The sequence below is a fragment of the Brevibacillus sp. MER 51 genome, from assembly GCF_023714195.1.
Lineage (GTDB): Bacteria > Bacillota > Bacilli > Brevibacillales > Brevibacillaceae > Brevibacillus.
On the sequence record NZ_JAMAUS010000003.1, the window covers coordinates 287125 to 402467 of the forward strand.

A 115343-nucleotide genomic window follows, 5' to 3' on the forward strand; every position below is an offset into this window, starting at 1 on the left:
CAGTTCATCCGGGTAAATTGTGCAGCGATCTCAGAGAGCCTCTTGGAGAGTGAGCTTTTCGGGTATGAGGAAGGCGCGTTTACAGGTGCGCGTCGAGGAGGGAAGCGGGGGCTGTTTGAGGAAGCGAGCGGTGGAACCATCTTTTTGGACGAGATCGGCGAGCTGTCCATGAGCATGCAGGTCATGCTTTTGCGCGTCCTGCAGGAGCGAGAGGTTGTGCGTGTCGGTGGAACGAAGCCGATCAACATCGATGTTCGCGTCATTGCGGCTACCCATGTGAATCTGGAGGCAGCGATCGGAGCGGGACGTTTCCGTGAAGACCTGTACTATCGTCTCCACGTCGTACCGATTCATATCCCTCCACTCAGACAGCGCTTGGAAGATATTAAGCCGATTGCTATGCACCTGCTACGAAAAGCCAATCTGGAATACGGAAGAAATGTAGAAGAGCTGCATGAAGAAACATGGCAGATGCTTCTGTCCTACCACTGGCCAGGCAATGTACGCGAGCTAGAGAATGTACTGGGCAGAGCGATGATTCATATGCGGATCAACGAGCGAATCATTATGCCGGAGCATTTACCCCCATTGGAAAGAAGAATCGTTTCGACCAAAAAGGAAGAGGCCCAGCATGAGGGTTCCACTGGCACTACGTTAAAAGAAGCGGTGGAAAAGGCCGAACGTCAGCACATATTGCGGGAACTGGCGGCAGCCAAAGGCAATCGCACTCTTGCAGCCAAGCGCCTCGGAATCGCGATTCGCAGTTTGTACTACAAGATGGAAAAATTGGGCATCATGGATGTGCAGGAAGAGTAAGGAAATGGGTGTGCAAAATATTGCACGCAAATCTTTGCGCGTATATGCAAAAAAATGCAGACTTGACGCAGGGACGATCATCCCGCGTTCTCTAAAATAAAGCGCTTTCACAAGGTTGGTTTTGTTGGCATGACTTTTGCATATACCTCTTGGCGGGAAATTCTCCAAATGGAGCCCACTGTTACGCCAGCTTACTTAAGCGGAAAACGAAAGATACTAGGGAGGTTTCTTCAGTGAACATCTTTGACTACATGCAAAAGTACGATTACGAGCAATTGGTATTTTGCCAAGACGAAAATTCCGGTTTGAAAGCAATCATTTGCATTCATGATACGACATTAGGACCAGCACTCGGCGGTACGCGCATGTGGCCGTATAAAACAGAAGAAGAGGCGATTGTGGACGTACTGCGTCTCGGTCGTGGGATGACTTACAAAAACGCAGCAGCAGGACTGAACATCGGTGGTGGTAAAGCAGTCATCATCGGTGATCCGCGCGAGCATAAGAGCGAAGAGCTGTTCCGTGCTTTCGGTCGCTATATTCAAGGGCTGAATGGCCGTTACATCACAGCTGAGGATGTAGGAACAACGGTAGCAGACATGGATATGATCCACTTGGAAACCGATTTTGTCACAGGTGTTTCTCCTGCATTCGGTTCCAGTGGCAATCCATCCCCTGTCACAGCTTACGGTGTCTACCGCGGAATGAAAGCTGCAGCTAAATTGGCGTTTGGTTCCGACTCTCTCTCCGGACGAGTGATTGCTGTACAAGGTGTAGGAAACGTAGCGTACAATCTGTGCCGCCATCTGCATGAAGAAGGCGCGCATTTGATCGTAACGGATATCAATCAAGAAAACGTAGATCGCGCAGTGAATGATTTCGGTGCGAAAGCTGTTGGTGTTAACGAGATCTTTGGCGTAGAGTGCGATATCTTCTCTCCTTGCGCATTGGGTGCGATCATCAACGATGACACCATTCCACTCTTCAAAGCAAAAGTGATTGCAGGGGCAGCCAACAACCAGCTGAAAGAAGAGAGACACGGCGACCAAATTCACGAAATGGGTCTGATCTACGCGCCTGACTACGTGATCAATGCTGGTGGTGTAATCAACGTGGCAGATGAGCTGCAAGGCTACAACCGCGAGCGTGCACTGAAAAAAGTAGAAACAATCTATGACAGCATCCTGAAAATTTACGAAATCGCTGAACGTGACGGCATGGCTTCCTACAAAGCTGCTGACCGCATGGCGGAAGAGCGCATTGCAAGTGTTGCCAGATCACGTAATACTTTCCTGCAAAACGGCAAGACTGTTTACAAGCGCTAATCTTGTTTCATCTATTAGGTTCATACTCCTGTCCGCTCTTCTAAGGAGGGCGGTCAGGAATACATAAACGATTTTCTTTGAATATTCATATTCTCGTTAATACGCAGGTTAGCTTTCCGAATGAAAGGAGAGATCGTGGTGTCTCAAGAGTTTGATCTAGTCGTCCTCGGGGGAGGTACCGGCGGTTATGTAGCGGCAATCCGCGCTTCCCAATTGGGAATGAAGGTAGCAATCGTGGAAAAAGAAAAGCTCGGTGGTACTTGCTTACACCGTGGTTGCATCCCATCCAAAGCGCTATTGCGCAGTGCAGAAGTATTCTCCACCCTGAAGGAAGCTGACAAATACGGAGTCTCGGCAGGTGCTGTAGGCTATGACTTCACCAAAATACAAGAGCGAAAGCAAGGCATTATCGACCAACTTCACAAAGGGATTCAATACTTGATGAAAAAAGGCAGCATTACTGTCTTTGAAGGCTTTGGAAGAGTCATGGGGCCTTCCATTTTTTCTCCGCAGGCAGGTGCTGTACGCATTGAAAAGGAAAATGGGGACCAAGAAATGATCGTTCCACGATTCCTTTTGCTGGCAACAGGTTCCCGTCCACGCACACTCCCGGGTTTGGTCATCGACGGATCCTATGTGGTAACAAGCGATGAAGCATTGCAGTGGGAGCAATTGCCTGCTTCTGTTGTCATCGTGGGTGGAGGTGTCATCGGGATTGAGTGGGCTTCCATGCTCAATGATTTCGGTGTGGAAGTAACTGTTGTGGAGTACGCCGACCGCATTTTGCCGTTTGAGGATGAAGAAGTGAGCAAGGAATTGGCTCGCCTGTTGAAAAAGCGGAAAGTCAACATCGTGACGGGAGCAAAGGTACTGCCTGAATCGTTGGAAAAAAGGGAAGGCAAAGTCTCTATTCAAGCGGAAGTCAAGGATGGAGTCCAAACCTTTGAAGCCGAAAAGGTACTCGTATCAGTAGGACGCCAAGCGAACGTAGAAAACATCGGTTTGGAAGCAACAGAAATCAAAGTCGAGCGCGGCGTAGTCGTAGTTAATGAATACTTCCAGACAGCAGAGTCTCATATTTATGCGATTGGAGACGTTATTGGCGGTCTGCAATTGGCGCATGTTGCTTCGCATGAAGGAATACTCGCGGTAGAGCACATGGCTGGACAAAACCCGCACCCGATGGATTACACCAAGGTTCCGAAATGTACGTATAGCCGACCTGAAGTCGCAAATGTCGGACTCACTGAAAAAGAAGCAAAAGAACAAGGCTACGATGTGAAAATCGGCAAGTTCAGCTTCAAGCCACTAGGCAAAGCACTAATCCACGGTGAGAATGACGGCTTTGTGAAGTTGGTCGTTGATGCCAAGACCAATGATTTGTTAGGGGTTCACATGATCGGTACACATGTGACAGATATGATTTCCGAAGCGGGCCTGGCCCGTGTGCTGGATGCGACTCCGTGGGAGATCGGTCAGACGATTCACCCGCATCCATCCTTATCCGAGGCAATCATGGAGGCAGCTCAGGCTGTCGACGGAAAAGCGATACACAATTAGCAAGGAGGGAATGTAACGATGACAACCAAGCGACATGAGCAAGTGGGATTAACCGATGCACAAGTCCTTGACATGTATTATTACATGCTATTGGCCAGAAAAATTGACGAGCGCCAATGGCTGTTGAATCGTGCGGGCAAAGTACCGTTTGTGATTTCCTGCCAGGGTCAGGAAGCAGCTCAGGTGGGAGCCGCTTTTGCGATGGAAAAAGACAGAGATTTCTTGTGCCCGTACTATCGCGATCTTGGTTTGGTGCTGGTCTTTGGCCAAACAGCCCGTGATTGCATGCTGTCCGCTTTTGCGAAAGCAGAAGATCCGAATAGCGGAGGAAGACAGATGCCAGGTCACTTCGGTGGCAAGAAGTACAATATTTTGACTGGCTCAAGCCCTGTGACTACCCAAGTGCCACACGCAGTCGGTATGGCTTTGGCAGGTAGAATGAAGCAAAAAGATTTTGTTGTGTATGCATCGTTCGGTGAAGGATCCAGCAACCAGGGTGACTTCCACGAAGGTGCGAACTTTGCGGGTGTCCACAAGCTCCCGGTTATCTTTTTCTGCGAAAACAATAAATACGCGATCTCTGTACCACTGAAAAAGCAGTTGGCTTGTGAAAGTGTAGCAGACCGTGCGATCGGTTATGGCTTTCCGGGAGTCAGTGTGGACGGAAACGATCCGATTGAAGTATATCGTGTCATGAAAGAAGCGGTTGAACGTGCTCGCAGTGGTCAAGGTCCGACGCTGATCGAAGCCGTTATGTACCGCCTTGTTCCGCACTCCAGTGACGATGACGATCGTGTGTATCGTACGAGAGAAGAAGTGGAAGAAGCGAAGAAAAAGGACCCATTGATTGTTTTCGCTACGTATTTAAGAGAGATCGGGCTCTTGGACGAACACAAGGAAGCAGATATGCTTGCTCGCGTACAACTGGAAGTGGATGAAGCCACTGAATATGCAGAAAACGCGCCATATCCTACGCCAGAATCGACAATGACGTACGTATACGGGGAATAAGGGGGGGATCTTTTATGGCAGTCATTTCTTTTATTGATGCAATTACAATGGCGATGCGTGAAGAAATGCGTCGCGATTCCAATGTGTTCATTCTAGGAGAAGACGTTGGCGTTCGTGGTGGAGTTTTCCGTGCGACAAACGGATTGATTGAAGAGTTTGGCGAGGAACGCGTGATTGATACGCCACTGGCTGAATCCGCAATTGTCGGTGTAGGGATTGGTGCGGCAGCTTACGGTATGCGTCCAATCGCAGAGATTCAGTTTGCGGACTTCATCATGCCAGCTGTGAACCAAATTGTCAGTGAGGCGGCGAAAATGCGCTATCGTTCGAACAACGACTGGCATTGCCCGATCACGATTCGTGCTCCTTTCGGCGGAGGGGTTCACGGTGCATTGTACCACTCGCAATCTGTGGAAGCGATGTTCACCAACACTCCTGGCTTGAAAGTAGTAGCACCTTCGACACCTTATGATGCTAAAGGTCTTCTGAAAGCAGCTATCCGCGATGAAGATCCGGTGCTCTTTTTCGAGCACAAGCGTTGCTATCGCTTGATCAAGGGCGAAGTGCCTGAGGATGACTATGTACTGCCGATTGGCAAAGCGGACGTCAAGCGAGAGGGGACAGACATCACAGTCATCTCCTACGGTTTGACTCTCCACTTCGCACTGCAAGCTGCGGAAAAGCTCGCTCAAGAAGGCATCAGCGCGCATGTTCTCGATTTGCGCACACTGTATCCGTTGGACAAAGAAGCGATTGTTGAAGCGGCTTCGAAGACAGGCAAAGTATTGATCGTACACGAGGACAACAAAGAAGGCGGCGTTGGCGGTGAGGTAGCTGCCATTATAGCGGAGCATTGCTTGTTCGATTTGGATGCACCGATTAAACGTCTTTGTGGTCCGGATGTACCAGCGATGCCATACAGCCCGCCAATGGAAAAATACTTTATGCTGAACCCGGAAAAAGTATTGGAAGCAATGCGCGAGCTGGCCAACTTTTAAGGCGAGGAGGACCAAGGATCATGGCAACGAAAGTACTTATGCCCCAGCTCGGAGAGAGCGTGACCGAGGGCACCATCAGCAAATGGTTGGTCAATGTAGGCGACACGGTCAAGAAATACGATTCGCTGGCTGAAGTGACGACGGATAAAGTAAACGCAGAGGTTCCTTCTACCGTTTCTGGACGCGTTACTGAGATCGTCGTGCCAGAAGGTGAGACAGTCGCTGTCGGCACATTGATCCTATATATAGAAGAAAGTGGTGCGGAAGGTGGAACTGCAGCGCCTGCTAGCACGACGGAAACTACGGCTCCCCAAGCGCCTGTAACCGAGCAGCCAAAGGCAGCTACGCCGGCTGTATCCATTGAACAAGCACCAGTCGTCGATGGATCAAAACAACGTTATTCACCTGCTGTTGTCATGCTCTCCCAGCAACATGGCATTGACTTGTCCCGCGTTGCAGGGACTGGAGCAGGCGGGCGCATTACCCGTAAAGATGTCCAAGCGATTATCGACGCGGGCGGTCAAAAGCCAGCCGAGACAGGAAAGGAAACGGTCGCGCAGGCACCCGTAGCAGCGGTCGAACAAACTACTGTCGTTTCAACACCCGCACCGGTAGCGCCAGCTTCTACTCCTGCTGTTTCCGTAGATATTCCGGTTGCAAGCGGTGATCAAGTTGTACCTGTAACCTCCATTCGTCGTACGATTGCAAACCGGATGGTGCAGAGCAAGCATGAAGCTCCACACGCTTGGACGATGGTCGAAGTAGATGTGACCAATCTCGTTAACTTCCGCAATCAGGCAAAAGGTGAATTTGCGAAAAAAGAAGGGCTCAACCTCACGTTCCTGCCGTTCTTTATCAAAGCGGTTGTAGAAGCGTTGAAAGAGTACCCAATGATCAATTCCACATGGGCACATGACAAAATCATTGTGAAAAAGGACATCAACATCTCCATCGCAGTAGCTACGGAAGATGCTCTCTATGTTCCTGTCATCAAGCATGCTGACCAAAAATCAATTCTTGGCATTGCTAAGGCAGTCGATGATCTGGCAGCGCGGACCCGTGCAGGGAAATTGACGATGGATGATATGACAGGCGGGACCTTTACGGTTAACAATACAGGCTCCTTCGGCTCTGTTTTGTCCCAGCCGATTATCAATGCTCCGCAAGCTGCGATTCTTAGTGTCGAGTCCATTGTGAAGCGCCCTGTCGTCATTAACGATATGATCGCAGTGCGTTCTATGGTCAATCTGTGCATGTCCTTGGATCATCGCGTGCTGGACGGTCTGATATGCGGGCGATTCCTGCAAAGTGTGAAACAAAAGCTTGAAAATGTAGGACCGGATACCAAGTTGTACTAGGGTGTCGAAAAACCAGGTCAAGTAAAGACCTGGTTTTTTTGATAAAAGAATCGCCAAAAAAATTTTCCAAATGGATCATTACGCATGTAACTTTTTCCGAGACATCTTCGTCATAACAGTTGGAGCCAGTAAGTCTCATAAATGACATAGAAATCATTCCCACCTGATAGCATTTGTGGTAGACTGGTAGCGTCCTGCTAGAGGGTTTTCCAGATTAAGGGTAAATATGGGAGGAAAAACATGGAGAAAAGTAAAAAAGCACTACCAATAGTGCTGGCATCAGCGCTCGCCGCTACACCTTTTGTTGCAGTACCGCAAGCATATGCAATTGAAAAGTTGGATGTATCAGCTGATAACGATGGTGCCGGGAAAGAAAGTGAGTATGATATTAAATTCACGCTAGAAGAAGACCTGGCGAGTGGAGATACCATCACGGTTGATTTCGACGATGATTTCGATGTGGATGATAGTATCAGTAAGAAAGATATTTCCGGTATAGATGTGAAAAGGGTAGAAGTGGATGACAATGAAGTGACCATCACGGTGGATGAGGATTTTGATGAAGGGGATAAAATCTCGTTTACCATTAAAAAGGGAATCACAAACCCCGATGACAAGGGTACATATGACGTAAGTGTAGAAACCGAAAATGAGAGCTCTGACACAGACGAAGTTGAGATCAAAAAAAGCAGCTCCAGCAGCAGTAGCAAGTCCAAAAACGATTACAGCGTTACGCTGAGCAGCAAAGCAGCGGGCGAAAAAGTAAGCCTCAAACTCGGCAAAATTTCTCTGAAAGGTAGCGATGAGCTGGAGACGAACTCCACGATTACCGTCACTTTCCCGGAGAAAGGCATGTTGCCTTCGAGCATTGATGAAGACGATGTAACGGTAAACGGTACGAAAGCGAAATCCGTCAGCATCAGTGGTAGCTCGGTAGATATCAAGATTCCAAGTGGAGCAGACTCAGATGATTACATTACGTTGGAATTTGACAAATCTGCTGGCATTGAGAATCCTAGTTCCGGTGACAAATATGTTTTCAAAGTGAAATACGACGGTACGACATATGAGTCAGATGAATTTGAAATTACGAAAAACGGCTCCGGCTCAAGCAGCGCTTCCGACAGCTTTACGGTTAATCTGTCTGATCCAGGTGCGGGGGCTCGCACTAGCTACACGTTTGATGCTGACTTCGGCAGCAAAGAGCTGAAAGAAGATGGAGAATTGATTCTTGAGTTCCCGTCCTCTGATATGGTACCGGGCATTTTGACAGCATCAGACTTTTTGCTCAATGGGAAATCAGCGAAAAAAGCAACTGCAGTAGGGAACAGAGTCGCCCTGGTTGCACCAACCGGCTTCAAAGCGACTAGCAAAGTGAAGGTTGAAGTTACTTACGGAGCGTGGATTTCGAATCCAAAAACGGCTGGCAACTACACGTTGAAGGCTACTGTTTCCGGAAGAACTTTGGAATCCAAATCCTTCAGCATCGGTGGTTCTTCGGTGAACCCGACGCCAACTAACCCAACTAACCCAACAAATCCAGTACCTGTACCAAATACAGGTATTAACAATAGCACTGCAACTATCGCATTGACACAAAATGCACTTGGCAAGCAGACAGGTGTAAATGTAGCAATCAAAGGATTGGGTGTTGGTCTGCAAAAGCAGCGTGATTTCATCGAGATCGTATTCCCGGTAGGCTACAAGGTACCGGCTTATATCGCACCAGCTAACATCTCTGTGAATGGTGTAGGTGCGAATTTCGTTGCAGTTCGTGGACAAAACGTTCTGATTTATCCGTCTCAGGATATTCCTGCGGCAACAAACGCTAATATCGTGATCAATCCAGCAGCGAACATCGTAAATCCTGCTGTGAAAAACACATATAGCATTAGCGTATTTACTTCCGAAGAAAGAGGTTTGTTGTTTTCTCGTATTGTTGGAGTAGGAATGCCTTCCCCGGCTCAACCAAAGCCTGCAACGCCAACACCACAACAGCCGCAACAACCATCGACTGCTATTCCAGCGAACTCGGCTTCCTTTAAAGTAAATACGGCAAACTTCACCCTGCATGGCAAAACGTATCCTCTGTCTGCAGCTCCATACATTGATGGAAATACGACTATGGTTCCAGCCCAATTCTTTAAAGAAGCGCTGGCACTGACTACGCAATGGAACAATACAAGTGTTGCTGTTATCAGTGGAACCAAAGTCGTGAAGTTTACAGTTGGATCGAAAACAGCAAAAGTAGGGAAAACAGATATTCAACTGCCTGCACCTGTTGTCCTCAAAAACGGCATGCCAATGATTCCGATCCGTACAGTAACGGATAATCTTGGTTACAAAGTAGGCTGGGATGCGAAAACTTCCAGCGTATACGTATACAAATAAAAATTAGCTGGGACAAACGAAAAACCCCTTTCCGCTTTTTGGTCGGAAAGGGGTTTTCATTGTGAATCATCACTCGTTTATTGAAAGTAAAAAAACGTGGGAACGATGAGTGAAAGTATTAGAATGCCGATCAGGATTTTGGCAAAAAGCGATTGGTGTCTCATTCTAATCAAACCTCCTTTCAAGGCAGAGGAAATTATCAGGTGATTCTGTAAGTGGCTGTGCTAGAATGAAGAAAAGGATATCATTGGCTTTCTTTTTTCGCCCATGTTGAAATTGTACCGAAATGTAGCCAATGAGACAACCACTTACAAAAGGATGATGATTCGTGAGCGCACCGAAAAAAATTGCCCATATCGGCATTGCGGTAAAAAGCTTGGAAAAGACGCTTCCCTTTTATACCGAGCAATTGGGATTGGAGTTGGTTGGAACCGAAATCGTAGAGAGCGAACAAGTACAAGTGGCATTTTTAAAGATCGGGGAAAGTCATATTGAATTACTAGAGCCGTTGAGTGATGAAAGTCCGATAGCAAAGTTTATGGAAAAACGCGGAGAAGGCATTCACCACATTGCGTTTGATGTAGATGATGTTGCGGGTCGGCTAGTTACATTAAAAGAACAAGGTGTACCTCTAATCCACGAGGTCCCCAAAGCGGGTGCGCACGATGCGTTGATTGGATTTTTGCATCCGAAGGCTGCGAATGGCGTGTTGTATGAGCTCTGCCAATATCCGAAAGAATCATAGGCGTTTACGTAGTAGAAAAAATTTTTTTGCGGTATACTGGAACTTGTGAATATGTACCAAAATCGGGCAGTACGATCAGGAGGTAACGAGTGTGAGTACGATCAACCAAGAGCGTTTGTTAAATGAATTTTTAGAGCTCGTCCAGATTGACAGTGAAACGAAGAACGAAGCAGAGATCAACAAGGTGCTCAAAGAAAAACTGATTGAGATGGGCTTTACCGTAGAAGAGGATGACGCAGCAGCGAAAACCGGACATGGTGCCAACAATCTGATCGCAACGTTGGAGGGCACTGGAAAAGGTCCAACCATCCTGTTTAGCAGCCATATGGATACGGTTGTGCCAGGAAACGGAATCAAGCCTCAGATTCGCGATGGCTACATTTATTCTGATGGAACAACGATCCTCGGTGCGGATGACAAAGCAGGAATAGCAGCGATTTTTGAAGGCATTCGCAGCATGAAAGAGCAAAACCTGCTACATCCTACGATCCAAGTCGTATTGACGGTAGGAGAAGAGTCCGGACTTGTAGGCTCCCGTGCAATGGATTCCAGCCTGCTGAAAGCAGAAATGGGCTTCATCCTTGATTCGGAAGGTCCAGTTGGAAAAATTACAGTAGCTGGTGCTGGCCAATACCGCATCGTAACCAAAATCCACGGCAAAGCAGCGCATGCAGGTGTGAATCCAGAGGATGGCATCAGTGCTATATCGGTGGCTAGTAAAGCAATTTCCCGTATGCCACTGGGCCGTATCGATGCGGACACAACTGCGAACATCGGTCGTTTTGAAGGCGGAAAAGCGTACAATATCGTAACAGATTATGTGGAAATTTGGTCTGAGGCTCGCAGCTTGGTAATGGACAAGCTGGAAGCTCAAGTGAAGAAAATGACGACAGCATTTGAAGAAGTGGCAGCCGAGATGGGTGCGACTTGCGAAAATGAGGTTATCTTTATGTACCATGGCTACAAGTTCAACGAAGAAACGCCAGTTGTACAAAAAGCGATTGCAGCGGTTAAACGTGTAGACCGCAATCCTGAACTGGTTGCGAGCGGCGGCGGAAGCGACGGTAATGTATTTAACGGCTACAACGTACCAAGCGTAAACTTTGCCATTGGCTATGAAGAAATCCATACAAAAAATGAGCGCATGCCAATCGCTGAACTGAACAAAGCGGCTGAGCTGGTGCTTGCTGTTATTGCAGAAGTACAAGAGTAACCAAAAGAAGTCGGAATCTCCTTGCGAGGGGTTCCGGCTTTTTTATTCGCTTGCTATCTGGTTTTGCATGATTGAGACAACCACTGTTCATCATAGACTGAATAGAAAGCTCGGGGACGAGGCAGGCATGAAAGGGGGAGGCTGAGTGCTTCGTTTGGCGGTGGGGACGGTCCAAAAAGTTCTGGAGAAGCAAGCGGGTATGCAGATACTCGAAGTCCGGACAGAGTCAGTTGCTGGATGCAAACTGCAGAGAGTACTGTCTTTTTTGCAGGAGGATTATAAAAGTGGCGATTTACTTTTGATCAATACAACCGCTGTTCACCTTGAATTGGGAACAGGCGGGTATCACTTTGTTGTAGGAAAGGTAAACCAACCTGAGGAAACCGATGTCCTTCCGAATGAGTGGGGCCATGTCATGAAAATGCGCTATTCACCTTGGCAGCTCGCGGTTGATTCTGTAGAAGAACAGGCCAGCCCGTACCACGATTTGTTTGTGCAAGAAGACTTGTCCTTGGAAGGTACCCCTGTTTTGATCGGCGAGCTGCACAGTCTTCTACCTGTTGCTGTCCTTGCTTTGCGTAAAAAAAATCCAAATGTCCGTATCGTATATGTCATGCCAGATGGCGCATCCTTGCCGATTGCCTTGAGCCAGCACGTCCAACAATTAAAAGCAACCGGTAGCTTGGCTGCTACAGTGACGACAGGTCATGCGTGGGGCGGTGATCGTGAGTCGTTGACGATTCATAGTGGCTTATTGGCTGCACGCCATGTAGAACAAGCCGATATTATTATATGCATGTTGGGACCTGGGGTAGCAGGTACGGGTACATCTTATGGTTTCTCGGGAGTTCAGTTGGCTGAAGTCATTCATGCTGTATCCACTCTTGGTGGAACACCCTTTTTTATTCCCAGAATCAGCTTTGGGGATCATCGTGCCAGACATTACTGCATCAGTCACCATACTATATCGATCGTAAACAGGTTTACTCTCTGTCCTGTTCTGGTTACAATCCCGATTTTCGGAGATGAAAGAGATGAAATCCTTTCACGGCAAATGAAAACATTAGAAGGTGCGGGGAAGCATATTTTTATAAAGGGAAAAGTCCCAGATCTGTCAGAGTTGGCATCACTGGAAAAGGGGTATGGCTTGTCCTTTTCTACAATGGGGCGGAATTGGCAAGAGGATCCTGCGCCTTTTCAAACGGCATGGATGGCAGCCGATTTTGTAGGAAACAGTCTGGGGTACATCGTCCAAACCGTTAACGACGCTCCGCATTCGCCCGCCTCATCAAGTACTCTTGAAGGGTTAGGTCTTTATTTGACCAGGAACGAAGTGCGGCCTTGATCTGCCAAGCTTTCCCGACCATACGCAATTGCTTTTCGCTAACATATGTTTTCATTCATGATCTCCTCCGATACAATAAGGTGGACAAGCTCTATGCTCCCAACTTATGGAGGGAATCGACGATTTAGAACGACTTCATGGAAAAAGGATGATGATGACCGTGAATAAATATGATCACTTATATGAAAAAACCATTTCGAGTCAGCCGATTTATGACGGGAGAATTATCAAGGTTAAGGTAGATGAAGTTCTTCTGCCCAATGGCAACACAGCCAAGCGAGAAATCGTAAATCATCAAGGGGCGGTTGCCGTATTGCCGATCACTGATGATAACAAAATGGTGGTGGTTCGACAGTTCCGCAAGCCGTTGGAGCGTACGATCGTGGAGATTCCAGCAGGAAAACTGGAGCGAGGGGAAGAGCCGCTTGCATGTGCAATGCGTGAGCTGGAGGAAGAGACGGGTTACGTTGCGAGTCAGTACACACCGCTTAGCTCTTTTTACACATCGCCGGGCTTTGCAGATGAAATTTTACATGTTTTTATAGCCACTGGTTTGAAAAAAGGAGAGAGCAAGCCGGACGAGGATGAGTTCGTTGATGTGCTGGAAGTGACACTGGAAGAAGCGCATGCCCTGCATCAAAGTGGAGAAATTCGAGATGCCAAGACGGTTGTGGCATTGTTTGCGTGGGAAAACAAAATGCTGCGTGAGCGTGGATAGACCCATGCTTCCTACCTATTTTTGCGACATGCATATTCACATCGGCGGTACGTGGACAGGTAAACCTGTGAAAATAACGGCTTCACGCCAAATGACTCTCACCAAAATTTTGGAGGAGGCCTCCGATAAAAAAGGGATGGATGTCATCGGGATAATCGATGCACATTCGCCTGAGGTTCAGGATGAGCTGGTTGATCTGTTGGAAAAGGGATTAGCGACTGAACAGGAGCATGGAGGAATTTCCTACAAAGATACGTTGTTAATCTTGGGGTGCGAAGTGGAAATCAAAGAGCCAGAACGCGGTGCAGCTCACTTTCTCGTTTATCTGCCGAAGCTGCAAGAAATGAAGCGATTTACCGCATGGCTGTCAGAACGCTGCAAAAATGTTCAATTGAGCTCTCAGCGTATCTACACATCACTTAAGGAATTGCAAGCTTGTGTCCAGCAATTACAGGGTCTTTTGATTCCGGCACATATTTTTACACCGCATAAAGGGTTGTACGGGAGCTGTACGGATTCGATGGCTGAAGTGCTTGATCCTTCGCTCATCTATGCGGTTGAGCTGGGCTTGAGTGCGAATACCAATATGGCGGACCGCATATCCGAGCTACATGACAAAACCTTTCTTACGAACTCAGATGCCCATTCTCTGGCGAAGATCGGTCGGGAATATCAAGCGATGTATATGCAAGAGCGTTCCTTCGCAGAGTGGGTGAAAGCGATCAAGCGCGTCGGTGGAAGAGGGGTTCATGTGAATTACGGTCTGCATCCTGAGCTAGGCAAGTATCACCAGACGGCGTGCCAAGGTTGTCAGTCTCTACTCGCGGCGGATGCCTCAGGCAAATGTCCGGAATGCGGCTTCCAACGAATTGTGCGAGGGGTTGCAGCGCGCATTGATCAGCTAGCGGATGTAGAGGCCGGCCAGCATCCGGCGTTTCGTCCTCCTTATATCGAGCAAATCCCGTTGGAATTCATTCCGGGAATTGGTCCCAAATTATTGGACAAGCTGTATCGGTCGTTTGGTACACAGATGAACGTGCTGCATCGCGTGAATGAAGAAGAGCTCTCCCATGTTGTTGGAGAGAAAATCGCTTCACTTATCGTACAAGCACGAGAGGGAAAACTCTCTGTCCAAAAGGGCGGCGCCGGTACCTACGGAAAGATCGTCCCGATGTAGATTGTCATAGGGGGGAAATCGTCCGCATAAGCTGTACAGTAATCAGCCAAGCGGGAGGCGACGAAGCGTGCGTTCACGAGTCGGACAAACCATCCAATCCTATGCGAGAGAACATCAGTCACTCTACTGGTTCACGATCGTCCTGTTTACGATGGGCATTATTTTCGGAGCCGTCCTCGTCAATTCACTGCCATTGTCACAGAAGCAGGAGCTATACGGTTTTCTGCAATATTTTTTCAACAGTCTTGGCAGTGATGGAATCCCTGAGACCAGTGCCCATTTTCAGCAGGCATTTGGTCATTATGCCAAGACCACTGCAATCATGTGGGTACTAGGGTTATCCATCATTGGGTTGCCGATGATTTTGTTGATGCTCTTCTTAAAAGGAGTCGTGGTCGGTTTCACCGTCGGTTTTTTGGTGAGCCAGCTCCAATGGCAAGGCGTAACATTTGCCATGGTGGGTGTTCTCCCACAAAATTTATTAGTCGTCCCTGCCCTTTTTATTGTAGGCGTCAGCGGAATATCGTTTTCACTTCGACTCATACGTACGAGAGTGCTGAGCAAAAGAGATGTTATCATGCCGCACTTTATGGGCTATACCGTCCTCGTGCTTAGCATGCTGGCGGTATTGACGATTGCAGCCTTGTTTGAAACCTTCATTTCCCCTAGACTGATGCAGCTTGTACTTAATTAAGAATAATTCTCAGGTAAGAACTTATGCATTTGACTTATTCGATGCCCCTCTACTATAATAGGAACAGGTTTCATGCGAGCGGGGAGGGGCATTAATGTTGGAAGAAAAATTAGAGAAAATTAAGCAGCAGTTGCATTCACAGAACTACAAGCTGACACCACAGCGTGAAGCCACTGTTCGCGTGTTGTTGGAGAATGAAGAAGATCACTTGAGTGCGGAAGATGTTTACTTGCTGGTGAAGGATAAAGCACCGGAAATCGGGCTTGCTACCGTATACAGGACATTAGAGCTGTTGAGCGAACTAAAGATCCTTCATAAAATGAATTTTGGCGATGGCGTAGCTCGTTACGATCTCCGTGATGATAATGCTGCCTATCACCATCATCACCTTATTTGCCTCAATTGTGGTACGGTGGATGAAATTTTTGAAGATCTGCTTGTCACAGCAGAAGAAAAAGTCAAGAATGTTTACAACTTTTATATTACCGACCACCGATTGACCTTCTACGGGATCTGCAATCGTTGTGTAGATAAAGTGAACGTGGAGGACTTCAAATAAAGTCGACTTCTCTGGGAACGGAGAAGTTTTTCTTTTTTCCTGGGAGCTTTTGTAATGGCAGACCTATTCCTGTGGAATCCTAAGAGAGGATGAATCGCATGGAGCAAGGGATAAGTGCATATAGATGAAAGAAAGTCTGTAAGGAGGCTTACGGATGAAAGTCTCTTATCGTCGCGTGATGGAGGGTCTGCGTTTCTTGCTTCTATTCATTACTTGTACCTTGCTCTCCTACGGCATCATTACCTTGCTGGCGGACAAATTTCTCCCGGCAAACCCTTATCATGAACCACATGGAAATGCGGTGAAGGTAGTAAAAGTCATCAATACCTCTCAGGCACAGGATTTTGACGGATATGTCGCACGACTTCAGCTCTTTTTTTTAACGGGAGAGTAAATGCTAGTTTGTGTTTTTTATCTGGAGAAGCAGGAGTTTCTTTTTCTTTGTGGAAAGCAATACAAGATACTTATCAGCTGAAGGGGACAGCTTCATGGACAGTCTGATTGATCAGTTTATTCATTTCCTGACTGTGGAGAAAGGGTTAGCGAGAAATACCCTGGAATCCTATCAACGGGATATGGTGGCCTTTACCTCGTATTTACAAGAGCAAGGTGTCGCTCGAATAGAGGATTCTACTCGGACGCACATCATTGGGTACTTGCTTGTTTTACGGGAAAAAGGACGTGCTACAGCAACGCTTTCTCGCAATATGGCATCGATACGAGCGTTTTATCAGTTTCTCATTCGGGATAAATACATAGACAAAGATCCATCCATTCATCTAGAAACACCGAAGATCGAGAAACGCTTACCCAAAGTGCTCTCTGTTGAGGAAGTGGAACGTCTTTTGGAAAGTCCTCCTGTCAATCATCCTGCCGGGCTGCGGGACAAAGCGATGCTTGAGCTTTTATACGCGACAGGCATTCGTGTCTCGGAGTTAGTCAATCTGGATAGTGCTGATGTGAATCTGGATATGGGCTTTGTCAAATGCTTGGGAAAAGGATCAAAAGAGCGAATCATTCCGTTAGGCTCGGTTGCCATTCAAATGGTTCGCCACTATTTGCAGGCAGGGCGCCCCAAGCTGGTAAAAGGAACTGGCGATACTGCATTATTTCTGAATCACTTGGGCAAACAAATTACACGGCAAGGTTTTTGGAAAATTATTAAACGATATGCCCAAAAATCAAACATCCGTGCTGAGATTACACCCCATACGCTTCGCCACTCTTTTGCCACTCACTTACTGGAAAATGGAGCCGATTTGCGCTCTGTTCAAGAGATGCTTGGGCATGCTGATATTTCAACCACCCAGATTTACACACATGTGACCAGAACGCGGATTAAGGACATCTATGCCAAGACGCATCCGCGAGCATGAGTACGAAAAAACGATCGTCTCCGCCTGATTGTCGGGCGGAGAAAAATTTTCTGAATCAGGTCAGACGTCTGACGACTTGATGGGAGAAATGAATGACTGGTAAACAGGAGGCGTTAAGATGCAGTATTCACGAGTTTTTTTGATCGTAATGGACAGCGTAGGGATTGGCGAACAACCTGATGCGCCTAAGTTCAATGATGCAGGAGCGAACACCTTAGGCCATATTGCGGAACGAGTTGCGGGATTTTCATTGCCCAACTTGCAAAAATTGGGTTTGGGAAATATAGCACCACTCCAAAACGTTGCGCCAGTTGCAACTCCTATGGCCCATTATGGAAAAATGCAGGAAGTTTCTATGGGGAAAGATACGACGACGGGCCATTGGGAAATCATGGGTCTGCATGTGTCCACTCCGTTTAACACGTATCCAGACGGATTTCCTCAAGAGCTAATCTCGGAATTTGAGCAACGTATCGGTCGTAAGGTACTCGGGAACAAAGTCGCTTCTGGGACAGACATTCTCGACGAGCTTGGCGAAGAGCATATGAATACGGGTGCAGTGATTGTCTATACATCTGCGGACAGTGTATTTCAGGTGGCAGCACACGAAGAGATTGTTCCGCTTGAAGAGCTGTACCATATTTGCGAGGTAGCTCGTGAGTTGACGCTTCGTGATGAGTTCGCCGTAACTCGTGTCATTGCGCGTCCATTTGTTGGACAGCCAGGCAATTTTAGCCGTACAGCAAATCGTCACGATTATTCCGTGAAGCCATTTGCTCCGACAGTCATGAATCGTTTGCAAGATGCTGGCCTTGCTTCTATTGCCATTGGCAAAATCAGCGACATTTACGCGGAAGAAGGCGTTACTCAATCTATCCGTACCAAAGATAACATGGATGGTGTGGATCAAATTCTGGGTACGATGAAACAATCGTTTACGGGCCTTTCCTTTGTCAATCTTGTGGACTTCGATGCGAAGTTCGGTCATCGCCGTGATCCAGAAGGGTATGGTCAGGCATTGATGGAGTTCGACGCTCGTATTCCAGAGCTTTTGGAAGCGCTACAAGAAAATGATTTGTTGGTAATCACGGCAGACCACGGAAACGATCCAGTACATCATGGCAGCGACCATACCAGAGAATACGTTCCGTTGCTTGTCTATCACAAGGGTATTCAAGCTGGACAACATTTGGGCATCCGCGAAACATTTGCGGACTTGGGTGCGACCATCGCAGACAATTTTGGGGTGACTGCTCCGACAATTGGGAAGAGCTTCCTTAATCATTTATAAAGGTAAAGTAAAAATAAATATTTATATAATAGAAGAAACACAAAAAAGGAGAGAGTTAAATTGGCAAATTTCCATGATGCAGTAGCATATATCGAACCGAAATTGACAGAAAAACCAACCATTGGTCTCGTGCTTGGATCAGGGCTGGGTGTATTGGCAGATGAAATCGAAAATCCAGTGATCATACCTTATCATGAAATTCCTGGATTCACAGTGTCCACTGTTGTTGGGCACAAAGGACAACTCGTGATTGGTAAGCTGCAAGGCAAACAAGTCGTTGCGATGCAAGGTCGTTTCCACTTTTATGAGGGACATGGTCTGGATGCCGTTGTTTTCCCAATCCGTGTCATGAAGTTGCTCGGCGTAGAAACGATTATTGTGACCAATGCGGCTGGCGGAATTAACGAAGGCTACAATCCAGGCGACCTCATGCTGATTTCCGATCACATCAACATGACGTTCCGCAATCCGTTGATTGGTGCAAACGATGAACAATTGGGAGCGCGTTTCCCGGATATGTCTGAGGCTTATTCCAAACAGCTCCGCAAGCTCGCCCATGAAGTTGCGTCCGAGCAAGGAATCCAGCTTCGTGAAGGTGTATACGCAGGTCTACTAGGACCAACCTATGAAACTCCTGCTGAAATCCGTATGCTTCGTCTGTTGGGCGGGGATGCTGTAGGGATGTCAACCGTACCAGAAGTAATCGTGGCACGACACATGGGTGTGAAGGTGCTCGGTATTTCGTGCATTAGCAACATGGCTGCAGGTATTTTGGAGCAACCTCTGTCCCATGATGAAGTTATGGAAACAACAGAGAAGGTAAAATCGCAATTCCTGGCTCTGGTGAACGGTATCGTAGCCAAAATGTAAGTAACGGATTCGGAGGGATTAACAATGCGTATGGTCGATATGATCGCCAAAAAACGTGATGGCGGAGAACTGACAACAGAAGAGATTCAATTTCTGGTGACAGGCTATACAGATGGAAGTATTCCTGACTACCAAATGTCCGCGTGGGCAATGGCAGTCTTTTTCCGTGGCATGACTGCGAGAGAGACGGGAGATCTAACCTTGGCAATGGCAGGGTCAGGCGAACAGCTTGACCTGTCTTCTCTGCAAGGAATTAAAGTAGACAAGCACAGTACAGGCGGAGTAGGGGACAAGACTACTCTTGTAGTTGCGCCATTGGTAGCGGCAGCAGGTATTCCTGTGGCAAAAATGTCTGGAAGAGGCCTTGGATACTCAGGAGGCACCATTGACAAGCTGGAATCCTTCGCAGGTTTTGAAGTAGAACGCACACGGGAGCAATTTTTGCAGCAGGTGCGTGATATTGGCGTGTCTGTAATCGGGCAGTCCGGCAACCTGACACCTGCAGATAAGAAGCTGTATGCTCTGCGTGACGTGACAGCTACTGTAGAGGCTGTGCCGTTGATTGCAAGCTCCATTATGTCCAAGAAGATTGCTGCTGGGGCAGATGCCATCCTGCTTGATGTAAAAGTAGGGAAGGGCGCTTTCATGAAAAGCATTGAAGAGGCAGAAACATTAGCAAATGCGATGGTTGCAATCGGCAGCCAAGTAGGACGTAAAACGGTGGCGGTTATCAGCGATATGAACCAGCCGCTTGGCTTTGCTGTGGGCAATGCACTGGAAGTGAAAGAAGCGGTGGAGACACTTGCAGGTAAAGGGCCACGCGATTTGACCGAGCTGGTATTGGCTATTGGTTCGCGCATGCTTGTTATGGGTGGCCTTGTTACTGATGTGGAAGAAGGGCGCAAGAAGCTTGAAGACCTGATGGCTTCCGGAAAAGCAGTGGATAAACTGGCGGAAATGGTAGAGGCCCAAGGCGGCAATAAGCAGGACGTCTATGATTTGTCTCGTCTGCCGCAAGCAAAGATCATTCATACGGTAACAGCCGAGCAGGACGGCTTTGTAAGCGCGATTGATGCGGAAGCGATCGGTCATGCTTCTGTTGTCTTGGGTGCTGGCAGATTGACAAAAGAAATGCCAATTGACTTGGCAGTAGGTCTTGTCCTGCACAAAAAACGCGGGGATCAGGTGAAGGCTGGAGAAGTTTTGGCCACCATCCATGCCAACGAAGATCATCTTTTGCAAAATGCGCTGAAAGAAATGGAAGGCGCCTTCCAAATTTCGACAGCAATCGATGGAGAACAACCGTTGATTTATAAAATTATCGAAGTATAGAATGTCCAGGTACTAGTTGATCAATCAAATAAAATAAGGCGTGCACAGCACTTGAGCACGCCTTGTTTTATGAGTAAAAATACAGTTTCTCGAAAAAATATTGTTGATTAAATCTAGTTTTTCATATTCAATAGAAAGATATAACTCGTTTTTTGTTATATAAAATATATTTTACTGTTCGGATTGACTTTATAAAGTTTTATTATTCTACTTGTCAAATTTCGTTGACACCGCTATCATTTCCGATTACTTTTATTGTATTAGACTGTTTGTAAAAGATTATTGCGAAATTCGTAAAAAAATGATGGAGGTTCCCAGAAAATCGTATTTATGAAAAAGCTGGACCATGTCGATAGACAGATTCTGCAAATCCTCCATGAAGATGGGCGTATCCCATATACAGAAATCGCCCATCAACTAGGCGTGAGCGAAGGAACGATTCGATCGCGCATCACTCGACTTTTGCAAGACGGAGTATTCCAATTCGTAATACAACCCGATCCAGAGAAATTAGGATTACATGTGCAGGCTATCATCGGGTTAACCACAAAGCTAGGTTTGCAGAAAGAAGTGGCAGAGAAATTGAGCAAATTTTCTGCAGTACGCTTTGTAGGCGCTTATAGCGGTAAGCACGACTTGATCATCCAAGCGTGTTTCCATAGTAATGATGAGCTGATCACCTTTGTCAATGAACGACTCTCTCAAATTGAAGGCATAGCAGCTGCGGACGTTTCACTGGAACTGAAGCAGTACAAAGACACCTTCTCTTTCGTTCAAGACGACGAGGTGACCCTGCAATGAAAGGGGTTGATGCCTTCCAGCCGAAGTCAAGCAGCTTCGTGTAGTTTTCATTTTTTTTCGTCCTTTATTTTCAGAAAAAAGACAAAAAAGAAAAACGTACTGGGGGTTATTGCGTTGAAAAAGAATGTGTTTGCACTTGTGAGCTCGATTGCTGTTTTCGGAACCGCCCTGGCAGGGTGCGGAGGAGGACAACAAACTGCCACTCCACCGGCAGGAGGTACACCAGCACCTTCACAGCCTGCAACACCAGCTGCTGAGAAGAAGCCACAAGTTTTAAAGATGAACCTGCACTCGGAGCCACCTACAACTGATCCTGGGCTCGCAGAGGACACGACTTCAGGCGCGATTATCTTGGCAACCTTTGATGGTTTGACCCGCATTGGAACTGACGATAAGCCGCATGAAGCTGCCGCTGAGAGCTACACCGTCTCTGATGATAAACTCACTTACACATTTAAAATCAGAGATGCGAAATGGAGCAATGGTGACCCAGTAACAGCACATGACTTTGAGTATGCTTGGAAGCGTGCTCTCGATCCAAAAACAGCTTCCAACTACGCATATCAGCTGTACTACGTGAAGAATGGCGAAAAAGCAAACAAGGGCGAAGCAAAGCTTGATGAAGTAGGCGTGAAGGCACTAGACGATAAGACGCTGGAAGTGAAGCTGGAGAATCCGACTCCTTACTTCCTGGAACTGCTCGCATTCCGTACCTACTTCCCAGTTAACAAAAAAGTAATTGAAGCAAATCCGAAGTGGGCAGGCGAAGCAAGTTCGCACGTCGGGAATGGACCTTTCAAAATCGAATCTTGGGAGCACAAGAGCAAGATGGTGCTCGTGAAGAACGAAAATTACTGGGATAAAGACAATGTAAAGCTTGAGAAAATCGAATTCTCCATGGTAGAAGACGAAAATACAGAGCTCTCCATGTTCGAAAATGGCGAAATCGATTGGGCTGGCGCACCTATGAGCGCTTTGCCAACAGATGCGATTCCTGCATTGAAAGAGAAAGGAAAAATTCAAACCAATCCAATCGCGGGTACGTACTGGTACAAGTTCAATACCGAAAAGCCGCCATTTAATAACATAAAAGTAAGGAAAGCATTTGCCTACTCGATCGATCGACAAGCCTTGATCGACAACATTCTCCAAACGGGTCAAATCCCGGCAATTGGCGCTGTTCCTCCATCCATGGTGCTGAATCCAAATGGCTATTTCAAAGACAATGATGTAGAAAATGCGAAAAAGCTCTTGGAAGAGGGACTGAAAGAAGCTGGTATGAGCAAGCTTCCACCGATTGTCTTGTCCTACAATACATCTGAGGCTCACAAGAAGATTGCGGAGGCCATCCAAGACCAATGGAAGAAAAATCTCGGCGTAGAAGTGAAACTCGAGAATAAAGAATGGAAAGTTTACCTCGAAGATATGCATGAGGGGAAATTCCAGATTGGACGGATGGGTTGGCTGGGTGACTTCAATGACCCAATCAACTTCCTAGAACTCTTCAAAGATAAAATGGGTGGGAACAACGATACGCGTTGGGAAAATGCAAAATATAAAGAGTTGTTGAACCAATCTGCAAAGGAATCCGACCTCGAGAAACGTAAGAAAATTTTGGCAGATGCCGAGCAAATCCTGATGGATGAAATGCCAATCATGCCAATTTACTGGTACACACAATCTTGGGTTCAGAAACCAGAGGTGAAAGGTGTTCACCAAACGGGTCTGGGTGACGTGGATTGGAAAGGCGCATACATCGAGTAATTTCATAACGAAGGAAACGGGATTTGCAGCAGAGGGTATATGGTTGCACATATACCCTCTGCTATGCAAGCCCTTCCCATAAATTTCAGCTGGCATGATTGCCAGCAAAGAGAAAATAGAGAGAGAAGCTTTACTGCAAGAGATCTAAGGGTTATTTACACAGCCGATTTTTACACTGTGTCGGCAGCGTTCCGCAGTGTAAACATGGGACGTGAAAGCAATCAAAAATCTACCAAGGGGGTAAGTTAGTTGATCCGTTATCTCGGTAAGCGCATCATTTTTATGCTCATCTCGCTCTTCTTAATTGTAACGGCCACCTTCTTCATCATGAAAGCAGTACCAGGTGGTCCATTTACATCCGAGAAGCAGGTCCCGCCGGAAATTAAGGCAGCACTAGAGGCAAAGTACAAGCTGAACCTGCCGTTGCATGAACAATACTTTGAATATTTGAAAGGTGTAGTCACATGGGATCTCGGTCCGTCGTTTACGGAGAAATCTTCGAATGTTAACGACATGATTAATCGTGGTTTCCCTGTTTCTGCTCACTTGGGAGCACAAGCTTTATTGCTCGCTATCTTTGGTGGAATTACGTTAGGGGTTATCGCAGCGTTAAACCACAATAGATGGCAAGACTATTCTGCAATGGTTATCGCCGTTTTGGGATTATCGGTACCAAGTTTTATTTTGGCGTCCTTTTACCAATACATTTTCGCTATTAATTTGGGCTGGTTTCCAATCGCGAAATGGGAAGGATTCGAATACACCATCCTTCCATCATTGGCACTCGCCGCATCACCGATGGCATTTATCGCGCGTTTGACGCGTTCCAATATGATTGAAGTTATGGGTCAAGATTACATTAAAACAGCAAAAGCAAAAGGGTTGCACACTTTTACTATTACAGTAAAACACGCTATCCGTAATGCGCTCTTGCCAGTTGTTACTTACCTGGGTCCACTGATTGCTGGTATTTTGACAGGTGCATTCGTTATTGAACGTATTTTCGGTGTTCCTGGTCTTGGTCGCGAATTCGTTTTGTCTATTACAAACCGTGACTATACAGTAATCATGGGTACGACCGTGTTCTACTCCATTATCCTGGTTGTGATGATTCTGATTGTTGACATCGCATACACCTTGGTAGATCCACGGATCAAACTTTCGGACGCAGGAAAGGAGTAATGACACGTGCAAAACTTGACTAAAGAACATTTCGAGCCAATTTCCGTTGACCTTCGTCAAGCTGAAGCAATTAAGCGCCCAAGTCTCTCTTTTTGGTCTGACGTTTGGCGTCGTTTGAAAATGAATAAAGTCGCAATGATTTCTATGATCTTCATTGCTGCGTTGATCGTATGTGCCATTGTGGTCCCATGGCTAACTCCACAAGATTATTTTACGACGGATCTGGCTGGCAAGAACAAAAAGCCGTCTGCTGAACACTGGTTTGGCACAGATGACCTAGGTCGTGACGTATTTGAGCGTATTTGGTACGGTGCACGCATCTCTCTGCAAGTAGGTCTTGCGGCAGCGTTCATTGACCTGATCATTGGTGTGATCTGGGGTGGTATCGCAGGTTTCTATGGCGGTAGAGTAGATGAAATGATGATGCGTATCGCGGACATCCTGTTTGCGATTCCTTACCTGCTGGTTGTTATTTTGTTGATGGTAGTGTTAGAGCCTGGTGTCGGAACGATTATTATTGCCTTGACGATAACGGGATGGATCGGTATGGCCCGGATTGTGCGTGGTCAGATCCTTCAATTGAAAAACCAAGAATTTGTACTGGCTGCACGCTCCCTTGGTGCTGACGCCAACCGTCTGATCTTCAAACACTTGATTCCTAATGCTTTGGGTCCAATCATCGTAACGCTGAGCTTGACTGTACCGTCCGCGATTTTCGCAGAATCCTTCTTGTCCTTTATCGGACTAGGGGTTTCGGCACCGATTGCATCGTGGGGAACGATGTCCAATGAGGGCTTGCCGGCCATGAAGTACTATCCATGGCGTTTGACATTCCCGGCAATCTTCATTTCCGTGACCATCTTGGCATTTAACTTGTTCGGTGACGGTCTGCGCGATGCAGTAGACCCACGCCTGCGTAAATAGGAGGGATAGTCGTTATGGAACGCATTCTTGATGTAAAAGACCTGCACGTATCCTTCCATACGTATGCAGGTGAAGTAAAAGCAGTCCGCGGTGTGAATTTTCACGTCAACCGCGGAGAGGCTGTAGCGATTGTAGGGGAGTCCGGTTGCGGTAAATCCGTAACCGCTCAAACCCTCATGAAGCTGATTCCTATGCCTCCAGGTGAAATTAAAAAGGGACAAATTCTCTTCAATGGAGAGGATATCGTCAAGAAGTCCAAAAAAGAAATGGAATCGATCCGCGGTAAAGATATCGGGATGATCTTCCAAGATCCAATGACTTCCTTGAACCCAACAATGACCATCGGCAGCCAAATTACCGAGGGCTTGATCAAGCACCAAAACATGTCGAAAGCAGCAGCACGTGATCGTGCCATTGAGCTATTGACCATGGTTGGTATTCCGCAACCTGAGAAACGTGTGGAGCAATATCCACACGAGTTCTCCGGCGGTATGCGTCAACGTGCAATGATCGCGATCGCACTCGCCTGTTCACCGAAGCTGTTGATCGCGGATGAACCGACGACAGCTTTGGACGTAACGATTCAGGCGCAAATTTTGGACCTGATGAAAGAATTGCAAAAGAAAACAGGCACTTCCATTATCTTGATCACACATGACCTTGGTGTAGTTGCTGAGATGTGTGACCGCGTAATCGTTATGTACGCAGGAAAAGTGATCGAGACAGGAACAGTTGACGATATTTTCTACAATCCGCAACACCCTTACACCAAAGGCCTGCTTCGCTCGGTACCACGTCTTGACTTGAACCGTGACGAGCCACTGACACCGATTTTTGGTACGCCGCCAGACCTTCTGCGTCCGCCAGTTGGCTGTGGATTCACTGCGCGTTGCGAATCAGCGATGCGTGTGTGCCAAGAGATCGATCCTGAGCTGAACGACATCAGCACAACTCAGCGAGCAGCTTGTTGGCTTCAGCATCCGCTTGCTCAGAACCGTGCGTAGAAGGAGGGATATCAGTGGATAAACGTGAAAATTTGATTGAAGTACGCAATCTAAAGAAATTCTTTTCCATTGGCGATAATACTCTGAAAGCTGTAAATGATATCTCGTTTGAGATCAAACGTGGAGAAACATTGGGCGTAGTAGGAGAGTCAGGCTGTGGGAAGTCCACTGCCGGTCGTACCATCTTGAGACTGTACGATGCGACTGAAGGGGACGTCCTGTTTGAAGGCAAGAGCATCATGAACCTGAACCAGCAGGAAATGAAGGCAATGCGCCGCAACATGCAAATGATTTTCCAGGATCCTTACGCATCCTTGAATCCGCGTATGACAGTAGGGGATATCATCGGCGAGGCGCTGGATATTCATGGTCTGGCGACTGGTCAGAAGCGCAAAGAGCGCATTCAGGAGCTCCTTTCCTTGGTGAGCTTGAATCCTGAGCATATGAACCGCTTCCCACACGAGTTTTCAGGTGGTCAGCGCCAACGTATCGGAATTGCCCGTGCATTGGCAGTAGAGCCAAAATTCATCGTGTGTGACGAGCCGATCTCTGCTTTGGACGTATCCGTACAAGCACAAGTTGTAAACCTGCTCGAACAGCTGCAAGAAAAAATGGGTTTGACCTACATGTTCATTGCCCATGACTTGTCCATGGTAAAATACATTTCCGACCGTGTAGCGGTTATGTACTTGGGTAAAATGGTTGAGCTGGCAGAAAGTGATGCTTTGTATGAAAAGCCGCTCCATCCGTATACGCAAGCGCTGTTGTCTGCGATTCCGATCCCAGACCCAGAGGTTGAGCGTAACCGTGAGCGCATTGTATTGCAAGGCGATGTACCTAGCCCAATGAACCCACCAAGCGGTTGCCATTTCCGTACCCGTTGCCCGAAAGCAATGCCGGAATGCGCTGCATCCGTACCTGTGTGGAAAGAAGTAGAGCCAGGACATTTCGCGGCTTGTCATTTGTATAACTAAATCAATTGCAAATAGCGAGTTCCGAGGCTACTCGTGCAGCCCGGAACTCGTTTCCCTTCATAAGGGAGGTTTTACCTCTGAAAAAAATGGGTATTGTACCCAGAGGCAGTTTTTTCAGGGGTATTTTTTCGGAATTCTTGCACTGGAAAATGGTAGCAGTGATAAAGGGGGCAAGTAGCATGAGCAAATTTTTGTCGCCACGATGGAAAAAGAAGGAGGGAATATCGAATCTCTTAAAAAAAGTGAATCTGACTAGCCAAGTAGCAACGGAAAAGCTAAAAGGCTCTCTTGCTACAAAGATGATTGTGTTTGGTCTAATTCTCGTACTTATTATTATCGGTTCTTTGCAATACATAGCCCTTTCCTTCTCGAAATCAACGCTGTTTAGCATTACCTCTAATCAAGCAAAAATGCTGGCTGACCAGCATGCGAATAGCATGGAAGATGACCTGAAAGCGATTGTGAACTCGACGAAATCGGCGGCAAGCAAGCGTGTGATGATGACAGAGCTGCAGCCGCTTATCATGGAGCAGTTTACTCTATTGCGCCAGGCACATAAAGAAGTATCCCGAATCTATTTGATTGACACGGCTAGCGGAAAATCTCTGTATTCCTTGACAGGTACAAATGAGATTGACTTCAAGCAAAAGCAATACTTCCAGAGAGCACTAACTACGAAATCCTTGGTCATTTCTGATGAAGAAATCGTTGAGGGCAGCAACAAGAGTTTTCTTTATATTGCGACACCCATAGGGGAAAAGGCCGATGATACGAGCCGATTGTTCGTTGTTGGTTTTACGATTGACCAAATGATTCAAAAAATTCCTGAGATCTCTTTCATGGAGAATGGCTACGCTTTCGTCGTTCGACAAGACGGTTTGGTTGTCGCCCATCAAAATCCGAATAACAACAACAAGCTCGTGTTGGCTGGTGACAAAGATTACGAAGAGATGCTTTCCCTGATGAAGCAAGAGACAAGCAACAGCTTGCTGTATTCGGATCATGGCATTGATTCATTTGCAGCTTTTGCACCGATTCCCATGTTGAAATGGAATGTCGTTTTGTCCACGGGAACTGACGAGGTATATGGTGAAGTAGACGGAATGTGGCTGTACTTCGTGCTCTTCAGCTTGCCAATCATCGGACTCTCGGTTTGGGCAATCTGGTGGTTTGCGAAGCGGATTCGACTATCCCTGTTCGCGATCGCCCGAGATATGGATCAGATCGGCGCCGGACATTTTAATATCAACGTAAAAGTAAATGGCAATGACGAGCTGGCTATGGTTGGCCGCAAAATGAATGAGATGGCAGCTGAACTTCGCAAGCTGATTGCCCTTGTACAGGGACAAGCAACACAACTGAACGTAGCGACAGATGAGTTGACTCTGTTTGCGCAAGAAAACAAAGGAGCCATTAACGTTATTACGGATAATATTTCGACGATTGCCCATCGCGTTTCTACGCAGACGAATGAAGTGCAAGCAACAGCGAATACTGTCTCGGAAATATCGGAAGGCGTTGAACAAGTGGCGGTGGCTGCTGAATCTACATCGGTTGCCACGACTCGTACGTTTGAGAGAGCGCAAGGCGGAATGGAGTTAGTAGAAAACGTAATCAATACGGTAAGACGTGCCACTAGCGAAGTAGAACGTACTGCTGGGCAAATGCACAGTCTTCGTGAGCGGGCTCGTGAAATTACGAGCATCGTCGAAATGATTACGAGTATTGCGTCGCAGACGAATTTGTTGGCGCTGAATGCCGCCATTGAGGCTGCACGTGCTGGAGATGCTGGACGAGGCTTCTCGGTTGTCGCCAGCGAGGTTCGCAAGCTTGCAGAGGAAAGCAGCTCCTTCTCTGAGCGTATCGCTGCCATTGCCCATTCGATCAATGATGAGGCAATGGATATGAGCAAGCATATGGACGAGATCGTTACCATGGTGAGTGGAGGCTTGCAGTCTGTAGAGTCTGTGGGTACTGCTTTCCAAAATATCGTGGCAGAGATTCAATCGGCTGCAGAGCAGAGCGAATCGATGACGGCGACCTCAGAAGAAATGGCGGCGGGTAATCAGGTTGTGACGAACTCCATGCAACGCCTTGCCACCATGTCAGATGAAATTAGTGAATCCATCTCAGGTGTGGTAGAGACAGTGGATGAACAATTGAATTCGATTGCACGCATTAATGAAAACGTAGAGCAATTGAAAAAAATGGCGGACGAGTTAACGCAAAATGTGAGCCGCTTCGTCATTTAAGAAAGTATCCCTTCTGCTAGTAGCGGAAGGGATTTTTTTGTGAAACTGGATGGTCTTTCGAGAAGATAATCTTGCTGTTTTTGTGTGAATATTTTCCTTTCATGATGGTGAGAATAAAACCATGAATGGAGGGAAGAGACTGCTATGAAACGGAATGGATACCTCGCTCTATGCTTCGTTATGTGCTTTACCATCTTTTCTCCGATGGCGATTGCCAAAGAAAAGGCTGGACAGCAAAAGAGTGACAATCATTTTGCCCCACAAGCTTCATCCGCAGTGATGATTGAAGCGGATACGGGAACAGTCTTGTATGAAAAGAACGCCAATGAAAAAATGCCACCCGCCAGTATCACCAAAGTAATGACCATGCTTTTGATCATGGAAGCGGTGGAGCGGGGAGAGCTTAAGCTTACCGATAAGGTTCGAACAAGTGAAAGAGCAGCATCAATGGGCGGGTCGCAAATTTTTCTACAGCCCGGTGAAGAAATGACGGTAGAGGACATGATGAAAGGGATTGCGATTGCCTCAGGGAATGATGCCTCTGTAGCGATGGCTGAGCACTTGGCTGGGACAGAAGAGAGTTTTGTCGCGCGAATGAATGAACGCGCTCAGCAGCTCGGCATGAAAAATACGCATTTTGTTAACTCTAATGGACTTCCTGCCGCGAATCACTACTCTTCGGCAGCGGACATTGCGATCATGTCACGCGAGCTCTTAAAGCACGAAGGCATCACGAAGTTCACCGGTACGTACCAGGACTACTTGCGAAAAGATACAGAAACCCCCTTCTGGCTTGTGAATACGAACAAGCTGGTGCGTTTTTATGAAGGGGTGGACGGTTTGAAAACAGGGTACACAGGCGAAGCGAAATACTGTTTAACAGCGACTGCCAAACGCAACAACATGCGTGTCATTGCAGTCGTCATGGGCGAGCCTGATGTAAAGACGCGCAATAATGAAGTATCGACTATGTTCAATTACGCATTCACACACTTTCAGGTGACGCCGATGTACAAAAAGGGAGAACCTGTGCGCGCACTCGTAGTAGATAAAGGACAGAAACCGCAAATCAATGCGGTAACACCACATGCAGTGAGTTTGTTGATGAAAAAAGGAGAATCGGCCGATACATTCCAGAAGGAAATTGTCATCAATGAGACTGTTCACGCACCGATAGCAAAGGACCAAGTAATCGGCCACATTTTCATCCGGACGAAAGATGGCAAGGAAGTAAATCGAGTCGATCTGTTCCCGGAAGATCAGGTAGATAAAGCCAACATGTGGGAGATTCTCAAGCGAACCACCAAGAGCATTTTGATTAGCTACTAACAGACAGCATGAGCGCGAAAAGAATCGAGTTGCCCCGAATGGAATGGCGCGGCTGCTCGATTTTTTTGTTCTTTTGTCGGCTGGCAGGAATTGGTTTCGCTGAGGAAGAAAGAGAGTTTCTATCAAGGGAGAAGGAGTGTGGCAGCTATGAGTTTACGAGTTGCGATGGAGACACGGCAGGACGTGCTAGTGATCCGTTTGCAAGGTGAGCTGGATCATCATACGGCAGAGGAGTTGCGCAAGAAGGCGGATGATCTTTTGCGTTCCTCTACTATCCGTCATATTGTGCTGAGTCTGGCCGACTTGACGTTTATGGACAGCTCGGGTATCGGGGTTATTTTGGGAAGATACAAGCAGATTTCTGCCCGATCTGGAGAAATGTATGTCTGCTCGATCAATCCAACGATCTATCGAATATTTGAGATGTCCGGGTTATTCAAGGTAATCAAGTTTCGCGAAAACGAAGCGGATGCTTTGCATGTTCTGGGGGTGGCGTAATGATGGGACAGCGTAACTTTATGTCAGTGTCGTTTGCAGCATTGAGCCAAAATGAAGCATTCGCACGTGTAGCAGTTGCAGCCTTCATTTCGCAACTCGATATTACGATGGACGAACTGGAAGAAATCAAAACCGTCATATCCGAGGCTGTTACGAATGCCATTATTCATGGTTATGACGAAAATCCAGAGGGTGTGGTACAGATCTCTGTGCGAATTCAAGAGGACAGCATTGATCTGATTGTGGAAGACAATGGACGAGGGATTGAGGATGTAGAGCAGGCCATGCAGCCACTCTATACGACGAAACCGGAGCTGGAGCGCTCTGGAATGGGCTTTACGATTATGGAGAATTTCATGGATTCTTTGGAAGTGGCAACGGTTGTGGGTAAGGGAACAACCGTGCGCCTCACCAAACGCCTGGCGTTTGCCAAAGCCTTGCAAAATTAGGGGTAGTGCCTATGGGTGCCGATATCAAAAACGCGAGTCAACCATTTCTGACCAATGACCAAGTAAAAGAGCTAATCGCCAAAAGCCAATCTGGCGATACTGAGGCACGAGAGCTTCTCGTCAACAGCAATATTCGGCTGGTCTGGTCCGTCGTTCAGCGCTTTATCAACCGTGGATACGAAGCGGATGATTTGTTTCAGATCGGTTGTATTGGCCTTTTGAAGGCCGTAGACAAGTTTGATCTCTCCTATGATGTTCGATTTTCAACCTATGCTGTGCCGATGATTATTGGGGAAATTCAACGCTTCTTACGCGATGACGGTACAGTCAAGGTGAGTCGATCACTCAAAGAAACAGCCAACAAGGTACGACGAACAAAGGATGAGCTGTACAAGCAATTCGGTCGCGCACCCACGATTGCTGAGGTTGCGGACGCGGTGGGGATTACACCAGAGGAAGTCGTGTTTGCGCAAGAAGCAAATCGGGCACCTTCTTCCATCCATGAAACGGTTTTTGAAAATGACGGGGACCCCATTACGCTGATCGATCAGATTGCGGATGAAGGAGTCAACAAATGGTTTGAAAAGATTGCGCTCAAGGATGCGATCAGTCGATTGACCGAGCGGGAACAACTCATTGTCTACCTGCGCTACTACAAGGATCAGACGCAATCAGAAGTAGCGGAGAGGCTGGGAATCTCGCAAGTCCAGGTATCGCGCCTCGAGAAGCGCATTTTGCAAACGATCAAAGACCAAATTGAGCATTAACAGATGCAAACACTCCGGTCACTACGTGGCTGGGGTGTTTTGTTTTGTGAAAGAAACGGCCATTTCCGTTTAATTGCATGGGTTTTGTGGCTCGGCACATACTAGCGAATAATCAGGTATGTGAGGGAAGGGGAAGGTACCATGAAAGACGCGTTGTTTTTGCTCCTGAGAAAGCGATTGGCTGTACAGCCACAAGCCATGATTACGCTTGGAGACATTTGCCAGCTTTACTGGGATGGAGAGCGCGAGGAATCGTTAAGGCGGATGCCCATTTATCAGACAAAGCCAACGGATGGCAATTTGATCATCATCGATATTATGCAGGTAATTAAAAGGCTGCGTTCTGTCTATCCTGACGTGGAACTGGACGTCCAGGGTGCTCCCCAAATCATTGTGGAGGTGCTTAATCCACGAAAGAAATCGAACCCGATTTTGGTGGCGATGGTGTGGATTCTGCTGTTCATTGGCTCTGGATTGGCGATCATGAATTTCCATACCGATGTCAGCATGATGCAGGTTCACGAACGAATCTACTATTTGATTACAGGTGAAAAGAGCCATCAGCCCTTGTGGATGCAAATTCCTTACTCCATCGGAATCGGTTTGGGGATGATTCTGTTTTTCAACCATATTTTCCAGAAAAAAATCAACGAAGAACCTAGTCCGCTAGAAGTGGAATTGTTTATGTATCAGCAAAGCCTGGATCAATACTACATACAAAATGAAAACAAGGAAAACCAACGGACGAAGAAATGAGCGTCATCAAGTGCTTGTTGCTTATTTTGATCGGACTGGGTGGAGGTCTTGCTGTAGGGAGCGGGCTGGTCGCGTTTATTACCGTTCTGGACATCATTCCGAGGTTGACACAATTAACGAATGCTCATCGATATATCCGCTCCCTGGAATGGGCCTTGGTGGCAGGAGCGCTTTTTTTTACGTTTATTGATTTTTTTCACTGGGGTGCTCATTTACCCGTTCTCGTATCTTCGATTTACGGGATATTTGCAGGGATATTTGTGGGCACACTCGCCGCGGGCCTGACGGAGGTCCTGAATGTCTTCCCCATATTAGCGAAGCGAATCCACATGGATGGCAGTCTTCTCTTTCTGTTGATGGCAGTAGTTTTGGGAAAAGTGACGGGTTCCTTACTGCAATGGCTGCTCCATCTGTGAAATGGTAAATACCACTATTCATAGGCATCTTTAGAAAAAGGAAGGATATAGGAAGAAAGCTTACAAAGGGAGTGAAAGGGCATGGCAACCAAAACAAAATCCAAAAACCCCGGATCGATGCAGATGACCAAACAACTGTATCAACAGCAGGCTTCGAAGTTCCAGCCCAAACGAAACGTTCTGCTTAACTCGTTTCGTGCTTTCTGGGTAGGAGGGACCATATGTTTGTTGGGTCAGGCCATTCAAAATATGTATATTACCTTCTTCGGATTTACGGAGAAAACGGCAAGCAATCCGACTGTTGCGACGCTCATCTTTCTGTCCGTTTTGCTGACAGGGTTAGGTGTGTATGACAATATCGGGCAGTATGCTGGAGCAGGATCAGCCGTGCCTGTTACAGGCTTTGCCAACTCGATAGCGTCTGCTGCCATCGAACATCGTAGCGAAGGGTTGGTGCTCGGCGTTGGCGGAAATATGTTTAAGCTCGCTGGTTCGGTCATTGTATTTGGGGTTGTTGCTGCTTTCATTGCGGGAATAATAAAGAGCCTGATCAACATGCTTTTCTAAGGGAGGGCTGTCGGTGTCAAGCAATCAACCAGTGAAACGAGTCAATCGGCAAACCTGGCACTTCGATCAAAATGTTCGTCTGCAAAGCTCGGCAGTTGCTGTGGGACCAAAAGAAGGCGAAGGACCGCTGGCGCACTTGTTTGATAAAATCCACGACGATATGTATGCAGGCCAACAGACGTGGGAAGACGCAGAACGCCAGCTGATGGAGGACGCGGTCAATACATTGCTGCAAAAGGCGGGCATCACCGGCAAGGATGTGGATCTCATTCTCGCTGGCGACCTGTTGAACCAGAACATCACGACCAACTTTACAGCAGAAAAGCTGGCCATGCCTCTGCTCGGCATGTACGGAGCATGCTCAACCTCGATGCTCACACTGGCTAATGCGGCGGCTCTGGTAAACGCAGGCTATGCGAGCAAGGCGATCGCTGCTTGCAGTAGCCACAATGCCACAGCGGAGAGGCAGTATCGTTATCCCACGGAATACGGAGGACAGAAGCCCCCAAGTGCCCAGTGGACGGTGACAGGAGCTGGCGCAGGATTGGTTGGAATCGGGGGGAATGGTCCGCGCATTACATATGCGACGATGGGAAAAGTAGTGGACATGGGGATTAAAGACCCGTTCGACATGGGGACGGCCATGGCTCCAGCAGCTGCATCGACGATCCAGACGCATTTTCAAGATACGGGGCGCTCCCCACAATCCTATGATTTGATCGTGACTGGCGACTTGGCTGGTGTCGGCTATCCGATTCTAAAGGAGCTCATGTTGACGGAAGGATACGACATGGATCAAGTCTACAATGATTGTGGGCTGATGATATACTCCCCTGATCAGGATGTGTTTTCAGGTGGAAGCGGTTGCGCAAGCAGTGCCGTGGTCACGTATAGCTACATTATTGATCAGCTCAACCGTGGGTTACTGAAAAACGTGTTGGTTTGCGCCACGGGAGCACTCTTAAGCCCGGTAAGCACTCAGCAGGGAAATTCGATACCATGCATCGCTCACGCGGTTGCGCTTGAAGGAGGCAGCTAATGGAATACCTGATTGCTTTTGTCGTAGGGGGATTGGTTTGTGTAGTGGGTCAGCTCCTTCTGGATGTTGGCAAGCTAACGCCTGCTCATGTCATGAGTACGCTGGTCGTGGCAGGAGTTTTTCTCGATTTTATCGGCGTGTATGACAAATTTATCGATTTTGCAGGCGCAGGTGCGACTGTACCGATCACGAGCTTTGGTCACTCTTTGTATCATGGAGCCATCAGCGAGGCCGAACAACATGGGTTGATTGGTGTCGCCACGGGGATTTTTGAGGTCACGAGTGCGGGTATATCGGCTGCGATCGCATTCGGATTTTTGGCCTCACTCATTTTTAAACCCAAAGGGTAAGTCCAAGCAGGAAAAGGCGGTGACCCAGCATGGACACAGTACGCCGGAAAGTCATAGTGGTGACAGACGGAGATCATATTGCCCAAAAAGTAATCGAGAATGTCGCCAAGCAATTTGGTGGTCGATGCATATCACTGTCTGCCGGGAATCCGACTCCACTGCGAGGGAATCAGATGGTCGAACTGATTAAAATGACGCCATACGATCCTGTTATCGTCATGTTCGATGACAATGGAGATTACGGGAAGGGTAGAGGGGAACGAGCCCTCGAATACGTGGTGAAGCATCCTGATATCGAAGTAATCGGTGCGATTGCAGTAGCCTCGAATACACATTGGGTCAAGGGTGCGACCGTCGCTTATTCCGTAAACAACCAAGGACAAATTGTAGAAGAAGCCGTGGACAAGGACGGGTACGCAGACGAGCAACTTCAGCATCACATTTATGGAGATACCGTAGATATTTTGAATTCCCTGCATGTACCCAATGTCATCGGTATTGGAGATATAGGCAAAATGGAAGGTAGAGATAGTTTGCAAAACGGTTGTCCCATCACAACGAGAGCGGTGCAATGGATAATGGAAAGGAGCGGCGCTCATGGCACAGGTCACGGAAAAACGTCATCCCATTTCAACTTATCTTGAAGAGAATCAGAGGTATTTGAACGACAGACTTGGTGTCGGTAAGAGTTTTGACATTGGGGTTCATGATTTTTATGTGGGTCATACACGAATGTTGTTGTATTACATAAACGGCTTTGCGGAAAGCATACTGATTTCGCAGATCATGCGTGAGCTGAACGATGTACGTGAGCGGGATATGGGTGACAATGCTTTCGACCATTTGTTTCATAAATTCATCCCTTTCTACCAACTGAGCAAGGTAGAAACGACTGACGAGTTTATGGACAAATTGCTCGTTGGCCAAGTAGGACTGATCATTGACCGATCTCCCCATGCCATTATCCTCGATGCCAAAATCCTGCCGAATCGCACACCGCAGGAGCCCGATACGGAAAGAATCGTCCGCGGCGCCCATGACGGCTTTACTGAAGTGCTCGTAACCAATACAGCTCTTACGCGCCGACGGATTCGTGACGAACGGCTCCGATTCGAAATCATGCAGATAGGGGAGCGTACTAAGACAGATGTTGCGGTTGCCTACTTGCACGATGTAGCAAATGAAGAGCTGGTCCATACATTGAAGGAGCGTCTACAAAACATCCAGATTGACGGGATACCGATGGCAGAAAAAACCGTCGAGGAATTTATCATTGGAAAAACGTTGAACCCATTCCCGTTAGTCCGATATACAGAGCGACCCGATGTGGCTGCTGTACATCTATTGGAAGGTCACGTACTGATTTATGTGGATACGTCACCGAGTGTTATGATCACACCCGCTACATATTTTCATCATGTACAGCATGCGGAGGAGTATCGACAAACACCGGTAATCGGTGCTTATCTGCGCTGGGTTCGTTTTCTGGGAATCTTTGCTTCCGTTTTTGTTTTGCCGATCTGGTTGCTGTTGGTCATGCACCCTTCCATGATACCGGAGCCGCTTCATTTCTTAGGGATTAAAAAGATGGGCAGCATTCCTATTTTGGCACAATTTGTGATCGCTGAGGTCGGTCTGGACTTGATGCGAATGGCCGCCATTCATACGCCTGCGCCGCTCTCGATTGCCGTAGGTTTATTGGCCGCGATTCTGGTCGGGGACGTGGCGATCAAGGTAGGACTCCTTGCACCTGAGGTTATTTTGTATTTGGCAGTGGCGGCAATCGGGATGTATTCGACTCCCAGCTATGAATTAAGCTTGGCCAATCGACTTATTCGCTTGTTTCTGATACTTATGGTGGGCTTTTTCTCTACACCGGGACTGATGATCGGGATTACGATCATCCTGATTTTCTTGGCTTCTACCCGTTCACTGAATACGCCTTACTTATGGCCGTTCATTCCCTTCAACTACAAAGGGATGAAGGATATTGTGGTACGGCTGGCTGTGCCAAGCAAAAACAACAGGCCGAGTATCGTTCGCTCGCAAAATACCTCTCGGCAATAATATTCTGAAAACGGATGGGATCACCCATTGTCAAACGCACAACCTTGTAGTAAATTGTAGGGAAGCCTTACGAACAAAAGTTTCTGTATGGCAACTGACGCTCCTTGTTGGTTGCCTTTCTCTATACAAGGTTGTCTATATACATCATCGGTGCGAATGAATTGGGGAGGAAACAGAACATGTACTTACACGGGACAAGTCGAGTGAATGAACAAGGAAACCTGGAAATCGGAGGCTGTGATACGACACAGCTAGCTGCTACTTACGGAACACCTTTATATGTGTATGACGAACAGCAAATTCGCACCAAATGCCGAGAATTTGTCAATGCGTTTCACAATACGGGTTTTTCGTTCCAGGTTGCTTATGCGAGCAAAGCATTTTGCACGTTGGCGATGTGCAAGCTTGTTGAAGAGGAGGGCTTGTCACTCGATGTAGTATCTGGCGGCGAATTGTATACGGCTCTGCAAGCTGGATTCCCCGTAGAGCGCATCCATTTTCATGGCAACAACAAATCTCATGATGAGTTAATCATGGCGCTTGATGCCAAAATTGGCTGTTTTGTTGTGGACAACTTTTATGAGTTGCACATGTTGGCACAATTGGCCGAAGAGCGAAACGAAAAAGTCGCCGTACTTTTGCGTGTCACGCCGGGTGTAGAAGCTCATACACATGAATACATTTCTACTGGGCAGATCGACTCCAAGTTTGGCTTTGATGTGCAAAACGGCCAGGCTCTTGAGGCGATTCAATTCTCTCATGAAAGCAATCATCTCCATTTATTGGGAGTTCATAGCCATATTGGCTCACAAATATTTGAAACAGAAGGCTTCCTCGTGGCTGTCAAACGATTGACAGAGCTGTTGGGCGAAGCAAAAGAAAAGCTAGGATTCCTCCCGGAAGTTTTGAATGTAGGAGGAGGCTTTGGTATTCGGTATGTAGAAAGCGATACACCGCAGCCAGCGGAAACGTATATCAAAGCCATAACAGATATCGTTCGCCAAGAGCTAACAGCGCTTGCGATTCCTCTACCTGAGATTTGGATCGAGCCAGGTCGGAGTATTGTAGGGGATGCAGGGACAACCTTGTACCGAATTGGATCGCATAAGAACATTCCAAATGTCCGAAAGTATATTGCGGTCGATGGTGGGATGACAGACAATCTGCGACCAGCTTTATACGATGCAGAATACGAAGCAGCGATTGCGAACAAAATGAATGCACCTGCCTCAGAAGTTGTATCCATTGCAGGAAAGTGCTGTGAGTCAGGTGATATGCTCATCTGGGATGTGAAGCTGCCAGAAGCGCAAGCGGGCGATATTCTCGCAGTCCCAAGTACAGGTGCATACGGTTATTCCATGGCGAACAACTACAATCGGATTGCTCGTCCGGCAGTTGTATTTGTAAAGGACGGAGAAGCAGAAGTAGTCGTACGGCGCGAAACGTACGCAGAAGTAGTCGGTCACGATGTTTTGCCAAAACGTGCGCAGCTTATGCGTTAAACTTCATAAAAAATGCACAAACCTTCCCGATCGTTTGGGAAGGTTTTGTATTTCCTTCATCTCCCATTCATGATTGCTTAATGTTTTCTCGGCATAATGAAAGGGTGAGGGGGAGCGATTCATCATGTTGTCGACTCTTATGAAGCGGTTTCGACGAATACCCTATATTTCATTGGACAAACGTCAATGGATGAAGGCGATGATTCGGCAAGAAGTGGAGAGAGAGAAGAAAGTCGTCATGTTTTATATAGATATCGTCAAGCTGACAGAGGTAGAGCATCGTTATGGTGATACGAGCGCCAAGAGAGTTCTTCATATATTCGAAAGCATTTTGCCAGCTGTCGCTCGTCAAGCATTTGAAATCAAAGGGAGAATCATCGCGATTCAAAAGCTGTGGGGCGATGATTTTGCCATCTACACTTCCTTTTCGAAAATGATGAGTGAAGAAGACTGCCAAATGCTATCCATTCATTTTCAGGAGCTGGCTGAAGGACAGTTAAATCGACAAGTGAGCTTCGTTAATCGCGAGGAGCTTCGTGTCCATATCGGCTTTTCGGAAATCATCGGGGAAGATATCGTGAAAGAGATGTATACCTCTGTCAAACATGCTGTACATATGGCCAAGTATGGGATTACCTCCGAAAAATATGCACACATTAGACAATTTCACAAGCTGCTTGCAGAGGAAAACGTTCAGATGCACTTCATGCCGATCATTCATTTGCCAAATGGCGAAGCATTGGGGTGGGAGGCACTGGCACGCGGACCGGTCAACAGTCTTTTTGCAACTCCCGCAGCCTTGTTCAATTATGCCCAAGAGACGGATACGGTGTTTCGTTTGGAGCATATATGTCGCAAGCGGGCATTGGAGCATATACGCTACCTGAAGCCTCATGAAAAACTATTCATTAATTTGGACCCACGGGCGATTGACGATCCGTTTCTGTTGCGTGGCAAAGTGCAGATGCTTTTGGCAGAGTATGAGTTGACGCCACAAAACATTGTTTTTGAAATTACAGAGCGTCATGCGATCACGAATTACGCTGTCTTTCGAAAAATCATTGAGGAGTATCGCAAGCAAGGATATATGATCGCCGTAGATGATGCAGGAGCAGGGTATTCCAGCTTGGAATCGATTACAGAAATCTACCCGGACTTTATTAAGCTCGACATGTCCTTGATTCGTAACATCGATGTCGATCCGATAAAGCAGGCGTTGTTGGAGACGTTTGTATCCTTTGCTGACAAAGTGAACTGCAAAATCATAGCAGAAGGAATCGAGACAGAGCGTGAGCTGGAAACGCTCATGGACGTCGGTGTCATCTACGGACAGGGTTACTATTTAGGCAAGCCGGACAAAGGAATGGCGCAGCTATGTGGAAAGGCGATGAACTTTCTGCGTTTTACGATGGAAAAGCGGATTGAGCAAGAAGCAGTGCCAATACTGCCCACTCCCGCTATGACGGAAATCTTGGCGAAGACGATCAGTGTTGAAAAGCACGTGAAAGTAAGACGCATCCATGAGTTTTTCGAGCAAAATCAGCGAATTGAAAGCGTGGTTGTGCTGGAGAACGGCATACCGGTAGGACTTGTCATGAGGTTTTCTCTGTATCAGATTCTCGGTGGTCAATACGGAATCGCACTGTACTATGAAAGACCCGTTTCTCAAATCATGAATACCAACCCGCTCAAAGCTACCAAAGACGACAAGCTGGATGAGGTAGCGAAGCGGGCGATGGCCAGAGATGCTTATCATTTGTATGATGTGGTCATTATTATTGATGAGAAAGGGGAGTACATCGGTATCGTTACTGTGCAGAAGCTGTTGGATAAAATGGCTTCCATTAAACTCGAGATGGCGAGCTCAGCCAATCCACTGACAGGATTGCCGGGAAATGTGCAGATTGAAAGAGAATTGAACCAACGGCTAAAACGGTATGATCATCAGGTGGTCATCTACTGTGATCTCGACCGTTTCAAATGGTTTAATGACCGCTATGGGTTTGAAGTGGGTGATCAGATCATTGTTCGAACCGCGAATTTGTTGCGGGAAGCCTCGAAATGGTACGGAAGCGGGACTGACTTCATCGGTCATATTGGCGGAGATGATTTTATTCTGATTACGACGGCGCAGTGTGCGAATGATGTAGTTTTGTTTATCATGGATGCTTTTACGCTATACTTTTCGGACATTTATGAAAAGCGCAGAATGGGGGACGGTCAGGAGCTCTCGATGTCGATGGCAGGTGTCGTCCTTTACGCAGGGAAGTACACTAGTGCGGAACAAGTTGCAGAGAAGGCTGCTTACGTGAAAATGGTGGCAAAAGCGAAGGCGGGGACTGTTTTTATTACCGACTGTGAGTTGCCTGGCGAAGAGCAGATCCGCATCGAGGGATAAATTGGACGTCAATCGATCTCCATGGTAGAATGGGTACGTTAACTTTACAAGGTATGGAGGTCAACATATGAAAAAGGCGCTCATCACCATGGAAAATGGTAACCAAATCGAGCTGGAGCTGTTCGATCAAGAAGCTCCGGGCACAGTTGCAAACTTTGAGAAATTGGCTAACGAAGGCTTCTACAACGGTCTGTCCTTCCACCGCGTTATCCCTGGCTTCGTAGCACAAGGCGGATGCCCTTACGGAACAGGAACAGGCGGTCCTGGTTACACCATCAAATGTGAAACAAAAGGAAACCCACATAAGCATCTGCGCGGTTACCTGTCCATGGCACACGCAGGAAAAGACACAGGCGGAAGCCAATTCTTCATCTGCTACGATTCTTTCCCTCACCTCGATGGCGTACATACCGTATTTGGTCGCGTCACTTCCGGTTTGGAACACGTTGATGCAATCAAACAAGGCGATAAAATGGGTACAGTAAAAGTAGGATAATAGAAGTTGAATGAACACCGATGAGGGAATCCTTGTCGGTGTTTTTTCGTCAGGCTACATGCTGGGTCAAGCTGGATTGGGGTTGTAAGCCTATCTATCTGCTGGTATGCTAGAAGATAGACGATTTTTATCAGGGGTTGTTCAAAAAGATGACTTTTTGAACGCGCATGATTGGAGGAAGCAATGGATCTTTTTCACTTTGATTGGAAAACGGTACCGTTTCGCTTAATTGCGTTCGTTATCGCTTTCACTTTGCATGAATGGGCGCATGCCTTTGTCGCTTGGAAGCTGGGTGACAATACGGCGAAATCGGAGGGCCGCTTAACTTTAAATCCAATCCCGCATATTGATCCGTTCGGCTTGATTCTCATTTTGTTTGGTCCATTTGGTTGGGCGAGACCAGTGCCGATTAATCCTCTGCATTTCCGTGGGAACAAGCGATTAGGGATTGTTTACGTTTCATTTGCAGGTCCACTCATTAACCTGATACTCGCGGTATTGTTTTACATGGTGTATTTCGTAGTAATTAAATCCGGAGTACTAGTAGGAATGCATGAAAAAGTGGCTTACGCAATTGATATGACACTACGATTTTCTGTTTTGATCAATACAGCTCTTTTTATTTTCAACCTGTTGCCGATTCCGCCATTGGACGGTTACAAAATACTGCGATTTTTGTCTCCGCGAAGTTGGGATGGAAAGTTTTACAATTATGAAGTCTACGGGCCGTGGATTCTCCTATTACTCATCTTTATTCCGGGGGTCAGCACAATCATTTTTGGTATTCCCCATGGGATTGCCCTGGAATTGGTCCAACGAATTGGAAGTAGTATCTTAAGCGTGTTCATCTAACGGAAACGAGGGACGACTTTTGGCTTACAGCATCAAACTTGATTCCTTTGAGGGACCACTCGATCTGTTGCTCCATCTGATCGACAAGGCTGAGGTGGACATCTACGACATACCGATAGCGGAAATTACGGAGCAATACCTCGCGACGATTGACAAGATGCAAGAGCTCCAACTGGATGTGGCCAGTGAGTTCGTAGTGATGGCGGCTACGCTCCTCTCTATTAAAAGCAAGATGCTGTTACCCAAAAAGGAGGAGCATGTCTTTCAGCAGTTCCTCGATATGGATGTAGACGAGATAGACCCGCGTGAAGAACTGGTTGCGCGTCTGTTGGAGTACAAGCGCTATAAGATGCTTGCCGAGAACCTGCGAGAAATGGAAATCGGTCGTAATCAAGTCTTTACACGTCCCGCAGAGAATTTGTCTCCTTATGTGCGTGAAGAGGATCATACGGTATCAAATGTGACCCTCTACGATTTGATCAACGCGCTGGAAAAGCTGGTAAAGAAAACGAAAGAAAAAGAACCGATGACCAAGGTATCGCGCGACGAAATCTCCATCAAGGATCGAATGACAGAGATACGCCAAGCGGTACGCAGCGGTGGGATGGTTCGCTTTTCTGAGTTGTTTACGCAAGGGGCGACGCGTACAGAGATTGTGACGACCTTTCTCGCCTTGCTTGAGCTTATGAAGGCTAAGCACATTACGTGTGTACAAAATCAATTGTTTCAAGACATCATCATATGTGAAAACGCAACGGAAGGAGCCCACACTGATGGACTATGACAAGCTGAAAGGCGTAATCGAGGGCTTGCTGTTCATCTCGGGTGATGAAGGAATCGATGCCAAAGAAATCAGTGAAATCACTGAGGTGTCGGAAGAAGAGGTCATCGACTTGATCGAAGACATGAAAGCTGACTTCCGCCGGGCAGGACGCGGTATTCAAATCGTGGAAGTGGCAAAAGCGTATCAGCTGACCACTCTGCCCGAGCATGTGCCCTATTTTGAACGGTTAGCAACATCACCAGGTCAGTCAACGCTATCCCAAGCAGCGTTGGAGACACTCGCCATTGTTGCGTACAAGCAGCCCCTGACCCGTTCGGAGATTGAAGAGATCCGTGGCGTTAAATGCGAAAAAGCACTGAACACCCTCTTATCCAAGCAACTCATTCGTGAAGCGGGGAGAGCAGAGGGGATCGGACGCCCCATTTTGTACGCGACCACCAAAGAGTTTTTGGAGCATTTTGGTTTACGGGAACTGGGGGATTTGCCAGAACCGCCTGTCAATCTTGATATTGAAGAAGCGCGTCTTGAAGCATCAGCGCTATTCGGAAAAGCAGAAGAAGCGACAAACGACTAGTTACAGCCCGGACAGTTTTTCGTACTATCATACGACTCGTCCCCATATACTATGGTACAAACCTGTGTATCGTGGTATAACGACGGCTTTTCTCTTGCCTTATAGGCAAGGATGAGTCCAAGTTTTCAAATGGGGAGGACGTTTATGAACATCCGAAAATATCTGTCCGGCGTACTCGTCGTTTTTCTTATTATACAGATGACTTTTACGCCGGCACTGGTGGTAAAGGCTGCTGCAGCTCCACCTGGCTTGTCTGCTGAAGGTGCAGCACTAATCGATGTCGAGAGTGGACGGATTCTTTATTCCAAAAATGGTACGAAAAAAATGAGGATTGCGAGTCTGACCAAAACGATGACAGCAATCGTAGCAATCGAGATGGGCAAATTGGATGCACAGGTAACGGTACCGCCACAAGCAGTAGGTGTAGAAGGCTCATCCATCTACTTGAAAAATGGAGAGAAGCTCACGCTGGAAGAACTGCTGTACGGTTTGATGCTGCGATCTGGCAATGACGCAGCCGTCACCATCGCTACCCACATCGGAGGATCAGTGCCCGGATTCACTTACTTAATGAATGAAAAGGCTGCAATGATTGGAATGGAGCATACGAATTTCACCAATCCGCATGGTTTAGATGACAGTGACCAGCATTACTCCACTCCGGAAGATATGGCAAAGCTGTCCGCCTATGCCTTGCATAATCCGGTGTTTCGTCAAATCGTCTCAACGAAAGTCAAGGATATTTCGTGGGAAGGCGAACAATGGGACCGGCGCTTACTGAACAAAAACAAGATGCTTCACCTTTACAACGGTGCTGATGGTGTGAAAACGGGATACACCAAACTCGCGAAGCGCTGCCTGGCTTCCTCTGCCACAAGGAACGGAAGACAGCTGGCGACAATTACTCTGAATGCTTCTGATGACTGGAACGACTCCGCCAAGCTGATGGACTGGGGCTTCGCAAATTATCCGCTACAAGAGTTGGTCAAGAAAGGGCAGGAGGTAAAGCCTGAAACGCCAGTCACATTTGAAGCAGGAACTCATCTTGTCACAACAAACACATTTCAATATCCACTGCAAACGGCAGAAACAGAGGCGATTCACAAGCGTGTCGTTATGGGAGAATCAACGGTGACATCGAAAATGGATGGTCAACTGGCTGGATTTCTTCAGCTCTATTTAAAGGAAAAGATGATTGGGCAGGTTCCGTTGCTGGTTCGTGTGGATGCGCCGACTTCTGCAGCCCCGCAAGCTTCACGCTCAATGTGGCAGCAGTTTTGGGGAATAGTGTCAGGGGGGCTGTGGAGTGCTTAATGTCATCTGGCTCGGGCTCATTGTCATTAGCATTGTCGTTGCGGCCGTGACGGGGCGGATGGAAGCGATCAACGCAGCAGCGTTTGAGGGAGCCAAGACGGGAGTAACGGTTTGTCTCGGACTTCTCAGTGTTCTCGCCTTTTGGATGGGAATGATGCGGATTGCTGAAAAGTCAGGACTCCTTGAACTATTGGCGCGGGCATTGTCACCGATCATTCAAGTCCTTTTTCCCGATGTTCCAAAAGGGCATCCTGCTATGGGGTATATCCTCTCAAATATGAGTGCAAACCTGCTCGGGCTAGGTAATGCAGCAACGCCGATGGGGCTGAAAGCGATGGAAGAACTCCAAAAGCTGAATCCAGACAAGCAAAACGCTTCGGCTGCCATGTGTACACTGCTGGCGATCAATACGGCGAGCATAACGATTATTCCTACAACCATGATCGCAATCCGCATGCAGTATGGCTCCGTGAATCCCGTTGAAATCGTAGGGACTACGCTGTTATCTTCCTTTGCCGCCACGATTGTCGCGCTGTTGATTGATCGCATGTACCGTTATCGACATATACGAAGACACAGATAGGGGGAGTCCTTATGTACCAATGGGTATCCCTGCTCTCTCTTTGGGCCATTCCCGTTACGATTGCCTTTGTCTTGTTGTATGGGTGGCGGAGACAAGTCCCCGTCTACGAGACGTTTGTAGATGGAGCAAAAGGCGGCTTAACCACTACCATTCGCATACTCCCGCACCTGATTGCCATGATGGTCGCGGTGAGTATGTTTCGGGAATCAGGAGCGTTGGATCTACTGCTTCGCGCGCTCAAGCCGCTGCTAGACCTGCTGCATTTTCCGGAAGAACTGGTCCCGTTGGCGTTGCTTCGTCCGTTGACGGGAACAGGCTCGCTTGCGATTGCAACAGATCTGATCGCGCAGTACGGTCCCGATTCTTTTTTGGGCAGATTGGCCGCTACTATGCAAGGGAGTACAGATACGACTCTGTATGTCCTAACCGTTTATTTTGGCGCAGTTGGTATTCGCAATTCTGCTTATGCACTAAAAGTAGGCTTGTGGTCAGATCTGGCAGGTGTCATATTTTCGCTGCTCATTGTCTCCTACATTTTCGCTTAAAAGAGCTCAAATAGAGTAGGCTTTGAAAACTTCCTCATGGATATGGGGAAGTTTTTCCCTTTTTCTTGTCCACACTAGTAAGAATGGGTATGATGTTGTAGAGGTGAACCAACGATGGAACGTTTACAGAAAGTATTGGCGCATGCTGGAGTCGCCTCTCGTCGCCATTGTGAAGAATTGATTGCGCAAGGCAAGGTGCAGGTAAATGGCCAAATCGTACGAGAGCAGGGAATAAAAGTCGATCCGCTCAAGGACAAAATTGTGGTGAATGGACAGCCGGTTAAGCTGGAGCAACATGTCTATCTCTTGTTGTACAAGCCTACTGGTGTCATTACCAGCGTCACAGACCCGCGCGGCAGACGGGTAGTGATCGATCTGTTGAAGGGAATTAAAGAACGGGTATATCCAGTAGGTCGCTTGGATTATGATACTTCCGGCTTGCTGCTCTTGACGAACGACGGGGAGCTCGCCAACAGGCTGGCACATCCAAGCTATGAAATCGATAAAGTGTATCGGGCATGGGTAAAGGGAATCCCCAGTCAGGAAAAAGTGCGCAAGCTAGCAACCGGCATTCGTTTGGAAGACGGCATGACTTCTCCCGGTCAGTCTAAATTGCTAAAGACAGAGTCTAGCAGTCAAAGAGCGTTGGTAGAACTGACCATACATGAAGGACGAAATCGCCAAGTACGCAGAATGTGTGAGGCGATCGGTCATCCGGTGTTGACATTGGAGCGAATCCGTTTAGGATTTCTTACATTAGATGGACTGAAGCCTGGCGAATTTCGCAAGCTCACTCATGAGGAAGTGGAGAGCTTGAAGCGGGGCTTGGTTCAAAAGAAAAGGAGCCCGCGCGCGAAACATTGATTCGTTCAAAATCTGTTCATAAGTTGTGCGCTGTCGGAAAAACGAGGAACGCTATAATAGAATGGGAAAAGGATGCAATTTATTAGCAGTAGATGGGAGTAAGGCCTCATGAACAAAAGCAATCGTACATATGTCAGGATCGCGGTATTGGGTGTTTTGCTTGTGGCGCTGGTCTTTGCACTCTATTCCAGCTTTGTGAAGGACCCCGGTGCTGTGAAAGTAGGTAGCGATGCTCCGAATTTTAGTTTGGAACAATTGAATGGACCAGAGCTGGCTCTGGAAAGTTTGAAAGGGAAAGGCGTTATCCTCAATTTCTGGGGCACATGGTGTGAACCCTGTAAGGAAGAAATGCCGGCATTGCAAAAGCAATATACGAAGTTTAAAGATAAGGGATTGGTTGTAATTGGCGTCAATATCGGAGAATCGCCAGTTGCCGTAGAACCATTCGTAAAGCAGTTCGAGATTGACTTCCCTATTTTGCTTGATCGCCAATCGGAAATTACAAAGCTGTATCGAATTGGTCCGATTCCGACGACCTTTTTCATCGACCCAGATGGAGAAGTGCAGGAAGTATTTATCGGGCAATTGGATGAAGCCATGATTGAGTCAAAAGTAACAAAAATCTTGCCGTAAGTGAGGAGCAATGATGGATCAGCGAAAATGCGAATGCGGTCATACCAACCCGGTTGGGACGCTGCTCTGTGAGTCTTGCGGGAAGCCTTTGAACGTGGAAGTCCACGAGCAGACATCGTTTCCTGACATGCGTTATGAAGGAATGGCAAGACGTTCTCAAACGAATAACACGAGGGTAATCGACCGAGTCTGGAACTTTTTTTCTTCGGTCAAAATTGCAATCGGTATCATTATTGTCATTTTGGTGGCGTCCGCAGTCGGAACCATCTTTCCGCAGCAAATGTACATACCAGTACCCGTACCGACAGAAGCAGATGTTGCCCGCTTTTATACGGAAACATATGGTACGCTTGGAACGATTTTTTACGGCCTTGGATTTCACAATATGTACTCGTCCTGGTGGTTTGTGACGCTTCTGGTTATGCTCGGTACATCTTTGGTTATCTGTAGTCTGGACCGCGTAGTACCGCTGTATAAAGCGTTAAAGAAGCCGAGATTGAACCAGCACAAGTCCTTCTTGAAAGGGCAAAAGCTGTTTGCAGAGGGTGAGCTTGCTCCAGACGCCAATCAGGAAGCAATACTGGACGCCTCCGCTCTGGCATTGAAAGAAAAAGGATACCGCATTTTCCGCACGGAGCGAGCGATTATGGCTGAAAAAGGCCGTTTTAGCCGTTGGGGTCCTTACATTAATCACATTGGATTGATTTTGTTTTTGGTTGGTACCTTAATGCGAAGCCTGCCTGGCTTTTACTTGGACGAGTACGTCTGGGTGCGTGAGGGACAAACAATGGCGATTCCGAATACCCCTTACTACATAAAAAACGAGAACTACACGACAGAGTATTGGTCGGAAGAAGAAATGCCGGAGCAACTGGAGCTTAAGGGCGGAGCCATCGTGAAGAGCTACCAGACAGATGCCATTTTGTATGAAAATAAAAGCGCTGACGTTCCAGGAAAAAAGCCGGATTTGGTAGAAGTACAGAAGGGGCCGATCGTCGTGAATCATCCGATGGAGCAGGACAGCCTCTACATTTATCAGAGCGGCGTGCAAGAGATGCAGCTTGGAGCGCTCAATTTTACAGTGGTCGATTTGAAAAACAATAAAAAAGAAATCGGCCTTATCAAAATTGATCTGTACAATCCACAGCCCGAGCAAACCATTGCGGATGGGTTCACGGTACGGATTTTGGATTACTTCCCCGATTTTATAATGGGAAAAGACGGGAAGCCTGCGACGAAAACCAATTTGCCTAAAAATCCGATGGTCGCATTGGAACTCATTGGAGACAATGGCAAGTACAACGAAAAATTGGTATATCTTGAAGGAACCATTCTTACACAGAAAAATGATCCTCGTTACGGCCTCGACATCAAAATGCCTGATTTAATCGATATTGCAGGGCTGAATGTACGGGTGGACAAAGCATTGCCACTGATTTATTTCGGTTCATTCATTTTCCTTGCGGGCGTTGCAATCGGTGTGTTCTGGCAGCATCGCCGGGTTTGGGTACAGACCCAAGAGGGAAGTATCTTGGTAGCGGCCCATACGAATAAAAACTGGTTCGGTCTTCGCAGGGAAGTAGACGGGCTGGTTAAACAAGCGGAGCTCCCAGTCACGATAGAAGATAAAACGAAGGCCAAGGCCTAAAGCTTCAAAGGGGGTACTAACAACGTGCAGCTCATTCAACTGAGTGACTGGTTATTGGATATCGCGTTTCTGCTCTACGTGATCTCGTCTATCGTCTTCGCTGTAGCCGTGACGGGTAAAAACTGGGCAGGGCGTGATCCCAAACAACATGAAAATCGCTATGGACGGATTGCGTATTGGTTAGCCGTTGTCGGTTTTGTGGCGCAAACAGGGTATGTGGTTGCTCGCTGGATTGCCGGCGGCCATAGCCCGACGAGTAACATGTTTGAGTTTATGGCATTCTTGGATTACTGTATTATCCTGGCCTACTTAATTATTTACCGGATTTACAAGCTGACCTCCATTGGGGCGTTCGTTCTTCCGCTTGGGGTAATCATGCTCGCGTACTCATACGTATTCCCGAAGGAAATCACCCCACTGATTCCGTCTTTGCAGAGCTACTGGCTGCACATTCACGTGACAACTGCAGCCCTGGGTGAAGGGATTTTAGCGGTTGGTTTTGCAGCGGGTCTCATGTATTTGATCCGTACCGTTCCGCAGCATATTTCCACGAAAAGTACGAAATGGTTGGAGATTGTGCTGGCTGTGGTCCTGATGCTCGTTGGATTCATTTTAATGGATTCTACCTTTGCTCGTATGGATCAAAAGACGGTATTCGAGATGAAGAAAGAAGAAATGAATGCAGCGGGACAAAAGGTAAAACCGAAAGTGGAGTACATCCTGCCTGCAATTGTTGCACCTGCTGATTCAACCATCATCAAGGAAGGGCCAATGTCACCACTCTTTGAGGCACCTACCTGGATGGAAGGAAAAGACGCTGCACGGAAATTGAATACGATGCTGTGGTCGATCCTTACAGGGGTAATTCTGTATGGCGGATTGCGTTTGATTTTCCGAAAACGATTAGGGGCTGCTATCAAGCCTTCGGTTGAAAGCGTCGATCCTGAGCTTCTGGATGAGATCAGTTATCGAGCAATCAGTATCGGATATCCAGTGTTTACTCTCGGAGCCCTTATCTTTGCGATGATTTGGGCAGAAGAGGCGTGGGGACGATTCTGGGGGTGGGACCCGAAGGAAGTATGGGCATTAGTTGTCTGGCTTTTCTACAGTGTATACTTGCACTTGCGTCTATCCAGAGGCTGGATCGGTGCAAAATCAGCATGGATGTCCGTCATCGGGTTTGTCATTATTTTGATTACACTGGTCGTGGTCAATTTGGTCATTGCTGGTTTGCACTCTTACGCTGGGGTGTAGAATTTCCTCAAAAAGCTGGTTATACCACCAGCTTTTTGGACTATCTTCTAACGGTTTTACGATATTATGAGAGCAAGAGGTGTTCCAGATGGAAAAAATGGCACGTATACTCGTGGTGGATGATGAAGAACGCATTCGCAGACTACTGAAAATGTACTTGGAAAGAGAAAACTTCCTGATTGATGAAGCAGATAACGGAGAGCAAGCAGTCGAAATGGCTGTGGGAAGTGACTATGATATCATTTTGCTCGACTTGATGCTGCCAGGAATGGACGGGATCGAGGTATGCCAGCGTGTTCGTGAATTCAAGGCAACCCCTATTATTATGCTGACGGCAAAAGGGGAAGAAACGAACCGCGTTCACGGGTTTGAGGCAGGGGTAGACGATTATGTTGTGAAACCGTTCAGCCCGCGTGAGGTCATGTACCGGGTAAAAGCGATTCTTCGCCGTTCTTCCGCGACAGCTTATTTGAAGACAGAGACATTCAACAGTCATTCCGTCCTTGTTTTCCCGGAACTGACCATTGACCACGATGCACACAAGGTCATCGCCAGTGGCCAAGAGGTGAGCCTGACTCCAAAAGAGTATGAGCTTTTGCACTACTTGGCATTGTCGCCGGATAAAGTCTTTACGCGTGAAGAGCTGCTGAAAGATGTGTGGCACTACGAGTTCTTTGGCGATTTGCGTACGGTGGATACGCATATCAAGCGTCTCCGCGAAAAATTGAACCGTGTTTCTCCACAAGCAGCCAATATGATCGCCACGGTTTGGGGCGTCGGATACAAGCTAGAGGTGCCTAAGTAAAGTGGACGTTATTTTTCGCAGTGTAGTCGGAAAGCTATGGATGACCATTATTGCCTTATTTGCTCTTGTTTTGACGATCTTCAGTTTGTTGCTCGTTCAATCCTTTGACAGCTTTTATAGCAATCGGCAGTCCAAGAATTTGCACGATTTGGCAGATGGGATCGCAGTCGGTTTGGCGCAGAGTCCAGATATGACTGCCGCTATGGAGATGGCTTCCAGGTTTGGTTTGGTCCATCATACGGGCATGGTCATTCTCGATGAAAAAGGCAAGCAAGTCGGTATGAGCGAGGGGGCTGGACTCCCTCGTATTCCGGTTGAGCAATTGCTCCAAAATCCTGCATTGCGTTTGTCTGATGCGCTGGCGGGCAAGCATCCTGCACCCAAAACGATCTATATTGATGTGAATAATTCGGCCGATCATACAAATAACAAGCATGAACTTCTCGCGGTCGCTGTTCCTTTAGAAATGGCAGCAGGGAAAACGGGTGCAGTGGTCATGTATCAGGCGATTGAAGATTTTGATGATACGGTTAGGGAAGTCAGATTTTTAATCTTTGTGGTTGGCGTCATCGGATTTGTTTCTACCACTGTATTCGCCTTTTTCCTTTCATCGCGTATTGCGACTCCATTACGTCAGATGAAAGAAACGGCGCATCGCATTGCGGAAGGGGACTTTCATGCTGAAATCCCGATCAGGACCCAAGACGAGACTGGTGAACTGGCGGCTTCGTTTAACACGATGGCAAGCAAGCTCAATCAGTTAGTCGATGCACTGTCCAAAGAGAAGGAGCAGCTGGCGAGCGTTCTTAGAAGCATGGTAGATGGTGTTGTGATGATAGATGCGAACGGGAAGCTGGCTGTAACGAATCCGCCAGCGGAACGATTTTTGCGAGATTGGGATTTCGAGCATTCGGATGAGCCTGTGCCGCTGTTCCCGTTCTATCAGCAGGTTTTGCAAACCGGACAGGAAGTGACAGAAGATATCCCTGTTCAAGGACGCATATGGTCGGTTGTCATGGTACCTTTGAATGATCGGGATCAAATCCGAGGTGCTGTCGCAGTTCTTCGAGACATCACGCAGGAGCGTAAGCTGGATAAGATGCGCAATGATTTCGTGGCGAACGTATCCCATGAGCTGCGAACACCTCTATCCATGTTGCAAGGGTACAGTGAAGCGATTGTGGATGATATTGTGGCAACACCGGAAGAGCATAAAGAATTGGCCCAGATCATCTATGACGAGTCAGCGCGTATGACCAAGCTGGTGAATGAATTGCTCAGTTTGGCACGGATGGAAGCGGGGCATGTTGAGTTGTTCCAGGAGACGATGGAACTGCGTCCGTATTTGGAGCGCATTCAACGTAAATTCACCAATTTGGCGAGAGAACGCGAAATCCATCTCTTCCTTGAAATATCGACGACGCATACCCATGTATTCATTGATCCTGATCGCATGGAGCAAGTGCTAACGAACTTGATCGATAATGCGCTGCGACATACACCAAGTGGAGGAAGCGTCACCATTCGGGCTCGCGGGGATAAAACATTGCTGGTTGAGATAAGCGATACAGGCAGTGGCATTCCACAAGAAGATTTGCCGTTTGTTTTTGAACGGTTTTATAAAGCTGACAAGGCTCGCACACGTGGACGACTAGGCGGAACTGGCCTTGGACTAGCCATCGCGAAAAACCTTGTCGAGGCACACGGGGGCACTATCAGTGTGCAAAGTAAACTGGGTGAGGGAACGACATTTACAATCGCCTTGATGCTGCATAAAAACAAATAGGAGTGTAGAGAGAAAATGATCAAAACGATCTTATTTGATGTTGATGGGGTTATGTTGAGTGAAGAGCGTTACTTTGATGCTTCTGCATTGACCGTATGGGAATTTTTGTACAGCCCGCAGTATGTAGGGCTTCCAGGCGAGGAATTCACACCTTCTCCGGAAGAAGCACAAATCAGACGAGTGCGCGAGCAAGTTTTCGCTCATGATGAAGTGCTGAACTTTATCAAGTCACGTGGAATCAACTCCAACTGGGACATGGTTTTCCTCGCGTTTTCCTATCAGTTGATTCGTTTGATTGAAGCGGTTAAAACGCAAGTTCCAGAAGCAACAAGCCTTCTTGTCGAACAAATTGATCGACCGCAATTGGCAAAAGTGAAAGAGTGGGCTGCCACTTATGCTCCTGATTTCCAAGTAGACTACGCAGCGTTCACCGCTGATTTTGCCAAAGGTTCTGCACAAAAAGCAGAAATGCTGCTCTACTTGAATCAAATTGCAAAAGAGCGTTGCGGTATTGCAACAGAAATGTTCTCACGCAATAGTGATCTATGGCAGTTGATTCAAAAGACGTTTCAAGAATGGTATCTCGGTGATGAGCGTGTGGCAGCATCGATTGGGCGTGAAACCATGCAGCCAGGTAAGAAAGGATTCTTGTCAGACGAGATTCCCATTGTACCACCTGTTGAAATGGTCGAGTTGTTCCGTACGTTGAAAGAAAAAGGCTACACACTGGGGATTGGAACAGGGCGCCCTACCATCGAAACTCATGTTCCTCTCAGTGAAATGAACATACTGGAATGGTTCGACCCGAACCGCGTCGTAACTGCCTCTCACGTACTCGATGCGGAAGAAGCGTTTCCTAGCTTTGCGCCGATGTCCAAGCCACACCCTTATTCCTATGTCAAAGGGTTGCTTGGACTCGATACACCGATTAGCGATGCTGTCCATTTTGCATTGCCAATCGAAAATGGGGATGAGGTGCTGATCGTCGGCGATTCACTCGCAGATTTCCTAGCGGCTCGCTCAATCGGTTGCAAGTTTGCAGCGACGTTGACTGGACTGTCTGGTCAAGACGCTCGCAGCAAGTTTGAAGAGGAAAAAGCAGATTTTATTCTCGACGATGTCCGCGATATCCTTTCCATTCTGTAGATAAAAAAACTCCGCCGTATGTAGAAACGGCGGAGTTTCTTTTATTCCCAACTAATCGATTGCAGACATTTGAAGCGAAAGGCGTGGATCAAAAAGGATTCGATCATGTTGAGACGTACGATTACTTCGAAAGATCCATCCTCTCGTGAAAAAAACAGGACATCCGTGTAGTCTTTGTTCCCCTCAAAATAACGCCGTACCTCTTTGACACGACCTCGCATGGACTCGGATTTAACGACAATGTGGTAGGTAGCATCTTGTTGTGAAATTTGTTCCTTGATCTCAATTTCTTCTTCATTAAAGGTGTAATGGAACATTAGGGATTCCTCCTCACCAAATAAAATAGCGCAAGTAAACATAGACATGGGCAATCAAGATAGACAGGATCATTAACGGGAAGGCGACCTTCATAAAGCTGAAAAAGCCGATATGATGTCCTTCCTTTGCAGCCAAGCCAGCAACAATCACATTGGCACTAGCTCCAATCAAAGTACCGTTCCCACCTAAACACGCTCCGAGTGCAAGACTCCACCAAAGCGGCTCCAAATTGGTGATCCCGAGGGCTCCCATTTCCTTGATCATTGGAATCATGGTGGCAACGAACGGGATATTGTCAACAAAGGCAGAGGCGATGGCGCTCAACCAGAGAATTAACAGGGAGGTCTTGAGTGAATCTCCACCGGTGAGATTCATTGCTTCCGTTGCGAGCTTTTTGATCACGCCTGTTTCCACTAAACCAGAGACGAGAACAAACAGACCGATGAAGAAGAAAATCGTATTCCACTCGACTTTGCTGATCGCGTCTTCTAAATAATGCTCTCCGGTAAGGAGGAGCAAAAGAAATGCTCCAGTTAAAGCGATCGTTGCCGACTCCAAATGAAGGGCACCATGAAGCATGAAACCAATAATGGTCAAACCCATCACCGTCAAAGACTTTTTCAATAAACGGCTGTCGGTAATCTCATCACGCTCATTTAACTGCATGATTTTTGCACTCAACTCAGGTGATGTTACTAACTGCTTGCGGTAAATCAGGACCAAACAAACAACAGTTACAGCCATAATCACGATGATAACGGGGCTCAAATTCACGAGAAACTTCATAAAATCAAGCTCCGGTACTGAACTGCCAATCATGATATTCGGTGGGTCACCGATCAACGTAGCTGTTCCTCCGGCATTGGAGGCGATGATTTCACTGATTAAAAAAGGAATCGGATTAAGCTCGAGCTGGCGGGCGATGCTAAACGTCACAGGTACGATGAGAAGTACAGTAGTAACGTTGTCCAAAAAGGCGGAGGCAATGGCCGTGATCAAGCTCAGGTAGACGAGGATGCGAATCGGTTTGCCTTTTGCGACCTTTGCCGCACGGATAGCCACATACTTGAATACGCCGGTCTGCGCCGTAATGGCAACCAAGATCATCATCCCAATAAGTAAGCCAAGCGTGTTAAAGTCGATATGGTGAATCGCTTGTTCCTGTGTAATGATCCCGAACAAGACCATGAGAATTCCGCCAGACATGGCGACGATGGTTCGATGTAACTTTTCGCTAATAATAAATGCATAGGTAACTAAAAAGATACCAATAGCGAATAATGCCTGATTCGTCATAAGAAGCTCCTTCCTTGGTGTGCAGAATTATCTTGTCCCATTATAGCTCTAACCAAAATCAGGGTAAAGAAAAAGACCCGGCGTATGGCCAGGTCTATTCTCAGGTGAAAGGGATAACCTTACAGCTCGATTTGTGTAACGCTTTTCACTTCCGCCAGCTCGCCCATCGTATCGAGAAGCTCTGGCGTCAATGGTTTGTCGACAGAGAGCATCATGATCGCGTCTCCACCGATATCACGGCGTCCTACCTGCATCGTTGCGATGTTCACGCTGTTTTCACCCAAGATGGAGCCGACACGTCCGATCACACCTGGACGGTCATTGTGGTGAATGTAGAGCAGGTAGCCCTCAGGCGCTACGTCAATCGCAAAGTCGTCAATTTTCACAATACGCGCACCGTAACCATTAAGTCGCGTTCCAGCCACTGTTCGTGTCTCTTGCGTCGTTTTCAAGCTAACGGTCAGTAAGTTCGTAAAGCCTTTGTTTTGCGCTGCCTTTTGCTCCGTTACGGTGATGTCGCGCACTTTTGCGAGAATCGGGGCGTTGACATAGTTGACTTCTTCGCCTAGACGGAAGGACAGTACTCCTTTGAGGACTGTGCGAGTCAGCGGGGATGTGTCTACATCTGTCAATTCACCGCTATATTTAATCGAAATCTCCGAAATGGAACCTACTGTCACTTGGGCAAGGAAATGGCCCAGCTTTTCACCCAACGTGAAGTACGGTTGGACTTTTTCCATCACATGTGCAGGGATCGAAGGCAAATTCACGGCGTTTTTGAATGGCTCGTCACGAAGAACCTTCAGGATTTCTTCCGATACGTCTACAGCCACGTTTTCCTGTGCTTCAATGGTCGAAGCTCCCAGATGTGGAGTCGTTACCACTTGTGGCAGACCTACAAGAGGGTTGTCTACAGGTGGTTCTTCTTCGAAAACGTCCAGAGCTGCCCCAGCAACTTTTCCTGCAGTAATCGCCTCGTAGAGAGCCTTCTCGTCAATGATTCCTCCGCGAGCGCAGTTGATCAAGCGAACGCCATCTTTCATTTTCGCGAATTCACGCGTGCTGATGATGTGGCGGGTTTCTTTCGTCAGCGGAGTATGGACGGTAATGAAATCTGCTTTGCGGCAAATTTCATCCACAGTTGCGTTGGTTACACCCATCTTTTCCGCACGTTCCTCGGTCATGAAAGGATCGAAGCCCATAACGGTCATGCCAAATGCTTTCGCACGCTTCGCAACCTCAGAACCGATACGCCCCATACCGATGACTCCCAATACTTTGTTATTCAACTCAACCCCTTGGAAGCTTTTGCGATCCCATGTACCGTCTACCAGCTTCTTGTGAGCTTGAGGGATGTTACGAGCGACAGCCATCAGCATGGCAAACGAATGCTCTGCAGTAGAGATGGTGTTGCCGTCTGGAGCGTTGATAACTGGAATACCTGCTTGGGTGGCAGCGTTGATATCAATATTATCGACACCGACACCCGCGCGACCGACTGCCTTCAGCTTTTTGCCGGCAGCGAGGACTTCTGCTGTTACTTGGGTTTGGCTGCGTACGAGGAGTGCATCGTAGTCGCCAATCACACTGATCAGTTCGGCAGGGGAGAGGTTTGTTTGACGAACAACTTCTACATCAGAAGCGTCCAAGAGCTGTTGAATTCCAAATTCGCTAAGTGGATCGGTAATGAGTACTTTATACATGTGCAATGAGCACCTCCTGAGCAGCTTTTACACCAGCACCCAGCTCAACTGGAGCACCGATTTGGTGAAGCGACAATTCGATGGCAGAGATAACTTGCAGAACATCCAATGGCTCGCAATAACCCATGTGCCCGATACGGAAGATCTTGCCTTTCAGGTGCTGCTGACCGCCAGCAATCGTAATGTTGAATTGCTGCGTTAACATTTTGCGGAGAGCTTCTGCATGAAAGACACCAGCAGGATCACAAGAAGTAACGGTCGTCGATGCGTACTGATCTTCGGCCATCAGTTTTATGTTTAATGCCCTCATCGCTGCACGAGTCATGTCTCTCATCAGTTCATGGCGCTTTACGATAGCTGGCAAGCCTTCTTCCTCCAACATATCCAATACCTCGGCGAGACCGAAAATGAGGGATACAGCAGGCGTATACGGAGTTGTTTGCTCTGCCAAGCTCTTACGGTATGCTTTTAAGTCCAAATAGAAGGCGAGCGATTTGTTTTGCTCAATCACTTGCCATGCACGTTCACTCGCAGCGAGGAAAGCAAGACCTGTTGGCAGCATGAAAGCTTTTTGCGAGCCGGTTACCACGATATCGACACCCCACGCGTCCATTTCGCATGGAACTGCACCGAGGTTGCTTACTGCATCCACAATGAAGAGGGCGTCCGAATGTGTGCGAATGGTTTTCGCCAAGTCAGCAATCGGATTTTCAACCCCAGTGGATGTTTCACAGTAGGTTGCGAAAACGGCTTTTACCTGTGGCTTTTTTTGCAAGAATGTTTCAACCAAATCAGGTGTAACAGCTTTGCCCCAAGGAACTTCCACGCGATGGGCGATGATACCGTAACGCTCGCAAATTTTTGCAAAGCGCTCACCAAATGCACCACTGACGAGGACGGCAGCTTCATCGCCTGGTTGAAGCGTATTTACGACGCCCATCTCCAGTGCGCTCGTTCCGCTACCTGCCAAGATGTATACATCCTGCTTGGTGCCAAAGTAAGGCTTCAGTCTTTCAGCAGTACGGGCAAAAAGGGCAGAAAATTTGCCGCTGCGGTGTCCAATCATCGGTTGGCTCATCGCCGTTTGGACACGTGGTGGGATAGGGGTAGGGCCAGGGATTCTCAAGATCATTTTGTCTGCGAACATGGTTCTCTCCTCCTAAATATGTGCATATCAAAAAAACCTCCCGTTCTCACACTGCTCCTATTACAGAACAGTGAGGGACGAGAGGCTTTGCTTCGCGGTGCCACCCTCATTCGCTCCTTTTTTCTCAAAAAAGAGCCTTGGTAGGTACATGACCTAAAAGAGATAACGGATCTACCGTTTGCGTCTACTGGGAAGGTGAACCCTCCTTTCAACGCAGCAGCTCAGAAGTGCTTAACCGTGGGAGAAACCGCCGATTCGCAGCAACCATCGGCTCTCTGGGGATTTCTCGATCACAGCGTTTCTTCGTCAACGCCGTTGTTTTATAAGGTGTTTCGTAAGATTTGTACTTACAATATCACGTCAAAATAACACCGTCAAGAATAAAAACGAGAAAAAATGAACATTATTTATTTTAAATTGGTTATCGTTCGTGAATAATACTCAGTTTTACGCTTGATACATATCAAAAACGACCAAAACACGAACATTAAGATATTGACATCACAAAAAATGGAAAAAACGCATTTTAATGTTCGGTTTTTGCTGCTACTTTTATCTTACCGAAAAATCTTAAAAGAAAGAACGGGAAATTGCCGATCAATCGTTCAGCAAAGGAAAGAAGGGCATAATGAAAAACCTCTTACATACCGAAGTACGTAAGAGGTCTCTTCCATTAGTAGATGGAATACTATTCCACTTTAATAGAGTCGGTCGGGCATCCTTCAGCAGCATCACGAACATCGTCATGCAGGATATCCGGGATTTCAACACTGTTAGAGTTGTCATCCAACTTGTTGAACGCAAGGCCCTCATCGTCGTAATCAAAGACGTCAGGAGCCGTGGCGCCACAAGCACCGCAAGCAATACAAGTATCTTTATCTACCCATGTAGTCATCGTGGTTTCACCTCCCATACCGAAGTGGTACGTCCACTATCATAGACCATTGTATGCTCTTGGTGACAAGATTTCAAGATTGAATCAGTCTAAAAATGTACGACTACTTATAAAGAGGGATTTCAGGTGCCTTCAGCACGGAGTAGAGCTGTGTATTCAAGCGTTTAAAATCTCCCGCAGATACTGCATCTGTTGCGTTCAAAATTTTCACGGCAGCGGCTAAATCCTTGATTCCCAGTGCCTGAACTTCGTTAGATGCGATGAGCAAATCAAGTCTTGCAGTCAGGTCCTCCGGATTATAGCTGCTCCATTGAGTGCTTGCTGACATAGCAACAGCTGCAAGATAGGTGCGGTAATGGAACGGATATTGCTTCCACTGTGCGGTGTTAACGGTTCCAGGCAATTGCTTCGGCATAGCTTGCTTCACCACATAAGCCGATTCCCATGACGCGATGGAGTGATAAACCATTTCCTGTGCAGTTAGCCAGTTATTTTGGAAAAGTGTCAGGCTAGCTCCAATGGAAGCAGGCGTAGCCTTATTTTGATCGGAACGAATCTGCTCCATACTATCCAAATACGCCCGTACACTGTTCGTAAAGGTGGCATGAGCTTGTCTCAGCATGGGTGACGTCGGCAAGGGAACGTTTTTCTCCAGCTCTTTCCTCGTCTGGTCAGCTATTTTACTGAGCTGCTTCAAGCCTTCGGTCCGTTCACTTTCGTTCATTTGATTCCATTTATCCATCGTATCAAAATGTGCTTGCTTCAATTCAAGCAGCGGTGCATAAACGGCATAATAAAATCGGATAAAGTCCTGTTCGTTGTACAGCTTTTGCTCACGTAGCAGTTTTTCTTTTTCGGCTTCCTTTTTCTCAGCTTCGAGTACGGCGGCTTGTTCCGACTCCAGTTGTGTCTTCATATAATGGGCCCCGAAAAAAAATCCACCAACCGTGCATGCAAGTGTTATGATGATCATGTACGCCATCATAAATTCAGTTCTTTTCAATCGTTTTGTCATACTATCCTCCAAATACAATGATGCAGTTTACTTCGCTTACTTTGAGCTGTGAAAAATATAGAATGATGTAAGGAGTACCAATGAACAGTCGGAACAGTGCGGCAGAGGAGCAGGACCTTTTATGTGCGGTCGCCTTGAATGCCATGTTACCTCTGGCCAATGAACGAACGCTGCAATCAGCCTACTACATACTGCGTGGCAGAAAAGCCAATCAGACACTGCAAGATGTGCATTTGTATACCCTTTATCCGTATTATCGGATGTTTTCTCGTTTTCCAAGAGAGGATTGGGAGAAAATAGTTTCAACTTTATTTCAGGCGGGCTGGATTTTACCTGTTGATGCAGTTGGAACGAACGGGAAGCCGACCTTTACCTTTTCTGATAGTGGATTGCAGCATGCCAAACACACGTACCAAAAATATCGGTTTGATGTGTGGTTCGCACCTTTTACTCAATCCGACTTGGCGGAGCGAATCGAACCGTTTTGGAGCAGACTTCATCTTATGGTGCAGACGATCTCGCAAATGCATCATGGTGATCTCGGTTTCATTCCGGTCGTTTCGGACAAGACGGCACAGCGTTGGGTAAAAAACCAATTGGCTGATGGGGCAATGCGAAATACTTGGAAACAGCAATTGTCTGACGAGTTATATCGATTGTGGGAGCCTCTGGATGAAGGTGTGCAGGAGCTTTTATTTTGCCAACTGTCAGGAGCAGGACAAGTTGGGAAAACCATGGGGCAAGTAGCAGAGATTCGCCAAACGAGTCGCAGCTATCTCATGCTGCAATTTCGATACGGACTGGCCGCGTCAATTCAGACGCTGCTTGCAGAGAGCAATCATTATCCTCTTTTATCAAAACTTGTTACAGAGTCGCACAAGCTTGATGCTCGCCTAACCGAAAGTGCTGCTCGAACGTACGCACTGCTTCAGACTGGCTGTAACAAAACAGAAATAGCGAAAAGACGACAAATGAAAGAAAGCACAATAGAAGATCATTTGGTAGAGATTGCCCTGCGCTGTCCGGAATGGGATATGACAACGTATTTGCCGAATGAGCTGGCAAAAAAGATCGTGGAGACCAGTGAGCGACTCGATACAAGCAGACTCCGGCTCATCAAGGATCAATTAGAGGCAACAGTATCGTATTTGCAGATCCGATTGGCACTGGCACGAGCGACAAGGGGGGCAAAATGAATAAACAGTTCATGTACGACAGATTAAAGCTGCATTTTGGATACGACTCATTCCGCCCCGGTCAGGAGTCTATTATTGAACGTCTACTGCATGGACGAAGTGTTCTCGGGCTGTTAGCAACAGGTGGCGGGAAATCAGTGACGTATCAACTGCCAGCAATGCTTTTGCCAGGTCTGACCGTCGTTGTTTCCCCGTTGATCTCCCTGATGATTGATCAGGTGCAGCAGCTACGAGCGCGAAAAAAAATTCCGGCTACTTATTTGAACAGCATGCAGGATCAGACTGAGTCCCGCGAAATCTTAAAAGGGCTCTCGGAAGGTGCTTACAAGCTGTTGTATATTTCTCCAGAAAAGCTTCAACAGACCTATGTTCAACATGTGTTAAAGCGGGCGAGGGTGTCTCTGATCGCGATTGATGAAGCGCATTGTATCTCGCAATGGGGACATGATTTTCGTACAGATTACCTGCGATTGCCTGAAGTCGTGAAACAATTGGGAGCACCTCCTGTTCTGGCTGTGACAGCGACTGCGACAGAATCTGTTCGTGAGGAGATTTGCAACTTATTTTCCATTGAAAAGGAAGATGTTGTGTTGCAGTCCCTTAATCGGGCGAATATCGCTTATGATCTGGTTGAAGTTGTGGAGGAAACAGACAGGCGCTCCTATGTATTTGATCAGATGAATCGTCTGCAGGGTCCAGGAATCGTTTACTGCAGCACGCGACAAGCGGTAGATGTGTTGGCTGCCTCTTATCAACTCGATGGAAAAAAACGCGTACACGGTTACCACGGGGGCATGAACAGCATGGAGAGAATGCTGATCCAGTCCCAATTCCTCGCAGGAGAGCTCGATGTTATTATTGCAACCAATGCATTTGGTATGGGAATCGACAAGCCAGATATTCGCTACGTCATCCATTATCAAATGCCAGCCAGTTTGGAGGCATACGCACAAGAAATCGGGCGGATCGGCCGTGATGGCAAGCCTGGTTATGCGCTGCTTTTATTTTCGTGGGACGATTGGCAGATTCACCAACACATGCTGGAGAAGGAGTACCCGACACAAGTGCAAGTTCAAAAATACGAGCAGTTGTGCAATACCGGAGTACCCTTGACGAATGAGGCCTTGGCGATGATGGACATATCCGAAGAAATGGGCGCACTCCTTGGCTTTTATTCGGAAAGAGTGCTGGCCTCATGCGAAGCTGCCGCTGCGGGAGAGTCGTATCCAAAGGCTCAAATCATTTGGCAGGAAACGGAAAAAAGGAAAAGCTTTAAGCAAAAAAAGCTGGCAGAAATGGTGTCTTTCGTCAGAGGAGAAAACTGTTTACGTGCGAGCATCAACACGTATTTCAAAGAAAATGATCATCAGTTTGATCTGTACTGCTGTAAGAAATGCGGCTTAAATACGGAAGCGTATTTCCAAACGAATGACAATGCAATCACAAAGAATGAACAAATCAAATGGAATTTGCGGCAGGCGTTAGATACTCTTTTGCCGAACAAATAAAGGAGAGAAACATCGAGTGAGGGAAGATCGGCTAGAGGTGGATGAAGCCACTCTTCGGCTGAATCTATGGTTGACACAAGGAATCGTAATGGGAGTGGCTGCTGCCGGTAGCTTATTAGTGCTGGGCTGGGATGCTACTCTGTCCTTGTTTATTTTGCCAGGCTGGAACGCCTTCCTGTGGGCCGTGGTTGTAGCCGCAGGTATTATCATCGCGAGCATTGCGATGGATCGTTCCTTGCCTAAGCGATGGCAAGATGATGGCAGTATCAATGAAAAAGTTTTTGGCGCCATGTTACCATCTACCACAATTCTCGTCTGTATGGTAGTAGGGGTGGGAGAGGAATGGCTATTTCGCGGAGTCATTCAAACGCTTACCGGGAATTTTTGGAGCAGTCTTATTTTTACTCTGATCCACGTACGTTATTTGAAAAAACCGCTCATGATCATAAGTGTATTTGGTACAAGCTGGATCTTGGGAGTCTTGTTTTCCTACTATCAGTCCCTATGGCCCTCGATTGTGGCTCATATCCTTATTGACGTCATGCTAGCCTTTTATTTACAAAAAACGATCAAGAAAAAGGGGGAGGAAGAGTGAATCTTGAGCATAATCCATTACCACCCCGACGCTCCCGTCATACTCGCCCTAAAGCGTCGTTCTCGTTTAAAAAGTGGATTCAACCTGGATTGTACTTGTTTGGATTCGTCTTTTTCGGGTTGATTGGTCTTGAGTTGTACAGGGCCAATATCCCACACGAGTCAGCAGCTACTGGTAGTGTTGAAGTGAAGGGTGTTAGCAAAGCGATTACCGCTTCGCAAGGGAGCAAGGCAGGGGAAAAGGAGCCTGCATCCGTCGTTCTTCCTTCTGCTCCTGATCCCAATGCAAGCGCGAACACCCCGCCTGCCAAAGCAAAAACGACCGAATCAAAACCAGTTGAGCCTGTAGTGAAGGCGACCCCAAGCGTACAGACACCTGCAGTGAGCCCAGTCCCAGCCCAAACTACGACTGGTACACCAGTAAAAAAGCCAAACCAGATCGCGAGTCCTTCTGCTACTAAAGTAGCTACACCGGGAAAGCAAGCTTCAACACCGTCTACAACAAAGTCAAAGGTCGTCAAGCATGTGGTGAAGAAGGGTGAAACGTTGTTTATGCTGTCACGAAAGTACTACGGAAATAATTCGAACGTAAGACGAATTGCAACATACAACGGGCTTCATTCAGAAGCAGGGCTCGTCGAAGGGAAAATTGTTTTGGTTCCCCTCGTTCAGTAATGAGATCGTGCTTCACTGGCAATGCTATCGGGAAAAGGATAAGCAGGTGGATGCAAGTGGAGTATGATACGGTCATCGTCGGCGGCGGGATTGCAGGGCTTCAAACTGCGATTCAACTTGCAAGATGCCTTCGGCGCGTTGCAGTCATTGACATGCCGGCTGGTCGATCAACAATCGCCAAAGCCTACCGAAACATTCTCGGATTTTCGGAGGGGGTTAGTGGCGATTTTTTGCGTCAAGCGGGCAGGGAGCAAGCACAAAAATACGGCGCAACCTTGATAACAGATGAGGTAACCCAGCTTTCTACGGACCCAAGCGGTTTATTTTCGATAGGTACGAAAAGTGGCATACATACGCTTACTTCGCGAACGCTGGTTTTGGCAACCGGCATTCGTGATCCGTTCCCAGCGATCCCTGGCTTTTCCGAGTGTGTAGGGGTATCGATTTTCTTGTGTCCCGACTGTGACGGCTATGAAACAGTCGAGAAAGATACGGCAATCATAGGAGCGGGTCCTCAGGCTGTTTCGATGGCGGACGAACTTATTTACTATACAAGCAGGTTAACAGTCATTAACCATGCAGAAGTGCAGGTGGATACGCAGGCTCTCTCTGGACTTAGCAAGCGAGGGATAATGTATCGAAAAGAAAAAGTATGTGCCCTTCATCATACGGCGGGTCAATTGCAGGAAATCGAGCTCTCTTCGGGTGAACGGTTGTCTGTGGAAAGAGCATTTCTTGCTTTTCCTGGTGCTCATGCATTGACAGAGCTTTTGCGTGGTTTTTCCGTGCAAATCCTCGAAAAGGGCCACATCCATACGAATCCGCGAACAAAAGAAACGGATCATCCCAACATCTGGGCGGTTGGCGATATCAATGAGCATTCTCAACAAGTGTCGATTGCCATGGGAGATGGAACACAGGCTGCTATTTGGATTCAAAAGCGGCTGCGTGAATATGAGACGTAGAAAAACGCCTGATTCTGGGCGTTTTTTCATGTACAAACCTTTATGAACGAGAAGGAACCCGAACTAGCAGAGCCAAATATAAATACAGAAAAAGAACAATGAGGGGGAACTTTTCCTGGGAAAGCGCAGGAAATGACAGGCAACAACAAAGTTTCTTTTTTCATGAGTTGATTCGACATCGATAAGCGAATGCTGTGTAGGTGTCATGGTAGCTTTGTTCCAGTAAATAAATGTGATATGATAGGACTACCCCGTATTTTCCAGTCCATCAAAAAATGGATGAATGCCAACAGGTATTCGCCGGAGAATGTGGAGAACTCTTACAGGCTTACCATCATATTTTGTAGTACGACTGGATGGCGAGGAGGGACAGTCATGCGTGTTGAACGCCTTGGTCAAGATAAAATACGAATCTTTTTAACTTTTGACGACCTCTCAGAGCGCGGGATAGAAAAAGAAGACATGTGGCGTGACATTCCTAAAGTTCATGAACTGTTCAACGACATGATGGAACAGGCTTATCACGAATTAGGGTTTGAAGTATCAGGGCCTGTTGCAGTTGAAGTGTTCGCCTTGCCAGCTCAGGGAATGGTCGTAATCGTAACGCGTGGCAAGACGGGCTCAAAGGACGGGAAAGAGGAAGAATTCGAAGACGAGGATGTATACGAGCTAGAGGTCACGTTGGAAGAAAGCGATTTAATCATGTATGCCTTCCGGGACTTTGAGCATATGGTTGAAGCCGCCCACCGCATTAACGCTCTTTTGACCAATGGCGGAGCTGCCTACTTCTACCAGGGGAAATATCATCTGGTGCTGGAGGAAGTCGACTTGGATCAGGAGCGTTATCACAAACTAATTGCGATCCTCTCTGAGTACGGAGAAGCGACGCCGATAACGATTTATGTGTTGGAGGAATACGGGAAAGTGATCGTTGCGGACGATGCTGTAAAAGAAATATGCAGGCATTTCACGTAATCAAAAAAGAAATGTCTGGGAATATAAAACAGCACCTAGTCAACCAACTAGGTGCTGTTGCTGTCTGTACAGATTATGCTAGGCCTTCAAAAAAGTCAGCTTCTTTACCTTGAAGGGTATAGTTCGGAAGGCTGTGCCAAGCCAGGATGTAATGGTTGTTTGGCGGAACAGAATGGTGCTCGCCTTTTGTTACACCTGGGAAAACGCGTTCTACTGAGAGGTGCTGTGTCCTATGTGCGCGCAAGGCATCTGCTACTTTTTGCATATATTCAGGTGCGTGGATGATCGTCGTAATGCTCTCGATTGGATCCGTAAAGGGAGGCTTCATCGTACCAAATCCTTCGTCGGATGAACGAGTCGCATAATAAAGCTTTCGTACGCTCGTATCTGGGCCTAAAGAAAGGACAGCCTGGGTGGTTGCATGACTAATCGCCAAATGGTCAGGATGTCCGGAGATGCCATGCGGTGCAAACGTGACGACAATTTCCGGTTGGATCTGATGAACAGCCTGATGGATACGAGTAACGAGTTCATCTACAGGCACTGTGTTTAGGAACTTATCCTGATATTCCCAGACGTCTACTTGATCGAACCCAAGAATGGCACAAGCGTCGCGAAGCTCTTGCTCACGAAATCGGGGGAGTTCTTCTGGTGTGCATAACGGGGGGTCACCAGCTTTTCCTGCTTGCCCTTTTGTTGCACACAAGAGATGAGTGCTGGCCATTTTGGTCTCACTATATTTGGAAATGGAAATCCCACAAGCAAACGTTTCATCATCGGGATGGGCAAAAATAAACAAGATAGACTTTTTTTTCATAAAAACACCTCCATGAATAAACTTCCACATTACGTTATCCATTATGGCATAAATTCACTAATCCTGTAATGAAAGAAACAAGTTTGGGGACAATACAAGCATGGCTGGACGTGCATTTGAAGCAATTTGTACAAAATGTAGTCTGTAAAAGCGATTTCAAAATGGATGGTAAATAATTGAATGATTATGCAAAACAAGGCACGAAAACGTTTTCGAAATGGAAAAAAAACATTTTTAAGCTTCTCATAAATGATACAAGCGTGTATACTAAAGGCGGCATTGACCGAAAACATTTTTGAGGTGGTAAGTAATGGGTAATCAAGACGTGGTAACCGAAAGCACCGAAGGGAAAGAAAAGCAAGAATCATTGAACTTGCTCCATTCAACTCAAACGGTGATCAAGGAAGCACTGGAGAAACTAGGTTACCAAGAATCGATGTTTGAACTCTTGAAGGAACCGCTACGCGTTTTGACTGTACGTATTCCGGTTCGCATGGATAATGGCGAAGTAAAGGTATTTACGGGCTATCGTGCACAGCACAACGATGCAGTAGGTCCGACCAAGGGGGGCATTCGTTTCCACCCGGAAGTTACTGAGGATGAAGTTAAAGCACTTTCTATCTGGATGAGCCTCAAAGCAGGTATCGTCGATCTGCCATATGGCGGTGGTAAAGGCGGTATCATTTGCGACCCGCGTGAAATGTCCTTCCGCGAATTGGAAAGACTGAGCCGCGGTTACGTTCGCGCAATCAGCCAGCTTGTGGGCCCTACTAAAGATATTCCAGCTCCGGACGTCTTTACGAACTCACAAATCATGGCATGGATGATGGACGAATATAGCCGTATCCGTGAATTTGACTCGCCTGGTTTCATTACGGGTAAACCAATTGCGCTGGGTGGTTCCCATGGCCGCGAAACAGCAACTGCAAAAGGTGTAACCATTTGCATCCGTGAAGCAGCGAAGCGTCGCAACATCGATGTAAAAGGTGCTCGCGTAGTTGTACAAGGCTTTGGTAACGCTGGTAGTTACTTGGCAAAATTCATGCATGATGCAGGCGCTAAAGTTGTAGGTATCTCTGATGCATACGGCGCGCTGCATGATCCAAACGGTTTGGATATCGACTACTTGTTGGATCGTCGTGATTCCTTTGGTACAGTTACAAAACTGTTCAACAACACGATTACCAACAAAGAGCTTCTTGAACTGGAATGCGACATTTTGGTTCCGGCAGCGATCGAAAACCAAATCACAGCTGCAAACGCTCACAACATCAAGGCGTCAATCGTAGTAGAAGCGGCAAATGGCCCAACTACTTTGGAAGCAACTAAGATTTTGACTGAGCGTGGAATTCTTCTGGTTCCAGACGTACTGGCAAGTGCCGGTGGTGTAACTGTTTCCTACTTCGAGTGGGTACAAAACAACCAAGGCTACTACTGGTCTGAGGAAGAAGTAGAAGAGAAGTTGGAAAAAGTAATGGTTCGTTCGTTTGAAAATGTATACTCCATGTCCCAAACTCGTCGCATTGATATGCGTCTGTCTGCTTACATGGTTGGTGCCCGCAAGATGGCTGAGGCTTCTCGCTTCCGCGGTTGGGTATAATTTTTCAAACAACCCTCCATATATTGAGAAAACATGGCTCCGCCTTTTGGCGGGGCCTTTTTTATTGGCGACGTGTGATGTGGCTGTGGTGGAGAGAAGAATATTTCCATGCTAGGCTCCAGGCTCCGTCCTGCTGGGGGCTGAGACTGTCCGCTCCGAAGGGATTCGCGGGGAAACGCAAAAGTGGTAGCCGCTTCGTAGCGCAGGCACGTGCGTTTCTTTTGCTCGCGAATCCCTTCTCCGCTTGGTAGGACTCCACAAGTCGCTACGCCTGGAAATATTTTTCTCTGTAGTAACTGATCACATTCTTCAATCTTTTAAGTCATTTAAAACTCGGTTAAACATGGAAAGCACGTAGAGGAAACAGGAGAAAAAAGCGAAGATCTTAGGGACACCGACCGAGACGCAATGCAAAAAGCGAAACACGCTCTTAAGCGTCCACCTCTGAAATACATCCTGAAGGGACAACTTTGGACTCGGTTTCGCTTTTTGCATGGAATCGTGCAGTCAATCCCCCAGGTGGTGGCCCTAGAATCTGAGCGTTTTCTCCTGTTTCCTCCCCACCACTACAGCACCGTTCAAGTTCTGTTTTTAAGGAAAAAAACCTCCTGAAGAATCAGGAGGCTGTAGTCCTATTATTTAGTGGTCGAACAACTGCTGCAGTTCTTTGAAAGTCCGTGTTTTTTGCAGCGTTACAATTAGTTTGAGACGAGCCTTTTGCCCGTTCAAGCCGTTGGAGAAGATGATGCCCATCTCTTTTAGTTTGCGGCCTCCACCTTCATAGTCATAGATATCCTGCACCTGTCCATTGTAGCAGCGGGAGACGAGCACGATCGGTACGCCTTTGTCGAGAAGTTGCTGCAGGGTAGGGATGATAGCGGGTGGAAGATTTCCTAATCCAAACGCCTCTACGACGAGTCCATCAATGTGCTGCTCCAATAAAAACTGTAGCCAAGCAGGCTCCATGCCAGCAACTGCTTTGATCAGCGGCACATTCGCATCAGCTTGCGTGATGGCATAATGCTCTCGATCCAACGGAGCATGGTGGTACTGCACACTTTTTTTCGCAATGGTTCCAATCGGTCCGTATTGTGGCGACTGGAAGGTAGCGACATTGCTCGTGTGTGTTTTCGTTACGTGACGTGCCGCGTGAATTTCGTCATTAAAAACAACGATAACACCTTTGTTCAAACTGTCGGGGTCTGCGGCTGCACGAACGGAAGAAATGAGATTGACGGGACCGTCAGCACCAAGCTCATTGCTGCTGCGCATGGCTCCAGTCACGACAATCGGGACGTTGACCGACAAAGTCAGATCGAGGAAGTATGCGGTCTCCTCCAACGTATCAGTCCCGTGGGTAATAACAATGCCATCATAATGATCTTGTTGAAAGGCTTCCTCAATATAGAGTCGCAGTTGATTCATGATCGCAGGAGTCATATGAGGGCTAGGTAGGTTGAGTACATTTTTCATGGTGACATCCGCGTGTTTTTCTAAAAAAGGAAGGATTTTGTTGACAGCTTGATCATCCAATGGCTTTACGCCTTCTGAGTCATCGACAGACATGGCAATCGTACCGCCTGTGTTCACTACCAAAATTTTTTTTGACATGATCTCTCTCCTGTAGCGGGTTTTCATCAACCAGTATTCATGGTACGATGAACAATAGCCTTGTGTAAAGGAGTAATAAAAGATGATTGCTTTGATCGGCGCGGCAGTTGCCCCCGGTATCGCCATCTTAAGTTACTTTTACCTGCGTGACAGTCTCGAACCGGAGCCGATTTCGATGGTAATCCGGTCGTTTATCTTTGGTATGTTGCTGGTCGTACCCATTATGGTACTTCAGTACATCATGCAGAATGAATGGAACTGGCGGGATGGCATTGTCGCGGAAGTTTTCCAATCCGCTGTCGTGGAAGAATTTTTTAAATGGATGGTCATCTATTTTACGGTTTATAAACATTTGGAATTTGATGAGCCATACGATGGAATTGTTTATGCAGTTGCGGTGTCACTTGGTTTTGCTACGTTGGAGAATTTGTTCTACCTTATTATCAATGGAACGAATATCGCCATCTGGCGTGCCTTTTTGCCGGTATCCAGCCATGCGTTGTTTGCAGTGTGGATGGGATATTATCTCGGACGGGCCAAGTTTTCCAAGGACGCCAAACATGAGCGGCTTTTTTTATGGATGTCGATTACCTTGCCGATCGGCTTGCATGCCCTGTACAACGTGATTTTTTTGGCGGTGCAAAACTGGTTGGTAGTGATTGTGCCATTCATGCTTGTTTTGTGGTGGCAGGGCTTAAAAAAGGTACAAAGAGCACACGATTTCGGTTCTAAAAATCTCTCTTCACGTCCACAATAGACGGTAAGGAGGAGTCGTACGTGCTAAAAACTGATCGAGCAAAAGTGACCATTCAATGCAATGTATGTGGAGAAAAGTTTACACTACGTGGCCAGCGAGAACCTGGAGGGCAAATAGAAACAGGTTTCAAGCAGTGCCTGTGTGACAACGACAAGCATTTTCGAATTGACGAGTCCTGATCTTTTCCATTCCCAACTGAAAAAGCGTGACCAATCTATGTGGGCCGATGCAAATAGCATCGGTCTTTTTCTATATCCAGATTTTCATGCATAATCCATTCTTCCTCCACCAACACTATGCAAAGATTTCAATACATGCCAAGGAGGATTCAGCCGTGCGTACAATCTGGATCGCAGGTGTGTTGGTGATGTTGGTAGCAGCGGGCTTGAATGGATACAAGGTTGTCTGGAAGGAAAAGAATGCAGCTGCTGTACACGAAGAACAGATGGCTGCACCTGCTGCAAAGAATCAGACGGCCAAAACCAAAGCCAGCTTTCATCCTTCAAGGGTCTCTGACAATGATTTGAAAATCATGGCAAATGCTGTTTACGGAGAGGCAAGAGGAGAGCCGTTTGAAGGGCAAGTAGCTGTCGCAGCCGTTATTTTAAACCGCGTCAAGAGCCCTTCGTTTCCTGATACGCCCTCGGCTGTGATATTCGAACCACGCGCTTTTACAGCAGTTGCTGATGGTCAAATATGGCTTACACCTAATGAAAGTGCGATGAAAGCAGTGAAGAACGCACTAAACGGCTGGGATCCGTCGGGAGGCTGCACGTACTATTTCAATCCAGATACAGCAACGTCCGGTTGGATTTGGACCAGACCGCAGGTTAAAAAGATCGGGAAACACATCTTTTGTAGATAATGGACGCGTAATCAAAGGAGGAGTGGCAAGGGATGGTATATGGAGCAACAGCACGCGTGTTATTTCCCGTTGCCCTGGTCGCCTTAATAGGCGCTGGCGTGTGGGGGTATCAGGAGCATAATGAGAAGAACTCGGTCTTGATCAAAGCGGAAAACTCATACCAAAGGGCTTTCCACGATCTCACTTATCATGTGGACAAGCTGCATGATGAGCTTGGCAAATCGCTGGTGGTCAACTCTCGCAGACAAATGACTCCCATCTTGACGAATGTCTGGCGCCTTTCCTATGCAGCACAAGCGGATGTCGGACAACTGCCATTGACCCTGATGGCATTTAACAAAACAGAAGAAATGCTGTCGAGGGTTGCAGATTTTTCCTATCGTGTCGCTGTACGTGACCTGGACAAGCAGCCGTTAAGTCAGAGTGAATACAAGACATTGAAAAGCCTACACACACAAGCACAGGATATCCAGAATGAGCTGCGCAAGGTACAAACCGTCGCGATGGACAAACAATTGAGATGGATGGATGTCGAGACGGCATTGGCCTCTAATAAAAACAAAGAGGACAATACCATCATCGACGGATTCCAAACCATTGAGAAAAAAGTGCAGGAATACCCTGATTTAGACTGGGGCGTCGGGATACAGAGTCTCGACAAGAAAAAGCAGCAGCGAATCAAAGGGATCGATGGCAAACCAGCCACCAAAGAGGAAGCAGAGAAGAATGCACTGGCGTTTCTCGGGTTGAAGCCAGGAGATGCGAAAGTAGAAGTAAACGATAACGGCAAGGGGCAGGAATACTCAGCGTATAGCGTACGTGTCACGCCAAACGGGCACAAGACGGCCATTAATCTCGATGTCACCAAACGCGGTGGAAAAGTTGTTTGGATGATGAACGAGCGTGGAGTTGGCGAGGAGAAGTTGGACATGAAGCAGGCCGAAGAAAAAGGTCGCGTGTTCTTGCGCAACCATGGATTTGACAATATGCAGGTCTCTGAGATTGACAGCTACGACCGCAACGCGCTCTTTACGTTTGTGCCAGTTCAGGATGGCGTCAGAATTTATCCGGACGGGGTGGTCGTCGAAATCGCGTTGGATAACGGAGAGGTTACTGCCTATAATTCGACGGAGTATCTGTTTAATCACAAAAAGAGAATTCTCTCCGAGCCTCGTCTCTCCAAAGAAGAAGCAAGGAAAAAAGTCAATCCGAGCGTAAAAGTGACGGATCAGCGACTTGCTCTTATCGAAGGGAAAAACGATGGAAAAGAAGTGCTGACGTGGGAAATGACAGGGAGCTTTGAAGGAAATTCGTACATGGTCTACATCAATGCCATGAACGGAGAAGAAGAGGAAGTTGTGAAAATGGAAACGGGATCAGGACAGAACGAAGGACAATAGTGTTAAAAAAATAGGGGGAAAGCTAGTTTTTTAGCGGCTTTCCCTATTTGCTGATTCGAAACAAAAGGGTATATAATGGAAAGGGTGATAGGAAGGGGAGGAACAGTTACTTTATGATGCTTCCACGAATAGGACAAACAATAAGACTAAACTTCACGAGTTCCTCAGAAGAAACGGAGCTGCAAACTTTCAAAAGCCGTGTGGCCGATTTGAAGGAAGATGTAGCTTCCATCGAGCTGCCAACCAGCGAAAACACTGGACGGACTGGGGTATTTCAACCAGGGACACCATGCTTGGTTTGGTATGTTGGCGAGGATGGCTCACGCTATGAATTCCGCTCTGCAATTATCGGCAGGGAAAACAATCACATTCCTGTACTGCTTCTGCAACTGCCTGCTAAAGAGGAGATTGTGCGCACACAGCGACGAAACTACTTGAGAATTGACACTACATTAGACATCGCAGTCAAACTGGATGATCCGATTCGACGCTATCATTTTCTGGCACGAACGTTAGATATCAGTGGTGGTGGGCTGTCTTTTAGCTGTGAGGAAAGCTATCATTTGAAGGAAAAAGACAATTTGCACGTCTGGATTTCCCTTCCAAGTAAAAATGGACAGGTTCAACATGCTTTTGTTGAGATGGAAATCGTCAGACAAAAACCAGCGGAAGAAAAAGGCTTGCACCAATGGATTTCGGGTAAGTTCACCCAAATCAGCGAGCAAGATCGGGCAAAAGTGGTTAGAGCGTGTTACGAGAGACAGCTAGAGCTTCGCAAAAAAGGCGTTGTAGATTGACGCTTCATCAGAGGAAGTGACCCTATTGACCAGTCAGTACAACGATCGTTTTCGCAGCTTTTCCAAACGGGTAGAAAAAGGCATCATGATTGGAATTGTCGTATGTGCGATTGTACTGACCATAGGCGAGGTCCTCATTCAGTACGTACCCGCTAGACTAGTATTAATCGAAACAGAGCGCTTGGAAGGCGTGTCCAGAGAGCCCTAAAGGTTTGCGCATGCTTCCATACTATGGTACTATTATAGATAACATAGAAAACGGTCTTGGATCGTTTTTTTTGTAGACCGCTAGTGGTCACAGCCAAATTCGAAAAACGGAATATCGTTTTTCATCACACAAAGAATGGGAAAGGGCTTCGACAGAAGCTTTTCTTGTTTTATTCCCATCCGAACTAACGTACATAGCAGGTGAGAAGTAATGAACATTGCCATTGATGGACCAGCGGGAGCAGGCAAAAGTACTGTCGCCCAAAAAGTAGCGGGACAACTGGAATACGTGTACATTGACACGGGTGCCATGTATCGTGCCCTTGCTTGGGCAGTCCACCACCATCAGCTCCCTATCAGCGATGAGTCTGCAGTTTCCGAACTTTTGCAAAAAAACAAGATTCAACTCATTCGGGAAAACGGACAGCAACATGTATACTGGAATGAAATCGATGTCACAAGCTGGATCCGTTCCACAGAAGTGAGCCAGTACGCCTCCATTGTAGCGAGCTACGGTTCCGTCCGTGAACAAATGCTTGTGCTCCAGCGACGATTGGCAACCCAAGGCAATGTCGTCATGGACGGCAGAGATATCGGTACCCATGTTTTGCCTGATGCTGATGTGAAGATTTTTCTGACGGCCTCCATCCAAGAGCGTGCAGAACGCCGCTGGAAGGAACTACTCGCAAAAGGTACCCAGACAGACTTGGCTGAGCTGGAAAAAGAAATCGAAGAGCGAGATCGACGGGACATGCAGAGAGAAGTCGCACCGTTGCGTCAGGCAGAAGATGCCGTTTTGGTAGACACAACAGGAATGACCATTGATCAGGTGGTCGATCGCATCTTGCAAATCTGCGAGCGAACGGGAGAGTCAACCCATTGAGTTACTATCGTCTATTCAGAGGTTTTTTTCGCATCATTTTTTCGCTTGTCTTTCGTTGGCAAGTGATCGGGCGTGAACATATACCTAAGGAAGGCCCAGTGATCCTTTGTGCTAACCACATTTCTTTGTGGGATCCACCTCTTCTCGGGGGTGGCATCGAGCGTCAGGTTCATTTCATGGCCAAAGAAGAGCTGTTCAAAATTCCGGTCTTATCCTTTCTCATTACCAAATTCGGTGCATTTCCGGTCAAACGGGGTGCAGGAGATCGTGCGGCCATTCGTACGACTCTCAAATTGCTTGAAGATGGAAAAATCTTTGGAATCTTTCCTGAAGGAACCCGCAGCAAAACAGGGGAACCAGGGGAAGCGATGCCGGGTGTGGCAATGTTCGCGCTCAAATCAGAAGCTGCGGTCATTCCGGTTGCCATTATCGGGCCATATCGACCGTTTCGTTCCATTAAGATCGTTTACGGTAAACCGATCGATCTGACTCAACTGCGCGAGGCCAAAGCAAGCACTGATACGTTGAAGGAAACGAGCGATCTGATTATGGAGCACATCAAGCAATTACGAAACCAGCATCTCTCTTAGCAAACGGTATAGAATTGCTAAAGGGACGAATACTAAATCTGCTGGAACTTACTGGCTTCATCAGTACTAACTGCCAGCCATCAGGCGACAGTTAAAAATATACATGCTCCCGCTTCGTGTAGTGAGGTTGTACACAACCTGTACATAGATGTTTGGGACTGGATGGTATTAAGGAGGTCTTTTGAATGATGGAAGAAACGAACGTAAGCTTGACGGATGCAACAACCATTTCTGTAGGAGATGTCGTAAAAGCAACCGTAACAAAAGTTGAGGACAAACAAGCGCTTGTAGATCTAGGCTACAAGTACGATGGTCTGATTCCTATCAGCGAACTGTCTCCACTGCATGTTGAAAAGGTATCTGATGTAGTAGCAGTTGGTGATACTTTCGAAGTGAAAGTCATCAAGTTAAACGATGAGAAAGAAGAGCTCGTTGTTTCCAAGAAAGCAGTTGCGATGGAATCCTCGTGGTCTGATCTTGAGCAAAAAATGCAAGCGGGTGAAATCATTGAAGCGACCGTGAAAGAAGTAGTGAAGGGCGGCCTTGTTGTTGATGTAGGCGTTCGCGGCTTCATTCCGGCTTCCATGGTAGAGCGTCATTTCGTTGAAGATTTCTCTGATTACAAAGGCAAAACATTGGCTTTGAAAGTAGTAGAAATGGATAAGGAAAAGAATAAAGTCATCCTGTCCCACAAAGCGGTTTTGGAAGACGAAGCAAAAGTGCAAAAGCAATCCATTATGGATAAAATCCAAGTGGGTCAAGTATTGGAGGGAACGGTTCAGCGCATGACCGATTTCGGCGTATTCGTGGATATCGGTGGTGTTGATGGATTGGTTCACGTATCTGAACTTGCTTGGAACCGTGTAGATAAGCCGTCCGATGTTGTGAAGGAAGGCGACAAAGTACAAGTGAAGGTCCTCAAAATTGACCGCGAAAACGAGCGCATTGGCCTTAGCATTAAGGAAACGCAAGCAGGTCCATGGGCGAGCGTTGCAGAAGATTTCAAAGCGGGCTCTATTTTGAATGGAACGGTAAAACGTTTGGTGTCCTTCGGTGCATTTATTGAGCTGGCTCCTGGAATCGAAGGCCTCGTACACATCTCCCAGATTGCAAATCGCCGGGTGAATACACCGAGTGAGGTGCTGAAAGAGGGCCAAGAAGTACAGGTGAAGGTTTTGGATGTTGTTCCACAAGAACAGCGTATTAGCCTGAGTATCCGTGCAGTCGAAGAAGACCGTGTGGAGCAGGCAGAACGCGCGAGCAAGCGTGAACAGCAACAATTCACGCAGGAAAACAACCAACCAATGGGCGTGACATTGGGCGAGTTGTTCGGTGATCTGAAAGACAAGTTTAAGTAAGATAAAAGTAGGATTCATGGGGATACGCTCTGGCGTATCCCTTTTTTCTGGGAGTGAAAGCTAGGAGGGGTACAATGGATCGTCGTTCGATTAGAAAACTGGACCATATTCGAAACGCTCTTGTCACCGGGGAAGATAGTGCGAATAGCTTTGATGATGTTAGCTTTGTTCCGAACAGCTTGCCGAATGCAGCGTATGCTGAAACCTCACTGGACACCGAGATCGCATCTTTGCGACTCTCCTCACCGATAATAATTAATGCGATGACGGGTGGAGCTGGTGGGACTACGCAGATCAATCAAAAACTGGCGATCATTGCGAGAGAACGAAATCTGGCTATGGCTGTTGGCTCACAAATGGCCGCTCTGCGTGATCCAGATGTTATGGATAGCTATCGGATTGTCAGAAGGGAACATCCACAGGGGATCTTGTTTGCAAATGTAGGGGCAGAGGCAACAGTGGAGCAGGCAATAGCAGCTGTGGAGATGATTGAAGCGAACGGACTGCAAATCCATCTGAATGTCATGCAAGAGCTGCTGATGCCTGAGGGGGACCGGGATTTTCGCGGCTATCTTGAGCGGATACAAGCAATCAGGGAGAGTCTGGATGTGCCGGTTATTGTCAAAGAAGTCGGTTTTGGAATGGCGAAGGAATCAATCGAGAAGCTCATAGGAATCGGGATCAGAACAATCGATGTGGGTGGAAGAGGCGGAACAAATTTTGCTCAGGTCGAAAATATGCGAAGTGATCAACCTCAGGTCATGTTCGAGGATTGGGGATTTACGACGGTGGAGAGCTTACTGGAAGCGAATGCTATCGGTCATTCAGGAATGTCGTACATAGCAACTGGTGGTGTTCGTCATGGACTCGATGTTGTCAAAGCAGCTTCTTTAGGTGCGTCCGCTGTTGGAATGGCAGGGGCAATGCTGCGTCTGGTTCAACGCGAATCTCTGGAAGAGTGCTTGTCTACCGTCGACAGATGGCATCATCAAATTCGTGTGGCGATGACCGCACTAGGAATGAAAGGTCTGTCTGAGGCCGTTTGTACTCCTGTAATGATCACGGGTAAAACAGCAGAGAGAGCTAAGCTTCGTCACATGCAATTAGAGGAACTGGCGCAACGTTAAGTAGTGGACGAGCATTCGATTCATGAAATTTCCTTGGTTGAGGCATACTTTGGGGAGACAACCATCATTTTGAGGAGATGAACATGAACGAGGGAACCGTTGCGATCCTTATTCAGTGGTCTTTGCTGTGTCTTGTATGGATGGGAAGCTTTGACTTTCAGCTACGAAACATGAAGATGGAACGCAGACGAGTGCTCGCAGTGATCAGCGCATTTTTAATTTGTACGTTTGTTAGCTGGGAAATCTACTTTGCCCCCATTCAAGTTAGTCTGAGTGGAACGATATTGCCACTGATCGCAAGCATTTTCCTTTACACCAAGCTCACGTCCAAAATACGCAGATTGTACGTGCTGAGTGCGCTGGCAACGGCTCTTTTGCTATTTTGGCTGCGCTGGCTGTTTTTTACCGATCCGATCTTGCTGTTTTGGGATGAGAGGATCATCGTACCCGCTGTTGGAGTCAGTACGATTTTTTTGATGAGCAGAACAAATCTGGGACAGCTGTTTCAGCTTATGCTCGCAATGCCTCTCGCAGATGCGATACATTCGCTATATTTTTGGAAATTGTCGGGTTCCTGTCATTGGGGATCGGAGTATGCGCAAGATTTGCTGTGGAGTTGCCTATCTCTATGGGCTCTCGTCAGCATAGTCTGGTCTGCGATTCGTCGTATCCTTGGTAGAACTGAAACAGAGTCTTCTCATTCCGATACGGGTAGGTGACGCTAGGGTGTTGAAGGGATTGCTAGCTTATGATTATGTTTTTCCGTTAGTTCTCGGTTTCCTATTCGGCATTATGTGCCGGATTCATCTTTTGCGCACGGATTATCGACAATATCCAACTTATCCGCACGGGAAAATTATTCACGTTTCACTAGGGGTGATCGCATCCGCGCTCGGAGCGTTAGCGATGCCTGCGTTGCTCAAGGAGAATTACACCGCAGTCACATTTTTGACGTTGGCTGCTCAACAATTCCGTGATGTCAGGAACATGGAACGCACTACGCTCAACGAGATCGATAAACAGGAGCTGGTTCCCCGTGGAGGCCCCTATATCGAAGGGATTGCCATGGTGTTTGAAGGACGAAATTACATGGTCATGTTTACCTCATTGGTGACAACGACGGCAACCATTCTCTTTCATTGGTGGGGAGGTGTCATTGCAGGTGTCCTCGCCTTATTGATTTCTCGCAAGCTGCGCTCTGGAAAAACATTATCGCTGATTGCAGAGATCGAGCCGGGAGAAGTGAGAATGGAAGGAAGAGACTTGTATGTGAACGACATTTACATCATGAACGTCGGGTTGGCAGATGCCCAAGAGATCATACGCGAGCATGGCCTGGGTTTTGTTCTGACACCGAGGGATGCCAATGCCAAGGTCACGATTGCCCATCCAGGTCAGCGGCAAGCAATTTTGCACGATGTTGCGACGCAACTCGGCGTATATACAGATACGGGCGAGCCATCGCTAACACCTTTGGTAAAACGTGATATAAAGTCAGGGAGACTAGGTGTATTTTTATTGCCGCAAGAAAAAGATGTGGAACGTGCAACGTCCGTCATTCGTGCAGTCCCGATTCTCGAAAGCGTCTTCCGAATGCCAACGAAGACTAGAATCGTGAAAAAGGAGCTGTAGGCCATGACAGGAGTAATCTTGGCGGTGATTACCACGAACAAAGACAGGATAGCGGGTGGTGTGCCGATTTTTATCGAGTCTACTACCGAGAAGATGCAACAAACAGCTTTCACGCTGGAAAAGATACTAGACGGGATGGTGCATGAAGTAACCGCCGGTACCCTTATCATTGTTCGGCATAAGTAGTGTATGGTATGATTAGCTAGTCAAAACGTAAAATGAGAGAGAGTGTTGTTGATTATGGGATTACCAGTGGTAGCCATTGTGGGGAGACCCAACGTGGGGAAATCCACGATTTTTAACAGATTGATTGGCGAACGAGTCGCGATCGTGGAGGATATGCCGGGAGTAACCCGTGACCGCCTGTACGGGAAAGGTGAATGGTTAACTCATACTTTCCATGTGATTGATACCGGTGGAATTGAGTTTGGCGAGACCGACGAGATTCTTACACAGATGCGTTACCAGGCAGAGCTTGCGATTGACGAAGCAGATGTCATCATTATGATTGCAGATAGCCGTACAGGTGTGACAGATGCGGACGTTGAACTGGCACGAATGCTGAATCGGACAGGAAAACCTGTCGTACTCGCGGTGAACAAAGCGGATAATCCGGAAATGCGTGCGGATATTTACGATTTTTATTCTCTGGGCTTGGGTGAGCCATTCCCTGTCTCGGGTAGCCATGGTCTTGGCTTGGGCGATATGCTGGAAGAAGTGGTTCAGCATTTCCCAGCAGAGGATGACGAAGAGAAAAGAGATGATGTCATTCGTGTATCCATCATCGGTCGTCCAAACGTCGGGAAGTCTTCCTTGACGAATGCGATTCTAGGTGAAGAGCGAGTCATTGTCAGTGATGTTGCCGGAACGACCCGTGATGCGATCGACACGCCATTTGAGCGTGATGACCAAAGCTACATTCTCGTAGACACGGCAGGTATGCGCAAGCGTGGAAAAGTGTATGAAACAACGGAAAAATACAGTGTGATGCGTGCCATGCGTTCCATTGAAGATTCCGATGTCGTTCTTGTTGTCATTAACGGGGAAGAAGGCATTATCGAGCAAGATAAGAAAATCGCAGGTTATGCACATGAGGCTGGCCGCGGTGTCATTATTATCGTGAACAAATGGGATGCGATTGAAAAAGACGACAAAACGATGCAACGCTTCACAGAATTGATCCGCGAAGAGTTTAAATACCTGGATTATGCTCCGATTCTGTATGTGTCTGCAAAATCGAAGCAACGTGTCCATACGATTCTACCGAAGGTCAATGAAGTAGCTCAAGCACATGCGATGCGCATTCCTACCGCGGTTCTCAATGACTTGGTAACCGATGCGACGATTCGTACACCTCCACCATCTGATCGCGGCAAACGCTTGAAGATCAACTATGCGACACAAGCAACAGTGAAACCACCGACGTTCATTCTGTTTGTGAACGATCCGGAACTCATGCACTTTTCCTATGAACGTTACATAGAGAACAAGATCCGTGAAGCCTTTGTATTTGAAGGCACACCAGTTAGAATCTGGACACGGAAAAAAACGTAGGGAGAGAAAAACGCCATGGTGTTATTATCCTGGGTGCTTAGCTATTTAATCGGTTCTATTAGCTTTAGCTATCTTATCGCCAAAAAAGTCGCAGGAATTGACATTCGTTCTCATGGCAGCGGAAATGCCGGTGCAACCAATACCCTCAGGGTGTTAGGTAAAGGCCCCGGCATTGCCGTTCTCCTTCTTGATGCACTAAAAGGAATAGCTGCGATGGGACTGACTCACCTGATGACGGGGGACCCGGCAGCATACGCGGTGGCAGGCCTGTTTGTTATCGCAGGTCACAATTGGCCGATCTTTTTTGGATTCCGTGGAGGGAAAGGCATTGCGACCACGCTAGGTGTCGTGTTAGGGTTTTCTCCCTTGGCATTTTTGATCGCTGCCGTGTTGGCTGTCGTAGTCATTGCGATCACTCGCTTCGTTTCATTAGGATCATTGGTGATCGTAACGGTTATTCCATTCACCCTTTACTTGTTGGACAAACCTATCTCCTTTGTTTGGGCGAGCTTGGCGATCGCAATCTTTGCTTACATTCGTCATTATAATAATATCCGCAATCTTCTTGCAGGAAACGAACGAAAACTAGGAGACAAGTCCAACCGGAAGCTGGGATAATGTACGAACGGACATGAGAAAAGTGGAGGGGGACGTATTGATTCAAAATGTTACGGTGATTGGTGCCGGAAGCTGGGGAACGGCACTTGCTACAGTCTTGGCGGACAACGGGCATCAGGTTACGCTTTGGGTACGGGATAAAAAGCTGGCAGAAGAAATAAACAGCAAGCATGTGAATGAGAAGTACCTGCCGGGAGAAAAGCTTTCGGCCAACATTGTTGCAACCACCAATATTCAAGAGGCTGTCGTTGGCAAGCGCATTGTTCTTCTCGTTGTTCCTTCCCATGCCATGCGCCAAATCTGTCAGCAAGTAGCTCCGTACCTGGAACCGGATGTACTTTTGATTCATGCGACAAAAGGCTTTGAACTGGAAAGCCTGAAGCGAATGTCAGAAGTCATTGCGGAAGAGATACCGAAAGAGATTGCGTCCAGATTGGCTGTGCTGTCAGGACCGAGCCATGCTGAGGAAGTAGTCAAACGGCAACCAACGACAGTTGTGATGGCGTCTGAATCCGAAGAAAGCATGCTGCGCTCTCAGGATCTGCTGATGAATACGAATTTTCGTGTGTATACCAATCCGGACTTGATTGGCGCTGAGATCGCCGGAGCGTTGAAGAACATCATTGCACTTGGTGCAGGGATGTCTGATGGTTTAGGGTATGGGGACAACGCTAAGGCAGCCCTGTTGACCCGAGGCTTGGCGGAAATTAGCCGTCTGGGTATCAAGCTCGGTGCTAAGCCGCTTACGTTTTCGGGCCTTGCTGGTGTTGGCGATTTGATTGCCACATGCACGAGTAAACACAGCCGAAACTGGCGTGCAGGCTACATGCTCGGACAAGGAAAAAAACTCGATGACGTACTGGCACAGATGGGTATGGTCGTCGAAGGCGTTCGCACGACAAATGCAGCCTTTTCTTTATCGCAACGCGAGCAGGTTGAGATGCCAATCACTTCGGTTCTATATGGCATGCTGTTTGAAGGAAAAGAAGCTCGTCAAGGCGTGGAAGAATTGATGGGGCGCGGAAAAACCTTTGAAATGGCGTTCCTCAATCCCGATGCGGAATAAAATCATGTATCACCGATTTAGGCTTCTGCACATACGATAGGGTGAAAGCCCATGTGCAGGAGGAGATTTCATATGAATAATATGTCGAAACGACTTTTTGAGCGTTTGCAAGGGAAAGCAACGGAAAATGTCGATGAAGAAAAGCTTCGCTCACTTGCTGGTCAGGTCAAGCGCAGTGACTTTGAAGACGAGACCAAGCTGCGTCAAATCATTCGCACGCTCGCTACCCTTAGCGGCAAGCAATTAACTCCTGAAAAGGAAGATAAGGTCATTGAAATGTTTCGCAATCAGGAAATCAACCTCAATGACATGTCCACCTTGACCAAGCTGCTCAAATAAGAGAAATGGGCGATTATGCCCGTTACCTGCAACAAAAACCGTCATACAGTAAGACTAGGAACAATCATGGCTCTACAGGGACATGGCTGACCTACAGATTGCAAGAAAAAAAGAGGGATCTTATCCCTCTTTTTTTCGTTCTTTGGAGTTGCTGCTTACCTGTGTAATCAAGTTCTGGACCAAGGGGGATTGCAGGAGCCCCAGTAATTGCCCGATATCTATATTGGCCAATAGGTTGCCTAAGCCTGATTCCGGCGGTGTTGTTGTTTCTGCAGTCTTTTGTGGCTCAGGAGCAGTTTTGCGTTTGCCAGCAGCAGCAGGCTTTTCGGCAACGACCTCTGGCTCAGGCGTGCGTTTTCCGAGGTTCTCAATCATCTCCATCGCCCCGTACAACGAATCCATCGTGTCTTCTACCTGCCGAATCGTGCTCCCGATCCCTTTGATGTTATGGCGCATTTTCGTAACAGAGGTGCGCAAATCAACGGCGGGCAGGATTCTTTTCGGTGAAATGGAAAGGGAGACATTCTCGACTTGGTCGCTTAATTTTTTGCTGGGTATAGGCGCATATGGATTCCGCCATTTTCGATTACTTACTTTATTACTCAACGTTTCATCCCTCCAATGGGCGAATTCATCACGATAGTCTATGCGAATGTCTAGTATTAGGTTCGCAAGCGTCAGACGATGAGGGGGAATTATGGTATAATAAAGCAAAAATGCAAAGGATGCTGCAGTCCCGATGTATATTGATCCTATGACAAAGATGAACATTTCCTTAATCGCCATTGGGCTCATGTTCGTCTGCAATTTACTTATGATCTTTGCCAGAAAAATAAGTAATGGGTTTTTGCGGTTCCTTGTGAAGACCATCGCATTCTTACTATTACTCGTCGTGCTTGTCATGATTTTGATTGTGATTTTTGTCTAGGGAGGATGAAAAATGTCAACAATCACACTACTTACTCGTGCAGGCAGTCATGAAGTCTCGATCGAGTTGAATCAATCGATTGTTGTTCTTGCAAAAAAGAACAACATCGTGTGGGGCCATGCATGCCAAAGAGGGGTATGTGCACAATGCCGTACACATGTTTTAGAAGGTGCGGAGCACTTAAACGAAGTGACATCAGAAGAAAAACTGCGATTGAGAAAGGCTGAACGCGCAGAAGGCTACAGATTAGGCTGCCAGACGAAGGTTGTTTCATCAGGAACAGTCAAGGTAGCTCATCGGCCGTACTAGTAAAGGAAGTGACGAAATGGGGAAAGTAACCTTTCTCCCGAGCAAGAAAAGTGTGAAGGCGCGGACAGGGCAAACCTTGGTCGGTGTAGCTTCGTCAGCTCGCGTCGTAATCCCGCAGAGATGCGGTGGACACGCATCTTGTCTAATGTGCCGCGTGGTCGTTGAGAATGGCCTGCTGTGCCCGCCAACGGCGCTGGAAAAGCGCAAGCTGCCTGAAAAGGATCTGGCGAAAGGGATTCGTTTGGCTTGTCAGGCAAAAACGACAGAAAAGGATTGTACGGTCAGTATTCCAGAAAGTAAGCTGAAATCAGTGGTAGCGGCTGCACTCGAGCGACAACGCAAAGAAAATGAAGATGGGATATAAGAGGTGTGTACATAAGATGTGGCAATCGTGGCGAAAATCGTTCAAGCTTGTGTTTAGTTTGACGATTCTGTCTTCCCTTTTATCTGGATGCTTGTATCCGGATGAGCGCAGAGCAGAGAATCAAATTCCGAGTACCTTTTTTGTAGAAGCAACACAAAAAGCGATTGAGCAATTTCAAAAAGACACAGCAGTGTTGCCAATCGTAACCAAATCGCTCGATACTCCTATTTTTGAAAAATACGAGATTGATTTCCGCAAGATGATCCCAAAATACATGCCGGATGTACCTGGGAACGCATTTGAAAAAGGTGGCGTGTACAAGTACGTACTGATTGATGTGGAAACTAAGCCAACAGTGAAGCTCATTCATTTGACAGCTGTCAGTACGGTAGCGGATGTACAGAGCGAAGTAGACCGTTACAAGGGACATTTCGAAAAGCTGCCTGTACTCGCAGACTTGGGGAATGGATACTATTCCATCGATCACGAGCGGCTCGGCTTAAAAGCGTGGCAGGTGCCGTCCACGATGGGGACTTACTTGTTGCCGCTGGTCATGAACGCTGAAGGACAAGTCGGGATTGACTATGCTTCGGATATCGCGCAATTGCTTCGGGATACAAAAGTAACCGTGCCGGAAAAAACAGACCCGAGATACGTGCTGGCGCGCAATTCCATGTTCGTGCCCGCAAAATCGTTCCCATATGAAATGGTCAATGGTGAACCACAGCTTCTCAAACTAAATTAACTTCGTGAAAAACGACTCTCATCAGGGTCGTTTTTTTTGTTCTAGTTAACGCAAAAATACATATATTTGTACTGTCCACAAAACTAGTACGAGATTCCCTACGAAAATACTGGCGGTCAGGGATAATTCGGAAAATCGGTCATAGTGTAAAAATAGACAAATAGAAGGAGGTCATCGATGGTGGAACGAGTCGACATCTTTAAAGACATTGCCGAGCGGACGGGCGGAGACATCTACCTCGGAGTGGTAGGCCCTGTTCGTACGGGAAAGTCGACCTTTATCAAACGGTTTATGGAGCAAGTTGTCATCCCGAATATCAACTCTGAAGCGGAGCGGATTCGAGCGACAGACGAGTTGCCGCAGAGCGCTTCAGGACGAACAATCATGACAACCGAACCCAAATTTGTTCCGAATCAGGCAGTTAACGTACATGTGACAGAAGGACTCAGTATCAATGTCCGCCTCGTTGACTGCGTTGGCTATACGGTGCAAGGGGCAAAGGGCTTCGAAGACGACAATGGTCCAAGAATGGTAAATACACCGTGGTATGAAGAGCCTGTACCATTTGAGGAAGCGGCCGAAGTCGGAACACGCAAGGTTATCCAAGAACACTCAACCATCGGGATCGTTGTGACAACGGATGGCAGCATCGCGGAAATCCCGCGTGTAGGATACATCGATGCAGAGGAGCGGGTTGTAAACGAGCTGAAGGAAGTCGGAAAGCCGTTTGTGATCGTTGTCAACTCGACGCGTCCGCGCTCCGACGAAGCACAAAACCTTCGTGTCCAGCTTCAGGAAAAATACGATGTACCAGTCGTGGCCTTGTCAGTTGATCATATGACAGAGCAGGAAATCTTGCTCCTTATGAGAGAAGTCCTGTTTGAATTCCCGGTTCATGAAGTAAATGTAAATCTGCCAAGCTGGGTTATGGTGCTGGAAAACGGGCACTGGCTCCGTCAGAACTACGAGGAAGCTGTACGTGAGACCGTGCAGGACATCCGCCGGTTACGCGATGTGGACCGTGTCGTCGGCTTCTTCAATGACTATGACTTCGTAGAGAGAGCCTCTCTTGCTGGTATGCACATGGGGCAAGGGATCGCTGAGATTGACCTCTACGCGCCAGATGAACTGTATGACCGCATCTTGATGGAAATCGTCGGTGTAGAAATAAATGGCAAAGATCACTTGCTGAAAATCATGCAGGAATTCGCACATGCCAAGCGCGAGTTTGATCAGGTAGCGGAAGCGTTGCACATGGTCCGAAGTACGGGCTACGGAATAGCAGCCCCGTCGTTGCATGAAATGACCTTGGACGAACCTGAACTAATCCGTCAGGGCCCGCGCTTTGGAGTCAGACTCAAAGCAACAGCGCCCTCTATTCACATGATCCGGGTGGATGTTGAGTCTGAATTCGCTCCGATTATCGGAACAGAGAAGCAGAGTGAGGAACTTGTCCGCTATCTGATGCAAGATTTTGACAAAGACCCGCTATCCATCTGGAACTCCGATATCTTTGGACGCTCGCTCCATTCCATCGTAAGAGAGGGGATTCAGGCAAAAATTACCATGATGCCAGACAACGCCAGATACAAATTACAGGAGACTTTGGGTCGAATCATCAACGAGGGATCGGGTGGCCTGATAGCGATCATACTCTAATAAATAGTTCGAAAGTCCTATAAACAATAAATATAGGGAAGGCATCTGACATGACGAGATGCCTTTTTTTCTTGTATTTCGTTCAATTTCGACAGGAGGGGCTTGAATTTAAGAAATCGGTGTATTACTATAAGCTTGTCAGATCGGTAAAAACAACCAATCGTGTATAAAACGCTTCGTTTCGGTTAAGAAAAATAATAGCTAGGACTTGGTGTTCTTTGAGGGGAGGTGAATAAAATGAACAAAACAGAACTGATTGCAAAAGTGGCTGAAACCACAGAACTCACCAAGAAAGATGCAACAAAAGCAGTTGATGCAGTTCTTGACGCAATTGCAGATGCATTGAAAACTGGTGATAAAGTCCAACTGATCGGCTTTGGTAACTTCGAAGTTCGTGAACGTGCGGCTCGTAAAGGTCGTAACCCACAAACTGGTGAAGAGATCGAAATCGCTTCCAGCAAAGTACCTGCGTTTAAACCAGGTAAACAACTCAAAGACTCCATCAAGTAGTTGTTTCTTTTGAGAACGAAGCACTTACATAAAAAAATCCACATTGATAAAATGTGGGTTTTTTTCTATCTACATACAGTTTGCCTATGAGAATTCTGGGATATCTTTTTGTCTTTTTTTAAACGATATGGTAAGATTGGCTTTGATCGCGAGCAGGCACTAAGTCTGGCACTGATTTGGAGCAGGCAGACCATAGTGATGAGAAACAAGGCGTATGCCGTTACGTAGGAGGTACAATGATGAACGTCGACTTAGATAAAATACAGCAAGCTGTTCGCATGATCCTAGAGGCAGTGGGGGATGATCCTGATCGTGAAGGAGTGCTGGATACCCCTAAGCGAGTTGCGAAAATGTACGCCGAAGTATTTGAGGGCATGCATATAGACGAAGAACAGTATTTCGAGACTGTCTTTAGTGAAGATCATGAGGAAATGGTATTAGTAAAGGACATTCCGTTTTACTCTATGTGTGAGCATCACTTGGTTCCCTTCTTCGGAAAAGCGCATGTCGCTTACGTACCTCGTGGAGGCCGCGTAGTAGGACTGAGCAAGCTCGCGCGTGCGGTTGATACCGTGGCAAAACGTCCGCAGTTGCAGGAACGAATTACAGCAACAGTAGCTGACGCGATTATGCGCAAGCTCGATCCGCACGGCGTCGTTGTGGTAGTAGAAGCAGAGCATATGTGCATGACGATGCGTGGCGTGAAAAAGCCAGGCTCGAAAACGATCACCTCTGCTGTTCGCGGTATGTTTGAAAAAGATGCGGCTGCGCGTGCAGAAGTCATTAGTTTGATGCGTTAATCAGAATGCAAAAATAAGGAAATTATATTGACTTTATAGGTAAAATATTGTATAGTACGGATGTACAGTCGGGATGTGGCGCAGCCCGGTAGCGCGCACCCTTGGGGTGGGTGAGGTCCAGGGTTCGAATCCCTGCATTCCGACCATCTGCATATAATGATCAGAAGCCTTGAGCAGAGGCTTCTTTTTTATGTGAAATGGCTACTCTCCCAAGTAGTACCATTTTGCTATTGGCTTCCTGATCTTTCTTTTTTATAATGATAGGTAGACAAGCTAGGGAAGGGTTGTTCAATGCTATGAAGGTGCCTGTATCACTTCAACCATATTTGCAAACATTGCCGCAAACCTATGATGCCTCTTCGCTTTCGTATGGAGACGAGGGGCTCTTCTCGGACATCTTGCAGTCCCAGTTAGCAACAACCGGCCAGCGAGTAATCAGTTCGCAGGAGATTTTGGCCAAACTAGATGGATCCAGAAGCTGGAAGATTCCTACCCATATTCAAAATGAGCAGTCCCTGTCTTTTGCAAAAGGGCCATCTGTTCCTACCCCGGAAATCTTGGACAAGATTGATCAGACAGCGAAAGCGATCGGAGTGGACGTTGATCTGGTGAGAGAGGTCGTCAGGGCCGAATCCAATTTCAATCCGAATGTAGAATCGCGTGCAGGGGCGAAGGGCTTGATGCAGCTGATGGATAATACGGCAAAAGCCATGCAAGTCCGCAATGTATACGACCCTGATGAAAACCTTGAAGGTGGAACAAAATATTTGAAGTCGCTTTTGGATCGTTATGATGGAGATGTGAAAGTAGCACTTGCTGCTTACAATGCTGGTCCGGGTCGGATGAGCCGTCTGGGGATCAGCAGTGATGACGAGCTAGAAGCGAAGTTTGACCAATTGCCGCAAGAGACACAGCGCTATGTAGACAAGATCATGAGCCGTCTGGAGTCGGAAGGGGCATCATACTAGACATACGCGCATACCGTATTGGTCAGGAGGAAACACATTGGCACAACCATCGGGATTTAATCAGGATTATTTCGTAGTCAAAGCGAAGGAAAATGGCGTTCATGTGATCGGATTAACAAGAGGTTCTGATACGCGTTTCCATCATACAGAGAAGCTCGATAAGGGCGAAGTCATGATTTTTCAATTTACGGAGCACACCTCTGCAATTAAGGTGCGAGGAAAAGCGGTGATTTACTCGCAGCATGGCGTCGTGGATACGACTGAATAAAGAGCAAGTCGTTTTGCTAAGAAGCAGGCATAGCCTGCTTTTTTTATTTGTACAATGGAGGAGAGGAGGGATGTCTATGCCGCGCCAATTGTTGATGGCGATTGCTGTTTCCACTTTCTTGGCTCTGATGCTGTCGCTGGTCCCCACAAACCAGTGGATGCAAGCGGATATACCGACATTTCAGTCAGCTCGTGCCATTCACTTAAGTGAGCAAAATGCCCTTGATTTGTTTACAAGGATGTCGACACATTATAATATTAAGCGTATAAAATGGGAAAACCCATCGATCTATGTTGATTTTGTGGTGAAACCTGCCGAAAAAGTAGAGTTAAATACCGTTTATCAGGATTTTTACCGTTTGACATACGACTTGCGTACCTATGCAGACAATGTCGGGCCCGTGTACTATCGCTTGTTAGAGGAGACGGATCCACCAAAAGAATCGAGATTATTGATTGCCATACAATCGACAACTGGAAATCTCGCAGGACATGACAAACCTTTGACCGACCCTTCCGATATCCAGACCTTTGTAAGCAGTACATTTCCTATTCGAATCGAGCCGTATTTTTATGAGCGAATTAGTCCCTGATGGAAGAAGTATGGTATGATAGTAGAGACGGCCTTTTGACCGGACGGCAGAGGAAGACCGAAGAGTAAGGAACAGTACGGAACAGGCAGACATCTTTAGGTTGTGCAGCTTGTGGAGGAGGACGCATGAGCAAAGAACTTTCCCCGAATGTAGAAGAGGTTCGGTCCATTATCGAACAAATCTACAAGAGAATCACCCATTCCTATGTAGAACATTATGTTGACGTTCCTTCCATGGCGGAAAATCGTCTTGAGCTGTTGTACCTTTTTTTGCTGGAACAAGGCATGCCGAAGGAAAAGGCTTCGGTTTTATGTACAGCAACAGGGCTTGTCCAATTGGGACTGGACACGCATGAGCTCGTAAAAAATGAGTACGACTCCTCACAGAGCGCGGAGCGAAACCGACAGCTGACCGTACTTGCGGGTGATTATTACAGCAGTCGCTATTATCACCTTCTGGCTTCAGCCGGTGAAATCCAAGCCATTCAAGTGTTGTCGGCAGCCATTCAGCGAGTGAACGAAGCGAAAATGAGACTCTACATCGCTGGGCGAGATAGCAAGACTTTATCAGATGAAGAGTACTGGGAATTGCGAAATACGATTGATACAGGCTTATACGTGGCTGTTGTAGAGGAGTATGCCGATTCAGCTGAACGCCGTCGCTTCTGGAGCGATCTGATGAAGCAAACAGCCAAGGTAGAGAGTGTGATCGGTGAGTGGGAGCAGCTCAAATGGCAAGAACAAGTCCCTTTTGGTTTTGCCCGTTTTTTGCTGCAAAAACCCGGGGCTACACTCGCGCAAGTTTTGTCTGGCGTTGAGGGGAAAGCCCTCGAATTAATCGGTTTATGCGAGCAAATGGTGCGCACGCTGCATCCGGCAGAGACGCGGAATATGCTTGCATCCATTACGGCACGGTACTCCCATCGGATCAGTCGCTTGAAGAAGGTAATTGAGGAGATGTAGCCAAGTGAACCAGACACAGATGAATGAGAAAGCAGAGTACGTTCACTCCGTTTTCGAGAGCATTGCAAACGATTACGACAAAATGAATAATGTAATCAGCTTTGGCAGTCATATTGCTTGGCGTAATTACACGATGAAGCAGATGAATATCCAGCCAGGGCATACAGCGTTGGATGTTGCTTGTGGTACAGCAGACTGGACGATTGCATTGGCTAAGGCTGTCGGAAAAGAAGGCAATGTTGTTGGCCTTGATTTCAGCCAGAATATGCTGGATGTAGGGGCATATAAAGTAGCGAACGCAGGTGTTGGCAACAACGTAAAGCTAGTGAACGCAGATGCAATGAATCTGCCTTACGAGGATCATACCTTTGACTTCGTAACAATCGGGTTTGCTCTGCGCAATGTACCGGATGTTCAGCAGGTCTTGAATGAAATGGCACGTGTTGTAAAGCCGGGCGGTAAAGTCGTTTCTTTGGAAGTGTCCAAGCCCCCATTCATTCCGTACCGGAAGCTATTTTACTTATATTTCTACAAAATCTTGCCGTTTATTGCGAAGCTGACAGTCAACAAATACGAAGAGTATGCTTGGCTGCCCCAATCCCTGACCAATTTCCCGGACAGTCGCGAGCTGGCAAGCATGTTTCAGAAAGCAGGCTTGGACCCGGTTCAGGTCAAATTGTTTATGGGCGGCGTATCAGCCTTGCATATTGGCACAAAGCCATAATTATGAGGAGTAAACCGGTATTTCTTCACTAGATAGGAAGTGTCATAAATGGGTCTACGTAAATTGAAAATCATCTTGGAAATGATTAAATTCGAGCACTCCCTTTTTGCCTTGCCTTTTGCCTTTATGGGAGCTGTTTTGGGAAGCATTGTGGTAGAGAATGCTTGGCCTACTTGGTCGGAAATTTTTTGGGTGACGGTAGCGATGGTGGGCGCTCGCAGTGCAGCGATGTCCTTAAACCGCGTCATCGACCGGGTAATTGATGCGAAAAATCCTCGGACAGTCACACGAGCGATTCCTGCTGGCCTCATTTCGATTGTGGAAGTCATTTTGTTTATCGTGGTGTCCTTTGCGGTGCTGTTCATTGCCGCATTCCAGTTAAATGATTTGGCTGTGAAATTGTTGCCGCTCGCTGTGTTTGTTCTTGTGCTTTATTCTTATACGAAACGCTTTACCTGGCTTTGCCACTTTGTACTCGGGGTTGCCATCGGCTTCGGCCCGCTAGGGGGCTGGGTAGCGACAACGGGTCAAGTAGATGGTGTCGGCCTTCTATTGTTTGCATCGGTTATGTTCTGGACAGCAGGATTTGATATCATTTATGCATGCCAGGACGCCGATTTTGACCGGAAAGAAGGACTTTATTCCATGCCGAGCCGCTTCGGAATTGCCAATGCACTTCTGATCGCCCGCGTATGCCACGTTCTTACTTTCGTTGGTCTGATGTCGTTGTATGTAGTTGCAGACTTGTCGATCTGGTTCTTGGTAGGTGTGCTCATTTCGGGTGCGATTTTGATCTATGAACACACGCTGGTGAAGCCAACAGACTTGTCCAAGCTGGATATGGCATTCTTCAACATGAACGGCATCTTGAGTGTCGTGATGTTTACCTTTACGATGATTGATTTGGTGATTGCATGAACAAGCAAAAGTGGGCTGTCGGGATAACGGGTGCAAGTGGTGCTATCTATGGTGTTCGAGTCGTCCAGGAGTTATTGCGTGCTGGACATATCGTTCACTTGATGATTACAGAAGCAGGCTGGCAAGTATTTCGTGATGAACTGGATTGGCACACAGATGACAGAGAAGCTCTGTTGCAGGAGAAGCTGCAACTAGACTTTTCTGGTGAGCTACATTATTGGGGACTGCGAGATTTCAATTGTCCCGCAGCCAGTGGTTCCTATCGCTGTGACGGTATGATCGTCGTACCGTGCTCGATGGGGACTGTTTCTGGCATCGCACATGGCGCATCAGGTAATTTGCTGGAGCGCGTTGCTGATGTCATGATCAAGGAAGGGCGGCGTTTGGTCATCGTTCCGAGAGAGACGCCGCTCAATGCGATTCAGCTCGAGAACATGCTCAAATTAAGCCGTCTGGGCGTCAAGATTCTGCCTGCTATGCCAGGCTACTATCAGAAACCGCAAACCATGGATGATCTGATCAATTTTGTGGTAGGGAAAACTTTGGATGCAATTGATGTACCACATTCGCTGTTCCGGCGTTGGGGGGAATAAACGCATGCAAAAGTCTTTGCGTGTTGGACAAATTTTGTATACCAATGTATTGCCGGTTTACTTCTATTTTGATCAAGAAAAATTCGAAGACCGAATCGAATTCATCCGCCAAGTTCCTGCCCAGTTAAACACCGCAATGGCGAATGGCGAGATTGACTTGGGACCGATTTCTTCGTTTAGCTATGCAGAGCATGCCTCCGAATACGTGGCATTGGCAGATCTGTCTGTCAGTGCCAAGGGGAGAGTAGGCTCCCTTTTCTTATTCAGCAAAAAGCCGATTGAACAACTAAACGGCGCCAAAATTGCCTTGACCAACACATCGGCTACCACCGTGAATCTCTTAAAGATCATTCTCCATAAGTTTTACGAATATGAGATTTCCTACGTTACACAGGAACCTATTTTGCATGAAATGCTGGAGGGTGCTGATGCAGCGCTCTTGATCGGGGATGACGCGATTTCCGCTGAGCGAACGGCCAAAGACCTTCATGTCTACGATTTGGGAGAGCTGTGGCATCAATTTACAGGCTATTCCATGACCTTTGCCATTTGGGCTCTCCGTCGAGCAGTTATTGCCGATCATCATGACTTGATCGCGGACGTCCATGCCTCTTTTTTAGAGAGTAAAAGGAAGACCAGGGAGAATACAGCCCCATTGATTGACTACGTTCACACGCATTTCGGTGGAGAGAAAGAGCAATGGATCCACTATTTCCAAGGATTACAGCACGATTTCGGTGACGTTCAGCGGATTGGACTGGAGTACTATTACCGATGCGCAGCGGAGCTGGGACTTCTATCGGCACCTGCAACCGTCGATCTGTGGCAAGCTGGCGGCCGACAGACCAATACTACGTTGACGAGATAGGTGGAACGGATGAATCTAGTCGATATTTACTTCAAGATGAAAAAAGATGTCCAATACATAGAAGATGAACTGGAGAAAGCAATTGACACGCCGGTTCGAGAGTTGTATCTATCCTCGACTCACTTGCTCAAGGCAGGAGGAAAGCGGATTCGTCCCGTGTTTGTTTTGCTGGGCGGTAAGTGGGGCAATTACGACATCAAAAAACTAAAGCATGTGGCTGTTCCTCTTGAACTGATCCACATGGCATCCCTGGTGCATGATGATGTAATTGATGATGCGGATAAGCGTCGCGGAAAAGATACTGTTCGGATGAAGTGGGATAACAAAGTAGCCATGTATGCCGGCGACTATATTTTTGCACGGGCATTGGCCATTGCCTCCCAACTCCCGATCCCGCAATTGCACCAAATTCTCTCGAATGCAATCGTCGAGGTTTGCAAGGGAGAGATCCAGCAAGTAAAGGATTTGAATAACTGGGACCAAAACTTCCGTACCTATTTGCGCAGAATCAAACGAAAAACGGCGCTTTTAATTGCGATTAGCTGTCAATTAGGAGCAGTGGCAAGCGGAGCGTCAGATGATATGATTCGCAAAATGTACTGGTACGGCTACAACGTGGGGATGGCTTTTCAAATAACCGACGACATTTTGGACTTTACAGGGACTGAGAAGCAGTTAGGAAAGCCGGCTGGAAGCGACCTGGTGCATGGTAACATTACGTTGCCTGCGCTTTATTCGGCTCATCATGGAAAGGCACGAGCGCAATTCCAGGAATGGATCGCGCAAAATACGTTCTGGGATCATACAGATGAAGCAGTTCGTATGGTGCGAGAAGATGAGGGCATTGCCTTTTCGCAGCGCCTTGCTGAACGCTATATCGCCCGTGCGCATGCCATTCTCGCTGATTTGCCTAATAACCAAGCTAAGACATCTTTGACAGGTATCGCCAATTATATTATTGATCGTAAATTTTAATGATATTTTGACGGTCTGCCTGTTGCTTGACCACTCTAGTTTTGATAAAATTTTCGTTGGTGTCCTATTCACCAATACATAGCTCTAATGGAGGCATACTTACAATGGAAAAAACATTCCTTATGGTAAAACCAGATGGCGTACAACGTAACCTGATTGGTGAAATCGTATCCCGTTTTGAGAAAAAAGGCTACCAACTCGTAGGTGCTAAGCTGATGACAGTAAGCCGCGAATTGGCTGAAGAACACTATGCAGAGCACAAAGAGCGTCCATTCTTCGGTGAACTGGTAGACTTCATCACTTCCGGACCAGTATTCGCTATGGTATGGCAAGGTAACAACGTAATCACAACTGCTCGCGCTATGATGGGCAAAACAAACCCGGTAGACGCTGCTTCCGGTACGATCCGTGGCGATTTCGCTACTTCCGTTGGCATGAACATCATCCACGGTTCTGACTCTCCTGAGAGCGCTGAGCGTGAAATCGGCCTGTGGTTCTCCGCAGAAGAAGTTCTCTCCTTCGAGAAAACCATCCAACGCTGGATCTAAGATGGATCGAGAAGACCCCATTTGTTGGGGTTTTCTTTTTTTTGTCAAATTCTTTGTCAAAACAGATAGGATAATGGCGAAATATAGCGAATGAAGTTAGGGAGTTTTCAAAGGGGGTACGATTCAGCATGGAAGATAAGGACTTTCTCCAATTTATTGCTAGTGTGAAAAAAATGACTGGAATTGATCTTGCCCTCTACAAGGAAGCACAGATGAAGCGCCGTCTAACCTCGTTGAGACAAAAGCGGGGGTACAACACATTTGCCCAGTATTTCGATGCCATCGCTAAAGACAAGGAGCTTTTCTATGAGTTCCTCGATAGGATGACCATCAACGTATCGGAATTTTTCCGGAATCCAGGCCGGTGGGAAGTTCTCGAGAATAAAATTTTGCCACGCTTGGCAAAGCAATCGCCGCGGGTGAAATGCTGGAGTGCGGCATGCTCGACAGGGGAGGAGCCGTACACACTCTCACTGATTTTGCTACGCATGAAGATGGATGCGACCGTGCTCGCTTCCGATATTGATGAGGGAGCACTGGCAAAAGCGAAGCAAGGGGTGTACACGGACCGCTCCCTGCAAGATTGTCCGAAAGACCTCGTAGCAAAGTATTTTGAAAAAGATACACTCAGCTATCGCATCACGGACGAAGTGAAGAGAAAAGTGACGTTCAAAAAACATAATTTATTGGCGGACTCATTTGATTCTCAATTTGATTTAATTATTTGCCGGAACGTGATGATTTACTTTACCGAAGAAGCAAAGCATGAGCTGTATCACAAGTTTAGCCGGGCCCTGAAACCTGGTGGAGTACTCTTTGTAGGTAGCACGGAACAAATTTTTCAGCCGCAACAATACCAACTGGAGACAGAGGATACGTTCTTCTATCGGAAAATGGGTTGATTCCTGTTGGCCTTGGTATATCTCTGCTGTTTTTTCCCAAGACTAGGAATACCTACTTTGCAAGAGGAGGCAGCAGATGGATAAACACAAGGTCATCGAAGCATACCGTCGAGGGCTGATCACGCTGCAGGAATGTGGTCAGATTTTAGGGGCGGAGAGGACACAACTAGATGATTTGTTACGCGTGGATCACACTCGCAAACCGCTGAGCCCCAATCCTTTTTTCAACGTGTAGGAATATATAAACACTTCGTTTATATATTCCGGAACGCATGGAAACTTTCCCCTAAAACGCGGTCGCTCCTCCGTGAGCGATCAACGATAGAGGTTTCCTTAACGTGTAGGAATATCAATCCTGATTCATTCGCGATAGCGTAAAGAGAGCGCTTCTCCCCATGCGGAGGGGCGTTTTCCTGTAGAAAGAAAAGGTTTTTCGCAGACGTTTCCCACTTTTGTATTTCCACGGCGTACTAGGTATGATATTATAGCGCTTAAAAGTGATAAAGGACAGCACCCCAAAAAGAGAACCTGAAGGGGATACAGGCTGCCAGGAGGATGGAGGAAGGATAGAGATGCGTTACTTGACAGCAGGGGAATCCCACGGGCCGCAATTAACAGCTATCATTGAGGGCGTACCGAGCAACCTGCCGATTTCCATTGAGGAAATTAATGAGCAGTTGGCACGTCGTCAGAAAGGCCATGGCCGCGGCAGAAGAATGCAGATTGAAAAGGATCAGGTGAAAATTCTTTCTGGTGTCCGTCATGGATATACAACCGGAGCTCCTATCACACTGGTCGTTGAAAATAATGATTGGACGCATTGGCAAGGAATCATGAGCGCTGAGCCTGTAGAGGAAGGCACTGAAGAAAAGCGTCGTGTCTCCCGTCCACGCCCTGGACATGCTGATTTAAACGGGGCGATTAAGTATCATCAACGCGATATGCGCAATATTCTGGAACGTTCCAGCGCTCGTGAGACTACTGTCCGCGTAGCTGTTGGTGCAGTCGCTCGCCAATTGCTGGCTCAATTTGGTATCCGTATAGGCGGGCAGGTACTCCAGATCAATGAGATCGTGGCGAAGAGACAAGAAGTAAGTCTGGACGAGCTGATTGCCCGCACCGAAGAATCGCCAGTACGCTGCTTGGATAAAGAAGCAGAACCACTGATGATGGCAGCGATTGACAAAGCAAAAGAAGACGGGGATTCCCTCGGTGGTACAGTAGAAGTGATCGTTGAAGGCGTGCCAATTGGTTTGGGTAGCCACGTACAATGGGATCGCAAGCTGGATGGACGTCTTGCACAGGCAATCATGAGCATTCAGGCTTTCAAAGGTGTCGAAATCGGTATCGGATTCGAGGCAGCCGGTCTGAAAGGCTCGCAAGTTCATGACGAGATTATTTGGAACGAAGAAACTGGCTACAGCCGAAAAACAAATCGTGCAGGTGGACTCGAAGGCGGTATGACGACAGGAATGCCTGTAGTTGTTCGCGGTGTCATGAAGCCGATTCCTACCTTGTACAAACCGTTGATGAGTGTGGATATCGACTCGAGAGAGCCATTCTCAGCGAGCATTGAGCGTTCTGACAGTTGTGCTGTTCCTGCCGCAAGTGTCGTTGCGGAGGCAGTGGTAGCATGGGAGATCGCGAGTGCTATGTGCGAAAAATTCCCTTCTGATTCTCTTGACGACATGGAAGAAAACGTACGTCAATACCGTGCGTACACGGAGAAATTCTAATGAGCGTGGAGAAGCTGACTGTTGAGCTGGGGGAGCGCTCCTACGAGATTGTGATAGGTGATGGTCTTTTGCACCAGGCTGCAGCGTTGCTAGTAGAGGCAGGCATTGCTTCTACTAGCAAATTGATGATTGTCACAGATGAGAATGTAGCCGTTCATTATTTAAAGCCTTTGCTCGATGTATTGCGGCAGCATGGGTATCAGGCCCACTCAGCTGTCATCGCTGCTGGAGAACAATCGAAGAGCCTGACTGTCTACGAACGATTGATGACAGATGCAATTGATGCAGGACTGGACAGGAAGTCTGCTGTATTGGCTCTCGGTGGTGGAGTCGTCGGAGACTTGGCAGGGTTTGTGGCTGCTACGTACATGCGCGGCATTGATTTTGTTCAAATGCCGACTACCTTGCTCGCACATGATAGCTCGGTTGGTGGAAAAGTAGCGATCAATCATCCGCTCGGAAAAAATCTCATTGGTGCTTTCCATCAGCCCAAAGTTGTTATTTACGACACGAAAGCCTTGCATAGCTTACCGAAGCGGGAAGTCGCAGCAGGCTTTGCAGAGGTTGTTAAGCATGGACTTATCGCAGACGCTGCCTTTGTCGATTGGCTGGAAGACAACGCTGAAAGGCTATGGCAGCTCGATTCAGAATTATTAGGGAAAGCCATTGAAAAAGGCTGTGCAGTCAAAGCGGCTATTGTTTCCCAAGATGAGACAGAACAAGGGCAACGTGCATTGCTTAATTTGGGTCATACGTTTGGTCATGCGTTTGAAGCGCTATCTGCTTACTCCACTCTGAATCATGGGGAAGCCATCTCAATTGGCATGTGTTTGGCAGCCAAGGTAGCGGAACGGATTGGTTTTGCCGAGACTGGTGTATACAATCGCACGAAACGGATGCTGGAATTGTTCCACCTGCCAACAGCGTGGCCGGGCAATCTCTCGCCAGAAGCTGTGCTGGAAGCCATGAAACGAGACAAAAAGACGGTAGGTGGAAAGCTTGCATTGGTGTTGCCTAGGGCTATCGGGCAGGTGGAAGTAGTCAAAAATATAGAAGAAGAACTCATACTGGGAGTCATGAGAGAAGAAGTGGAGGGATAAGGATGGGAATGAGAGGAATCAGAGGCGCGGTCACGGTGGAAGCCGATACGCGCGAAGAGATTGTCTCCTCAACAAAATGGTTGTTGGAGGAAATGGTAGCCCGCAATGAAGTAAACCCCGAAGACATTGGCAGCATTATTATCACGACGACAGAGGACCTCTGTGCGACCTTCCCCGCTCAAGCGGCCCGTCTGCTTGAAGGAGAAGCTTGGCAATACGTACCGCTCATGTGCGCAAGAGAAATCCCGGTGCCAGGTGGCTTGCCGCTTTGTATTCGTGTCATGATGCATGTGAATACGGACAAGACAGCAAAAGACATTCATCATGTGTTTTTGCGCGAAGCAGTCAAGCTGCGCCCGGATTTGACAAATCGCGGTTGACAATTAGGGCGCTCTCTTTTACCATAAGTGAAACGAGAGCGCCTCGTTTTTCCGGTAATAAGCAAAAGCCGGCTGAGAGCAGAGAATGAGTTGAGCAGAGTTGAGATGAGTTAGGTTGAGGAGAGAAGAGAAGGCTGGGTACATATTGACACCCAATCCAGGTCTCTTTGTCTGGATTTTTTTGTATACAAATATTTCTCCCCCCCTACCTCTCGCTCTAGAAGCGGGTGTAGAAAAGGTGGATGTCTCATTCCCTTTTCTCTCCCACTAATTGAGGAGATGAGAGTCCATGTATTTCCCTTCCCTTGCCGAGGTTAAGACCCTATCGGCGTCGTATTCCCTTATCCCTGTAAGCATGAAACTGTTGGCGGATCAAGAGACACCGATTCGTTTGTATCAGAAGATTCGCAAAAGTGATTCCTTTTTGCTGGAGAGCGTAGAAGGTGGTGCTCGCTGGGCGCGTTTTTCGTTCATTGGCATGAATCCTTTTCAAATCGTGGAAGCAAAAGGTGAAGAAATTAGCGTTTCCTATCGCACTGGTGAAAAGCTTGTCCACACAGGAAATCCCGTCGCCTTTTTGCGTGAAGAAACCGATCGTTACAAAAGCCCGAAGCTACCCGGGTTGCCTCGTCTCAGTGGTGGTGCGGTAGGCTTTTTCGGCTACAATACGTTGCGCTATTTCGAAAATTTACCAGCACATCGCAAGGAGGCTGTACGAGTCCCGGATATGCGCTTCCTGTTCGTCGATGAGATGATCGCCTTTGATCATTTGAAGCAGGAAATTCAATTGATTGTGAACCTCCATGTGGCACCGGGAGACACTGAGAAAACTATTGGCGAAAAATACAAGCACGTCTGTGAACGAATCGAGGAGTTGGCTGCGAAAGTCATGGCTCCGCTTGAAATGGATCAACGCATTCAAGTAGCAACTGATACACCAGCGCCATTGACAGTAGAGCCAAATATGACGCGGGAGCAATACGAGCAGCTAGTCGTGCAGGCGAAAGAATACATCGCAGCCGGCGACATTTTTCAAGTCGTGTTGTCCCAACGTTTTTCCGTAAAGACTGAAGTCGATCCTTTTGCAGTGTATCGATTGCTGCGTACGTTGAATCCTTCCCCATACATGTACTATCTCGAATACGAGGGAGAGACAGTCGTCGGGACTTCCCCAGAACTGCTCGTGCGTGTAGAGGATGAAAAAGTAGAGATGCGTCCGATTGCAGGAACGCGAAAAAGAGGGGCGACCCCACAAGAAGATGCTGCATTGGCGGCTGATCTTTTGGCAGATAAGAAGGAGAGAGCCGAGCACTACATGCTGCTGGATCTAGGGCGCAACGATGTAGGAAAGGTCTCTGCTTATGGAAGTGTGAAAGTGGAAGAAGCATTGGTGATTGAAAACTACTCCCACGTGATGCATATGGTTTCGCATGTGACTGGCAAGCTTCGGGAGGGACTGCACGCTTTCGATGCATTGCTGAGTGCTTTTCCGGCTGGTACAGTATCTGGTTCTCCGAAGCTGCGGGCGATGGAAATTATTGCAGAGCTCGAGCCTGACGCACGCCATCTGTATGCGGGAGCAATCGGCTACATTTCGTTTGATGGTTCACTGGATAGCTGCATCACGATTCGAACGTTGTTCTTTCAGGATGGATACGCACATGTGCAGGCAGGTGCAGGCATCGTAGCGGACTCGGTCCCTGCGAGTGAATACCAAGAGACGGTGAACAAAGCAGCAGCGATGCTCTCTGCGCTAGAAAAAGCGGAACAGTTGTTTGTCAGAAAGGTGGAGTTGTCATGCTAACATACGCGCTAGAACAAATTCTGCTTGGGAAGCACTTAACACGGACGGTTGCAGAAGAGGCCATGGGCGAGATTATGGACGGAAAGGCAACTCCAGCTCAGATCGGTGCATTTTTGGCAAGCCTTCGCTTGAAGGGTGAGCAGGTGGAAGAGATTATCGGTTTTGCCAAAGCCATGAGAGCGCGGGCGATGAATTTTCCCATCGAACTGCCAGGCCTGGTAGACACCTGCGGAACAGGCGGAGATGGAAGTCATACCTTTAACATTTCGACGGCAAGTGCAGTTGTCGCAGCAGCTGACGGTGTGCGCATCGCCAAGCACGGGAATCGTGCGGTTTCCAGCAAAAGCGGCAGTGCTGATGTGTTGGAAGCGTTGGGAGTGCCCGTCAATTTATCTCCCAAGGACGCCGCAGATTGCCTGCGCGCGACCAATCTCTGCTTCCTGTTCGCTCCTCTTTACCACCAAGCGATGAAGCATGCGGCTGGCCCGCGAAAAGAATTGGCGATTCGCACGGTGTTTAACTTACTTGGACCATTGACAAATCCAGCAGGTGCCAGCCATCAGCTGATGGGCGTCTATGATGCCAAGCTGCTTCCGAATGTGGCCGCAGTCTTACACGAGCTCGATGTGAAAAGAGCGCTCGTTGTAGCAGGATCGGATGGACTGGATGAATTGACTGTTACGGGAACGAGCCATATTGCCGAGTTGCGGGATGGGCGGATTTCGACATATGAAATCGAGCCAGAACAGTTCGGTCTGCGCAGACATGAGAAGGATGCTTTGCGCGGCGGTGATGCCAATGAGAATGCCAAGATCATTCACGACGTGTTTTCTGGAGCACGCGGGGCCGCACGCGACATCGTTTTGCTGAATGCGGGCGCGATCCTCTACCTGGCAGATCGGGTTAGCTCGATTGAAACAGGAGTTATACGTGCAGCGGAACTGATCGACGGCGGACTGGTCATGCGCAAGCTCGAGCACGTTCGTCAAATCGCAGGAGGTATGATTCATGCTTCGTAAAATCGTGGAAAAGAAACGTGAAGAGATCGAACGACTTTATACAGATACAACCGTGTCAGCATTGCTTTTTGCAACGAAGGAAGTCCAGCGTCCACGCGGATTTCGTCAAGCATTGGAGACGAGTGTACGGCCTGTAAGCGTGATTGCCGAAGTGAAAAAAGCATCCCCGTCCAAAGGGTTGATCCGACCTGATTTCCAGGCAGTAACCATCGCGAAGGCTTATCAGGCCGCTCGCGCAGAATGTTTGTCCGTTTTGACAGACGAGTCTTTTTTTCAGGGGAGTTTGAGCTATCTACGGCAAATTCACGAGGCAGTTGATCGTCCGTTACTTAGAAAAGACTTTCTTCTGGATGAAATTCAAGTCGTGGAAGCAAGAGCAGCAGGTGCTGATTGTGTGCTGCTCATTGCTGCCATTCTCGATCGGGAAACGCTTCGCCACCTGAACCAAACTGCCGAGGAGCTGGGTATGGATGTATTGGTCGAGGTTCATGACAAACGCGAATGCGAGCTTGTTTTTCAAGCAATGGAACCGAAATTGCTCGGAATCAACAATCGAAACTTAAATACGTTTCAAACGGACCTAGCCGTTACACATGAGTTGATTGCAGAACTGCCTGCGTCATTGACGATCGTGAGCGAAAGTGGGATTTCGACACCAGCGGATATTGAGAATGTACGAAGCGCAGGTGCCCGGGCCGTACTGGTTGGAGAGCATTTTATGCGCCAAACAGACGTAGAGCGCGCAGTAATTGACCTTGTAGGAGAAGCAGCACCGGGGGTGAGTCTATGACTCGTTTGAAAATATGTGGGATCAAGCGGGCGGAAACACTTGCGCTGTTAAAGGCACTGGAAGTCGATTACGTTGGCCTTGTTTTTGCCCCAAGTAAGCGACAAGTTGATGCCCAAACTGCGGGACAATTGCTTGCAGCCGTTCCAGGCCATCCTCCTGCTGTAGGTGTGTTCGTTAATCCGACGATGGAAGAGCTGGAGGAAGTGCTAAGCAAGGCACCGCTATCCGTGATCCAACTGCATGGACAGGAGACGCCGCAATTTTGCCAGCAAGTTCGGGAGCGGTTCGCTATTCCGGTGTGGAAGGCGTTGGCCGTGGGCGGAGAAGCGGATGCTGCGCAAGCAATTCAATCCTATCGTGGCATTGTCAGTGCCTTTTTATTTGATACGTATGACCCTACTCAAGCAGGCGGCACAGGGAAAAAGTTTTCGTGGGAGCAAATCCCTGCATTGCAAGCAGCATGCGAGGAAGCATACTGTATCATCGCTGGCGGGATTCATGCGGGGAATGTCGGAGAATTAACGGGACAGTATCAGGCAGGAATTGTCGATGTGTCCAGTGGTGTAGAGACGGATGGCGAAAAAGACGCTGAAAAAATGAAAACATTGGTGGAGAGGGTGAAGGCGCATGAACAACATTCAAACAACTACGCGAGTCGTGCCTGACGAAAACGGGCGATTTGGTGACTTCGGAGGCAAGTTTATTCCAGAAACCTTGATGAATGCAGTGACAGAGCTCGAGATCGCTTTTGAAGAAGCGCGTCGTGACCCGGCATTTGTTCAGGAATTGAATGGACTGCTCAGCGAGTATGCTGGACGCCCAACCCCGCTCACCTATGCAGAGCGTTTGACAAAAGCGGTCGGCGGCGCCCAAATCTATTTGAAACGAGAAGATCTCAATCATACGGGGGCGCATAAATTAAACAATGCTTTAGGTCAAGCATTGTTAGCCAAACGGATGGGCAAAAAGTCCATTATTGCCGAAACGGGCGCTGGTCAGCACGGAGTGGCAAGTGCAACCGTGGCGGCAAAGCTCGGACTCTCTTGCAAGGTGTTCATGGGGGAAGAAGATATTCGTCGCCAGTCTTTGAATGTTTTTCGGATGAAGCTGCTTGGAGCCGAAGTCATCCCTGCGGTATCCGGCTCTCGTACACTTAAGGATGCGACAAACGAAGCGATTCGCCATTGGGTGTCTCACGTAGATGACACGTTCTACGTCATCGGATCTGTCGTTGGCCCACATCCATACCCATACATGGTTCGCGAATTCCAAAAAATTATCGGTGAAGAGACACGGAGTCAAGTCCTGCAAATGCTCAGAAGGCTGCCAGACGAGGTCGTTGCTTGCGTCGGTGGAGGCAGCAATGCGATTGGCATGTTTTATCCGTTCCTACAGGATGAGTCGGTCGCGCTCAGAGGAGTAGAAGCGGCAGGAAAAGGAATCGATACCGAAAAGCATGCGGCAACACTAACACTTGGACGCCCGGGAGTCATCCATGGTTCCTTAACTTACTTGTTGCAGGATGAAGGCGGACAGGTGCAAGAAGCGCATTCGATTTCGGCTGGCTTGGATTATCCAGGAGTAGGACCTGAGCACGCTTATCTCAAAGACAGTGGAAGAGTAACCTATACATCGGTAACAGATGCGGAAGCACTCGAGGCGGTACAAGTACTTTGCCAAACGGAAGGCATCATCCCAGCGTTGGAGAGCGCACATGCGATAGCGGAAGCAATAAAACGTGCAAAAGAGATGTCTTCAGACAAAATATTAGTAATCTGTTTGTCCGGTCGAGGCGATAAGGACGTACTGACTATTCAAGAAGCGCTGACAGCAGAAGGGGGAGAGTAATTATGACGACCGCTCTTAACAGAATCGATCAATTATTCGCGGATCGTGATCGCAAACGATTCATCCCGTTTCTAACGGTAGGCGATCCTTCGATAGAAGCAACCTTTCATCTCGTAAAAGCGATGGTCGAAGCCGGAGCAGATCTCATCGAGCTCGGGGTCCCTTACTCTGATCCTTTGGCAGATGGCCCAACGATACAACGGGCTTCAGAGCGCGCATTGAAAAATGGTGTGACGATCAGGGAAGCTTTGCAATTGGTCAAAAGGCTCCGGGAATCAGGTATGGAGGCATCCATCGTCCTGTTCACCTACTTCAATCCGGTTTTGCAATATGGTATCGAGCGCTTTTTTGCCGATCTCGCTGCCTATGGTGCGGACGGAGTTGTCATTCCGGATTTGCCGATTGAGGAAAACGCTCCAGCAGTAACGGCAGCAAAACAGCATGGCATTCATGTCATTTCACTCGTAGCACCAACTTCCAGTTCCAGAATGAACATGATCGGCGCGCAAGCAACGGGATTCCTTTATTGTGTATCGTCTCTCGGTGTGACGGGTGCCCGCGCGGATCTGCGCGAGGATTTGGCAGATTTTCTGGAACGAGTAAAAGCCAGCACATCGGTTCCTACTGCGGTAGGCTTCGGCATATCCACACCGGATCAGGTACGAGCAGTAGCACCCCATACGGATGGTGTCATTGTGGGAAGTGCCATCGTACAGCAAATCGAGGAGTATGCTGAGCAGCTGAAAGACCCCAAACAGATGCCAGAAGCTGTAGAAAAAATAAAAACCTTTGTACATCAGTTAGCCAGTGCGCTACAATAGTGGGAAAAATGTGACTGGAGTGAACGTGGATGCAACCGAAACAACGCATACTCAATGCCCCGGTATATCAACCTGGCAAGCCGATTGATGACGTGAAACGTGAATATGGTTTGACCGAAGTCATCAAGCTGGCGTCCAACGAAAATCCTTTTGGTTCCTCACCGAAGGCGAAAGCTGCCATTGCGGAACAGTTGGACAATTTGGCCCTTTATCCAGACGGTGCAAGCCTTAATCTGCGCTGGGATCTTGCTGACTTCCTCGGAGTCAAACCAGGCCAATTGTTTTTCGGCAACGGGTCTGATGAAATTCTGTTGATGATCTCTCGTGCTTTTTTGAGCGAAGGAACAAATGCAGTCATGGCGACGCAAACGTTCTCGCAGTATCGTTCAAATGGGATTATTGAAGGTGCAGACTTGATTGAGGTGCCGTTGAAAGATGGCGTTCACGATCTTGAAGCGATGGCGGCTGCCATCAACGAACAAACAAAGGTCGTATGGATATGTAACCCGAACAATCCGTCAGGCACGATTGTAACAACATCCGAGTTGGAAGATTTTATGAAAAAGGCTCCAAAAGATGTGCTCGTCGTGTTGGATGAGGCTTACTACGAGTATGTGGTGGACCCAGAATATCCACAAACAGTACCGATGCTTGCTGAGTATCCGAACCTGATTATTTTGCGTACGTTCTCCAAAATCTACGGTCTGGCTGCCCTTCGTATCGGCTATGGGATCGCGTCAGAAGAGCTCATTTCCTCACTGGAACATGTGCGTGAGCCTTTCAATACAGGCACACTTGGACAGGTAGCAGCACGTGCGGCATTACAAGACCAGGAATTTGTGAAAACATGCCGTGATCGTAACCGAGAAGGCATGAAGCAGTTTACCGATTCATTTGACGAGTGGGGACTCTCCTACTATCCATCTCAGACCAACTTTATCTTGGTTGATTTGAAAAAGGATTCCGATGAGGTATTCAAAAAGCTGCTCTCTCAAGGCATTATCGTTCGCTCTGGTAATGCGCTAGGCTTCCCGGGTTTTCAACGTATTACGATCGGGACCAAAGAGCAAAATGACAAGATTCTTTCTGTCTTAAAAGAAATCGTGACTGGAGCATTGAAATAAAGGACGAAGATGCCGGGCATGCCTCGGCATTTTTGTCTAAGAGAGATATAGGAAGGATAGAGAGTGGAGATGAAAAAAACCACTATTACTGTAATCGGCGTCGGGTTGATCGGCGGCTCCATCGCGCTGTCAATGCGACGCGATCCCAATATTCGGGTAGTCGGTTACGATTTACGCCAGGATTGTTTGGATAAAGCACTGACCCTGGGTGTCATTCATGCAGGCACAACTGATTTGCAGACCGCAGTTCGAGAAGCAAATGTCATTTTCCTCGCATCACCTGTAGAGCAAATCGTTGCAACCATTCGCTCGTTAGTGGAAATGGAACTGCAGCCGGGTGTGATCATTACAGATGTTGGCAGTACAAAAGCAGGTATTGTGAGACAAGCGGGGGATGTCATTCCCGACCATGTAACGTTTATAGGTGGACATCCAATGGCCGGCTCGCACAAATCCGGCGTGGAAGCTGCTTCTGATCGTCTGATGGAAAACGCCTATTATGTTTTGACACCAGCGCCGGGAACGTCTGAAGAAAAAGTAAAGCAATTGTCTGAACTACTTTCACTGACTCGCGCAAAAATCGTGCAAATGGACGCGGATTCGCATGATCAGGTCGTGGGTGCAGTTAGTCATTTCCCGCATATTCTCGCTTCTGCTCTGGTCAATCTGGTGGCAGGGTACGACGAAGAAAATGCTTGGCATGCAACCCTTGCTGCTGGTGGCTTCCGTGACATTACGCGCATTGCTTCGAGCAACCCTCAGATGTGGCGTGACATTTTGCTGCAAAATCGTGATCCGATCCTCAAAATCGCAAAAGATTGGGCAAACGCATTGGAAGATGTCGTTTCTCTGGTAGAACAGGGAGATCCAAAAGGAATCGAGCATTTCTTCAAAACGGCCCGAGAATTTCGCGACAGTTTGCCTGAGCGCAAAACGGGTGCATTGCCTCCTTTGAACGATTTGTATATCGATATCCCGGACCACCCGGGTGAAATCGGACGAATTACGACATTGTTGGGAGCAAGACAAATCAACATCACGAATCTCCAAATCAGAGAGACACGAGAAGACATTTATGGGGTGCTACGGATTACGTTCCATTCGCAACAAGAGTTGGAAAAGGGAGAGGAAGTTCTACGCTTTTTCGATTACAATGTATACAAGCGCACATAAGTATTTTTATGCAAACACACTTTACAACGAAGACGCTTCACAGTGCGACTGGTGATCTGGGAGAGCGTGAGAGAAAAAAGGAGTGGAAGTAATGCTTCGCGTACAACAAGCCAAACAAATCAAAGGTACCGTTCGCGTGCCAGGAGATAAATCCATTTCCCACCGTGCAGTTATGTTTGGTGCTCTAGCAGAAGGAACCACGACTATTGAAGGCTTTTTGCCAGGTGCCGATTGCTTGAGCACGATTAGCTGCTTCCGTCGGATGGGGATCGAGATTGAACAACAAGGAGATGCCGTAACCGTACAGGGAAAAGGCTGGTATGGTTTGCAGGAACCATCTCAACATTTGGATGTTGGGAACTCCGGTACGACCATTCGCTTAATGGCAGGGATCATGGCGACACAGCCTTTCCATGTGGTGATGGAAGGCGATGAGTCTATAGCCAAAAGACCAATGCGCCGCGTGATCGGACCGCTCCGTCAAATGGGCGCCAAAATCGACGGAAGAAAAGACGGCGAATTCACACCGCTATCCATTCGAGGTGGGGAGCTTCAAGGGATCGCGTATCAATCCCCGGTTGCAAGTGCACAAGTGAAGTCAGCGATTATGCTGGCAGGGTTGCAGGCAAAAGGCGTGACGAGTGTAACAGAGCCACATTTATCCCGCGATCATACAGAGCGTATGCTGCAAGCATTTGGTGTACAGGTTGTGCGTGATGGTTTGACCGTTTCAGTAGAGGGTGGACAAAAACTGAAGGGCCGTGCCATTTCTGTTCCTGGTGACATTTCTTCCGCTGCCTTTTTGATTGCAGCTGTAATGGTCGTACCAGGCAGCTCTCTTCTCATTGAAAACGTCGGAATCAACCCAAGCCGCACGGGCATCATTGATGTTGTCAAGGCGATGGGGGGAAGCCTGGAGCTTTTGAATGAGCGAGTCGTAAATGAAGAGCCGGTTGCAGACCTCCTCGTGACGCATTCGGAGCTACATGGTATTGAAATTGCCGGAGATATTATTCCGCGTCTGATTGACGAAATTCCAGTGATTGCAGTCATGGCAACGCAGGCAAAAGGACAAACCGTTATCCGTGATGCCGAAGAGCTGAAAGTAAAGGAAACGGACCGTATTGCCACGGTGGTGAGCCAACTGTCCAAATTCGGTGCGAGGGTGACACCTACAGATGACGGAATGATCATCGAAGGAAAGACTGGACTTACAGGGGCTGTCATCGATAGCATGGGGGATCATCGAATTGGCATGGCGATGGCGATCGCAGGTCTCGTTGCCGATGGGGAGACGACAATCGAAAATGATGATGCGATTGATGTATCGTTCCCTGGCTTCCATGACTTGCTTGTGAAGATCAGCCAGTAATGAAAGAATGAAAGAGAAGTCTGTTCCTTTATAGGGGAGCAGGCTTCTTTTTTTGTGCGAAGGAAAAGCGTTCCGAATTTTAGCAAAAATGATTTGACAAGCGCTTACATTCCGTTTATTATAAAACTACAGTATGGTTTCTCTCCACTCCTATCCAATATAAGAAAGCACGTGTGTGCTACCGTCGTTTGAATGCGCTTACATCAACGGCGGTCTTTTTTTTGTTTAAAAAGCGGTTTGACTCGAATGAGTACTTTTTCCCCGGTCTGTGCATATGCTCGTACAAAGGTAGTGTCCGCAAGAGAAGTAGGAGGGGGACGAGCTATGCTGGAGCGAGGGATGGTCATACGCGGGGGAACGATTGTCACAGCACGGGGAATGAAAGAAGCAGATATTTGGATCCTTCAAGGGAAAATTGTAAGAATTGCTAAAGACACCTTGACGAAAAACCCCTTCAACGATTTATTTGAAGAAATAGATGCTACCGGTATGTATCTTTTGCCCGGTTTTGTCGCACTCCTGACACATTCGTTGTATAAAATCAAAGATGTAGATGTTTATATAGCGGCCATGCGAAATCTCATCAGCACGGGATGTACAAGCCTGGTAGACGTCTTCCGGCCAGAGCGTTGGATGAGCAGACCGCAAATTCACTATCAACAAACGCAGCATTTCAACAGCTTGTTGGATTACGTTTGGCACGTAGAAATCGATGTCGCCGATCTTCATGGTGACCGCTTAGGGGAATGGATGAATCATGGCTATTCTTCGTTTCATGTCACGATTCGAAATCCAGAAGAAATTTCCACAATAAAATGGGAAACGCTTTTGCAACTTCATACGTCTAAACATACGATCCTGCACATGCAGGTACAAAATGATCCGTTTCTGAAAAAGGAACAACGGGAACTCATTCGAAAGAGTTGGCTGGAGGCTACTCGTTATTGGCGGTTGCGTACTGTCATTACTGATTCTCAAGCGGCCTTTCATTCTGAAGAAAATGACCCGTACCTGCATATCTTTCGTTTGCCGGCTGAAGTGACGGATCAAGGTCTTCGTCAATTACATCGCCAATGGTTTGGGAGCTGGCAAGTAGCATCTCCGATTCACGATGTGCGGATTGATACACGGAAGAGCTGGTGTACGCCCGAAGAATTGCTATGCTTGCTAGTCAGGCTCGCTTCGACAAATGTTGCAAAAGCAGTTGGACTGTATCCGCGAAAAGGAAGCTTGACAACTGGCGCAGACGCTGATATCGTTTTCCTGAAAAAGGAAAACTGGTTGACAAAGAATGATCTTTCCACTATTCTCAATTTTAGTGAAATGCATCTTCCAACATCTGTTATGTCGAACGGTAAATGGATATATCGAAATATGCGATTTATCCCCTTGATTGGTATGGGTAAGTGTTTATTCGACACGAAGCCCTACGCTTATGTCATATAACCCCGGTTTGGGGGTTTTTTCGTGAATGGTTTCCAGTAGACAGACGTGAAAAAGAATCGTAAGGTCGCGCAACTTTTTACATCCCCAGCAGTCTAATTATGCAAAAGGCCGCTGAGGGATCGGAATCGCAAGGAGGTAATCTCTGATCATGACCGATTCCCAGCTTATCCGAGAGATTAAAGAAGGTAATCTGGAATGCTATGCTGAACTGATTCGTCGATATGAAAAAAAGATCCTCTCATTTGTCACTCATCTTTTGCGTCAGGCACATTTAGAGCATATAGCGGAGGATATATGTCAGGAGACGTTTTACAAGGCGTATAAGAGCATTCATTCTTTCCGAGATGTAGAAGCTACATTCTCCACCTGGCTCTATACGATTGCACGCAACTCCGTACTCAGTGAATTGCGCAAGAGTCGCAATTCAGACGTGTATCTGGATGATACGTTGCAAGTACCTATGGCATCTCCCAAGACACTGCCTGAGCAAGTTTTGCTCCGGAATGAACGGGAGAGCATGGTAAGACTGGCGATCAACAGCTTGCCAGAGAAGCAACGCTCTGCACTGATATTACGTGAGTACGAACAAATGGATTACACAGAAATCGCTACGATTCTGGATTTAACAGTGAGCTCTGTGAAGTCTCTACTGTTTCGAGCGCGGCAAAGTATTCGTGGACAGTTGGAAAACTACATCCTGGACCCTCATTTGGATGAAGCTGAAGGGATGAATCGATGATGAGATGTGAAGAAGTTCAGGAAATTCTGCCTGAATACGCCGAAAATCTGTTGCCTGAGGTGACCCAACGCCGGGTTGATCACCATATGGCGGCATGCTATGCCTGTCGTTCCGACTATGAGATTTGGTCGGACAGTGGTGAATGGATGGAAATGGATAAAGAAGAATACCATTCTGTAACTCCATCACGTTCCATTGTTGACGCGGTGATGGCCCGTATTTTATCGGAAGAGCAGTGGGCGATCCCGATTGGCAGAAAAATTTTCAGCGTGACAGCGAGAATGCGACGCATGGCTGCGAGTGTAGCTGTTTTGTTGCTCATGGTCTTTTCGTTCACTTTATATGTGAATACAAGCACCACGGAGCATGCGAATTCGCTCGTGATTAACGGAGAAGTTATGGAGATTAACTCGCCAAAAGCGCAGGTTATTTCTTCTTCCATGCAAACAGACGACGGTACATACGTGGTAGAAGCCCAGCCATATACAACGCAAGAAGATTCGTTGGAACATGCTACTGCTTCGATCGTACCGCTCGATGGGAAGCCGACTTCTACTGATTCAGCCAAACCGAATTACAGCATTGTACTTAGTATTTTTGGAATCCTTATTACTGTTCTTACAATGAGCTGGCTAACGCGAGCATAATGGTATATGATCAAGAGTAAAAGAAAAGACCGTCTTCGGACGGTCTTTTGTGGCTATTTTATTAGAGTGGTTGTTCAACAAGCGCGAAGAGCAACAAGGCCACGCAAAATACATATGAGGTGAAAGAAATGCCGAAAAAGTGGCTGTATGTTATAGACGAAGCGATCAAGCGGATCGAAAACGATGAAGTGGAATTGGGCTTGACCGCTCTGCAAAAGGTTCAGGAGCATGGAAAGGATTTGCCGGACGTCATGATGTATTTGGCAGAGGTCTGGTATCGACTCGGTCATTTGGAAGAGGCGAGTCAATTGCTGACAGATGTCATGGCCAAAAATCCGCAAATGGATTCTTCTTTGCGCAGAGAATGCCAGCTGCTGCTAGCGGAGATTGCTTTGGATTCCAGTGATTTTGAGACGGCGCAACATCTTCTTTATGAATGCAAAGAATCTGGCTTTGAAAGCATCCAGCTTGATTTGTTGCTAGCGGATCTGTATTCACTTCAAGATTTAGATGAAGTGGCGGTCAAGTATTTGGAGCAAGCAAGACTCAAGGAGCCAGACAACCAAGATATTATGGCAGCGCTGGGTAACTTGTATTTCCGCATTGGCGAAGACGAAAAAGCAATGAAGCTCCTGGAACAAGCCGGGGATGAAAGTCTGTCTATGCTTTTGACGAAGGGGCGCTCGTACGCACAAAGCGGTCAATTCGAACAGGCTTATCAGGTATTCCGTCAGGCGCTGGTCATGGATCGTTCGCCAGAAGTACTCTACGGTTGTGCACTGATGGCTTTCCACGTAGGACGACTGGATGAAGCAGCAGAATTGGTCAGCAGTTTGCAAGCGGTTGACGAGGAGTATGTGGCTGCTTATCCGTTAGCTGCAGATGTGAATCTATCGATGGGGAAAACAGAAGCCGCTATTGAAGCGTTGAAACAATATGTGTCTTTGTCCGGTTTCGATTTGGATCAGATTCGCAGGCTGATTGCCCTTTTGACTCAAGCCGGCCGCTATGAGGAGGCGAAGGAATACCAACAGCTTCACGATTTGTGGGACCATGAATCCGACGAGGAGCAATAAAAAATCGACAAACAGGAAGTCACTT

At 47.4% G+C, this 115343-nt stretch carries 121 protein-coding genes, 1 tRNA gene, 1 pseudogene and 1 other annotated feature (1 of these 124 running past the window's edge); of the genes and pseudogenes, 113 read left to right on the top strand and 10 right to left on the bottom strand.

Features of this window, described 5'->3' with window-relative positions:
• The 10 genes from M3630_RS08510 to M3630_RS08555 all read left to right on the top strand — a co-directional run.
• On the top strand, window positions 1–816 hold the final stretch of the coding sequence (locus M3630_RS08510; protein WP_173609582.1) for a sigma 54-interacting transcriptional regulator. 1254 nt of this gene lie to the left of the window's left edge; only the last 816 of its 2070 coding nucleotides appear in the window; the start codon falls outside the window, past its left edge; it ends in the stop codon at window positions 814–816.
• A gap of 233 nt (window positions 817–1049) precedes the next feature.
• Window positions 1050–2141: a Glu/Leu/Phe/Val dehydrogenase dimerization domain-containing protein gene (locus M3630_RS08515; RefSeq protein WP_047068882.1), complete on the top strand. Its 1092-nt coding sequence runs from the start codon at window positions 1050–1052 to the stop codon at window positions 2139–2141.
• 138 nt (window positions 2142–2279) lie between these two features.
• Window positions 2280–3701 carry a dihydrolipoyl dehydrogenase gene (gene lpdA / locus M3630_RS08520; protein ID WP_251251829.1) on the top strand — a complete coding sequence of 474 codons (1422 nt, stop codon included), beginning with the start codon at window positions 2280–2282 and terminating at the stop codon, window positions 3699–3701.
• A gap of 18 nt (window positions 3702–3719) precedes the next feature.
• Window positions 3720–4712, top strand: coding sequence for a thiamine pyrophosphate-dependent dehydrogenase E1 component subunit alpha (locus M3630_RS08525; protein WP_173609580.1), 993 nt, complete (start codon window positions 3720–3722; stop codon window positions 4710–4712).
• A 14-nt stretch (window positions 4713–4726) separates the two neighbouring features.
• Window positions 4727–5710, top strand: a complete 984-nt coding sequence (locus tag M3630_RS08530; RefSeq protein WP_173609579.1) for an alpha-ketoacid dehydrogenase subunit beta — start codon at window positions 4727–4729, stop codon at window positions 5708–5710.
• A gap of 20 nt (window positions 5711–5730) precedes the next feature.
• Window positions 5731–7068 (top strand): dihydrolipoamide acetyltransferase family protein, encoded by a 1338-nt coding sequence (locus M3630_RS08535; protein WP_255688409.1) that lies wholly within the window; start codon window positions 5731–5733, stop codon window positions 7066–7068.
• Window positions 7069–7308: 240 nt separating this feature from the next.
• Window positions 7309–9459, top strand: a complete 2151-nt coding sequence (locus tag M3630_RS08540; RefSeq protein WP_251251830.1) for a copper amine oxidase N-terminal domain-containing protein — start codon at window positions 7309–7311, stop codon at window positions 9457–9459.
• A gap of 328 nt (window positions 9460–9787) precedes the next feature.
• A complete protein-coding gene (mce, locus tag M3630_RS08545; protein ID WP_142065105.1) occupies window positions 9788–10204 on the top strand; it encodes a methylmalonyl-CoA epimerase in 417 nt (138 codons plus the stop codon).
• Window positions 10205–10295: 91 nt separating this feature from the next.
• On the top strand, window positions 10296–11417 hold the full coding sequence (locus tag M3630_RS08550) for a M20/M25/M40 family metallo-hydrolase (RefSeq protein ID WP_251251831.1): 1122 nt from the start codon (window positions 10296–10298) through the stop codon (window positions 11415–11417).
• 145 nt (window positions 11418–11562) lie between these two features.
• Window positions 11563–12762, top strand: coding sequence for a DUF3866 family protein (locus M3630_RS08555; protein WP_251251832.1), 1200 nt, complete (start codon window positions 11563–11565; stop codon window positions 12760–12762).
• A gap of 1 nt (window position 12763) precedes the next feature.
• Here M3630_RS08555 and mciZ read toward each other — a convergent pair.
• Window positions 12764–12817 (bottom strand): annotated as a pseudogene (gene mciZ / locus M3630_RS31145) (Z-ring formation inhibitor MciZ); the annotation flags it as partial.
• Between the two features lie 105 nt (window positions 12818–12922).
• On the opposite strand from mciZ, the gene M3630_RS08560 reads away from it, so the two are divergent.
• The 43 genes from M3630_RS08560 (at window position 12923) to M3630_RS08770 (ending at window position 55102) form a co-directional block, all read left to right on the top strand.
• Window positions 12923–13480 carry an NUDIX domain-containing protein gene (locus M3630_RS08560; protein ID WP_483298458.1) on the top strand — a complete coding sequence of 186 codons (558 nt, stop codon included), beginning with the start codon at window positions 12923–12925 and terminating at the stop codon, window positions 13478–13480.
• Window positions 13481–13484: 4 nt separating this feature from the next.
• On the top strand, window positions 13485–14657 hold the full coding sequence (locus M3630_RS08565) for an endonuclease Q family protein (RefSeq protein ID WP_251251833.1): 1173 nt from the start codon (window positions 13485–13487) through the stop codon (window positions 14655–14657).
• Between the two features lie 67 nt (window positions 14658–14724).
• Window positions 14725–15351, top strand: a complete 627-nt coding sequence (gene spoIIM / locus M3630_RS08570; protein ID WP_173609574.1) for a stage II sporulation protein M — start codon at window positions 14725–14727, stop codon at window positions 15349–15351.
• 94 nt (window positions 15352–15445) lie between these two features.
• Entirely contained in the window at window positions 15446–15910 is a 465-nt protein-coding gene (gene fur / locus M3630_RS08575; protein WP_007720739.1) for a ferric iron uptake transcriptional regulator, read from the top strand.
• Window positions 15911–16064: 154 nt separating this feature from the next.
• Window positions 16065–16304 carry a YqzK family protein gene (locus M3630_RS08580; protein WP_173609573.1) on the top strand — a complete coding sequence of 80 codons (240 nt, stop codon included), beginning with the start codon at window positions 16065–16067 and terminating at the stop codon, window positions 16302–16304.
• Window positions 16305–16398: 94 nt separating this feature from the next.
• Window positions 16399–17286: a site-specific tyrosine recombinase XerD gene (gene xerD / locus M3630_RS08585; protein ID WP_173609572.1), complete on the top strand. Its 888-nt coding sequence runs from the start codon at window positions 16399–16401 to the stop codon at window positions 17284–17286.
• Window positions 17287–17404: 118 nt separating this feature from the next.
• On the top strand, window positions 17405–18577 hold the full coding sequence (deoB, locus tag M3630_RS08590; RefSeq protein WP_251251834.1) for a phosphopentomutase: 1173 nt from the start codon (window positions 17405–17407) through the stop codon (window positions 18575–18577).
• Between the two features lie 60 nt (window positions 18578–18637).
• Entirely contained in the window at window positions 18638–19447 is an 810-nt protein-coding gene (locus M3630_RS08595) for a purine-nucleoside phosphorylase (protein ID WP_056492641.1), read from the top strand.
• Window positions 19448–19471: 24 nt separating this feature from the next.
• Complete coding sequence (locus M3630_RS08600; protein ID WP_173609570.1) at window positions 19472–20779, top strand: pyrimidine-nucleoside phosphorylase; 1308 nt, start codon at window positions 19472–19474, stop codon at window positions 20777–20779.
• Between the two features lie 330 nt (window positions 20780–21109).
• Window positions 21110–21580 carry an Lrp/AsnC family transcriptional regulator gene (locus M3630_RS08605; protein WP_012686077.1) on the top strand — a complete coding sequence of 157 codons (471 nt, stop codon included), beginning with the start codon at window positions 21110–21112 and terminating at the stop codon, window positions 21578–21580.
• A 114-nt stretch (window positions 21581–21694) separates the two neighbouring features.
• Window positions 21695–23344, top strand: a complete 1650-nt coding sequence (locus M3630_RS08610; protein WP_251251835.1) for a peptide ABC transporter substrate-binding protein — start codon at window positions 21695–21697, stop codon at window positions 23342–23344.
• Between the two features lie 249 nt (window positions 23345–23593).
• The gene (locus M3630_RS08615) at window positions 23594–24526 is read left to right on the top strand and encodes an ABC transporter permease (RefSeq protein WP_173609568.1); all 933 of its coding nucleotides are present in this window, start codon (window positions 23594–23596) and stop codon (window positions 24524–24526) included.
• A 6-nt stretch (window positions 24527–24532) separates the two neighbouring features.
• Window positions 24533–25450 (top strand): ABC transporter permease, encoded by a 918-nt coding sequence (locus M3630_RS08620; protein WP_173609567.1) that lies wholly within the window; start codon window positions 24533–24535, stop codon window positions 25448–25450.
• 14 nt (window positions 25451–25464) lie between these two features.
• Window positions 25465–26454, top strand: coding sequence for an ABC transporter ATP-binding protein (locus tag M3630_RS08625; RefSeq protein WP_012686081.1), 990 nt, complete (start codon window positions 25465–25467; stop codon window positions 26452–26454).
• 14 nt (window positions 26455–26468) lie between these two features.
• Window positions 26469–27428, top strand: a complete 960-nt coding sequence (locus tag M3630_RS08630) for an ABC transporter ATP-binding protein (RefSeq protein WP_106652966.1) — start codon at window positions 26469–26471, stop codon at window positions 27426–27428.
• Between the two features lie 179 nt (window positions 27429–27607).
• Complete coding sequence (locus tag M3630_RS08635) at window positions 27608–29680, top strand: methyl-accepting chemotaxis protein (RefSeq protein ID WP_173609566.1); 2073 nt, start codon at window positions 27608–27610, stop codon at window positions 29678–29680.
• 144 nt (window positions 29681–29824) lie between these two features.
• Window positions 29825–31009, top strand: a complete 1185-nt coding sequence (locus tag M3630_RS08640; RefSeq protein ID WP_173609565.1) for a D-alanyl-D-alanine carboxypeptidase family protein — start codon at window positions 29825–29827, stop codon at window positions 31007–31009.
• A gap of 147 nt (window positions 31010–31156) precedes the next feature.
• Window positions 31157–31507, top strand: a complete 351-nt coding sequence (gene spoIIAA / locus M3630_RS08645; protein WP_106652969.1) for an anti-sigma F factor antagonist — start codon at window positions 31157–31159, stop codon at window positions 31505–31507.
• The gene (gene spoIIAB, locus M3630_RS08650; RefSeq protein WP_251251836.1) at window positions 31507–31956 is read left to right on the top strand and encodes an anti-sigma F factor; all 450 of its coding nucleotides are present in this window, start codon (window positions 31507–31509) and stop codon (window positions 31954–31956) included. The genes spoIIAA and spoIIAB overlap by 1 nt, the downstream gene beginning before the upstream one ends.
• A gap of 11 nt (window positions 31957–31967) precedes the next feature.
• Window positions 31968–32723 (top strand): RNA polymerase sporulation sigma factor SigF, encoded by a 756-nt coding sequence (gene sigF, locus M3630_RS08655; RefSeq protein WP_221867132.1) that lies wholly within the window; start codon window positions 31968–31970, stop codon window positions 32721–32723.
• A 141-nt stretch (window positions 32724–32864) separates the two neighbouring features.
• Window positions 32865–33479 carry a stage V sporulation protein AA gene (locus tag M3630_RS08660; protein WP_251251837.1) on the top strand — a complete coding sequence of 205 codons (615 nt, stop codon included), beginning with the start codon at window positions 32865–32867 and terminating at the stop codon, window positions 33477–33479.
• Window positions 33476–33895 carry a stage V sporulation protein AB gene (locus M3630_RS08665; RefSeq protein ID WP_173609562.1) on the top strand — a complete coding sequence of 140 codons (420 nt, stop codon included), beginning with the start codon at window positions 33476–33478 and terminating at the stop codon, window positions 33893–33895. Before M3630_RS08660 ends, M3630_RS08665 begins: the two co-directional genes overlap by 4 nt.
• A gap of 81 nt (window positions 33896–33976) precedes the next feature.
• Entirely contained in the window at window positions 33977–34462 is a 486-nt protein-coding gene (spoVAC, locus tag M3630_RS08670; RefSeq protein ID WP_172137891.1) for a stage V sporulation protein AC, read from the top strand.
• Between the two features lie 13 nt (window positions 34463–34475).
• Complete coding sequence (spoVAD, locus tag M3630_RS08675; protein ID WP_173609561.1) at window positions 34476–35501, top strand: stage V sporulation protein AD; 1026 nt, start codon at window positions 34476–34478, stop codon at window positions 35499–35501.
• On the top strand, window positions 35501–35851 hold the full coding sequence (gene spoVAE, locus M3630_RS08680) for a stage V sporulation protein AE (RefSeq protein WP_221867130.1): 351 nt from the start codon (window positions 35501–35503) through the stop codon (window positions 35849–35851). The genes spoVAD and spoVAE overlap by 1 nt, the downstream gene beginning before the upstream one ends.
• A gap of 29 nt (window positions 35852–35880) precedes the next feature.
• Window positions 35881–36495 (top strand): stage V sporulation protein SpoVABEA, encoded by a 615-nt coding sequence (spoVAEA, locus tag M3630_RS08685; protein WP_173609559.1) that lies wholly within the window; start codon window positions 35881–35883, stop codon window positions 36493–36495.
• A complete protein-coding gene (locus tag M3630_RS08690) occupies window positions 36449–37918 on the top strand; it encodes a spore germination protein (protein WP_221867128.1) in 1470 nt (489 codons plus the stop codon). Before spoVAEA ends, M3630_RS08690 begins: the two co-directional genes overlap by 47 nt.
• Before the next feature lie 179 nt (window positions 37919–38097).
• Window positions 38098–39420: a diaminopimelate decarboxylase gene (gene lysA / locus M3630_RS08695; protein WP_173609557.1), complete on the top strand. Its 1323-nt coding sequence runs from the start codon at window positions 38098–38100 to the stop codon at window positions 39418–39420.
• A gap of 124 nt (window positions 39421–39544) precedes the next feature.
• On the top strand, window positions 39545–41818 hold the full coding sequence (locus M3630_RS08700) for a GGDEF domain-containing protein (RefSeq protein WP_251251838.1): 2274 nt from the start codon (window positions 39545–39547) through the stop codon (window positions 41816–41818).
• Window positions 41819–41885: 67 nt separating this feature from the next.
• Window positions 41886–42314, top strand: coding sequence for a peptidylprolyl isomerase (locus M3630_RS08705; RefSeq protein ID WP_173609555.1), 429 nt, complete (start codon window positions 41886–41888; stop codon window positions 42312–42314).
• Between the two features lie 183 nt (window positions 42315–42497).
• Window positions 42498–43166 carry a site-2 protease family protein gene (locus tag M3630_RS08710; RefSeq protein WP_251251839.1) on the top strand — a complete coding sequence of 223 codons (669 nt, stop codon included), beginning with the start codon at window positions 42498–42500 and terminating at the stop codon, window positions 43164–43166.
• Between the two features lie 19 nt (window positions 43167–43185).
• Entirely contained in the window at window positions 43186–43950 is a 765-nt protein-coding gene (locus tag M3630_RS08715) for a segregation/condensation protein A (protein WP_251251840.1), read from the top strand.
• Window positions 43940–44524 (top strand): SMC-Scp complex subunit ScpB, encoded by a 585-nt coding sequence (gene scpB / locus M3630_RS08720; RefSeq protein WP_016739982.1) that lies wholly within the window; start codon window positions 43940–43942, stop codon window positions 44522–44524. Before M3630_RS08715 ends, scpB begins: the two co-directional genes overlap by 11 nt.
• Window positions 44525–44668: 144 nt before the next feature.
• A complete protein-coding gene (locus tag M3630_RS08725) occupies window positions 44669–45838 on the top strand; it encodes a D-alanyl-D-alanine carboxypeptidase family protein (protein WP_251251841.1) in 1170 nt (389 codons plus the stop codon).
• A complete protein-coding gene (locus M3630_RS08730) occupies window positions 45831–46421 on the top strand; it encodes a nucleoside recognition domain-containing protein (RefSeq protein WP_173609551.1) in 591 nt (196 codons plus the stop codon). Before M3630_RS08725 ends, M3630_RS08730 begins: the two co-directional genes overlap by 8 nt.
• 11 nt (window positions 46422–46432) lie before the next feature.
• Window positions 46433–46966 carry a spore maturation protein gene (locus M3630_RS08735; RefSeq protein WP_251251842.1) on the top strand — a complete coding sequence of 178 codons (534 nt, stop codon included), beginning with the start codon at window positions 46433–46435 and terminating at the stop codon, window positions 46964–46966.
• Between the two features lie 114 nt (window positions 46967–47080).
• A complete protein-coding gene (locus M3630_RS08740) occupies window positions 47081–47830 on the top strand; it encodes a pseudouridine synthase (RefSeq protein WP_251251843.1) in 750 nt (249 codons plus the stop codon).
• A gap of 108 nt (window positions 47831–47938) precedes the next feature.
• Entirely contained in the window at window positions 47939–48463 is a 525-nt protein-coding gene (gene resA, locus M3630_RS08745; protein ID WP_173609549.1) for a thiol-disulfide oxidoreductase ResA, read from the top strand.
• Window positions 48464–48476: 13 nt separating this feature from the next.
• Window positions 48477–50111, top strand: coding sequence for a cytochrome c biogenesis protein ResB (gene resB / locus M3630_RS08750; protein ID WP_251251960.1), 1635 nt, complete (start codon window positions 48477–48479; stop codon window positions 50109–50111).
• 24 nt (window positions 50112–50135) lie between these two features.
• The gene (ccsB, locus tag M3630_RS08755; protein ID WP_251251844.1) at window positions 50136–51365 is read left to right on the top strand and encodes a c-type cytochrome biogenesis protein CcsB; all 1230 of its coding nucleotides are present in this window, start codon (window positions 50136–50138) and stop codon (window positions 51363–51365) included.
• An 88-nt stretch (window positions 51366–51453) separates the two neighbouring features.
• Entirely contained in the window at window positions 51454–52170 is a 717-nt protein-coding gene (locus M3630_RS08760) for a response regulator transcription factor (protein ID WP_012686105.1), read from the top strand.
• 1 nt (window position 52171) lies between these two features.
• Window positions 52172–53956: an ATP-binding protein gene (locus tag M3630_RS08765; RefSeq protein WP_251251845.1), complete on the top strand. Its 1785-nt coding sequence runs from the start codon at window positions 52172–52174 to the stop codon at window positions 53954–53956.
• A 15-nt stretch (window positions 53957–53971) separates the two neighbouring features.
• Complete coding sequence (locus tag M3630_RS08770; RefSeq protein WP_251251846.1) at window positions 53972–55102, top strand: HAD family hydrolase; 1131 nt, start codon at window positions 53972–53974, stop codon at window positions 55100–55102.
• Between the two features lie 41 nt (window positions 55103–55143).
• Here the strand turns inward: M3630_RS08770 and M3630_RS08775 are convergent, their stop codons facing one another.
• The 6 genes from M3630_RS08775 to M3630_RS08800 all read right to left on the bottom strand — a co-directional run bounded on the left by M3630_RS08775 (window position 55144) and on the right by M3630_RS08800 (window position 61476).
• On the bottom strand, window positions 55144–55419 hold the full coding sequence (locus M3630_RS08775; protein WP_251251847.1) for a hypothetical protein: 276 nt from the start codon (window positions 55417–55419) through the stop codon (window positions 55144–55146).
• Window positions 55420–55432: 13 nt separating this feature from the next.
• Window positions 55433–56716 (bottom strand): ArsB/NhaD family transporter, encoded by a 1284-nt coding sequence (locus M3630_RS08780; protein WP_221867122.1) that lies wholly within the window; start codon window positions 56714–56716, stop codon window positions 55433–55435.
• A gap of 119 nt (window positions 56717–56835) precedes the next feature.
• The gene (serA, locus tag M3630_RS08785) at window positions 56836–58419 is read right to left on the bottom strand and encodes a phosphoglycerate dehydrogenase (protein WP_251251848.1); all 1584 of its coding nucleotides are present in this window, start codon (window positions 58417–58419) and stop codon (window positions 56836–56838) included.
• Window positions 58412–59566 carry a pyridoxal-phosphate-dependent aminotransferase family protein gene (locus M3630_RS08790; RefSeq protein WP_173609542.1) on the bottom strand — a complete coding sequence of 385 codons (1155 nt, stop codon included), beginning with the start codon at window positions 59564–59566 and terminating at the stop codon, window positions 58412–58414. Before M3630_RS08790 ends, serA begins: the two co-directional genes overlap by 8 nt.
• A gap of 70 nt (window positions 59567–59636) precedes the next feature.
• Window positions 59637–59885 (bottom strand) — a binding site (T-box leader).
• A gap of 369 nt (window positions 59886–60254) precedes the next feature.
• Window positions 60255–60461 (bottom strand): ferredoxin, encoded by a 207-nt coding sequence (locus M3630_RS08795; RefSeq protein ID WP_047068940.1) that lies wholly within the window; start codon window positions 60459–60461, stop codon window positions 60255–60257.
• Window positions 60462–60564: 103 nt separating this feature from the next.
• On the bottom strand, window positions 60565–61476 hold the full coding sequence (locus M3630_RS08800) for a hypothetical protein (RefSeq protein WP_173609541.1): 912 nt from the start codon (window positions 61474–61476) through the stop codon (window positions 60565–60567).
• An 80-nt stretch (window positions 61477–61556) separates the two neighbouring features.
• Here M3630_RS08800 and M3630_RS08805 point away from each other — a divergent pair, with 80 nt between their 5' ends.
• The 6 genes from M3630_RS08805 to M3630_RS08830 all read left to right on the top strand — a co-directional run bounded on the left by M3630_RS08805 (window position 61557) and on the right by M3630_RS08830 (window position 67389).
• The gene (locus tag M3630_RS08805; protein ID WP_251251849.1) at window positions 61557–62672 is read left to right on the top strand and encodes a YpbB family protein; all 1116 of its coding nucleotides are present in this window, start codon (window positions 61557–61559) and stop codon (window positions 62670–62672) included.
• The gene (locus M3630_RS08810) at window positions 62669–64180 is read left to right on the top strand and encodes a RecQ family ATP-dependent DNA helicase (protein WP_251251850.1); all 1512 of its coding nucleotides are present in this window, start codon (window positions 62669–62671) and stop codon (window positions 64178–64180) included. The genes M3630_RS08805 and M3630_RS08810 overlap by 4 nt, the downstream gene beginning before the upstream one ends.
• 16 nt (window positions 64181–64196) lie before the next feature.
• Complete coding sequence (locus M3630_RS08815; RefSeq protein WP_251251851.1) at window positions 64197–64775, top strand: CPBP family intramembrane glutamic endopeptidase; 579 nt, start codon at window positions 64197–64199, stop codon at window positions 64773–64775.
• Window positions 64772–65449 (top strand): LysM peptidoglycan-binding domain-containing protein, encoded by a 678-nt coding sequence (locus M3630_RS08820; protein WP_251251852.1) that lies wholly within the window; start codon window positions 64772–64774, stop codon window positions 65447–65449. The genes M3630_RS08815 and M3630_RS08820 overlap by 4 nt, the downstream gene beginning before the upstream one ends.
• A 50-nt stretch (window positions 65450–65499) precedes the next feature.
• Window positions 65500–66414 carry an NAD(P)/FAD-dependent oxidoreductase gene (locus M3630_RS08825; protein ID WP_251251853.1) on the top strand — a complete coding sequence of 305 codons (915 nt, stop codon included), beginning with the start codon at window positions 65500–65502 and terminating at the stop codon, window positions 66412–66414.
• 375 nt (window positions 66415–66789) lie between these two features.
• Window positions 66790–67389, top strand: coding sequence for a genetic competence negative regulator (locus M3630_RS08830; RefSeq protein WP_007723994.1), 600 nt, complete (start codon window positions 66790–66792; stop codon window positions 67387–67389).
• 73 nt (window positions 67390–67462) lie between these two features.
• Here the strand turns inward: M3630_RS08830 and M3630_RS08835 are convergent, their stop codons facing one another.
• On the bottom strand, window positions 67463–68206 hold the full coding sequence (locus M3630_RS08835) for a PIG-L deacetylase family protein (RefSeq protein WP_251251854.1): 744 nt from the start codon (window positions 68204–68206) through the stop codon (window positions 67463–67465).
• A 310-nt stretch (window positions 68207–68516) separates the two neighbouring features.
• On the opposite strand from M3630_RS08835, the gene M3630_RS08840 reads away from it, so the two are divergent.
• Window positions 68517–69806, top strand: coding sequence for a Glu/Leu/Phe/Val family dehydrogenase (locus tag M3630_RS08840; protein WP_007723992.1), 1290 nt, complete (start codon window positions 68517–68519; stop codon window positions 69804–69806).
• Window positions 69807–70445: 639 nt separating this feature from the next.
• Here M3630_RS08840 and M3630_RS08845 read toward each other — a convergent pair.
• The gene (locus tag M3630_RS08845; protein WP_221867115.1) at window positions 70446–71417 is read right to left on the bottom strand and encodes an asparaginase; all 972 of its coding nucleotides are present in this window, start codon (window positions 71415–71417) and stop codon (window positions 70446–70448) included.
• Window positions 71418–71499: 82 nt separating this feature from the next.
• Here M3630_RS08845 and prsW point away from each other — a divergent pair, with 82 nt between their 5' ends.
• The 17 genes from prsW (at window position 71500) to M3630_RS08930 (ending at window position 84610) form a co-directional block, all read left to right on the top strand.
• A complete protein-coding gene (prsW, locus tag M3630_RS08850) occupies window positions 71500–72174 on the top strand; it encodes a glutamic-type intramembrane protease PrsW (RefSeq protein WP_017248088.1) in 675 nt (224 codons plus the stop codon).
• Window positions 72175–72194: 20 nt separating this feature from the next.
• Window positions 72195–72353 (top strand): hypothetical protein, encoded by a 159-nt coding sequence (locus M3630_RS08855; RefSeq protein ID WP_173609533.1) that lies wholly within the window; start codon window positions 72195–72197, stop codon window positions 72351–72353.
• 26 nt (window positions 72354–72379) lie between these two features.
• Window positions 72380–73039, top strand: a complete 660-nt coding sequence (locus M3630_RS08860) for a cell wall hydrolase (RefSeq protein ID WP_221867114.1) — start codon at window positions 72380–72382, stop codon at window positions 73037–73039.
• Between the two features lie 32 nt (window positions 73040–73071).
• Complete coding sequence (gene ypeB / locus M3630_RS08865) at window positions 73072–74439, top strand: germination protein YpeB (protein ID WP_173609531.1); 1368 nt, start codon at window positions 73072–73074, stop codon at window positions 74437–74439.
• 113 nt (window positions 74440–74552) lie between these two features.
• Entirely contained in the window at window positions 74553–75236 is a 684-nt protein-coding gene (locus M3630_RS08870; RefSeq protein ID WP_251251855.1) for a flagellar brake protein, read from the top strand.
• Window positions 75237–75252: 16 nt separating this feature from the next.
• Window positions 75253–75444 carry a hypothetical protein gene (locus M3630_RS08875; RefSeq protein WP_229088044.1) on the top strand — a complete coding sequence of 64 codons (192 nt, stop codon included), beginning with the start codon at window positions 75253–75255 and terminating at the stop codon, window positions 75442–75444.
• Window positions 75445–75654: 210 nt separating this feature from the next.
• Window positions 75655–76326, top strand: coding sequence for a (d)CMP kinase (gene cmk / locus M3630_RS08880; RefSeq protein ID WP_173609529.1), 672 nt, complete (start codon window positions 75655–75657; stop codon window positions 76324–76326).
• Complete coding sequence (locus tag M3630_RS08885; protein WP_251251856.1) at window positions 76323–76916, top strand: lysophospholipid acyltransferase family protein; 594 nt, start codon at window positions 76323–76325, stop codon at window positions 76914–76916. Before cmk ends, M3630_RS08885 begins: the two co-directional genes overlap by 4 nt.
• A gap of 185 nt (window positions 76917–77101) precedes the next feature.
• Window positions 77102–78274, top strand: a complete 1173-nt coding sequence (gene rpsA, locus M3630_RS08890; RefSeq protein ID WP_173609527.1) for a 30S ribosomal protein S1 — start codon at window positions 77102–77104, stop codon at window positions 78272–78274.
• A 74-nt stretch (window positions 78275–78348) separates the two neighbouring features.
• Window positions 78349–79401 carry a type 2 isopentenyl-diphosphate Delta-isomerase gene (gene fni, locus M3630_RS08895; protein ID WP_251251857.1) on the top strand — a complete coding sequence of 351 codons (1053 nt, stop codon included), beginning with the start codon at window positions 78349–78351 and terminating at the stop codon, window positions 79399–79401.
• Between the two features lie 83 nt (window positions 79402–79484).
• Window positions 79485–80120, top strand: a complete 636-nt coding sequence (locus tag M3630_RS08900) for a YphA family membrane protein (RefSeq protein ID WP_251251858.1) — start codon at window positions 79485–79487, stop codon at window positions 80118–80120.
• Window positions 80121–80127: 7 nt separating this feature from the next.
• Window positions 80128–81033 carry a YIEGIA family protein gene (locus tag M3630_RS08905; protein WP_251251859.1) on the top strand — a complete coding sequence of 302 codons (906 nt, stop codon included), beginning with the start codon at window positions 80128–80130 and terminating at the stop codon, window positions 81031–81033.
• A gap of 3 nt (window positions 81034–81036) precedes the next feature.
• A complete protein-coding gene (locus M3630_RS08910) occupies window positions 81037–81219 on the top strand; it encodes a capping complex subunit for YIEGIA (protein ID WP_251251860.1) in 183 nt (60 codons plus the stop codon).
• A gap of 54 nt (window positions 81220–81273) precedes the next feature.
• The gene (gene der, locus M3630_RS08915) at window positions 81274–82587 is read left to right on the top strand and encodes a ribosome biogenesis GTPase Der (protein WP_173609833.1); all 1314 of its coding nucleotides are present in this window, start codon (window positions 81274–81276) and stop codon (window positions 82585–82587) included.
• Window positions 82588–82602: 15 nt separating this feature from the next.
• Window positions 82603–83205, top strand: coding sequence for a glycerol-3-phosphate 1-O-acyltransferase PlsY (gene plsY / locus M3630_RS08920; protein ID WP_173609522.1), 603 nt, complete (start codon window positions 82603–82605; stop codon window positions 83203–83205).
• Between the two features lie 13 nt (window positions 83206–83218).
• Window positions 83219–84271: an NAD(P)H-dependent glycerol-3-phosphate dehydrogenase gene (locus M3630_RS08925; protein ID WP_285860356.1), complete on the top strand. Its 1053-nt coding sequence runs from the start codon at window positions 83219–83221 to the stop codon at window positions 84269–84271.
• A 72-nt stretch (window positions 84272–84343) separates the two neighbouring features.
• Window positions 84344–84610 (top strand): stage VI sporulation protein F, encoded by a 267-nt coding sequence (locus M3630_RS08930; protein WP_173609521.1) that lies wholly within the window; start codon window positions 84344–84346, stop codon window positions 84608–84610.
• Window positions 84611–84730: 120 nt separating this feature from the next.
• On the opposite strand, the gene M3630_RS08935 is transcribed toward M3630_RS08930, so the two are convergent.
• Window positions 84731–85216, bottom strand: coding sequence for a hypothetical protein (locus M3630_RS08935; protein WP_251251861.1), 486 nt, complete (start codon window positions 85214–85216; stop codon window positions 84731–84733).
• Window positions 85217–85373: 157 nt separating this feature from the next.
• Here M3630_RS08935 and M3630_RS08940 point away from each other — a divergent pair, with 157 nt between their 5' ends.
• From M3630_RS08940 to M3630_RS09115, 36 genes are all read left to right on the top strand, one after another.
• A complete protein-coding gene (locus tag M3630_RS08940; RefSeq protein WP_260506823.1) occupies window positions 85374–85538 on the top strand; it encodes a DUF2768 domain-containing protein in 165 nt (54 codons plus the stop codon).
• 12 nt (window positions 85539–85550) lie between these two features.
• Complete coding sequence (locus M3630_RS08945; protein WP_251251862.1) at window positions 85551–85847, top strand: 2Fe-2S iron-sulfur cluster-binding protein; 297 nt, start codon at window positions 85551–85553, stop codon at window positions 85845–85847.
• 16 nt (window positions 85848–85863) lie between these two features.
• On the top strand, window positions 85864–86211 hold the full coding sequence (locus tag M3630_RS08950) for a 2Fe-2S iron-sulfur cluster-binding protein (RefSeq protein WP_251251863.1): 348 nt from the start codon (window positions 85864–85866) through the stop codon (window positions 86209–86211).
• 16 nt (window positions 86212–86227) lie between these two features.
• Window positions 86228–86956, top strand: a complete 729-nt coding sequence (locus tag M3630_RS08955; protein ID WP_221867110.1) for a hypothetical protein — start codon at window positions 86228–86230, stop codon at window positions 86954–86956.
• 180 nt (window positions 86957–87136) lie between these two features.
• Window positions 87137–88615: a stage IV sporulation protein A gene (gene spoIVA / locus M3630_RS08960; protein ID WP_047069484.1), complete on the top strand. Its 1479-nt coding sequence runs from the start codon at window positions 87137–87139 to the stop codon at window positions 88613–88615.
• 237 nt (window positions 88616–88852) lie between these two features.
• Window positions 88853–89125: an HU family DNA-binding protein gene (locus M3630_RS08965; protein ID WP_005831316.1), complete on the top strand. Its 273-nt coding sequence runs from the start codon at window positions 88853–88855 to the stop codon at window positions 89123–89125.
• Between the two features lie 236 nt (window positions 89126–89361).
• Window positions 89362–89925 (top strand): GTP cyclohydrolase I FolE, encoded by a 564-nt coding sequence (folE, locus tag M3630_RS08970; protein WP_173609515.1) that lies wholly within the window; start codon window positions 89362–89364, stop codon window positions 89923–89925.
• Between the two features lie 69 nt (window positions 89926–89994).
• Window positions 89995–90071 (top strand) — tRNA-Pro (locus tag M3630_RS08975).
• A 111-nt stretch (window positions 90072–90182) separates the two neighbouring features.
• Entirely contained in the window at window positions 90183–90893 is a 711-nt protein-coding gene (locus tag M3630_RS08980) for a lytic transglycosylase domain-containing protein (RefSeq protein ID WP_232773185.1), read from the top strand.
• A gap of 37 nt (window positions 90894–90930) precedes the next feature.
• On the top strand, window positions 90931–91161 hold the full coding sequence (gene mtrB, locus M3630_RS08985) for a trp RNA-binding attenuation protein MtrB (RefSeq protein ID WP_047068979.1): 231 nt from the start codon (window positions 90931–90933) through the stop codon (window positions 91159–91161).
• Window positions 91162–91237: 76 nt separating this feature from the next.
• Window positions 91238–91753, top strand: a complete 516-nt coding sequence (locus M3630_RS08990; RefSeq protein WP_088907225.1) for a hypothetical protein — start codon at window positions 91238–91240, stop codon at window positions 91751–91753.
• 125 nt (window positions 91754–91878) lie between these two features.
• Window positions 91879–92715: a heptaprenyl diphosphate synthase component 1 gene (locus M3630_RS08995; protein WP_251251864.1), complete on the top strand. Its 837-nt coding sequence runs from the start codon at window positions 91879–91881 to the stop codon at window positions 92713–92715.
• Between the two features lie 4 nt (window positions 92716–92719).
• Window positions 92720–93439: a demethylmenaquinone methyltransferase gene (locus M3630_RS09000; protein WP_304502561.1), complete on the top strand. Its 720-nt coding sequence runs from the start codon at window positions 92720–92722 to the stop codon at window positions 93437–93439.
• 48 nt (window positions 93440–93487) lie between these two features.
• Window positions 93488–94357, top strand: a complete 870-nt coding sequence (locus M3630_RS09005; protein WP_173609512.1) for a UbiA-like polyprenyltransferase — start codon at window positions 93488–93490, stop codon at window positions 94355–94357.
• On the top strand, window positions 94354–94950 hold the full coding sequence (locus tag M3630_RS09010; RefSeq protein ID WP_007716550.1) for a UbiX family flavin prenyltransferase: 597 nt from the start codon (window positions 94354–94356) through the stop codon (window positions 94948–94950). Before M3630_RS09005 ends, M3630_RS09010 begins: the two co-directional genes overlap by 4 nt.
• Window positions 94951–94954: 4 nt before the next feature.
• Window positions 94955–95818 (top strand): menaquinone biosynthesis protein, encoded by an 864-nt coding sequence (locus M3630_RS09015; RefSeq protein WP_232773188.1) that lies wholly within the window; start codon window positions 94955–94957, stop codon window positions 95816–95818.
• Between the two features lie 9 nt (window positions 95819–95827).
• Entirely contained in the window at window positions 95828–96793 is a 966-nt protein-coding gene (locus M3630_RS09020) for a polyprenyl synthetase family protein (RefSeq protein WP_173609510.1), read from the top strand.
• Window positions 96794–96897: 104 nt separating this feature from the next.
• The gene (gene ndk, locus M3630_RS09025; protein ID WP_007716560.1) at window positions 96898–97341 is read left to right on the top strand and encodes a nucleoside-diphosphate kinase; all 444 of its coding nucleotides are present in this window, start codon (window positions 96898–96900) and stop codon (window positions 97339–97341) included.
• 128 nt (window positions 97342–97469) lie between these two features.
• Window positions 97470–98243, top strand: a complete 774-nt coding sequence (locus M3630_RS09030) for a CheR family methyltransferase (RefSeq protein WP_173609509.1) — start codon at window positions 97470–97472, stop codon at window positions 98241–98243.
• 76 nt (window positions 98244–98319) lie between these two features.
• Window positions 98320–98478, top strand: coding sequence for a hypothetical protein (locus M3630_RS09035; protein ID WP_173609508.1), 159 nt, complete (start codon window positions 98320–98322; stop codon window positions 98476–98478).
• 337 nt (window positions 98479–98815) lie between these two features.
• On the top strand, window positions 98816–99979 hold the full coding sequence (aroC, locus tag M3630_RS09040) for a chorismate synthase (protein WP_173609507.1): 1164 nt from the start codon (window positions 98816–98818) through the stop codon (window positions 99977–99979).
• Window positions 99979–101079 carry a 3-dehydroquinate synthase gene (gene aroB, locus M3630_RS09045; protein WP_251251865.1) on the top strand — a complete coding sequence of 367 codons (1101 nt, stop codon included), beginning with the start codon at window positions 99979–99981 and terminating at the stop codon, window positions 101077–101079. The genes aroC and aroB overlap by 1 nt, the downstream gene beginning before the upstream one ends.
• A 2-nt stretch (window positions 101080–101081) precedes the next feature.
• Complete coding sequence (aroH, locus tag M3630_RS09050) at window positions 101082–101459, top strand: chorismate mutase (protein WP_048032642.1); 378 nt, start codon at window positions 101082–101084, stop codon at window positions 101457–101459.
• A gap of 289 nt (window positions 101460–101748) precedes the next feature.
• On the top strand, window positions 101749–103263 hold the full coding sequence (gene trpE / locus M3630_RS09055; protein WP_251251866.1) for an anthranilate synthase component I: 1515 nt from the start codon (window positions 101749–101751) through the stop codon (window positions 103261–103263).
• Window positions 103257–104282: an anthranilate phosphoribosyltransferase gene (trpD, locus tag M3630_RS09060; RefSeq protein ID WP_251251867.1), complete on the top strand. Its 1026-nt coding sequence runs from the start codon at window positions 103257–103259 to the stop codon at window positions 104280–104282. The genes trpE and trpD overlap by 7 nt, the downstream gene beginning before the upstream one ends.
• Entirely contained in the window at window positions 104272–105072 is an 801-nt protein-coding gene (trpC, locus tag M3630_RS09065) for an indole-3-glycerol phosphate synthase TrpC (protein WP_251251868.1), read from the top strand. The genes trpD and trpC overlap by 11 nt, the downstream gene beginning before the upstream one ends.
• Window positions 105069–105737 carry a phosphoribosylanthranilate isomerase gene (locus tag M3630_RS09070; RefSeq protein ID WP_251251869.1) on the top strand — a complete coding sequence of 223 codons (669 nt, stop codon included), beginning with the start codon at window positions 105069–105071 and terminating at the stop codon, window positions 105735–105737. The genes trpC and M3630_RS09070 overlap by 4 nt, the downstream gene beginning before the upstream one ends.
• Entirely contained in the window at window positions 105700–106920 is a 1221-nt protein-coding gene (gene trpB, locus M3630_RS09075; protein WP_221867104.1) for a tryptophan synthase subunit beta, read from the top strand. The genes M3630_RS09070 and trpB overlap by 38 nt, the downstream gene beginning before the upstream one ends.
• Window positions 106921–106922: 2 nt before the next feature.
• Entirely contained in the window at window positions 106923–107741 is an 819-nt protein-coding gene (gene trpA, locus M3630_RS09080; RefSeq protein ID WP_251251870.1) for a tryptophan synthase subunit alpha, read from the top strand.
• A 29-nt stretch (window positions 107742–107770) separates the two neighbouring features.
• Window positions 107771–108865, top strand: coding sequence for a histidinol-phosphate transaminase (hisC, locus tag M3630_RS09085; protein WP_251251871.1), 1095 nt, complete (start codon window positions 107771–107773; stop codon window positions 108863–108865).
• A 69-nt stretch (window positions 108866–108934) separates the two neighbouring features.
• Window positions 108935–110038, top strand: a complete 1104-nt coding sequence (locus M3630_RS09090) for a prephenate dehydrogenase (RefSeq protein ID WP_173609830.1) — start codon at window positions 108935–108937, stop codon at window positions 110036–110038.
• A 91-nt stretch (window positions 110039–110129) separates the two neighbouring features.
• A complete protein-coding gene (gene aroA / locus M3630_RS09095; protein ID WP_173609498.1) occupies window positions 110130–111410 on the top strand; it encodes a 3-phosphoshikimate 1-carboxyvinyltransferase in 1281 nt (426 codons plus the stop codon).
• A 324-nt stretch (window positions 111411–111734) separates the two neighbouring features.
• On the top strand, window positions 111735–112856 hold the full coding sequence (locus M3630_RS09100; RefSeq protein ID WP_251251872.1) for an amidohydrolase family protein: 1122 nt from the start codon (window positions 111735–111737) through the stop codon (window positions 112854–112856).
• 148 nt (window positions 112857–113004) lie between these two features.
• Window positions 113005–113595, top strand: a complete 591-nt coding sequence (locus tag M3630_RS09105; protein WP_007716581.1) for an RNA polymerase sigma factor — start codon at window positions 113005–113007, stop codon at window positions 113593–113595.
• Window positions 113592–114242 (top strand): zf-HC2 domain-containing protein, encoded by a 651-nt coding sequence (locus M3630_RS09110; protein WP_173609496.1) that lies wholly within the window; start codon window positions 113592–113594, stop codon window positions 114240–114242. The genes M3630_RS09105 and M3630_RS09110 overlap by 4 nt, the downstream gene beginning before the upstream one ends.
• Window positions 114243–114370: 128 nt before the next feature.
• Window positions 114371–115318: a tetratricopeptide repeat protein gene (locus tag M3630_RS09115; RefSeq protein ID WP_173609495.1), complete on the top strand. Its 948-nt coding sequence runs from the start codon at window positions 114371–114373 to the stop codon at window positions 115316–115318.
• The last annotated feature ends 25 nt before the right edge of the window (window positions 115319–115343 follow it).

Bases quoted from the DNA above. Each gene is read 5' to 3' on its own strand.
- M3630_RS08640 (WP_173609565.1), top strand. From the start codon at position 29,825: ATGAAACGGAATGGATACCTCGCTCTATGCTTCGTTATGTGCTTTACC.
- plsY (WP_173609522.1), top strand. From the start codon at position 82,603: ATGGTGTTATTATCCTGGGTGCTTAGCTATTTAATCGGTTCTATTAGC.
- spoIIAA (WP_106652969.1), top strand. From the start codon at position 31,157: ATGAGTTTACGAGTTGCGATGGAGACACGGCAGGACGTGCTAGTGATC.
- xerD (WP_173609572.1), top strand. From the start codon at position 16,399: ATGGACAGTCTGATTGATCAGTTTATTCATTTCCTGACTGTGGAGAAA.
- M3630_RS08925 (WP_285860356.1), top strand. From the start codon at position 83,219: ATGAGAAAAGTGGAGGGGGACGTATTGATTCAAAATGTTACGGTGATT.
- M3630_RS08625 (WP_012686081.1), top strand. From the start codon at position 25,465: ATGGAACGCATTCTTGATGTAAAAGACCTGCACGTATCCTTCCATACG.
- deoB (WP_251251834.1), top strand. From the start codon at position 17,405: ATGCAGTATTCACGAGTTTTTTTGATCGTAATGGACAGCGTAGGGATT.
- M3630_RS08735 (WP_251251842.1), top strand. From the start codon at position 46,433: ATGTACCAATGGGTATCCCTGCTCTCTCTTTGGGCCATTCCCGTTACG.
- aroA (WP_173609498.1), top strand. From the start codon at position 110,130: ATGCTTCGCGTACAACAAGCCAAACAAATCAAAGGTACCGTTCGCGTG.
- M3630_RS08830 (WP_007723994.1), top strand. From the start codon at position 66,790: ATGCGTGTTGAACGCCTTGGTCAAGATAAAATACGAATCTTTTTAACT.
- M3630_RS08605 (WP_012686077.1), top strand. From the start codon at position 21,110: ATGAAAAAGCTGGACCATGTCGATAGACAGATTCTGCAAATCCTCCAT.
- trpB (WP_221867104.1), top strand. From the start codon at position 105,700: ATGAACAACATTCAAACAACTACGCGAGTCGTGCCTGACGAAAACGGG.
- spoVAC (WP_172137891.1), top strand. From the start codon at position 33,977: ATGGCAACCAAAACAAAATCCAAAAACCCCGGATCGATGCAGATGACC.
- M3630_RS08930 (WP_173609521.1), top strand. From the start codon at position 84,344: ATGAATAATATGTCGAAACGACTTTTTGAGCGTTTGCAAGGGAAAGCA.
- M3630_RS09005 (WP_173609512.1), top strand. From the start codon at position 93,488: ATGGGTCTACGTAAATTGAAAATCATCTTGGAAATGATTAAATTCGAG.
- spoVAEA (WP_173609559.1), top strand. From the start codon at position 35,881: ATGGACACAGTACGCCGGAAAGTCATAGTGGTGACAGACGGAGATCAT.
- M3630_RS08530 (WP_173609579.1), top strand. From the start codon at position 4,727: ATGGCAGTCATTTCTTTTATTGATGCAATTACAATGGCGATGCGTGAA.
- prsW (WP_017248088.1), top strand. From the start codon at position 71,500: ATGATTGCTTTGATCGGCGCGGCAGTTGCCCCCGGTATCGCCATCTTA.
- M3630_RS08800 (WP_173609541.1), bottom strand. From the start codon at position 61,476: ATGACAAAACGATTGAAAAGAACTGAATTTATGATGGCGTACATGATC.
- M3630_RS08900 (WP_251251858.1), top strand. From the start codon at position 79,485: ATGAACGAGGGAACCGTTGCGATCCTTATTCAGTGGTCTTTGCTGTGT.
- M3630_RS08825 (WP_251251853.1), top strand. From the start codon at position 65,500: ATGCAAGTGGAGTATGATACGGTCATCGTCGGCGGCGGGATTGCAGGG.
- rpsA (WP_173609527.1), top strand. From the start codon at position 77,102: ATGATGGAAGAAACGAACGTAAGCTTGACGGATGCAACAACCATTTCT.
- M3630_RS08540 (WP_251251830.1), top strand. From the start codon at position 7,309: ATGGAGAAAAGTAAAAAAGCACTACCAATAGTGCTGGCATCAGCGCTC.
- M3630_RS08995 (WP_251251864.1), top strand. From the start codon at position 91,879: ATGAGCAAAGAACTTTCCCCGAATGTAGAAGAGGTTCGGTCCATTATC.
- aroB (WP_251251865.1), top strand. From the start codon at position 99,979: ATGAGCGTGGAGAAGCTGACTGTTGAGCTGGGGGAGCGCTCCTACGAG.
- M3630_RS08700 (WP_251251838.1), top strand. From the start codon at position 39,545: ATGTTGTCGACTCTTATGAAGCGGTTTCGACGAATACCCTATATTTCA.
- trpE (WP_251251866.1), top strand. From the start codon at position 101,749: ATGTATTTCCCTTCCCTTGCCGAGGTTAAGACCCTATCGGCGTCGTAT.
- aroC (WP_173609507.1), top strand. From the start codon at position 98,816: ATGCGTTACTTGACAGCAGGGGAATCCCACGGGCCGCAATTAACAGCT.
- M3630_RS08910 (WP_251251860.1), top strand. From the start codon at position 81,037: ATGACAGGAGTAATCTTGGCGGTGATTACCACGAACAAAGACAGGATA.
- M3630_RS09030 (WP_173609509.1), top strand. From the start codon at position 97,470: ATGGAAGATAAGGACTTTCTCCAATTTATTGCTAGTGTGAAAAAAATG.
- M3630_RS08660 (WP_251251837.1), top strand. From the start codon at position 32,865: ATGAAAGACGCGTTGTTTTTGCTCCTGAGAAAGCGATTGGCTGTACAG.
- M3630_RS08790 (WP_173609542.1), bottom strand. From the start codon at position 59,566: ATGTTCGCAGACAAAATGATCTTGAGAATCCCTGGCCCTACCCCTATC.
- M3630_RS08810 (WP_251251850.1), top strand. From the start codon at position 62,669: ATGAATAAACAGTTCATGTACGACAGATTAAAGCTGCATTTTGGATAC.
- M3630_RS08580 (WP_173609573.1), top strand. From the start codon at position 16,065: ATGAAAGTCTCTTATCGTCGCGTGATGGAGGGTCTGCGTTTCTTGCTT.
- lysA (WP_173609557.1), top strand. From the start codon at position 38,098: ATGTACTTACACGGGACAAGTCGAGTGAATGAACAAGGAAACCTGGAA.
- der (WP_173609833.1), top strand. From the start codon at position 81,274: ATGGGATTACCAGTGGTAGCCATTGTGGGGAGACCCAACGTGGGGAAA.
- M3630_RS08665 (WP_173609562.1), top strand. From the start codon at position 33,476: ATGAGCGTCATCAAGTGCTTGTTGCTTATTTTGATCGGACTGGGTGGA.
- M3630_RS08990 (WP_088907225.1), top strand. From the start codon at position 91,238: ATGCCGCGCCAATTGTTGATGGCGATTGCTGTTTCCACTTTCTTGGCT.
- M3630_RS08535 (WP_255688409.1), top strand. From the start codon at position 5,731: ATGGCAACGAAAGTACTTATGCCCCAGCTCGGAGAGAGCGTGACCGAG.
- M3630_RS08950 (WP_251251863.1), top strand. From the start codon at position 85,864: ATGGGGAAAGTAACCTTTCTCCCGAGCAAGAAAAGTGTGAAGGCGCGG.
- M3630_RS08525 (WP_173609580.1), top strand. From the start codon at position 3,720: ATGACAACCAAGCGACATGAGCAAGTGGGATTAACCGATGCACAAGTC.
- M3630_RS08955 (WP_221867110.1), top strand. From the start codon at position 86,228: ATGTGGCAATCGTGGCGAAAATCGTTCAAGCTTGTGTTTAGTTTGACG.
- M3630_RS09015 (WP_232773188.1), top strand. From the start codon at position 94,955: ATGCAAAAGTCTTTGCGTGTTGGACAAATTTTGTATACCAATGTATTG.
- M3630_RS08635 (WP_173609566.1), top strand. From the start codon at position 27,608: ATGAGCAAATTTTTGTCGCCACGATGGAAAAAGAAGGAGGGAATATCG.
- cmk (WP_173609529.1), top strand. From the start codon at position 75,655: ATGAACATTGCCATTGATGGACCAGCGGGAGCAGGCAAAAGTACTGTC.
- M3630_RS08845 (WP_221867115.1), bottom strand. From the start codon at position 71,417: ATGTCAAAAAAAATTTTGGTAGTGAACACAGGCGGTACGATTGCCATG.
- M3630_RS08600 (WP_173609570.1), top strand. From the start codon at position 19,472: ATGCGTATGGTCGATATGATCGCCAAAAAACGTGATGGCGGAGAACTG.
- M3630_RS08565 (WP_251251833.1), top strand. From the start codon at position 13,485: ATGCTTCCTACCTATTTTTGCGACATGCATATTCACATCGGCGGTACG.
- M3630_RS08795 (WP_047068940.1), bottom strand. From the start codon at position 60,461: ATGACTACATGGGTAGATAAAGATACTTGTATTGCTTGCGGTGCTTGT.
- M3630_RS08705 (WP_173609555.1), top strand. From the start codon at position 41,886: ATGAAAAAGGCGCTCATCACCATGGAAAATGGTAACCAAATCGAGCTG.
- M3630_RS08840 (WP_007723992.1), top strand. From the start codon at position 68,517: ATGGGTAATCAAGACGTGGTAACCGAAAGCACCGAAGGGAAAGAAAAG.
- M3630_RS08940 (WP_260506823.1), top strand. From the start codon at position 85,374: ATGAACATTTCCTTAATCGCCATTGGGCTCATGTTCGTCTGCAATTTA.
- aroH (WP_048032642.1), top strand. From the start codon at position 101,082: ATGGGAATGAGAGGAATCAGAGGCGCGGTCACGGTGGAAGCCGATACG.
- trpD (WP_251251867.1), top strand. From the start codon at position 103,257: ATGCTAACATACGCGCTAGAACAAATTCTGCTTGGGAAGCACTTAACA.
- M3630_RS08965 (WP_005831316.1), top strand. From the start codon at position 88,853: ATGAACAAAACAGAACTGATTGCAAAAGTGGCTGAAACCACAGAACTC.
- folE (WP_173609515.1), top strand. From the start codon at position 89,362: ATGATGAACGTCGACTTAGATAAAATACAGCAAGCTGTTCGCATGATC.
- M3630_RS08805 (WP_251251849.1), top strand. From the start codon at position 61,557: ATGAACAGTCGGAACAGTGCGGCAGAGGAGCAGGACCTTTTATGTGCG.
- M3630_RS09100 (WP_251251872.1), top strand. From the start codon at position 111,735: ATGCTGGAGCGAGGGATGGTCATACGCGGGGGAACGATTGTCACAGCA.
- M3630_RS08710 (WP_251251839.1), top strand. From the start codon at position 42,498: ATGGATCTTTTTCACTTTGATTGGAAAACGGTACCGTTTCGCTTAATT.
- ndk (WP_007716560.1), top strand. From the start codon at position 96,898: ATGGAAAAAACATTCCTTATGGTAAAACCAGATGGCGTACAACGTAAC.
- M3630_RS09010 (WP_007716550.1), top strand. From the start codon at position 94,354: ATGAACAAGCAAAAGTGGGCTGTCGGGATAACGGGTGCAAGTGGTGCT.
- M3630_RS08775 (WP_251251847.1), bottom strand. From the start codon at position 55,419: ATGTTCCATTACACCTTTAATGAAGAAGAAATTGAGATCAAGGAACAA.
- M3630_RS08780 (WP_221867122.1), bottom strand. From the start codon at position 56,716: ATGACGAATCAGGCATTATTCGCTATTGGTATCTTTTTAGTTACCTAT.
- M3630_RS08835 (WP_251251854.1), bottom strand. From the start codon at position 68,206: ATGAAAAAAAAGTCTATCTTGTTTATTTTTGCCCATCCCGATGATGAA.
- M3630_RS08690 (WP_221867128.1), top strand. From the start codon at position 36,449: ATGGCACAGGTCACGGAAAAACGTCATCCCATTTCAACTTATCTTGAA.
- fur (WP_007720739.1), top strand. From the start codon at position 15,446: ATGTTGGAAGAAAAATTAGAGAAAATTAAGCAGCAGTTGCATTCACAG.
- M3630_RS09090 (WP_173609830.1), top strand. From the start codon at position 108,935: ATGAAAAAAACCACTATTACTGTAATCGGCGTCGGGTTGATCGGCGGC.
- M3630_RS08760 (WP_012686105.1), top strand. From the start codon at position 51,454: ATGGAAAAAATGGCACGTATACTCGTGGTGGATGATGAAGAACGCATT.
- spoVAE (WP_221867130.1), top strand. From the start codon at position 35,501: ATGGAATACCTGATTGCTTTTGTCGTAGGGGGATTGGTTTGTGTAGTG.
- spoIIAB (WP_251251836.1), top strand. From the start codon at position 31,507: ATGATGGGACAGCGTAACTTTATGTCAGTGTCGTTTGCAGCATTGAGC.
- M3630_RS08725 (WP_251251841.1), top strand. From the start codon at position 44,669: ATGAACATCCGAAAATATCTGTCCGGCGTACTCGTCGTTTTTCTTATT.
- M3630_RS09070 (WP_251251869.1), top strand. From the start codon at position 105,069: ATGACTCGTTTGAAAATATGTGGGATCAAGCGGGCGGAAACACTTGCG.
- scpB (WP_016739982.1), top strand. From the start codon at position 43,940: ATGGACTATGACAAGCTGAAAGGCGTAATCGAGGGCTTGCTGTTCATC.
- M3630_RS08770 (WP_251251846.1), top strand. From the start codon at position 53,972: ATGATCAAAACGATCTTATTTGATGTTGATGGGGTTATGTTGAGTGAA.
- M3630_RS09105 (WP_007716581.1), top strand. From the start codon at position 113,005: ATGACCGATTCCCAGCTTATCCGAGAGATTAAAGAAGGTAATCTGGAA.
- resB (WP_251251960.1), top strand. From the start codon at position 48,477: ATGGATCAGCGAAAATGCGAATGCGGTCATACCAACCCGGTTGGGACG.
- fni (WP_251251857.1), top strand. From the start codon at position 78,349: ATGGATCGTCGTTCGATTAGAAAACTGGACCATATTCGAAACGCTCTT.
- M3630_RS09035 (WP_173609508.1), top strand. From the start codon at position 98,320: ATGGATAAACACAAGGTCATCGAAGCATACCGTCGAGGGCTGATCACG.
- M3630_RS09110 (WP_173609496.1), top strand. From the start codon at position 113,592: ATGATGAGATGTGAAGAAGTTCAGGAAATTCTGCCTGAATACGCCGAA.
- resA (WP_173609549.1), top strand. From the start codon at position 47,939: ATGAACAAAAGCAATCGTACATATGTCAGGATCGCGGTATTGGGTGTT.
- M3630_RS08945 (WP_251251862.1), top strand. From the start codon at position 85,551: ATGTCAACAATCACACTACTTACTCGTGCAGGCAGTCATGAAGTCTCG.
- M3630_RS09115 (WP_173609495.1), top strand. From the start codon at position 114,371: ATGCCGAAAAAGTGGCTGTATGTTATAGACGAAGCGATCAAGCGGATC.
- trpA (WP_251251870.1), top strand. From the start codon at position 106,923: ATGACGACCGCTCTTAACAGAATCGATCAATTATTCGCGGATCGTGAT.
- M3630_RS08980 (WP_232773185.1), top strand. From the start codon at position 90,183: ATGATAGGTAGACAAGCTAGGGAAGGGTTGTTCAATGCTATGAAGGTG.
- hisC (WP_251251871.1), top strand. From the start codon at position 107,771: ATGCAACCGAAACAACGCATACTCAATGCCCCGGTATATCAACCTGGC.
- trpC (WP_251251868.1), top strand. From the start codon at position 104,272: ATGCTTCGTAAAATCGTGGAAAAGAAACGTGAAGAGATCGAACGACTT.
- M3630_RS09020 (WP_173609510.1), top strand. From the start codon at position 95,828: ATGAATCTAGTCGATATTTACTTCAAGATGAAAAAAGATGTCCAATAC.
- serA (WP_251251848.1), bottom strand. From the start codon at position 58,419: ATGTATAAAGTACTCATTACCGATCCACTTAGCGAATTTGGAATTCAA.
- ypeB (WP_173609531.1), top strand. From the start codon at position 73,072: ATGGTATATGGAGCAACAGCACGCGTGTTATTTCCCGTTGCCCTGGTC.
- M3630_RS08740 (WP_251251843.1), top strand. From the start codon at position 47,081: ATGGAACGTTTACAGAAAGTATTGGCGCATGCTGGAGTCGCCTCTCGT.
- M3630_RS08870 (WP_251251855.1), top strand. From the start codon at position 74,553: ATGATGCTTCCACGAATAGGACAAACAATAAGACTAAACTTCACGAGT.
- sigF (WP_221867132.1), top strand. From the start codon at position 31,968: ATGGGTGCCGATATCAAAAACGCGAGTCAACCATTTCTGACCAATGAC.